This is a genomic window from Romboutsia sp. 1001713B170131_170501_G6, assembly GCF_015668195.1.
Lineage (GTDB): Bacteria > Bacillota > Clostridia > Peptostreptococcales > Peptostreptococcaceae > Romboutsia_C.
The window spans coordinates 1-109,205 of the sequence record NZ_JADPFC010000002.1 but is presented as its reverse complement, the minus strand read 5'-3'; the positions used below and the strand labels follow the sequence as shown (position 1 = coordinate 109,205).

At 27.2% G+C, this 109,205-nt stretch carries 115 protein-coding genes, 1 pseudogene and 2 riboswitches; of the genes and pseudogenes, 99 read left to right on the top strand and 17 right to left on the bottom strand.

Annotation, left to right across the window (positions count from 1 at the left end):
- From I4U89_RS15985 to I4U89_RS06220, 3 genes and pseudogenes are all read left to right on the top strand, one after another.
- Positions 1-147, top strand: a pseudogene (locus tag I4U89_RS15985) (NADH peroxidase); the annotation flags it as partial.
- Between the two features lie 233 nt (positions 148-380).
- Positions 381-1,265, top strand: a complete 885-nt coding sequence (locus I4U89_RS06225; RefSeq protein ID WP_330615536.1) for a mechanosensitive ion channel family protein — start codon at positions 381-383, stop codon at positions 1,263-1,265.
- A gap of 178 nt (positions 1,266-1,443) precedes the next feature.
- Complete coding sequence (locus I4U89_RS06220) at positions 1,444-2,037, top strand: TVP38/TMEM64 family protein (protein ID WP_195939468.1); 594 nt, start codon at positions 1,444-1,446, stop codon at positions 2,035-2,037.
- 37 nt (positions 2,038-2,074) lie between these two features.
- Here the strand turns inward: I4U89_RS06220 and I4U89_RS06215 are convergent, their stop codons facing one another.
- Together I4U89_RS06215 and I4U89_RS06210 are read right to left on the bottom strand one after the other, a co-directional pair.
- Complete coding sequence (locus I4U89_RS06215; protein WP_195939466.1) at positions 2,075-2,611, bottom strand: metal-dependent hydrolase; 537 nt, start codon at positions 2,609-2,611, stop codon at positions 2,075-2,077.
- Positions 2,612-2,809: 198 nt separating this feature from the next.
- The gene (locus I4U89_RS06210; RefSeq protein WP_195939464.1) at positions 2,810-3,502 is read right to left on the bottom strand and encodes a superoxide dismutase; all 693 of its coding nucleotides are present in this window, start codon (positions 3,500-3,502) and stop codon (positions 2,810-2,812) included.
- Positions 3,503-3,689: 187 nt separating this feature from the next.
- A riboswitch (Lysine riboswitch) is annotated at positions 3,690-3,865 on the top strand.
- A 152-nt stretch (positions 3,866-4,017) separates the two neighbouring features.
- Here I4U89_RS06210 and I4U89_RS06205 point away from each other — a divergent pair.
- Positions 4,018-5,757 carry a Na+/H+ antiporter NhaC family protein gene (locus I4U89_RS06205; protein ID WP_195939462.1) on the top strand — a complete coding sequence of 580 codons (1,740 nt, stop codon included), beginning with the start codon at positions 4,018-4,020 and terminating at the stop codon, positions 5,755-5,757.
- Positions 5,758-5,887: 130 nt separating this feature from the next.
- A complete protein-coding gene (locus I4U89_RS06200; RefSeq protein ID WP_195939459.1) occupies positions 5,888-7,078 on the top strand; it encodes a pentapeptide repeat-containing protein in 1,191 nt (396 codons plus the stop codon).
- A gap of 48 nt (positions 7,079-7,126) precedes the next feature.
- Here I4U89_RS06200 and I4U89_RS06195 read toward each other — a convergent pair whose 3' ends face one another.
- Entirely contained in the window at positions 7,127-8,176 is a 1,050-nt protein-coding gene (locus tag I4U89_RS06195; RefSeq protein WP_330615535.1) for a PTS sugar transporter subunit IIC, read from the bottom strand.
- Positions 8,177-8,574: 398 nt separating this feature from the next.
- Here I4U89_RS06195 and I4U89_RS06190 point away from each other — a divergent pair, with 398 nt between their 5' ends.
- From I4U89_RS06190 to I4U89_RS06160, 7 genes are all read left to right on the top strand, one after another.
- The gene (locus I4U89_RS06190; RefSeq protein WP_195939457.1) at positions 8,575-9,147 is read left to right on the top strand and encodes a DNA-binding protein; all 573 of its coding nucleotides are present in this window, start codon (positions 8,575-8,577) and stop codon (positions 9,145-9,147) included.
- 94 nt (positions 9,148-9,241) lie between these two features.
- Positions 9,242-9,421, top strand: coding sequence for a hypothetical protein (locus I4U89_RS06185; protein ID WP_195939455.1), 180 nt, complete (start codon positions 9,242-9,244; stop codon positions 9,419-9,421).
- Between the two features lie 261 nt (positions 9,422-9,682).
- The gene (locus I4U89_RS06180; RefSeq protein WP_195939453.1) at positions 9,683-10,354 is read left to right on the top strand and encodes a response regulator transcription factor; all 672 of its coding nucleotides are present in this window, start codon (positions 9,683-9,685) and stop codon (positions 10,352-10,354) included.
- A complete protein-coding gene (locus I4U89_RS06175; protein WP_195939451.1) occupies positions 10,344-11,564 on the top strand; it encodes a sensor histidine kinase in 1,221 nt (406 codons plus the stop codon). The genes I4U89_RS06180 and I4U89_RS06175 overlap by 11 nt, the downstream gene beginning before the upstream one ends.
- Before the next feature lie 120 nt (positions 11,565-11,684).
- Entirely contained in the window at positions 11,685-11,999 is a 315-nt protein-coding gene (trxA, locus tag I4U89_RS06170; RefSeq protein ID WP_195939449.1) for a thioredoxin, read from the top strand.
- 16 nt (positions 12,000-12,015) lie between these two features.
- On the top strand, positions 12,016-12,909 hold the full coding sequence (locus tag I4U89_RS06165; RefSeq protein WP_195939448.1) for an NAD(P)/FAD-dependent oxidoreductase: 894 nt from the start codon (positions 12,016-12,018) through the stop codon (positions 12,907-12,909).
- A gap of 474 nt (positions 12,910-13,383) precedes the next feature.
- Positions 13,384-14,796: an alanine/glycine:cation symporter family protein gene (locus tag I4U89_RS06160; protein WP_195939446.1), complete on the top strand. Its 1,413-nt coding sequence runs from the start codon at positions 13,384-13,386 to the stop codon at positions 14,794-14,796.
- A 73-nt stretch (positions 14,797-14,869) separates the two neighbouring features.
- On the opposite strand, the gene I4U89_RS06155 is transcribed toward I4U89_RS06160, so the two are convergent.
- On the bottom strand, positions 14,870-15,274 hold the full coding sequence (locus tag I4U89_RS06155; protein ID WP_243279168.1) for a hypothetical protein: 405 nt from the start codon (positions 15,272-15,274) through the stop codon (positions 14,870-14,872).
- Positions 15,275-15,529: 255 nt separating this feature from the next.
- Here I4U89_RS06155 and recQ point away from each other — a divergent pair, with 255 nt between their 5' ends.
- The 12 genes from recQ to I4U89_RS06095 all read left to right on the top strand — a co-directional run bounded on the left by recQ (position 15,530) and on the right by I4U89_RS06095 (position 25,419).
- On the top strand, positions 15,530-17,989 hold the full coding sequence (gene recQ, locus I4U89_RS06150) for a DNA helicase RecQ (RefSeq protein WP_195939444.1): 2,460 nt from the start codon (positions 15,530-15,532) through the stop codon (positions 17,987-17,989).
- 231 nt (positions 17,990-18,220) lie between these two features.
- Positions 18,221-19,069 carry a DegV family protein gene (locus tag I4U89_RS06145; protein WP_195939442.1) on the top strand — a complete coding sequence of 283 codons (849 nt, stop codon included), beginning with the start codon at positions 18,221-18,223 and terminating at the stop codon, positions 19,067-19,069.
- 212 nt (positions 19,070-19,281) lie between these two features.
- On the top strand, positions 19,282-20,043 hold the full coding sequence (locus I4U89_RS06140) for a threonine/serine ThrE exporter family protein (RefSeq protein WP_195939439.1): 762 nt from the start codon (positions 19,282-19,284) through the stop codon (positions 20,041-20,043).
- Between the two features lies 1 nt (position 20,044).
- Positions 20,045-20,539, top strand: a complete 495-nt coding sequence (locus tag I4U89_RS06135) for a threonine/serine exporter family protein (protein ID WP_195939437.1) — start codon at positions 20,045-20,047, stop codon at positions 20,537-20,539.
- 131 nt (positions 20,540-20,670) lie between these two features.
- The gene (locus I4U89_RS06130; RefSeq protein WP_195939435.1) at positions 20,671-20,988 is read left to right on the top strand and encodes a YbjQ family protein; all 318 of its coding nucleotides are present in this window, start codon (positions 20,671-20,673) and stop codon (positions 20,986-20,988) included.
- Positions 20,981-21,133: a hypothetical protein gene (locus I4U89_RS06125; protein ID WP_176698662.1), complete on the top strand. Its 153-nt coding sequence runs from the start codon at positions 20,981-20,983 to the stop codon at positions 21,131-21,133. The genes I4U89_RS06130 and I4U89_RS06125 overlap by 8 nt, the downstream gene beginning before the upstream one ends.
- Positions 21,134-21,337: 204 nt before the next feature.
- Positions 21,338-22,138 carry a selenium-dependent molybdenum cofactor biosynthesis protein YqeB gene (gene yqeB / locus I4U89_RS06120; RefSeq protein ID WP_243279167.1) on the top strand — a complete coding sequence of 267 codons (801 nt, stop codon included), beginning with the start codon at positions 21,338-21,340 and terminating at the stop codon, positions 22,136-22,138.
- A 26-nt stretch (positions 22,139-22,164) separates the two neighbouring features.
- The gene (locus I4U89_RS06115) at positions 22,165-22,965 is read left to right on the top strand and encodes an XdhC family protein (RefSeq protein ID WP_195939431.1); all 801 of its coding nucleotides are present in this window, start codon (positions 22,165-22,167) and stop codon (positions 22,963-22,965) included.
- Positions 22,966-22,985: 20 nt separating this feature from the next.
- Positions 22,986-23,495: a MogA/MoaB family molybdenum cofactor biosynthesis protein gene (locus I4U89_RS06110; protein WP_195939429.1), complete on the top strand. Its 510-nt coding sequence runs from the start codon at positions 22,986-22,988 to the stop codon at positions 23,493-23,495.
- Between the two features lie 39 nt (positions 23,496-23,534).
- The gene (gene moaA, locus I4U89_RS06105) at positions 23,535-24,488 is read left to right on the top strand and encodes a GTP 3',8-cyclase MoaA (RefSeq protein ID WP_195939427.1); all 954 of its coding nucleotides are present in this window, start codon (positions 23,535-23,537) and stop codon (positions 24,486-24,488) included.
- A gap of 1 nt (position 24,489) precedes the next feature.
- Positions 24,490-24,957, top strand: coding sequence for a cyclic pyranopterin monophosphate synthase MoaC (moaC, locus tag I4U89_RS06100; protein WP_195939425.1), 468 nt, complete (start codon positions 24,490-24,492; stop codon positions 24,955-24,957).
- 15 nt (positions 24,958-24,972) lie between these two features.
- Positions 24,973-25,419, top strand: coding sequence for an MOSC domain-containing protein (locus I4U89_RS06095; RefSeq protein ID WP_195939423.1), 447 nt, complete (start codon positions 24,973-24,975; stop codon positions 25,417-25,419).
- Here the strand turns inward: I4U89_RS06095 and I4U89_RS06090 are convergent.
- Complete coding sequence (locus I4U89_RS06090) at positions 25,416-26,177, bottom strand: lysophospholipid acyltransferase family protein (RefSeq protein WP_195939421.1); 762 nt, start codon at positions 26,175-26,177, stop codon at positions 25,416-25,418. The two genes, I4U89_RS06095 and I4U89_RS06090, sit on opposite strands and share 4 nt — an antisense overlap.
- Positions 26,178-26,409: 232 nt before the next feature.
- On the opposite strand from I4U89_RS06090, the gene I4U89_RS06085 reads away from it, so the two are divergent.
- The 4 genes from I4U89_RS06085 to I4U89_RS06070 all read left to right on the top strand — a co-directional run bounded on the left by I4U89_RS06085 (position 26,410) and on the right by I4U89_RS06070 (position 29,353).
- Entirely contained in the window at positions 26,410-26,685 is a 276-nt protein-coding gene (locus I4U89_RS06085) for a hypothetical protein (RefSeq protein ID WP_195939419.1), read from the top strand.
- 314 nt (positions 26,686-26,999) lie between these two features.
- A complete protein-coding gene (locus I4U89_RS06080) occupies positions 27,000-28,424 on the top strand; it encodes an SH3 domain-containing protein (RefSeq protein ID WP_195939417.1) in 1,425 nt (474 codons plus the stop codon).
- Positions 28,425-28,595: 171 nt separating this feature from the next.
- The gene (locus I4U89_RS06075) at positions 28,596-29,132 is read left to right on the top strand and encodes a biotin transporter BioY (protein WP_195939415.1); all 537 of its coding nucleotides are present in this window, start codon (positions 28,596-28,598) and stop codon (positions 29,130-29,132) included.
- Between the two features lie 29 nt (positions 29,133-29,161).
- Entirely contained in the window at positions 29,162-29,353 is a 192-nt protein-coding gene (locus tag I4U89_RS06070) for a hypothetical protein (protein ID WP_195939413.1), read from the top strand.
- Positions 29,354-29,374: 21 nt separating this feature from the next.
- Here the strand turns inward: I4U89_RS06070 and I4U89_RS06065 are convergent, their stop codons facing one another.
- A complete protein-coding gene (locus tag I4U89_RS06065) occupies positions 29,375-29,920 on the bottom strand; it encodes a helix-turn-helix domain-containing protein (RefSeq protein ID WP_195939411.1) in 546 nt (181 codons plus the stop codon).
- 188 nt (positions 29,921-30,108) lie between these two features.
- On the opposite strand from I4U89_RS06065, the gene I4U89_RS06060 reads away from it, so the two are divergent.
- The 4 genes from I4U89_RS06060 to I4U89_RS06045 all read left to right on the top strand — a co-directional run bounded on the left by I4U89_RS06060 (position 30,109) and on the right by I4U89_RS06045 (position 34,051).
- The gene (locus I4U89_RS06060) at positions 30,109-31,362 is read left to right on the top strand and encodes a GntP family permease (protein WP_195939409.1); all 1,254 of its coding nucleotides are present in this window, start codon (positions 30,109-30,111) and stop codon (positions 31,360-31,362) included.
- Between the two features lie 204 nt (positions 31,363-31,566).
- Entirely contained in the window at positions 31,567-32,127 is a 561-nt protein-coding gene (locus I4U89_RS06055; RefSeq protein ID WP_195939407.1) for a hypothetical protein, read from the top strand.
- Between the two features lie 21 nt (positions 32,128-32,148).
- The gene (locus I4U89_RS06050; protein WP_195939405.1) at positions 32,149-32,571 is read left to right on the top strand and encodes a MarR family winged helix-turn-helix transcriptional regulator; all 423 of its coding nucleotides are present in this window, start codon (positions 32,149-32,151) and stop codon (positions 32,569-32,571) included.
- A gap of 223 nt (positions 32,572-32,794) precedes the next feature.
- Positions 32,795-34,051: a cation:proton antiporter gene (locus I4U89_RS06045; RefSeq protein WP_195939403.1), complete on the top strand. Its 1,257-nt coding sequence runs from the start codon at positions 32,795-32,797 to the stop codon at positions 34,049-34,051.
- A gap of 24 nt (positions 34,052-34,075) precedes the next feature.
- On the opposite strand, the gene I4U89_RS06040 is transcribed toward I4U89_RS06045, so the two are convergent.
- From I4U89_RS06040 to I4U89_RS06030, 3 genes are all read right to left on the bottom strand, one after another.
- On the bottom strand, positions 34,076-34,396 hold the full coding sequence (locus I4U89_RS06040) for a DUF1540 domain-containing protein (RefSeq protein WP_195939401.1): 321 nt from the start codon (positions 34,394-34,396) through the stop codon (positions 34,076-34,078).
- A gap of 72 nt (positions 34,397-34,468) precedes the next feature.
- Positions 34,469-35,659, bottom strand: a complete 1,191-nt coding sequence (locus I4U89_RS06035) for a sodium/glutamate symporter (protein ID WP_330615543.1) — start codon at positions 35,657-35,659, stop codon at positions 34,469-34,471.
- Positions 35,660-35,794: 135 nt separating this feature from the next.
- On the bottom strand, positions 35,795-36,301 hold the full coding sequence (locus tag I4U89_RS06030; protein WP_195939397.1) for a thioredoxin family protein: 507 nt from the start codon (positions 36,299-36,301) through the stop codon (positions 35,795-35,797).
- 149 nt (positions 36,302-36,450) lie between these two features.
- Positions 36,451-36,509, top strand: a riboswitch (Fluoride riboswitch).
- Between the two features lie 52 nt (positions 36,510-36,561).
- Here I4U89_RS06030 and I4U89_RS06025 point away from each other — a divergent pair.
- Genes I4U89_RS06025 through I4U89_RS06015 form a run of 3 tightly spaced genes read left to right on the top strand, consistent with a single transcriptional unit; the run spans position 36,562 to position 39,453 of the window.
- Positions 36,562-37,812: a cation:proton antiporter gene (locus I4U89_RS06025; protein ID WP_195939395.1), complete on the top strand. Its 1,251-nt coding sequence runs from the start codon at positions 36,562-36,564 to the stop codon at positions 37,810-37,812.
- A 27-nt stretch (positions 37,813-37,839) separates the two neighbouring features.
- Positions 37,840-38,589 (top strand): nitroreductase family protein, encoded by a 750-nt coding sequence (locus tag I4U89_RS06020; protein ID WP_195939393.1) that lies wholly within the window; start codon positions 37,840-37,842, stop codon positions 38,587-38,589.
- A gap of 6 nt (positions 38,590-38,595) precedes the next feature.
- Positions 38,596-39,453, top strand: coding sequence for a potassium channel family protein (locus I4U89_RS06015; RefSeq protein WP_195939391.1), 858 nt, complete (start codon positions 38,596-38,598; stop codon positions 39,451-39,453).
- Positions 39,454-39,533: 80 nt separating this feature from the next.
- Here the strand turns inward: I4U89_RS06015 and I4U89_RS06010 are convergent, their stop codons facing one another.
- Positions 39,534-40,583 (bottom strand): hypothetical protein, encoded by a 1,050-nt coding sequence (locus I4U89_RS06010; RefSeq protein ID WP_195939389.1) that lies wholly within the window; start codon positions 40,581-40,583, stop codon positions 39,534-39,536.
- A 433-nt stretch (positions 40,584-41,016) separates the two neighbouring features.
- On the opposite strand from I4U89_RS06010, the gene I4U89_RS06005 reads away from it, so the two are divergent.
- The 38 genes from I4U89_RS06005 (at position 41,017) to I4U89_RS05820 (ending at position 78,064) form a co-directional block, all read left to right on the top strand.
- Complete coding sequence (locus tag I4U89_RS06005) at positions 41,017-41,961, top strand: protein kinase domain-containing protein (RefSeq protein WP_195939387.1); 945 nt, start codon at positions 41,017-41,019, stop codon at positions 41,959-41,961.
- Positions 41,962-42,175: 214 nt separating this feature from the next.
- Complete coding sequence (locus I4U89_RS06000; RefSeq protein ID WP_195939385.1) at positions 42,176-42,382, top strand: TOBE domain-containing protein; 207 nt, start codon at positions 42,176-42,178, stop codon at positions 42,380-42,382.
- 15 nt (positions 42,383-42,397) lie between these two features.
- Positions 42,398-43,039, top strand: a complete 642-nt coding sequence (locus I4U89_RS05995; protein WP_195939383.1) for an ABC transporter permease — start codon at positions 42,398-42,400, stop codon at positions 43,037-43,039.
- Between the two features lie 9 nt (positions 43,040-43,048).
- The gene (locus I4U89_RS05990) at positions 43,049-43,735 is read left to right on the top strand and encodes an ATP-binding cassette domain-containing protein (RefSeq protein ID WP_195939381.1); all 687 of its coding nucleotides are present in this window, start codon (positions 43,049-43,051) and stop codon (positions 43,733-43,735) included.
- Positions 43,736-43,752: 17 nt separating this feature from the next.
- Complete coding sequence (locus I4U89_RS05985) at positions 43,753-44,601, top strand: substrate-binding domain-containing protein (protein WP_195939379.1); 849 nt, start codon at positions 43,753-43,755, stop codon at positions 44,599-44,601.
- 250 nt (positions 44,602-44,851) lie between these two features.
- Complete coding sequence (locus I4U89_RS05980; RefSeq protein WP_195939377.1) at positions 44,852-45,439, top strand: 3D domain-containing protein; 588 nt, start codon at positions 44,852-44,854, stop codon at positions 45,437-45,439.
- Positions 45,440-45,589: 150 nt separating this feature from the next.
- On the top strand, positions 45,590-46,780 hold the full coding sequence (locus I4U89_RS05975; protein ID WP_195939375.1) for a D-alanyl-D-alanine carboxypeptidase family protein: 1,191 nt from the start codon (positions 45,590-45,592) through the stop codon (positions 46,778-46,780).
- Positions 46,781-47,029: 249 nt separating this feature from the next.
- Positions 47,030-47,752 carry a 30S ribosomal protein S2 gene (rpsB, locus tag I4U89_RS05970; RefSeq protein ID WP_195939373.1) on the top strand — a complete coding sequence of 241 codons (723 nt, stop codon included), beginning with the start codon at positions 47,030-47,032 and terminating at the stop codon, positions 47,750-47,752.
- Positions 47,753-47,824: 72 nt separating this feature from the next.
- Entirely contained in the window at positions 47,825-48,730 is a 906-nt protein-coding gene (tsf, locus tag I4U89_RS05965) for a translation elongation factor Ts (protein WP_195939371.1), read from the top strand.
- A 139-nt stretch (positions 48,731-48,869) separates the two neighbouring features.
- The gene (gene pyrH / locus I4U89_RS05960; protein WP_092925064.1) at positions 48,870-49,574 is read left to right on the top strand and encodes a UMP kinase; all 705 of its coding nucleotides are present in this window, start codon (positions 48,870-48,872) and stop codon (positions 49,572-49,574) included.
- 86 nt (positions 49,575-49,660) lie between these two features.
- Positions 49,661-50,218, top strand: a complete 558-nt coding sequence (gene frr / locus I4U89_RS05955) for a ribosome recycling factor (protein ID WP_195939369.1) — start codon at positions 49,661-49,663, stop codon at positions 50,216-50,218.
- 2 nt (positions 50,219-50,220) lie between these two features.
- Positions 50,221-50,424, top strand: a complete 204-nt coding sequence (locus I4U89_RS05950; RefSeq protein WP_195939367.1) for a hypothetical protein — start codon at positions 50,221-50,223, stop codon at positions 50,422-50,424.
- Positions 50,425-50,453: 29 nt separating this feature from the next.
- Positions 50,454-51,176, top strand: a complete 723-nt coding sequence (locus I4U89_RS05945; RefSeq protein ID WP_195939365.1) for an isoprenyl transferase — start codon at positions 50,454-50,456, stop codon at positions 51,174-51,176.
- Between the two features lie 12 nt (positions 51,177-51,188).
- Positions 51,189-51,968, top strand: coding sequence for a phosphatidate cytidylyltransferase (locus tag I4U89_RS05940; RefSeq protein WP_195939363.1), 780 nt, complete (start codon positions 51,189-51,191; stop codon positions 51,966-51,968).
- 121 nt (positions 51,969-52,089) lie between these two features.
- A complete protein-coding gene (locus tag I4U89_RS05935; protein WP_195939361.1) occupies positions 52,090-53,241 on the top strand; it encodes a 1-deoxy-D-xylulose-5-phosphate reductoisomerase in 1,152 nt (383 codons plus the stop codon).
- Between the two features lie 52 nt (positions 53,242-53,293).
- The gene (gene rseP / locus I4U89_RS05930) at positions 53,294-54,307 is read left to right on the top strand and encodes an RIP metalloprotease RseP (protein WP_195939359.1); all 1,014 of its coding nucleotides are present in this window, start codon (positions 53,294-53,296) and stop codon (positions 54,305-54,307) included.
- Positions 54,308-54,417: 110 nt separating this feature from the next.
- Positions 54,418-55,470: a flavodoxin-dependent (E)-4-hydroxy-3-methylbut-2-enyl-diphosphate synthase gene (gene ispG / locus I4U89_RS05925; protein WP_195939357.1), complete on the top strand. Its 1,053-nt coding sequence runs from the start codon at positions 54,418-54,420 to the stop codon at positions 55,468-55,470.
- Positions 55,471-55,764: 294 nt separating this feature from the next.
- A complete protein-coding gene (locus tag I4U89_RS05920; RefSeq protein ID WP_195939354.1) occupies positions 55,765-56,445 on the top strand; it encodes a YveK family protein in 681 nt (226 codons plus the stop codon).
- A gap of 10 nt (positions 56,446-56,455) precedes the next feature.
- Positions 56,456-57,166, top strand: a complete 711-nt coding sequence (locus I4U89_RS05915) for a CpsD/CapB family tyrosine-protein kinase (RefSeq protein ID WP_195939352.1) — start codon at positions 56,456-56,458, stop codon at positions 57,164-57,166.
- Between the two features lie 20 nt (positions 57,167-57,186).
- A complete protein-coding gene (locus I4U89_RS05910; RefSeq protein ID WP_195939350.1) occupies positions 57,187-59,112 on the top strand; it encodes a polysaccharide biosynthesis protein in 1,926 nt (641 codons plus the stop codon).
- The gene (locus I4U89_RS05905) at positions 59,090-59,698 is read left to right on the top strand and encodes a sugar transferase (RefSeq protein WP_195939348.1); all 609 of its coding nucleotides are present in this window, start codon (positions 59,090-59,092) and stop codon (positions 59,696-59,698) included. Before I4U89_RS05910 ends, I4U89_RS05905 begins: the two co-directional genes overlap by 23 nt.
- 11 nt (positions 59,699-59,709) lie before the next feature.
- Positions 59,710-60,342, top strand: coding sequence for an acetyltransferase (locus I4U89_RS05900; RefSeq protein WP_195939346.1), 633 nt, complete (start codon positions 59,710-59,712; stop codon positions 60,340-60,342).
- Between the two features lie 12 nt (positions 60,343-60,354).
- Positions 60,355-61,506, top strand: a complete 1,152-nt coding sequence (locus tag I4U89_RS05895; RefSeq protein ID WP_195939344.1) for a DegT/DnrJ/EryC1/StrS family aminotransferase — start codon at positions 60,355-60,357, stop codon at positions 61,504-61,506.
- Positions 61,507-61,519: 13 nt separating this feature from the next.
- Positions 61,520-62,716 (top strand): glycosyltransferase family 4 protein, encoded by a 1,197-nt coding sequence (locus tag I4U89_RS05890; RefSeq protein ID WP_195939342.1) that lies wholly within the window; start codon positions 61,520-61,522, stop codon positions 62,714-62,716.
- Between the two features lie 25 nt (positions 62,717-62,741).
- Complete coding sequence (locus I4U89_RS05885) at positions 62,742-63,797, top strand: polysaccharide biosynthesis protein (protein WP_195939340.1); 1,056 nt, start codon at positions 62,742-62,744, stop codon at positions 63,795-63,797.
- 34 nt (positions 63,798-63,831) lie between these two features.
- Positions 63,832-65,013: a polysaccharide biosynthesis C-terminal domain-containing protein gene (locus I4U89_RS05880; protein WP_195939338.1), complete on the top strand. Its 1,182-nt coding sequence runs from the start codon at positions 63,832-63,834 to the stop codon at positions 65,011-65,013.
- The gene (gene wecB / locus I4U89_RS05875) at positions 65,013-66,137 is read left to right on the top strand and encodes a non-hydrolyzing UDP-N-acetylglucosamine 2-epimerase (protein ID WP_195939336.1); all 1,125 of its coding nucleotides are present in this window, start codon (positions 65,013-65,015) and stop codon (positions 66,135-66,137) included. The genes I4U89_RS05880 and wecB overlap by 1 nt, the downstream gene beginning before the upstream one ends.
- A 1-nt stretch (position 66,138) precedes the next feature.
- Positions 66,139-67,347 (top strand): glycosyltransferase, encoded by a 1,209-nt coding sequence (locus tag I4U89_RS05870; RefSeq protein WP_195939334.1) that lies wholly within the window; start codon positions 66,139-66,141, stop codon positions 67,345-67,347.
- A 20-nt stretch (positions 67,348-67,367) separates the two neighbouring features.
- Entirely contained in the window at positions 67,368-68,633 is a 1,266-nt protein-coding gene (locus tag I4U89_RS05865) for an O-antigen polymerase (protein WP_195939332.1), read from the top strand.
- Entirely contained in the window at positions 68,626-69,672 is a 1,047-nt protein-coding gene (locus tag I4U89_RS05860; RefSeq protein WP_195939330.1) for a glycosyltransferase family 2 protein, read from the top strand. Before I4U89_RS05865 ends, I4U89_RS05860 begins: the two co-directional genes overlap by 8 nt.
- A gap of 10 nt (positions 69,673-69,682) precedes the next feature.
- The gene (locus I4U89_RS05855; RefSeq protein WP_195939328.1) at positions 69,683-70,849 is read left to right on the top strand and encodes a nucleotide sugar dehydrogenase; all 1,167 of its coding nucleotides are present in this window, start codon (positions 69,683-69,685) and stop codon (positions 70,847-70,849) included.
- Between the two features lie 31 nt (positions 70,850-70,880).
- Positions 70,881-72,419: a murein biosynthesis integral membrane protein MurJ gene (gene murJ, locus I4U89_RS05850; RefSeq protein ID WP_195939326.1), complete on the top strand. Its 1,539-nt coding sequence runs from the start codon at positions 70,881-70,883 to the stop codon at positions 72,417-72,419.
- Between the two features lie 14 nt (positions 72,420-72,433).
- Entirely contained in the window at positions 72,434-73,480 is a 1,047-nt protein-coding gene (gene galE / locus I4U89_RS05845; protein WP_195939324.1) for a UDP-glucose 4-epimerase GalE, read from the top strand.
- Between the two features lie 89 nt (positions 73,481-73,569).
- On the top strand, positions 73,570-74,493 hold the full coding sequence (gene galU, locus I4U89_RS05840) for a UTP--glucose-1-phosphate uridylyltransferase GalU (protein ID WP_195939322.1): 924 nt from the start codon (positions 73,570-73,572) through the stop codon (positions 74,491-74,493).
- A 150-nt stretch (positions 74,494-74,643) separates the two neighbouring features.
- Positions 74,644-75,498, top strand: a complete 855-nt coding sequence (locus I4U89_RS05835) for a hypothetical protein (RefSeq protein ID WP_195939320.1) — start codon at positions 74,644-74,646, stop codon at positions 75,496-75,498.
- 302 nt (positions 75,499-75,800) lie between these two features.
- The gene (locus I4U89_RS05830; protein WP_195939318.1) at positions 75,801-76,712 is read left to right on the top strand and encodes an LCP family protein; all 912 of its coding nucleotides are present in this window, start codon (positions 75,801-75,803) and stop codon (positions 76,710-76,712) included.
- 202 nt (positions 76,713-76,914) lie between these two features.
- Positions 76,915-77,703 (top strand): phage antirepressor, encoded by a 789-nt coding sequence (locus I4U89_RS05825; RefSeq protein WP_195939316.1) that lies wholly within the window; start codon positions 76,915-76,917, stop codon positions 77,701-77,703.
- The gene (locus tag I4U89_RS05820) at positions 77,678-78,064 is read left to right on the top strand and encodes a hypothetical protein (RefSeq protein WP_195939314.1); all 387 of its coding nucleotides are present in this window, start codon (positions 77,678-77,680) and stop codon (positions 78,062-78,064) included. Before I4U89_RS05825 ends, I4U89_RS05820 begins: the two co-directional genes overlap by 26 nt.
- A 40-nt stretch (positions 78,065-78,104) precedes the next feature.
- Here I4U89_RS05820 and I4U89_RS05815 read toward each other — a convergent pair whose 3' ends face one another.
- Positions 78,105-78,608 (bottom strand): ImmA/IrrE family metallo-endopeptidase, encoded by a 504-nt coding sequence (locus I4U89_RS05815; protein ID WP_195939312.1) that lies wholly within the window; start codon positions 78,606-78,608, stop codon positions 78,105-78,107.
- A gap of 22 nt (positions 78,609-78,630) precedes the next feature.
- Positions 78,631-79,026, bottom strand: coding sequence for a helix-turn-helix domain-containing protein (locus I4U89_RS05810; RefSeq protein WP_166505671.1), 396 nt, complete (start codon positions 79,024-79,026; stop codon positions 78,631-78,633).
- 183 nt (positions 79,027-79,209) lie between these two features.
- Here I4U89_RS05810 and I4U89_RS05805 point away from each other — a divergent pair, with 183 nt between their 5' ends.
- From I4U89_RS05805 to I4U89_RS05780, 6 genes are all read left to right on the top strand, one after another.
- Positions 79,210-79,425, top strand: coding sequence for a helix-turn-helix transcriptional regulator (locus I4U89_RS05805; protein WP_195939310.1), 216 nt, complete (start codon positions 79,210-79,212; stop codon positions 79,423-79,425).
- A 34-nt stretch (positions 79,426-79,459) separates the two neighbouring features.
- Positions 79,460-80,140, top strand: a complete 681-nt coding sequence (locus I4U89_RS05800; protein ID WP_195939308.1) for a hypothetical protein — start codon at positions 79,460-79,462, stop codon at positions 80,138-80,140.
- Positions 80,022-80,804: an ATP-binding protein gene (locus I4U89_RS05795; protein ID WP_243279166.1), complete on the top strand. Its 783-nt coding sequence runs from the start codon at positions 80,022-80,024 to the stop codon at positions 80,802-80,804. The genes I4U89_RS05800 and I4U89_RS05795 overlap by 119 nt, the downstream gene beginning before the upstream one ends.
- A 29-nt stretch (positions 80,805-80,833) precedes the next feature.
- Positions 80,834-81,469: an N-acetylmuramoyl-L-alanine amidase gene (locus I4U89_RS05790; protein WP_195939306.1), complete on the top strand. Its 636-nt coding sequence runs from the start codon at positions 80,834-80,836 to the stop codon at positions 81,467-81,469.
- Positions 81,470-81,488: 19 nt separating this feature from the next.
- Positions 81,489-81,737, top strand: a complete 249-nt coding sequence (locus I4U89_RS05785) for a Mor transcription activator family protein (protein ID WP_195939305.1) — start codon at positions 81,489-81,491, stop codon at positions 81,735-81,737.
- Positions 81,738-81,848: 111 nt separating this feature from the next.
- Entirely contained in the window at positions 81,849-82,307 is a 459-nt protein-coding gene (locus I4U89_RS05780; protein WP_195939303.1) for a VanZ family protein, read from the top strand.
- A 69-nt stretch (positions 82,308-82,376) separates the two neighbouring features.
- Here I4U89_RS05780 and I4U89_RS15980 read toward each other — a convergent pair whose 3' ends face one another.
- The 3 genes from I4U89_RS15980 to I4U89_RS05765 are packed head-to-tail and all read right to left on the bottom strand — an operon-like array spanning position 82,377 to position 83,029.
- On the bottom strand, positions 82,377-82,523 hold the full coding sequence (locus I4U89_RS15980; protein ID WP_195939301.1) for a YvrJ family protein: 147 nt from the start codon (positions 82,521-82,523) through the stop codon (positions 82,377-82,379).
- Between the two features lie 12 nt (positions 82,524-82,535).
- A complete protein-coding gene (locus I4U89_RS05770; protein ID WP_195939300.1) occupies positions 82,536-82,763 on the bottom strand; it encodes a DUF2922 domain-containing protein in 228 nt (75 codons plus the stop codon).
- Between the two features lie 41 nt (positions 82,764-82,804).
- On the bottom strand, positions 82,805-83,029 hold the full coding sequence (locus I4U89_RS05765; RefSeq protein ID WP_195939298.1) for a DUF1659 domain-containing protein: 225 nt from the start codon (positions 83,027-83,029) through the stop codon (positions 82,805-82,807).
- A 220-nt stretch (positions 83,030-83,249) separates the two neighbouring features.
- Here I4U89_RS05765 and murJ (I4U89_RS05760) point away from each other — a divergent pair, with 220 nt between their 5' ends.
- The 9 genes from murJ (I4U89_RS05760) (at position 83,250) to I4U89_RS05720 (ending at position 94,670) form a co-directional block, all read left to right on the top strand.
- Positions 83,250-84,797, top strand: coding sequence for a murein biosynthesis integral membrane protein MurJ (murJ, locus tag I4U89_RS05760; RefSeq protein WP_195939296.1), 1,548 nt, complete (start codon positions 83,250-83,252; stop codon positions 84,795-84,797).
- A gap of 174 nt (positions 84,798-84,971) precedes the next feature.
- Positions 84,972-86,663, top strand: coding sequence for a phospho-sugar mutase (locus I4U89_RS05755; protein ID WP_195939294.1), 1,692 nt, complete (start codon positions 84,972-84,974; stop codon positions 86,661-86,663).
- A 186-nt stretch (positions 86,664-86,849) separates the two neighbouring features.
- Complete coding sequence (locus I4U89_RS05750) at positions 86,850-87,539, top strand: polyphosphate polymerase domain-containing protein (protein WP_207744137.1); 690 nt, start codon at positions 86,850-86,852, stop codon at positions 87,537-87,539.
- Positions 87,540-87,549: 10 nt separating this feature from the next.
- On the top strand, positions 87,550-88,230 hold the full coding sequence (locus tag I4U89_RS05745) for a DUF4956 domain-containing protein (RefSeq protein ID WP_195939292.1): 681 nt from the start codon (positions 87,550-87,552) through the stop codon (positions 88,228-88,230).
- Positions 88,227-89,867 carry a CotH kinase family protein gene (locus tag I4U89_RS05740; protein WP_195939290.1) on the top strand — a complete coding sequence of 547 codons (1,641 nt, stop codon included), beginning with the start codon at positions 88,227-88,229 and terminating at the stop codon, positions 89,865-89,867. Before I4U89_RS05745 ends, I4U89_RS05740 begins: the two co-directional genes overlap by 4 nt.
- Positions 89,868-89,883: 16 nt before the next feature.
- Positions 89,884-92,166: a glycosyltransferase family 2 protein gene (locus I4U89_RS05735; RefSeq protein WP_195939288.1), complete on the top strand. Its 2,283-nt coding sequence runs from the start codon at positions 89,884-89,886 to the stop codon at positions 92,164-92,166.
- Positions 92,167-92,306: 140 nt separating this feature from the next.
- Complete coding sequence (locus tag I4U89_RS05730; RefSeq protein WP_195939286.1) at positions 92,307-93,200, top strand: glycoside hydrolase family 5 protein; 894 nt, start codon at positions 92,307-92,309, stop codon at positions 93,198-93,200.
- Positions 93,201-93,399: 199 nt separating this feature from the next.
- Positions 93,400-94,185 (top strand): tyrosine-protein phosphatase, encoded by a 786-nt coding sequence (locus tag I4U89_RS05725; protein ID WP_195939284.1) that lies wholly within the window; start codon positions 93,400-93,402, stop codon positions 94,183-94,185.
- 104 nt (positions 94,186-94,289) lie between these two features.
- A complete protein-coding gene (locus I4U89_RS05720) occupies positions 94,290-94,670 on the top strand; it encodes a hypothetical protein (RefSeq protein WP_195939282.1) in 381 nt (126 codons plus the stop codon).
- A gap of 252 nt (positions 94,671-94,922) precedes the next feature.
- Here the strand turns inward: I4U89_RS05720 and I4U89_RS15690 are convergent, their stop codons facing one another.
- The gene (locus I4U89_RS15690; protein ID WP_195939280.1) at positions 94,923-95,627 is read right to left on the bottom strand and encodes a helix-turn-helix domain-containing protein; all 705 of its coding nucleotides are present in this window, start codon (positions 95,625-95,627) and stop codon (positions 94,923-94,925) included.
- 204 nt (positions 95,628-95,831) lie between these two features.
- On the opposite strand from I4U89_RS15690, the gene I4U89_RS05710 reads away from it, so the two are divergent.
- The 9 genes from I4U89_RS05710 to I4U89_RS05670 all read left to right on the top strand — a co-directional run bounded on the left by I4U89_RS05710 (position 95,832) and on the right by I4U89_RS05670 (position 105,663).
- Positions 95,832-96,578 (top strand): nucleotide-binding protein, encoded by a 747-nt coding sequence (locus I4U89_RS05710; protein WP_195939278.1) that lies wholly within the window; start codon positions 95,832-95,834, stop codon positions 96,576-96,578.
- Between the two features lie 78 nt (positions 96,579-96,656).
- A complete protein-coding gene (locus tag I4U89_RS05705; protein WP_195939277.1) occupies positions 96,657-97,562 on the top strand; it encodes an ABC transporter substrate-binding protein in 906 nt (301 codons plus the stop codon).
- A 2-nt stretch (positions 97,563-97,564) separates the two neighbouring features.
- Positions 97,565-98,548: a FecCD family ABC transporter permease gene (locus tag I4U89_RS05700; RefSeq protein ID WP_195939275.1), complete on the top strand. Its 984-nt coding sequence runs from the start codon at positions 97,565-97,567 to the stop codon at positions 98,546-98,548.
- The gene (locus tag I4U89_RS05695; RefSeq protein ID WP_195939273.1) at positions 98,548-99,345 is read left to right on the top strand and encodes an ABC transporter ATP-binding protein; all 798 of its coding nucleotides are present in this window, start codon (positions 98,548-98,550) and stop codon (positions 99,343-99,345) included. The genes I4U89_RS05700 and I4U89_RS05695 overlap by 1 nt, the downstream gene beginning before the upstream one ends.
- 74 nt (positions 99,346-99,419) lie before the next feature.
- Entirely contained in the window at positions 99,420-100,709 is a 1,290-nt protein-coding gene (locus I4U89_RS05690; protein ID WP_195939271.1) for a nitrogenase component 1, read from the top strand.
- Positions 100,696-101,904 carry a nitrogenase component 1 gene (locus tag I4U89_RS05685; RefSeq protein ID WP_195939269.1) on the top strand — a complete coding sequence of 403 codons (1,209 nt, stop codon included), beginning with the start codon at positions 100,696-100,698 and terminating at the stop codon, positions 101,902-101,904. Before I4U89_RS05690 ends, I4U89_RS05685 begins: the two co-directional genes overlap by 14 nt.
- 17 nt (positions 101,905-101,921) lie before the next feature.
- Positions 101,922-102,389 carry a HugZ family pyridoxamine 5'-phosphate oxidase gene (locus I4U89_RS05680; protein WP_195939267.1) on the top strand — a complete coding sequence of 156 codons (468 nt, stop codon included), beginning with the start codon at positions 101,922-101,924 and terminating at the stop codon, positions 102,387-102,389.
- 125 nt (positions 102,390-102,514) lie between these two features.
- Entirely contained in the window at positions 102,515-104,962 is a 2,448-nt protein-coding gene (locus I4U89_RS05675; protein ID WP_195939266.1) for a cell wall-binding repeat-containing protein, read from the top strand.
- A gap of 146 nt (positions 104,963-105,108) precedes the next feature.
- Positions 105,109-105,663 carry an NAD(P)H-dependent oxidoreductase gene (locus I4U89_RS05670; protein ID WP_195939264.1) on the top strand — a complete coding sequence of 185 codons (555 nt, stop codon included), beginning with the start codon at positions 105,109-105,111 and terminating at the stop codon, positions 105,661-105,663.
- Positions 105,664-105,772: 109 nt separating this feature from the next.
- Here the strand turns inward: I4U89_RS05670 and I4U89_RS05665 are convergent, their stop codons facing one another.
- Positions 105,773-105,952 (bottom strand): hypothetical protein, encoded by a 180-nt coding sequence (locus tag I4U89_RS05665; RefSeq protein ID WP_195939262.1) that lies wholly within the window; start codon positions 105,950-105,952, stop codon positions 105,773-105,775.
- 160 nt (positions 105,953-106,112) lie between these two features.
- On the opposite strand from I4U89_RS05665, the gene I4U89_RS05660 reads away from it, so the two are divergent.
- Positions 106,113-107,960, top strand: coding sequence for a sensor histidine kinase (locus I4U89_RS05660; RefSeq protein WP_195939260.1), 1,848 nt, complete (start codon positions 106,113-106,115; stop codon positions 107,958-107,960).
- Between the two features lie 311 nt (positions 107,961-108,271).
- Positions 108,272-108,958 (top strand): GntR family transcriptional regulator, encoded by a 687-nt coding sequence (locus I4U89_RS05655; protein WP_195939258.1) that lies wholly within the window; start codon positions 108,272-108,274, stop codon positions 108,956-108,958.
- The last annotated feature ends 247 nt before the right edge of the window (positions 108,959-109,205 follow it).

Here is a 109,205-nt window from a genome sequence, read left to right as displayed (position 1 = left end):
ACAGAAGGAAAATTAAAAATAGCTAAAAGAGCTAAAGAATTAGGTCTTGATGCTATACATGATACAGTACATGAAATGTGCAAAGATGAAGCAAGACATGGTAAAGCATTCTTAGGTTTATTAGAAAGACATTTTGGTACTAAATAATTTATAATAGATTTAAAGGTTGTCTAAATTTAGGCAACCTTTTTTTATTACTAAGGATTACATTTATTTAAAAATATAAATAAGATGCAAGTTAAAAATAAAATAACTATCTAAAATGGTGGTACTATTTTAAATAGTAATATCTTGAAATAATTGCATTATATAGACATATTGTAAAAAATAATGTAATATATATGAATAAAAAGTCGAAAGTTTTAAAGAGGTGGTTATAAATGACAAATCCAGATGCAATAGCAAAAGAAGTGTCGAGTAAGGTTCAACAGATGAGTAAAATGCCACTTGATACACTTATTGAAAAATTTATAGGATGGATTACTGAATATGGAATAAAGCTTATAATAGGTCTTATAGTTATATCTATAGGATTAAAGATTATAAAAAAGGTAGTAAAACAATTTGGAGTATTTTTAGAAAAAAGAGATGTTGATGTAACGTTAAGAAGATTCATACAGTCATTAACAGCAGGTGTGTTAAAAGTTATATTATTTATAGGAATTCTTGGATACTGGGATGTTAAATTAACAGGTCTTGCAGCGATTGTAGCTTCTGGTGGGGTTGCCATAGGTTTAGCCCTTCAAGGCAGTCTATCTAACTTTGCAGGTGGTTTTATAATATTATTACTTAGACCATTTAAAGTAGGGGATTATATACAAACTGGAGTTTATGAAGGTACAGTTGAAGAGATAGGGTTATTTTATACTAAGTTAACAACTATAGATAATAAGTTAATATTAATACCAAATGGAACATTGTCAAATGGTAGCTTAATAAACTATTCAGCAAAAGAAGAAAGAAGAGTTGATTTGACATTTAGTGTAGGGTATGAAAATAATATACTACATGTTAAGGAAGTATTAACGGATATCGTAAAAAAACAAGATTTTATTTTAGATAATCCTAAACCCTTTATAGGTGTTAGTGCTCATAGCCCAAGTTCTGTTGATTTTATAGTTAAAGTATGGTGTAAATCGGAACATTATTGGGATATACATTTTAGTCTATTAGAGAAGGTTAAATTAAGATTTGATGAAGAAAATATAAGTATACCTTATCCACAAATGGATTTACATGTGAAAAAAGAAGATTTAGGTCTATAAATAAAAGCTAATACGGAAATTTATCTGTATTAGCTTTTATTTGTTTTAATAGATTAGAAGGAGGGGGTTAAAAGTTAAATGGTAGCAATTGTTATATGAAGTTTTAGTCAAAATATGATGAATTTAAGTAAAAATAGTGTATACTATAATATATAATAGACATAAGGAGAAATAGATTATGGAATATATTCAAGAATTATATCATTTTGCACAAAACTATTGGATTTTAACCATGATAATAGGATTACTAGCAAGCTTTATTGAAAGCTTTTTACCTATACTTCCTCTTATGGCTATAGTAGGAGCTAATGCACTTTTACTTGGGCTATTTGGAGGTCTTGTACTATCTTGGATAGGATCTGGTTTAGGTACTGCATTGCTATTTTTAATTATTAGTAGATATAATGATAATAAGTTATTTAATAAATTTAGAAATAAGAAAGTAGATAAAGCAATAAAATGGATGGACAAAAAAGGATTTAAGTTACTATTTTTTGCTTATTCTTGCCCCTTTGTACCAAGTTTTTTAGTAACAATGGCATCTGCATTTTGTAAAATAGATCCTAAATGTTTTATACCTGCAATGTTATCAGGAAAATTTATAATGTTTTTATTTATAAGTTATCCAATGAGTGATATAAAAGGTTTTATAAATAGCCCCGTTAAAATATTAGTATTTTGTTTATTAGTATTTTTATCATGGACTATAGGTAATAAAGTTAAGAAAAGTTTAGAGAATCATGAAAAAGATAATGAAACTGAAAATGTATAGAATATATAAAATAACCCATCTAATATTAGGTGGGTTATTAAAGTAATATATAAAATCTATATCCTAGTAAAAATATAACTATAAAATTTAAAGCTTTGCATATTAACTTTTCTGTTTTAGAATTAGTTTTTATAGGAAGAAAGGAAAAATTAATAGTTATAGGATAAAAAATTTCTATACCTTCCTTTGTTAGTAAATCTAAAACTAGGTGAGATATATATCCTACTAAAAATCCACAAGATACACATATAAATACTATATTACTATCTGTAGATTTTATTAAAAAATCAAAACTATAAGCGAGTAAAGATATAAAAATTAGACTATGTGTAAAACTCCTATGCCTAAATTTAGAACCAAAATATTTATATATAATAGGATATCTTTTACTTATATAAGACCCTCTCATATCAATATCAGGATATAATGAACCTATATATGCAAAATATGTGTATATTAAAAGTAAAATAACTTTATAAAATATACTATAATTATTTAAAAATGTTTTATATAAATAAGGTAGCGCTAAAAGTGCAAATATATAGCCTCCCTTAGAATGAGTTTCTTTTACCATTAAACCTCCTAGGTGATAGTATAATATTATTGATAGTATAATATTATTGATAGTATAATATTATTGATAGTATAATATTATTGATAGTCATATTTGTATTAATTATATAGTAAATTGTAAAAATTTTCAAAAACTATTTTTAAAATATAATTTTAAAAAAGTTGAATATACTTAAAATCTACAAATTTTTATAAATTTTTATTTTAAATTTTGAATATAGTTTTCTTCCGCCTTGCTCCAATTTATAATATTAAACCAATTATTTATATATTCGCTCCTTTTATTTTGATACTTTAGATAATAAGCATGCTCCCATACATCAATTCCAATTATAGGTTTTAAATTTAATGTAATAGGAGTATTTTGATTTTGAGTAGTTATAATTGATAGATTTCCAGAGTCATCAGATACAAGCCATGCCCATCCAGATCCAAATACACTTAGTGAAGCTTTATTAAATTCATTTTTAAAATTATCAAAAGATTTAAAATCCCTGTTTATAGCACTTTTTAATTTACCATGTAATTTCTTACTATTAGGAGACATTATCTCAAAGAAAAATTCATGATTATATACCCCTCCACCATTATCTTTTATAGTCTTAGCTATTTCACTAGGCAAACAATCTAGACAAGTTAATAAATCAGGAATACTACAAGCATAAAGATCAGGATATCCTTTTATAGCATTATTAAATTTATCTAAGTAAGATTTATAATGTCTATCATAATGTAAAATCATAGTCTCTTTGTCTATATAAGGTTCAAGAGAATCATAAGAATAAGGTAGAGGCCTTGGCTCTTTAGGGGTATATATTGGAGATAAAGAGAAAATATTTTGAGGATTAAAAAATGTAGTTAATAGTAAAGTTATAAATAAAAATTTTTTCATAAAATCACCTCATAATTAGTATGCTTACTATTTATAAAAAAATTTATAAAAGATATAATAATTTAGAAATTTAAATATAAATAGTAAAATTATTATGTATCATTTATAAATGATATAAAAAAAATCTTTTATACTTGAAAATAAAAATAAAGGTATATATACTATTAATAATAAAAGTGAATAAAATAAAAAGGGTAGAGGTTGCAATATTTAAAAGTACTAATGAGGAGTTAAGCGCGTAGAATCATTAGGAAAGGAAATATTGCCGAAGGGTATAACTGATGCTTTAAGGTTATATGCCTGGGGGTACATAGAATATATGTATCACTGTCACAATTTATTTTGTGAAGAGCTACATTTAAGAAAAATTTATACATAGGTATAGTTATATTGCTGTACCTAAAAAGTTAATATATAACTTTATGTAAAAATTTATAAGTCTTGAGTGTATACTCAAGACTTTTTTTATACCCTTATATTCACTATAGGCTAAACAATTTTAAGGGGGAATTTTTATGAGAATTAAGAGAAATTTTAGGGTATTATTAATGACTATTATAATTTTTATAGTGTCTATGCCATTAGTATTTGCAGAAGGAAATGATATATCAATTGTAAATGCAGAAAGACTTAAGATGATAACTTTAATACCACCATTAGTTGCCATAGTTTTAGCATTTATAACTAAGAATGTAGTAATATCACTATTTATAGGTATATTTTCAGGAAGTTTTATAATAAATATATCATCTGGAAATGTTATAGTTGCTTTTGTTAATGCATTTTTAGACATAGTAAATAGAGCGTTAAATTCATTAGCAGATCCATGGAATGCAGGTATAATACTTCAAGTTTTAGCAATAGGTGGAGTTATAAGCTTAGTAGCTAGAATGGGTGGTGCAAAAGCTATAGCAGAAAGTCTAGCTAAAAGGGCAAAAACTGCAAGAGGAACTCAGCTTACAGCATGGTTTTTAGGACTATTAGTATTCTTTGATGATTATGCAAATTCACTAATAGTTGGGCCTATAGTTAGGCCAGTAGCAGACAAAATGAAATTATCAAGAGAAAAACTAGCATTTATAATAGATGCTACAGCTGCACCTATAGCTGGGCTTGCTATAATATCTACATGGATAGGTCTTGAAGTTGGACTTATAAATGACGCATTTAGTGGTATAGGTGTAGAAGCTGATGCATTTGGAGTATTTTTAAATACTATACCATATAGGTTTTATAATATATTAATATTAGCATTTATAGTTATATCAGCAGTTTTAGCTAAAGATTTTGGACCAATGAGAGAAGCTCAAATTAAAGCACAAAGTGTTAATAAAAATAATGACAATTCAAAAAATGTTAATAATGATAATTCTGATTTAGAACCAAAAGAAGGTATAAAATTAAGTTCATGGAATGCAATAATTCCTATAGGAACATTAATAATATCTGCGCTAATTTCTTTTTATTATAGTGGATACACAGCAGCTATGAACTCAGATAATCAAAATCTAATACAATTATTTACTAATTCTCCATATTCATTTGATGCTATAAGAGAGGCATTTAGTGGAGCAGATGCTTCAGTTGCATTATTCCAATCAGCTTTATTTGCAAGTATTGTAGGTATAGTTCTTGGAGTTAGTAAAAATATACTTACAATTTCTGAAGCTATAGATGCTTGGATAGATGGAATGAAAGGACTTATTATGACAGGGGTTATATTAATACTTGCGTGGTCATTAAGTTCTGTTATAAAAGAACTAGGAACAGCTAAATACTTAGTAACATTATTATCAGGAACTCTGCCAAATTTTTTATTACCAAGTGTAATATTTATACTTGGAGCTATAATATCATTTGCTACAGGAACAGCCTATGGAACAATGGGAATACTTATGCCTCTTGCAATACCGCTAGCTTATTCGATAAATCCAGAGATGTCGTTTATAGTAGTTAGCACTAGTGCAGTATTAACAGGTGCTATATTTGGAGATCACTGCTCACCGATATCTGACACTACAATAATGTCTTCAATGGGAGCTGGGTGTGATCATATAGATCATGTTAATACACAGATGCCTTATGCGCTATTTACAGCCTTAATAACAGTATTATTTGGATACATACCAGCAGGACTTGGTATTCCTGTTTATATAGTATTACCAATAGCTTTATTAGCTACATTTATAGGTATACATGTATTAGGAAAGAAAACGTATGAAGAAGTTGATAATATTATTTATACTATAGATTAATTTTATTTAAAATAATAGTATCTATATTCTATAGAATAATAATTATAAATAAGATAATAATAATTATAAAAAAAGAAAACGTAAAATATATTTTACGTTTTCTTTTTATTTAAAAGCAAGGAGTTATTCTATGGGATATATAAATTTTGAAGAAGAAAATGCTGTATTGAATGAACAATTATCAAATAGAAAAAAAAATAACGAAGCATTTTATAAAGATGTAACTACAAAAACAATAGAATTAAACGATTATGATAATAATTCAAAATATAGTTATGCTAAAATTAAAGATAAACTAATTGGAAAAGATGGTATATTTGATGAACAAGATTTTTATGAAATAGTAGGACAAGACATAATTTGTGCTAAATTTAGAAAATGTAATTTTAAAAATATTAAATTCAAAGAGTGCACATTTGTAGGTTGTACCTTTAATGATTGTAATTTTAGCGGTGGAGGAGTTATATTTGAAAATTGTATATTCACAAAAGAAGGAAGCGAAAAACTACCTTCTCTAAATAAAAAAGACAACATAGGATGCAGTTTTTATAATTGTAATATATATGCAAAATTTTTAAATAGTGATCTATCATATTGTATTCTTGAAAAATGTAAAATTAATAACACAAGTTTTGAATTAACATATTTATTATCCTCAATTATAATAAATAGTGAAATTGATACACTTGAAATTGTAGATTGTGATCTTTCAGGTTTTAAAACTTCAAATACGTATATAAAAGATATAATGTTTGAGGATAAATTTACAACTAAGTTTGATGATAAAACATTTTTTGATAAAATTAAACCTAGAGTTAAGGATAAAAATGAGTATGAAGGGATATATATGACATATAAAACTTTATCCGAAAAATTTAAGGAAAATAACTTGAATAATAATTTTGGAGAATATTATTATATAGGAAAGTGCACGCAAAGAAAATGTGTTAAATTTATACCTAAAATAAATTCATATATATACTGGTTATCATGTGGATATGGAGAAAGGCCTTGGCTTTGTGTATTATCATCCTTAGTAATAATGATAATATTTGCATTTATATTTTTAGCAGTAGGTATTGAGTTAGATGGACAAGTTATAAAATATAGTTTAAGTAACATTAATACATGGAATCTAAAACAATTTATTAAAGATTTTAATGAGGTTATAAATTTAAGCGTAGGTATGTTTGGAGCTGTTGGGTTTAATAATTCAAAGCCCACAGAAGTAGCATATATGGTAGCAAATATTGAAATGCTTGTAGGAATCATTATGATGGGAGTAGGTATAGGAACTTTAACTAGAAAAGTTGTGAGGTAAACTATATAAAAAAAGAACGTAGATAATTCTACGTTCTTTTTTTATATATTATGCTGCAGAAGATTCTTCTGTTCCACGTATTTCATCAGCAGTCATTATTTTTGTATTTTTGAATAATGCATGTCCTATTAAAGCACCTATTATACTAACTATTATACATCCAACAGCAGCCATTAGAGCAGGAGTTCCGTTTTGACCAACTGCAACAGCGAAACCAGCTATAGGAGTTGCCATACCAGGAACACTTATTGCAAGTGGTGCAACATAAGAACTTACTAATGCAACTACAACACCTGATAATGCTCCACCTATGAAGTTAGTAACAAATACTGGTATTGGGTTAGCAGTTATTATATCTGATTGAGTTAAAGGTTCTATAGCAACAGCTATTGTGTCTTTCTTTGAACCAAATTTCATTTTTGAGAAGAATACGAAGTTCATGAAAGAAGAACCAAATACTGCTAATGCACCTATTGCCATTGGAAGACCTGTTAATCCTATTATAGATGTTAAAGCCATTGATGATAATGGAGCAGTAGCAACAACTGTTATTAATCCACCAAGTATTATACCCATTAATATTGGAGATGTAGTAGAAGCAGCTGTTAAAGCTTGTCCTATTTGCATTAATGTATCATTAACTATTGGATCCATGAATCCTGCTATTGCTCTTGTTAAAGGAGCAGCAATTAATATTATAACTATTAAATCAAGACCAGCAGGAGTTTTCTTTTCTAAGAACTTAACAACGAATGATATTAAGTATCCTGCAACGAATCCTGGAAGTATTCCAAATCCTGAAACTGTTAAACCAACTAATACAGCGTATACTGGAGATACACCTAATGCTAAAGGTACTAATATAGCAGCAGCTACACCACCTAAAGAACCGTTAGCAGCTCCAACTTGCTCTAAGAACGATACACCGAATTGTTGTCCAAATAAAGAAGCGTGAAATGCTTCAACTAAGAAACTTGCGCAAGCAGCACTTGCTAATGCACCCATTGCTTTCATTCCGTGAGGTGCTTTGTAACTAAATAATGTGAATAATGCCAGTACAACTAATAATAATGCTGTACTCGTAAGTATTTGCATCATGCTAATTTTCCTCCTAAATATATAAATGTAATGTTTTTTTCTTAAGGTACTGTTTTCCTTAATGTCATATTCGATTAAAGAAATCTTAAGACAATTTTGATTATAAAGCACATTTCGACAATTGTAAATAGTTTTGTTAAAAAAATGCTAAAATTAAGAGAAAAATGTATTATTATTTTAAAATATATAAGAAAATATCCAGCAAATGTTAATTGAATTTTAAAAAATAAAAATAACAACTTTAAATGGGATTGAATACATAAAATATAATAAAAAAATAAATTATTATTTTAAAATACAATCAAATATATATATAAGCCATATTACATAATTTTGTCTAAACAAAACTCTTATGATAATATGTAGGTATAAATTAACTAAATTATAAGGAGAAAAAAATGACAGGAAATGAAAGAATAAAAATATTTATGCAACTACAAAATAAAAACTTAAAGTTTCAAGATATAGCAAATAAGATGGAAATAAAACCACAAACATTAAGAAGCTACTTAAATAAAAAAGGATATAAATTAACAAATGGAAAATATGAATTAAAAGATGGTATAAAAGAAGATAAAAAACAAATAGAATTTAATGAAATCAAGAACACAAAAATAGAAAAAAAGGAAAATGTAAAAAAAAATACTACTAAACAAAGAAAAACATCAAATCCTAAAAGAGATAAGAAAGTAAATTTAACACCTGAAGATATGGACAAGTTATGTGAAGTATATGATTGGTACTTACAAGTTAGAGATGTTAAGGCAATAAAACCTAAGACAAAGACTTCTAAAAAAGACATAGCAATAGAAGAAAATAATATAGGGGAGTTAAAATCAACTAGTATAAGAGTGGACAAAAAAATATGGGAAGAGTTTGAAAGGCTATGTAGTAATTCAAGTTTTACTAAACAAGAAATAATAACTCAAGCATTAAAAAACTTTTTAAAGGAAAATAAACATTTATTATAAAGAGTTAAGTATACAAATAAAAAAGAGGGAATTGAAGTGAATAAATAGTATTTATATGATTAATAATAAGGTTAAATAAAAAGGGGTGGTAAACATGAATGAAAATAATTACAATAAAAAAGATATAGACTTTGAAAAATTAAACTCAACATTAGCTAACCCTGATTTTGCAAATTGGTACTATAATGAGTTTATGGTAAAAGATAATGTAATTTCTATTGATGAATTTGTAAATATAATAAATACTTATAATTCAAATAATATTCAAAGTTAATAAGTCAGGATTTAAATAGACATTCCTATATTATACAGTATTAAAGATATAAAAGTTATATACATTAAATATAAGGAAAAATAAAACTATGATCAAAAATGATGAAAAACCTATTGTTAAGTTTACATTATAAGCTATACAGTAGGTTTTTTTATTTGGTGACTGTAAATGTTTTAAAAATGTATATATGTATTGTATAATTATTTATGTTATATATGAAATTGATAGTAATAAGCTTAGATTAAAATTAAGGAGATTAGTATGAAGGTTTTAATTGTTGAGGATAATTCTAAACTTTTAAAAAGTCTAGAGGAAGAGCTAAAAAATCATTTTGAAATAGATTCATGTAGTTTTGGAGAAGAAGCTATATATAATATTAAACAAAACATATATGATTTAATTATACTAGACTTAATGTTGCCTGATATATCAGGATTAGATATATTAAAGTCTATAAGAAAAGAAGGTATAGATACATTAGTGCTTATTTTAACTGCTAAAGAAAGTTTAAATGATAAGGTATCAGCCTTTGAGATAGGAGCAAATGATTATTTAACAAAGCCATTTTATATGGAAGAATTAGTAGCAAGAGTATATGCAATGTTAAGGACTAATGGAAAAATAAAATCTAATAATAAAATCGTATTTAAAGATTTATATTTAGATACCAATAATAAAACTGCATCTATAAATGGTGAAGATTTAAATCTTCAAAATAAGCAATTTAATTTACTTGAGTATTTTATAATAAATAAAGGAACAATACTTTTAAAGGAACAAATATATGATAGAATTTGGGGAATTGATTCAGATGCTACTATAGAAATAGTTGAGGTTTATGTTAGTAACCTAAGAAAAAAGCTTAGTAAGTTTGGATATGATAACTATATAAAGACTAAAAGAAAAGTAGGATATATATTTGATGATAAATAAAAGTGTATTTAGTAAAACTAAAAATTCCTTAATAAAAATAAATATAGCTGTAGTAGTAGCTTTTCTTATAATATTTTCTATATTTATATATTCTTACTTTAAAGGACTTACATATAGTAATATAGACAAAAATCTTAAAACTGAATTAGAAAATATAACTATACAACTTAATAATAGATCTATATTTTATCCAATAGTATTAAAAGATCCAAGTAATATGGTATATGTTTATGAAGGGAATAGAATAAGATATTACACAGAAAATGGCTATTTTAATGAATTATTACCAAAATCTAAAAATAATAAGAATGATACTTTTTTTACCTATACTGAAAATGGATATACTTTTAGAGAATTAAACATTAATATTGGTAAATATAAAATACAAATAATAAGAAATATAGATTCGGAAATAAACTCATTAAAACAACTTATATTTGTATTTATAATAGGAGTATTAGTAGCTGTAATAATAACATATTTCGTAGCGCTTTATTTAACTAAAAAGGCATTAATACCAATAGAAATTGCTTGGAATAATCAAGCTAAGTTTGTTCAGGATGCATCTCATGAGCTTAGAACGCCAATAGCCATAGTGTCCTCAAAGTTAGAAAATTTACTAAAACATCCAAATAGCACTATATCTGATGAAGTTGAATCTATAGCTGATGCTATGAAAGAAACAAGAAGGATAAAGAAAATGATAAATGATTTATTATCATTGAGTAAAGAAGATAGTATTAATGATATTATAAAAGAAGATGTAGATATAAATATAATGATAGATGAGATAAGTAAAATTTATGTAGATATAGCAGAGATTCAAGAAAAAGAATTTCATACTAACATTAAATTAAAGAATAAAAAAATATTTACAGATAAAAATAAGTTAAGACAGTTATTATTAATATTTATAGATAACTCTTTTAAATATACAAAAAGTGGAGATAGTATATCAATAAGTGCTTATGAACAAAATAGCAATATTATAATATCTGTAAAAGATACTGGAATGGGTATAAAAAAAGAAGATATAGACTATATATTTGATAGATTTTTTAGAAGCAATAGTATAAGGCATAAGGACATAGATGGTTCAGGAATAGGATTATCTATTGCAAAAATGATTGCTATAAATCTTGGCATAACAATAACTGTAGATTCAAAAGAAAATGAGTATACAAATTTTAAACTAACAATACCTAAATAAACAAATTGTTTAGTGATATATATGGGGGGTATATAAATAGTATAAATTAATGTTACAAATAATAACTATATTGTAATATAATTCATATTATAGATAAGAGAGTATTTAGGAGGTAAGAAAATGGCTAAAATCATAAAAACATCACAATTTAAAGGGGAAGTAGAAGAAAGTAAAGGAGTAGTTGTAGTAGATTTCTTTGCAACTTGGTGTGGTCCTTGTAAAATGTTAGCACCAGTATTTGAATCATTAGGAAATGAAATGGATGATGCAAAATTTATAAAAGTTGATATAGATCAAAGCTTAGAAATAGCTCAAAAATTTAATATATCTACTGTACCAACAATGATGATATTTAAAGATGGAAAACCAGTAGAATCATTAGTAGGATTTATGCCAAAAGAAGCAATTGAATCAAAAGTTAAGTCACATTTATAAATGATAGGTGGTTAATATGAGATATGATGTAGCAATAATTGGAAGTGGACCAGCAGGACTTTCTGCTGCAATAAATGCAAAAATAAGAAATAAAAATATAATAGTATTTGGAAATGATAATTTAAGTAATAAATTAGTAAAAGCTCCATCTATAGATAATTATCTAGGATTTTATGAGATAAGTGGAGAAGATTTAAAAGATAAATTTAAAGAACATATAGAAAGTATGGATATTGAAATAGTAAATAAAAAAATAAATAACGTATATGCTATGGGAGATTACTTTGCTCTAATGTCAGGGAATGATATGTTTGAAGCCACTACAGTTATACTTGCAACAGGAGTAGAGTATGGTAAGCCAATAAAAGGTGAAGAAGAATTTTTAGGTAAAGGTGTAGGATATTGTGCAACATGTGATGCACCTTTATATAGAGATAAAAAAGTAGCTATAATAGGCTATAATAAAGAGTCTGAAGAAGAAGCTAATTTCTTAAGTGAAATAGCATCAAAGACTTACTTTATACCTATGTATAAAAGAGAAGGTCTTATGAGATCTTCAGATGGTTTAGATAGCTCTATAGAAGTTATAAATGATAGACCTGTTCAAATACATGGAGAAAACTTAGTAAACAAAGTAGAATTAAAACAGCAAGACATAGATGTAGATGGAGTATTTGTAATAAAAGATAGTGCTTCGCCTAAATCGTTAGTGCCAGGAATAGAGACAGAAGGACCTCATATTAAGGTAGATATTAATATGAATACAAGTATAAATGGATGCTTTGCAGCAGGAGACTGTGTAGGTAAACCATATTCTTATATAAAGTCAGCTGGTCAAGGTCAAATAGCAGCATTAAATGCAGTAGCTTATTTAGATAAATTAAAAATAGAACAGAAAAAGAATAGCTAATAAAAATACCTTAAGTTTAACTTAGAGTGAGAGCGCTTAGATTAAAATCTAAGTGCTTTTTTTATGCCATGGTTCAATACATTTATTATAAAAAAAGCTTTTATAATAAATGTAGATATGATACAAGTTAGTATTAATAATTTAACTATAAAATAATTTACTTTTTATACAAAATATAAAATAAATTGACATAATGAAGTAAAATTAAAAGCCACCTAGAAAAGTTAGTAAAATAACTAAAATCAATGGTTTAAGTTGAACTAAATTTATTGTAAAATTAGAAATTTGCAAATGTTAAATTTAATTATGCAAAAAATGACTTGAAAAGTATTAAAAATATAGTTATAATGAATAAAAAAGAAATATTGATTCAAAAATATTTATTAGTCAGTAATTTTTTGAAATATATAATAACATTTCAAAAAAACGGCAATTATATAAAAGTATTTATAATTAATTTAGGAGGGATTGAAATTGGAAAATTTAAATAGCTTAATAGTAAGCATTAACGATTTTATATGGACATATATATTAATAGCCATGCTAATCATACTTGGAATTTACTTTAGTGTTAAGACTAAGTTTGTACAGTTTAGATATTTTAAAGAAATGTTTAAACTTTTAGGGGAAGGCGCATCTAAGGAAGGAAAGAAAGAAGGACAAGTATCGCCATTTCAAGCTTTTTGTATAAGTACAGCATCTAGAGTTGGAACAGGTAACATTGCAGGAATTGCTATGGCTGTTGTAATTGGAGGGCCTGGTGCTATATTTTGGATGTGGATAACCGCATTAATAGGTTCTGCATCAAGTTTTGTAGAAAGTACATTAGCACAGATATTTAAGATAAAAGACAAAGATGGCTTTAGAGGAGGACCTGCTTATTATATAGAACAAGGTCTAAATAAAAAATGGATGGGAATATTATTCTCTATTTTAATAACTATATGTTTTGGATTTATATTTAATGCTGTTCAAGCTAATACAGTTTCACTTGCATTTAATTCAGCCTTTGGTATTGATAGATTAACTATAGGTATAATAATTACAATACTTACAGCACTAGTTATATTTGGAGGAGTTCATAGAATAGCTAAAGTATCTGAGATAATAGTCCCAATATTTGCAGGACTTTATATATTAGTAGCATTATTTATAGTTGTAAAAAATATAGGTGAAGTACCAAATATACTTAAGCTTATAGTTGAAAATGCATTTAATTTTAGAGAAATGTCGGTAGGTACAACAGCAGGAATAATACTTACTGGAGTAAAAAGAGGACTATTCTCTAATGAAGCTGGTATGGGTAGTGCACCAAATGCAGCAGCAACTGCAGATACATCACACCCTGTTAAACAAGGATTAATACAAACACTTGGAGTATTTACAGATACTATAGTAATATGTACATGTACAGCATTTATAGTATTATTATATCCAGGATACTCAACTAGTGGATTAAGTGGAATAGAGTTAACTCAAGCTGCACTATCTTCTCATATAGGACAAATAGGTTATATATTTATAGCTGTATGTATATTCTTATTTGCTTTTAGTTCAATCGTAGGTAATTATTACTATGGAGAATCAAATATAGAATTTATGAATAGCAATAAAACTGTTTTAAATATATTTAGAGTTTTAGTTGTAGCTATGGTTTTATTTGGTTCAGTAGTTCAAGTAGATATAGTATGGAATTTAGCAGATGTTTCAATGGGACTTATGGCTATAATAAACTTAATAGCAATAGCTCTTTTAGGAAAATATGCTTTTATAGCACTTGAAGATTATACTAAGCAAAAGAAAAATGGAATTAAAAGTCCAGTATTTGATGCATCAAATATAAAAGGACTTGAAAATGTTCAGTGCTGGAACAATAAAAATAAATAATATATAATGCTAAATAAATTTGAGTGCCTTTTAATCAAAAGGCACTCTTTTAGTTTAAAATTATTAGGTTTAATTACAATTCATAGCTTTCTAAGTATCTACAAAAATCATGAAACTCATCTATACTTTTTATTTCCTGTAAGTTCCTAAGGTCAATGATTATATTACTAGGAATATGCAACATAAATTCCATATCAAATAGCTCACATTCTGTAAATCCTTTTTTATAGTCATATTTATAAGGTATATACTTATTGAAGTTTCTTTCAAAATATTTTATCTTAGCATAACATAGTTTGTATATATAAAATAATAAAGCTAGGGTTGAGTGATTTTTAGCAAATTTATTAGAAAAATATTTAACCTTATAGTACTTTTTATGACTTGATTCCCAATATAAATCATCATTTAATTGAAGACCATATTTTTTTAGCAAATTATATTTTTCATTAGAAAGATATTCGGTTTCTTTTAGCATAAATTCCTCCAGCATTAAGAGAATTTAATATATTATTATTACTTAATAATATGGATATTAAAAATTTTAAATACATAATATAAACTTTTTCTATAATGAGATTGAATTAGATATAGATATTAAATGTATAAATTTTATAGTTATTAAATAGTTAAAAGTAAAATCTTATGGTAAGATAAAGTAAATTAATAGAATTAAAATCAAATAGGGTGTGAATACTTCAAAAGATATACTATGCAGTTAGGAGAGTTATAAATGAATATTAAACCATTAGATATATTAAATAGGTATTATGGATATACAAATTTTAGAAAAGGGCAAGAGAATATTATAAATTCTATAATTAATAAGAATGATGTACTTGCTATAATGCCAACAGGAGGAGGTAAATCCATATGTTATCAAATACCCGCTATGGTACTAGAAGGAATAACTATAGTTGTATCTCCTCTTATATCACTTATGAAAGATCAAGTAGATACACTAAAAGTTATGGGAATTAAAGCTGAGTACATAAATAGTTCTCTTTCAAATAGTGAATATGAAAAAGTACTTAACAATATAAAAAATGATGAATGTAAAATATTATATGTAGCACCAGAAAGGTTAGATAGTTCTGATTTTTTAACAGTAATATATGATAAATTTGTATGCCAAGTTGCAATAGACGAGGCACACTGTGTATCACAATGGGGGCATGATTTTAGGGTAAGTTATAAAAAAATACCATATTTTATAAATAATTTAAGAAATAGACCAATAGTAACAGCTTTTACAGCTACAGCAAGTGATGAAGTCAGAAAAGATATAGTTGAGGTACTTAATTTAAACAATCCAAAAGTATTTATATCAGGGTTTGATAGAGAAAATTTATCTATAAGTATAGTTAAATCTTCTGCCAAGAATAAATACTTATTAGATTATGTAAAGAATCATGAAAATGAATGTGGGATAATATATGCATCAACTAGAAAAGAAGTAGAAAATATACATGATGGACTTTTAAAAAGAGGTTATTTAGTATCTAAATACCATGCAGGCCTTAGCAATGAAACAAGAAAAGAAAATCAAGAAAAGTTTATAAATGATGATATTAAGATAATGGTAGCAACAAATGCTTTTGGTATGGGAATAGATAAACCAAATATAAGATGGGTAATTCATTATAATATGCCACAAAGTATAGAAAACTACTATCAAGAAATAGGTAGGGCAGGAAGAGATGGAGAAGATAGTGAGTGTATATTATTATTTGCTCCACAAGATGTCCATACGCAAAAATACTTAGTGGAAGCATCTATAGAAAATCCTCAAAGAAAGATGGCTAAATACACTAAACTTCAGCAAATGGTAGATTTGATATATACTAGTGATTGCTATAGAAAATGTATACTAGATTACTTTGGAGAAAGTATGGAAAATGAATGTAATAACTGTAGCAATTGTTTAAATGATGGAGAGGTAGTAGATAAGACACTAGATGCTATGATGGTAATATCTTGTATTGCGAGGATGAAAAGAAGTTATGGAATAACTATGATAGTTGATGTGCTTAGGGGCTCTAAAAATAAGAAAGTATTAGAATTAGAATTTGATAAATTATCAACTTATGGTCTTATGAAAAAGTACTCCAGTGAAGATTTAAAAAACTTTATAAATACATTAGTATCGCATGGATTTTTAGATATAGTAGAAAATTTAGGACATAAAGGAACATTTCCAACTATAAAATTAAATGAACAATCTATGAGGGTTATAAAAAAGGAAATAAAAGTTGAATTAAAAGAAGCTAAAGCAAGTAAGTCTAAGTATGTAGAAAATGAATTATACGAAGAATTAGTAAGATTAAGAAGTGATATAGCAAGAGAAGAATCTATAGCACCATATATGGTATTTGGAGATGCAACTTTAAAAGGTATGGCAAGCATTTATGCTACAACTAAAGAAGAAATGCTTAGTGTATCTGGTATTGGTGAAGTTAAGTATGAAAAGTATGGTTCTAGATTTAAAGATGTAATAGAATCGTATATAAATAGAAATAATATTGATAAACAAAAAATATTAGATAACAATACAAACAAAAAAGAAAATACAAAAATTAAAGATGAATATTTTGAAGTTACTACAGATAAAGAGCTATATAATATTTTAGATGATTTAAGAAAAGATATAGCAAAAAAGGAAAATTCTATACCTTATATGGTAATTAGCAAAAATTCTTTAAAAGAAATAAGTGGAAGATATCCAACTACTAAAGAACAACTAAAAGATATAGGTGGGATGGGCCCAGTTAAAATAAATAGATATGGGGAAAGTATATTAGATGTAGTTAATTCATATATAAATGAAAAAGATATAAAGCCAGATTGGGAAGATAAAAAAAGACTTAAGCTTATAATAGATGGAGAAAATAGAAAAAACAATGAAATAGCCCTAGATTTATTAAATCAAGGAAAAGATATAAAACATGTATGTGAAGAAATAGAAACATCTCTTTCTACAGTTTTAGGATATATATATGACTATATAAAAGAAGGAAATTGTATAAACTTTAATATAGATTTAGAAAGTATGTATGAACAAAAGGATAAAGAAATGATATTAGATGCATGTGAAAGATTTTCTGAAGATAAGATAAGTGTAATAAAAAAATCACTACCAGATTATATAAAATATGAAAATATTAGAGCTGTAATACTTGAAAAATATATATAAAATATTGGATAAAAAATAACTTGATACTTTTTAGTATCAAGTTATTTTTTGTGTTAAATTAAATTTTATGTAATTAAATAAATGTTTTTGGAAATAATCTGAAATATGTAAAAAAATTGACTTTAATTTATTGAAATAAAAATATTATTATGTTAAGATATTAATACCTAGTATTAAAACTTAAAGTAATAACTTGGATATAAAAGAAAGAGTTAAAAAGTTGGAGGAAAAATGAATAATATAAAAATAATATGTGATAGCTTATCGGATATACCTAAAGAATTTATTGATAAATATGATATAGAAGTAGTACCACTTAGTATAATTTTTAATGGTAGAGAATATATAGATGGAGTAGACTTAACTGAAGATGAATTTTATAAAATGCTAAGAGAAAGTGAAAGCTTACCTAAAACATCTCAAGTTACGTATATGTCATTTAAGAATGTATTTGAAAAGTACATAGATAAATATGAAGAGATCTTGTATATAGGAGGATCGTCTAATGCATCTGGTACATATCAAAGTGCTGTTATGGCTAAAAATGATATAGAAAGCAAAAATATACATACATTTGATACATTATCATTGTCTATAGGAAGCACATGCTTAGTAATTAGTGCAGCTAAGTTAGCTAAAGAAGGCAAAAGTATAGAAGAGATAATAAAACATTTGACAAATTTAAAAAATAACTTATCTGTTTTATTTACAGTAGAAACATTAGAGTATTTGCAAAAAGGTGGGAGAATGTCTTTAGCTAAGGCTACAATAGGAAATATGTTAAATATAAAGCCGATACTTTGTCTAGATGAAGGATTAGTTAAGCATTTCTCACAAGCAAGAGGTAAAAAACAAGTAATAAACAATATAGTAGAAATTATAAAAGAACAACAAGGTGAAGATTTAACTAATAAAACTATAGTAATTGGCTATGGAGATAATGAAGGTGATTTAAAAATATTAAAAAATAATTTATGTGAAAATTTAAAAGTAAAAGACCTTATTGTTGTAAATATAGGAAGCTGTATATGTGCACATACAGGACCTGGAGTGCTTGGAATTGCATGTTGTGATATATAATAATGAAGATAAACTATAAAAGTTATATAATTTAATTTTTATAGTTTATTTTTTTATTTAAAAACATAAATTAACTTATATTACTTTAGTATTTACATTTAAAAATTCTAAATTTATCTAAAATTTTAATTATTATAAATATACAAAAATGTACCATAAAAAAATAAATATTATGCTATAATGGAATCTGTGTGAATTTAAGGGGGTGTACTATGAACATTGATAGAATTTTAGATTTTTCATCTAATGCAGGAAGACTTATGCTTCAAAGTGGAGGAGAAACTTATAGAGTAGAGGAAACTATATCAAGGATTTGTCAGTCTTTTGATGTAGACGAAGTAGAAGTGTTTGCAACTCCTACAGCGGTAATGGTTTCTATATTTCTTAATGGTAAGATACATTCAGTAGTTAAAAGGATTAACTCAAGAGGTGTAAATTTAAATAGAGTTCATAATATAAATTCTCTTTCGAGAAAGATATATCATGATAAATTAAGCATAGATGAATGTGAACTAGAATTAGAAAAAATATGTAAAGATGATATGTATAAGGATAATACAGTATTATTATTTTCAGGTATATCAACAGCTATGTTTACATTATTGTTTGGTGGTAATTTTAATGCTATTTTAGGATCTTTTATAATAGGTATCATAATAAAATATATATATAACAAATTAAGCAAATCATCATTAAATGAATTTTTTATAAATAGTTTATGTGGAGGAGTAGTAGCTATATTTTCTGTGTTACTATTTGATATTGGGTTTATACATGAGATAGATAAAATAATAGCTGGAAGTATAATGCTTTTAGTTCCAGGCCTTGCACTTACAAATTCTATAAGAGATATTATGCAAGGAGAATTAATATCAGGCCTTACTAAGGTTGCAGAAGCTCTATTAATAGGTGTATCTATTGCAGTTGGAACAGGATTTGTAATAAGTATGTATCTTCAGATGGGAGGGATGTAGTATGATTATAGAATCAATAGCATCTTTTTTTATAGGAATAGGATTTGGAATTATATTTAATATAAAAGGAAAGCGACTAATAGTAGCAGGAATAGGTGGAGGTATAGCTTGGTTTTCATATAAATTTTCCCTACATTGTATAGGATCAGATGTAATATCATATTTTATATCTGCAATATGCTTTAGTATATACTGCGAAATATGTGCAAGAATATATAAAACTCCAGCTACAACATTAAGTGTATGTTGCCTTATTCCCTTGGTTCCAGGATATGGAGTATATAATACAATGTATCAGTTTATAGTAGGAGATTATATGAAGGCTATAGAATATGGGGTAAATACATTAGCAATATCTGGTGCATTAGCATTAGGTATAATATTTGTATCTACTATATTTAGAAATATAAAGTTAGGTAAGTTTATAGAGAGAGGACCTAAAAGGAAAAATAATTCTAGCATAAAATCAGGAGAAAATAATTTAGAAATAGTTTAAAAAATACCGATAATTATTATCGGTATTTTTTTATATTAAAATAGTAAAGTTTATAGAATAAAATAAGGCAATAATATATACTCATTAGTAATAGGAAAATATTTTAGTATAAAACAAAATGGAGGATATATATGTTAATATTAACTACAGAAAGTATACCAGGTAAGAATATTATAGAAGTTAAGGGATTAGTAAGAGGAAGTACAATTAGGGCAAAGCATATAGGTAAAGACATAGGTGCAAGTTTTAAGCAATTAGTTGGTGGAGAACTTACAGGATATGATGAGATGTTAGTTGAAGCTAGAAAAATAGCAATAGCTAGAATGGTAGAAGACGCTAAAGCACAAGGTGCTAATGCGATAATTGGGTTTAGATTAACATCAGCAGCAGTTATGCAAGGAGCTGCTGAAATGTTAGCATATGGTACTGGAGTTGTTATTGATGAGTAATATAGGGCTCATAATAGCTTTAATACTTGCTATAGGAACACCTTTTGTTATTATAGTTGGAAGTATAGTACTTATTATAGTTAAAATAATAGAAAGAAAAAAAGAAAAGAAAAATGAAGATTTTGATAAGTATGATAAATATTAAACTAGAAAGTATAGCTATACTAATAGGTGTAGCTATACTTTTTTATTGTATAAAAGTTTATTTTATATAAAAATTAAATATTTTAATAAACATTATTATATAAAATATTTACGAATTATAATGTATTAAAAAATATAAATGTATTGTATAATACTATTAATAAAAATATTTATATTGATAAATGTTTGGAGGGGAGATCGAAATATGATAGTAGTAAGAGGTGCAGGAGATTTAGCCAGTGGAGTAATACATAGATTAAATAGATGTGGGTTTGATGTGGTTTGTTTGGAAGTTGAAAAACCATTGGCAATAAGGCGAAATGTAAGTTTTAGTGAAGCTGTTTATGAAGGAGAATTTAGTGTTGAAGGGGTTTGTGCAAAGCTTTGTAATAATATAGAGGAGATAAAAAAAGCTATAAAAGATAAGAATGTAGCTTTAGTTGTTGATGAAAAAGGAGAGTATATAAAATATTTAAAACCGGATATAGTAATAGATTGTATTCTAGCTAAAAAAAATTTAGGTACAAATAAAGATATGGCAAAGCTCACTATTGCATTAGGTCCAGGATTTTGTGCGGGTAAAGATGTAGATATAGTAATTGAAACTATGAGAGGTCATAATTTAGGAAAAATCATAAATAGTGGGTATGCTCTAAAAAATACTTCTACACCAGGAGTTATAAATGGTATAGGAAAAGAAAGAGTCGGGTATGCAAAAGAAAGTGGTATTATAGAAAATATAGCTAGTATAGGAAGTGTAGTAAAAAAAGATGAGGTACTAGCTTATATAATAAACAAAGATAATGAAAAAATTGATGTAAAAGCAAATATAGATGGAGTTTTAAGAGGAATTATAAGAAATAAGTCTAATATAGTAAAAGGATTAAAAATATTAGATATAGACCCAAGAATTGAAGAAGTTAGTAATTGTTATACAATATCAGATAAAGCTAGATGTATAGCTGGAAGTGTTTTAGAAGAAGTTGTAAGATTTTATAATAAATAGTCAAAAGCTAGATAGGAGAAGTAATTATGGATGAGATGATATTAGACAGAATAAGTAAAGAAGTGAAAAGTGGAAATAAAGTAGCTTTTGCAACTATAACTGAAGTAAAAGGTTCTAGTCCAGGAAAAGTAGGTGCTACACTAGCGTACTTTAATGATAAAAGTATACTAGGAACTGTAGGCGGGGGAATATTAGAACATGAAGTAATAACTGAATGTAAAAAAGCATTAGATAGTGGATTTGATAGATCTTTTAAACATGCTCTAGATGAAAATTCTAAAGATACTCCTATGCAGTGTGGTGGAAGAGTTTGTGGTTTTATAAAAGTATTTAAACCAAGACCAAGACTTTTAATAGTCGGAGGAGGGCATGTAGGTTATAATATATATAAAATTGCAAATACATTAGATTTTTATAAAATAATAGTAGATGATAGAGTAGAGTTTGCAAATAAAGAAAGATTTGAAAGTGCAGATGAAGTATATGCTGGAAATATAGATAATATATTAAATGATATAAATATAGATAAAAATACATACGTAATAATTGCAACTAGAGGATATGAAAAAGATTTAGAGGCATTAAGAGAGATAATAAAGAAAAATCCTTCTTATATAGGCATGATAGGAAGTAAGAAAAAGTGGAATACCTTAAAAGAAGAACTTTTAAATGAAGGTGTAGAAAAAGAATTATTAGATAAGGTATATGCACCTGTAGGTCTTAATATATCGTCAAATGATGTTTCAGAAATAGCCTTTGGTATAATGGCTGAATTATTACTAGTAAAAAATAAAGGGGAATTATCACATAGAAAACATACTAAATAATATAAAATTGGGAGGTAAATATGTTTAAAGTAGCTATAGTAACACTTAGTGATAAAGGGTATATAGGAGAAAGAGAAGATATAACGGGAAAAAAGCTAAAAGAGTATATAGAAGAAAGTAATGAATACAAAGTAGTACATTATAATCTGTTAAAAGATGATAAGGATATGTTAAAAGAAGAGCTTATAAATATTTGTGATAATAATATAGCTGATTTAGTGCTTACGAATGGAGGAACAGGTTTTTCTAAAAGGGATACAACACCAGAAGCTACAAAAGAAGTTTTAGAAAGGGAAATTCCAGGGATAAGTGAATATATGAGATTAAAATCTAGTGAAATAACTAAAAAAGCAATACTTAGTAGAGGAGTAAGTGGTATAAGAAACAATTCTATTATAATTAACTTACCAGGAAGCCCTAAAGGTGCAATAGAAAATTTAGGATTTGTATTAGATGTATTACCCCATGGAATAGAAATATTAAAAGGTGAGGCAACAGAATGTGCCACTACAACTAAAAATAGTATATAATTAGTTATATAAAATAGGCAAAAAAGAGGGTAGCTAGTTATGATTGATAAATATGGAAGAAATATAAATTATGCACGTATTTCTTTAACTGAAAAATGCAATCTAAGATGTGTTTATTGTATGCCAGATGATGTAAACTTTAATGGATACGAAAATACACTTAGTTTAAATGATTATAAATTTATTATAAATGGATTATCACAAATAGGAATAACAAAAATTAGATTTACAGGAGGAGAGCCTTTATTATATGAAGGTTTATCAGAAATTATAAGATACACTTATAAAGAATGTAATATAAAAAATGTAGCTATAACTACTAATGGAATAGGTCTTTATGATATGGCATATGAATTATACGAAAGTGGTCTTAGAACTGTAAATATAAGTTTAGATTCATTAAAAGAATATAAATATAAAAGCATTACTAGAAATGGAGATATAAAAGAAGTATTAAAATCTATATCTAGGTGTTTAGAACTTGGAATGAAAGTTAAAATAAATTGTGTACTTATAAATGGATTTAATGAAAATGAAATACTAGACTTTATACTTATGACAAAATTTAATAATATTGATGTAAGGTTTATTGAGCTTATGCCTTTAGGAGAGGCTAGTAAAATATATAGAAATGGATATGTTAATATACAAAATATAATAAGTCAAATAGATGGATTATATAAAATAGAAAGTAGTGAAAATTCTACTGCTAGATACTATAAATTAGAAGACTCAATGGGAAAAGTCGGGATAATAACTCCTATGTCGTGTTCATTTTGTAGTGAGTGCAATAGAATAAGAATAACTCAAAACGGAACTGTTAAATTATGTCTTCATTCAGAAGAAGAGTATGATATAAAATACTATTTAAATAAGCCATTAATTTTTAGAGAAGTATTAAAAGAGATAATATTAGACAAGCCAGAAAGACACTACTTAAATGAAAATAAAGTTAGTGATACTAAAAGGAGTATGTATCAAATAGGAGGATAATATGCTAACTCATATAAATGAAAAGGGATATGCAAAAATGGTTGATGTAGGAGATAAAGAAAATACAAAAAGAACTGCAACTGCAAAAGCTAGCATATTAGTAAGTGAAGAAATAATAAATAAGATATTAATTGGACAAGTTAAAAAAGGTGATGTATTATCAGTAGCACAGGTTGCAGGTATAATGGGAGCTAAAAATACGCCAATGAATATTCCTATGTGTCACAATATAAATTTAGTAGGTTGTGATTTAGATTTTAATATAGATAAAAAAGAGAATACAATAAATATATATGCAACATGTAAATCAGTGGGAAAAACTGGTGTTGAAATGGAAGCTTTAAGTGCAGCAACAATGGCAGCACTTACAATATATGATATGTGCAAAGCTATAGATAAAAAAATGGTAATAAAGGATGTACATCTGCTAGAAAAAAGTGGTGGTAAGTCTGGAAATTTTAAATTTTAAAAAAGGATGGGGAATATGGCTAAGATTGTATCTATAAATATAAGTGAAAAAAAAGGTGTAGTAAAAGTACCTGTAGACAAAGCTACTTTAAAAATAAATCATGGAATAGTTAATGATGCGCATGCAGGAAATTGGCATAGACAAATATCTTTACTAGGAAAAGAAAGCATAGATAAAATGAAAGAAAGAGGATTTAATCATTTAAAATTTGGTGATTTTGCAGAAAATATAACAACAGAAGGAATAAATGTATACAAACTTCCTGTAGGAACTAGATTAACTTTAGGTGAATGTGAAGTAGAAGTTACTCAAATAGGCAAAAAGTGCCATGGAGGATGTGAAATAAAAAAAACTACAGGTGACTGTGTTATGCCTAGAGAAGGTATATTTGTAAAAGTTATAAGTGAAGGAACTATAAATATAGGTGATGAAGTAAAAATATTAAAAGAGAGTATGGTTTAAGCCATACTCTTTTCTTCTTTATAGTTAAATTCTAATATTTTATCTTCCATTTTATTTTTTATATGGTCAGCTAATATACTAGATTTTAACTTAGTATTGTCTATATGTTTATATATAGGGTCTAAAAATTCAACCTCTATAGATTTTGAGTGAATTTTGCCAATAGGCTCATAACCATCATAAATACCATTAGAGTTTTTTATAACTAAAGGAACTATAGGACAATTTGCCTTATAAGCTATTTTTAAAGCCCCACTTCTAAAAGTTGATACTAGAGAATTAGGTTCTTTTACCCAAGTTAAATCTCCTTCTGGAAATATTGCCATACTATGGCCTAAAGTTATATTTTTGGATGCTTGTATAATACTTTTTATACCTTCTCTATTATTATTTCTATTTATGTATACACATTTTATAAGTTTAGTCCAATCTCTTAATATAGGAATATTTTTCCAAACAGGCTCATCTGCTATAACACATCCAATAGGTCTATCTACACTAGATACTAGTATAAAACTATCTAACATACTAGAATGATTTACAACAAATAAAACTGGCTCATTAGGAATTTTTTCTTTTCCTAAAATATTTACATCTATATCAACTAACTTTAGTGATTTTAGAGCATGTGATTTTAATACATTAAAATGTTCATTTGATGAATATTTATCAGGATTATTTTTATATTTAAGCAACTTAGGTAAAGTTCCTAAAAAGCCAATTAACTGATAAATTGCAAATTTTATATAATTAAACAAAACTTTCATCTCCTCAAATATTATAATTAAAGATTTTAGCATAAAAATATTATAAACTCAAAATAAAAAATATGATTAATTAGTAATAAAAAAAGTATGTATAAGAATATAGATTAAGTATAAGTTTTTATATTACATAAAAAATTATATTCCTTTAAAGTATTTTAATAAACATAATTTTGAAATATGTGATTAAAAATTTTAGGAAAATATAGTATTAAGGAGTATTTATATGGGGAAAAATATAAACAGAGTATATGATGAAAAACTTTTAAGAGTAAAAGTCTTATCTCACAATGGAGATAAAATTCATATAAAATTACCCGTAAACTTTGTTAAAAAAATGATACAAAATAATGCACTAGACTTTTTTAATGATTTAGATGATATAATTGATGGTAAAAAACTTATAAGCTTAGCTACAAAAGCATTAGATGAAAATATAAGTGGCGAAGTTGCATACCTAGAAAGAAGCAATGGAGATATTATAAAAATAATATTAGATTAACACTAAGATTTCTTAGTGTTTTATTTTTTATAAAAAATAATATAACACTAAAAAAATAAATATAATAAATAAAAAAGTTAGAAATAATACTATAATTCGACAAAAATATATACAAAATAATAAAAAAAGTTAATTAAAATTAAAAATCAAACAATATTATACCCATTTTTACTCAAAATAATAAAAAAATATAAAAAATGTAAAAAAATTCATAACAAATTTACAAATAAAGTATATAATATATATAAGAATTATTTTGAGAATAAAAACTTTAAATTATATATTGTATAAGAAATAAAAATGGGAGGTTAAAAATGTTAGATAGAAAAGTGGCAGTAGCAGTATGTGCTACTACAGTAGGACTAGCTATGGGGACTACAGGTGCATTTGCAGATGGAAAAACAGGAACTGTAACAGTTAGTACATTAAATATAAGAAGTGGACCTAGTACAAGTTATTCAATAGTAACAAAAGTTCATCAAGGAGATAAACTTGAAATATTAGAAAGCTCAAATGGATGGCATAAAGTAAAACTATCAAATGGAAAAATAGGATGGGGAAGTGGAAGCTATATAAGTATATCTGGTTCAAGCAGTAACAATAGCTCAAACCAAATAACAGGAAAGATAGGAACAATAATAACTGAAGCTTTAAATATAAGAAGTGGTGCATCTACATCTCATTCTATAGTAACTAAGGCTTATAAAGGAGATCAAGTAAAGATATTAGAAAGCTCAAATGGATGGCATAGAGTCCAACTATCAAATGGCAAATCAGGATGGGGCCATGGTGGATACATAAGCTTATCTGATTCAAATGCAGGTTCAGGTAACAATGCAAATAATGGTGGAGAAACTTCTACACCAGTTACAGGAAAAACTGGAACAATATCAACAGCAGCTTTAAATATAAGAAGTGGCCCAAGTACTAGCTACGGTATAATAACTAAAGCTTATCAAGGTGACAGAGTAGATATATTAGAAAAAAGCTCAAATGGTTGGTACAAAGTAAAATTATCAAATGGAAAAATAGGATGGGGAAGTGGAAGCTATATAAGCTTATCTAACTCAAACACAGGTTCAGGAAATAATAATAGTGGAGAAATTTCTACACCAGTTACAGGTAAAAAAGGAACAATAACAACAGCAGCTTTAAATATAAGAAGTGGCCCAAGTACTAGCTATGGTGTAATAACTAAAGCATATCAAGGGGACAGAGTAGATATATTAGAAAGCTCAAATGGATGGTATAAAGTAAAATTATCAAATGGAAAAGTAGGATGGGGAAGTGGAAGCTATATAAGCTTATCTAACTCAAATACAGGTTCAGGAAGTAATAGTAGTTCAGACAATGGACAAACATCTCAAAGTAAAGTACAAAAGGTACTAAACATAGCTATGGCACAACTAGGAAAGCCATATGTATGGGGAGCAGAAGGACCTAATAGTTTTGACTGTTCAGGATTAACTTACTATGTATATAAGCAAGTTGGAATAACATTACCTAGAGTTTCAACAGCTCAATATAGTGTAGGTAGATCTGTAAGTTGGAATAACTTACAACCAGGAGACTTAATGTTCTCAAGTACTGATGGAAGTGGAAGAATAACTCATGTTGGTATATATATAGGTAATGGACAAATGATACATGCTCCAAAGCCAGGAGATGTAGTTCAAAAGACTAGTATAAACAATAGTTACTGGAAAAATGCTCATGTAGGAGCTAAGAGAGTTTTATAATAAAAAGACACCATAGCAAAATTGCTATGGTGTTTTTATTTAAATTTATAAGAGATTAGTTGAATGAAGATATGAGTCAAAAAAACTAATAATATAGTTTTAAAGGATTGTACTAAAATGTAGCTAATTTTGGTATAATCCTTTTATAGTATAAATACTAAGGAGAAAAATATGAAATTATCAACTAAAGAATTAGTTATATGTTCTATATTTGCAAGTATAACAGCTATACTTGCTCAAATATCAATACCAATACCTTTTACAACTGTACCACTTACTATGCAGATGTTTTCTGTTATGATTTGTGGAATATTACTTGGTTCTAGGTTAGGTTTTTTATCTCAAGTTATATATTTAAGTCTTGGGATAATAGGTATACCTGTATTTTCTCAAATGGGAGGAGGAATAGGTGTATTAGCTGGGCCTACAGGAGGTTTCTTAATATCATTTCCTATAGTTTCATTTATTGTTGGATATTTTTTTGAAAAATATAAAAATAATATATTACTTTTACTTTCAATGTTAATAGCACTTTTTATAAGCTATATAATAGGTACCTTTCAATTTAGTTTAATAGCAGGAGTAAGTTTTTTTAAAGGTCTATTAACTTGTGTAGTACCATTTATAATTGTAGATTTTATAAAAATAGGATTAGTATATATATTTGGGAAATGTATAAGAAAAAGAATAAATTTAAAAAATATATAAATGGTAAATAGTTATAGGGGGGGAGTTATTTGGAAAGAGTTTTAGAATTGATAGAAAGAAAATTTTTAAAGGATAGTGAATTATTAGAAATAGAAGATAGTGAATTTGTAATAAGTTTAAAATATAAACAACCTTACAATGCACATTATAATGAATATGTAGTAACTATAAATATAAATAAAATAATAAAAGAATATAGTGTATATTTAAAACATAGATAAAAAGAGCCATTAGGCTCTTTTTTATAATATAACAGCAAATATTACTTTAGTATCATTAGATGTTATATTTTCCCAACGATGACTAGAGCCAACAGGAACTTTAACGCTATCGCCTTCATATAAAGTAAATTTATCTTCATCTATGTATAGGTTAGCTTCACCACTTAATATATAAGCTATCTCATATCCTTTATGTTCTATAAAATTAGTACAAGAACTAGTGTTAGGAGATAGGTTCATTATAGCAAATTCAAAATTATCATTAATTTCTGGAGATAATACTTCATAGATTACATCATCATTCCCAGGAAGAATAACTTTTTTTCTATTATCTTTTCTGACTATTAAATTTTTTTTATCAATTTCAGACATAAAGAAAGTAAATAATGGAACATTTAAAGCAGAGGCTATAGATTTTAATGAATTAACTGAAGGATTAGCGAGCCCTCTTTCTATTTGGCTTAGTAAAGATGGTGTAACACCTGCTAGTTTAGCTAAATCTCTTATGCTTAAATCTTGTTTTTTTCTTATTTCGCAGATCTTAGTACCAATATTTAAATCATTCATAATTAATCACCTTAGTTAAAATTTTTATAAAACTTAAACAATATATTTATTATAGCATAAAATACATATTAATAAACGTTAAATAGAATTTAATTAATTAATATATAGTTGACAAAATTGTAGTAAATGAATAAAATTATATTAAATAAAATTTAATTAATTTAATAAAATTTAACAGAGGGATTTATATGCAGATAACAACTTTTGGAGCACTATTTGGACTTTTTACAGCTATAATTCTTATAATTAAGAAATTTCAACCTGTATATAGTTTGATGTTAGGAGCTTTAGTTGGAGGATTGATTGGAGGTTGTGATTTATCACAAACTGTGGAGTATATGATAACTGGAGCTAAAGATATATCTCCATCTATATTAAGGGTCTTAGCATCAGGAGTATTAGCTGGATGTTTGATAAAAACAGGATCAGTAAATAAGATATCTGAAGAAATAATTAAGTTATTAGGAACAGATAAAGCTATTTTAGGAATAGCTATATCAACTATGGTTTTAGCTGGAGTTGGGGTTAACTTAGATGTAGCTATTATAACTGTTGCTCCTATAGGTATGTACATAGGAAATAAGTTATCTTATTCTAAAATATCTATACTTTTAGCTTTAGCTGGAGGAGGGAAGGCTGGAAATATAATATCACCTAATCCAAATACTTTAGCAGTATCAGAAAATTTTAATGTAACTTTATCAAATGTAATGGCATCAAATATAGTGCCTGCTATATGTGGAATATTTATAACTGTAATGTTAACTAAGTTGATTATAGATAAAGGTAGTAAATTTGAACATAGTGATATATTACAAGAAAAAAAGGAAATGCCTACTTTATTTAGATCTTTGATAGGACCTTTAGTATCTATAGGGTTGTTATTTCTAGGTAATATATCTAGTGTTTTGATAGATCCATTAATAGCATTACCTTTAGGAGGAATAGTTTGTGTAATTGCAACAGAAAATACTAAAAAATTAAATAATTATTTAGCATATGGAGTTAGTCAAATGCAAGGAGTGTGTATACTATTAATAGGAACAGGAACACTTGCAGGGATTATACAAATGTCTAACCTTCAAAATAGCACAATAACTGCACTTGAAATGTTAAGCGTACCGCAATTTTTATTAGCACCAATATCTGGGATGCTAATGTCTTTAGCAACGGCATCATCAACAGCAGGAGCAACTATAGCATCATCAACTTTTAAAGAAGCTATAATAGATTCAGGATTTTCAGCTTTAAATGGAGCAAGTATTGTAAATGCTGGTTCTAGTGCTTTTGAGCAATTACCTCATGGATCATTATTTCATACAAGTGCAAAGAGTGTAAATATGGGTATAAAAGAGAGATTTACATTACTTCCTTATGAGATTATGGTAGGGTTTAGTATGACAGTAATATCGACTTTAATAAATATTATGTTTTTTAAATAAATATATTAATTAAATTATCTAAATAAAAAAGGTGAATTTATATTCACCTTTTTTATTTAAAAAATGATAATATAAATAATAGCAATATATTACATAAGGCTAAAAGTAATAAAGAAATATTTTTCAATTGGTAGAAGAAATAAAAATGGGGTATAAATATCAATAAAAATTATTGATTATATCAACTAAAAAGGAGGTATGTGTATGAATGTATTAGAAATGTTTGTAAAAAATTTATGTGGAGTATTTAATAATGATAAGCAAATACATAAACAAAAACAAGAAGGTAATTTAACTCACCCAAAAGCTAAGCATATAAATGGTATAGCAAATGGTAAAATAATAAATTTACCAAAAGACTTTAAAGGATATTTTATAATAGAAGAAAGCTATTATGAAATTGGAGAGAGAAAAAATATATTACCTCATTTGTTTTTATTTGAATTAAATGAAAATAATCAAGTAGTATTAAAATCTTATGAAATACCTAACAATATATCAAAAGAAGATTTTAGAAATGATAACTTAGATTTAAAATTAGATTATAATACACTAGAAGAATCTAACAAATTTACACCTATGATATATTTTGAAAAAGATGGAGTATTTGAAGGAGAAAGTGTTAGTTATTTTTCAAAAGAGGTAAAATTTGTGTTAAAAGAGAGAATAGAAAAAGATACATTATATGTGAGTGAAGTTTTTTACAAAAACTCAAAAATAACATTTGGATTTGTAGATTCTATCATATATAATAGAGTGAACTAGTAAATTTATAGAGGTGAAAAGGTGGAAATCGAGTTAGTAAATAAGTATAAAATGGAAATAAATAAAGATTTTAGAAAGTATGCAGAAAATGCGTTAAAAGATTATGATTTTGCTATATCAAATTTAAGATATTTACTTTTAATAGAAAGACGTAGTGGAATAAGTTTAAATGAAATAGCTATAGAACTTAACATAGATAAGGCTATGGTAACTAGAGGTATAAAAAAGCTTGTAGAACTTGGCTATGTAAATAAAGAACAAGATAAAATAGATACCAGAGTATATAGGCTAACACTAAGCAAAAAAGGTGAAGAAGCTTTAGGTTCATTAAGTGGTATATTTAAGGAATGGTTTGATAAAGTAACTCATGATTTTGACGAAGAAGAAAAAGAGATATATATGAAACTAATTAAAAAAGTATATGAAAATAGAGTATATAAATAATTAAAAAGTGTTAGGGTATATAAATACCTTAACACTTTTTTTGAAAATAACTAAAGTTACTTTAGATACATAAGTTTGTAATAAATTACAATAAAAGGTTAGAAATATTAATATAATAAATTAAATTAATTTTTAGATAAAAAGGTTGACTGTATCAATTTCCGGTAATATAATTAAAATTGTCGACAAAAAACTTACAAAAACGACAAAGGGAGATGATATTATGGAAAATACATTAGAAGCAATTGCAACTAATAGACTGTTACTAATATTTGCTGCAATTGCAATAACAGGTATTGTACTTGGAAAAGTGAGTGAAATAATAAAAGTACCTGATGTTATATTATACTTAATCGCAGGAATAATAATAGGGCCAGCAGTTTTAAACCTAATTAGTATAGAATCTTTTCCTATTGAAAACAATTTAATACTTACATTTGGATCTGCATTTATATTATATGAAGGTGGTAGAGAAGTTAAATTAAAAGTACTTAACAAGGTCAAGATAAGTGTAGGAATGCTTGCAACTATCGGGGTCTTAATATCTACTGTAGTTGTAGGAGTATTTGCAGGAAAAATATTTAATGTAGAAATTATGACAGCTCTTTTAATGGGAGCAGTTATAGCATCAACAGACCCAGCAGCACTTATACCGGTATTTAAACAAGTTACTATAAAAAATAAAATAAAGCAAACTGTAGTTAGTGAATCAGCATTTAATGATGCTGTAGGGGCTATAATTGTTTCAACTTTACTTGGAATAATAACTAGTGGAGAATTTTCTCTTGGTAAAAGTGCAGGTGAATTATTAATATCTGCATTAGGGGGAATTGTTGTTGGTGTGGCAGTTGGATATATATTCTCATTATTAATATCAGATAAAAAATGGGGAATATTCCATTCATATGCACCAATAATGTCAGTACTTAAAGTTGCATTAGCTTATGAAGTAGCCACATTATTACATGGTAGTGGATATATGGCAGTATTTATAGCAGGACTTATAGCAGGAAATAAAAAAATATTTGGACTTTGGGTACCAGAACATGACTTCCATTCAGAGCACTTATTTAGAGAGAGTGTAGGAGCATTATGTCGTATGGCGATATTTGTAGTACTAGGAACACAAGTTGATTTAACATCACTTTCTGTTTATTGGAAGGAATCTTTAATAGTTGTATTAGTATTAATGTTTATAGCAAGACCACTTGTAGTTTTAATATGTACAGCATTTGACAAAGAGGCTAAATGGAAATTTAAAGAAAGATTATTTATGATGTGGGTTAGAGAAACAGGAGTAATACCAGCAGCATTATCAGGGATAATAGTATCAATGAAACTTCCTGGATATGAAATAATATCTTCAGTAGTGTTTATGACAATACTTGTAACTCTTATAGTTCAAGCAAGTACAACAAAACTAGTCGCTAAGAAATTAGGGGTACTAGAAGAAGTTGAAGAATTAAAACAAGTAGCATAAAGAAAAAGGGTAGATTAATAAAATCTATCCTTTTCTTTGCTGTTTAGCAATAAAAGTCTCGCAATTAGCATTTTGTGGATTTATCTGAACAAAAGAAGCGCTACATCCTCCACTTATATTATATTTACAATTATCAGCACTGCACGAAATATTTTGAGTACTTGTTAAGGATACATTCCCACTATAATTTGATAAACTAAAAGAAGAAGAGTCCCTAAATGTGTCACAGTAAGTTTCAGGTGTTATGTAAGCATCATATCCTTCTACTTTTATATGAGAAGCATAGCAATTACCAGATTTATTGAAAGCACATTCTTTTTCTAGACATAGTAAATTAGTTTCCATATTATTACCTCCTATAGCAAATTATATTTATAGTATGGCAATACTTAAAAATTTTTAATCATTTAAATAAGATTAAGAAAAAATATTTATGAAAAATAATATACAAGGCATAGTAAACACATCAAGTAAGAATGCAGCAACTAAAGGAACTATTAAAAATGCTTTTTTGGATTCACCATATATTTGACATACAGAACTCATATTAGCTAATGCATTTGGAGTAGCACCAAGACCATGTCCTATAAGTCCGCTTACCATAACAGCAGCATCTAAGTTTTTACCTAAAACTTTATATACTACAAAAACTGCAAACAATACTATAAAAATTGCTTGAGATACAACAATAATTATTATAGGACCAAATAAACTAGATAGCTTAAATAAGTCAATGCTCATAAGTGCCATGGTCAAAAATATTCCCAAGGAAATATCACTAAGTAAATTTAAAATATTAAAATCAAGATTTAAAATTTTAAATTTATCATTAGAGTTTCTAAATATTACGGCAATAAATATGCATACACTTATAGTAGGGATCAATATATTAGTAGATGTATATATTATATTAGAAATAAGCTCACCAATATTTATACAAAGAAAAACCACTAAAATTTGTTCTAAGAATGAAGTAGAATTTAAAGTAGAAGTACTTCTAGTTAAGGATATGTTTTTTGTGTATGTTTTTATTAAAGAAGTATTAATATTATTATATTTTAGGTTATTTTTTTCTATAAGAAATTTTCCTACAGGTCCACCTAAAAGCCCTGCAAATATTAGCCCAAAGGTAGCTGATGCTATTCCAACACTAGATGCATTTGAAATTCCAAGAGATTCTATAGTAAAACCAAAGGATGCAGCATATCCATGTCCACCTTCCATTGATATAGTCCCACACATAAGGCCAAGTAAGGGATGTATACCAGTAAATTTAGCTAAAACTACTGCCAGTAGGTTTTGACAAAATGATAATATACCACAGAGTATCCAATATTTAAATAAGTCCTTGCCTCCTTTTTTTATTAATGAAAAGCTAAAAGAAAGACCAACTATAGTAAAGAAAAAAGAAATAAAAAAGCTCATTAAACTAGTATTCATAGTTATAGTACATATATTAAAGAATTTTAAAAGTAAGTTTAATATACAAAATAAAAGACCTCCAACAACGGGAGAAGGTATACAAAATTTATCTAAAATTCTTACTTTATCTTTAATAATACTACCCATTAAAAGCATAAAAATAGCTAATATTAATGTTTGTAAAATATCTAATTCTATAATAATAAAAAAACACCCCCTAAATAGTACTAATATAGCTAAAAGATAAGCTATTTATTAAAATATATTAGTACTAGCTAGGAAATATAATAAAAATTATACATTTAAAATAAATTAGAAAATCTATATATTACATATTATGTCAAGTAAATCATTAACGCTATCTAGTATATATTTGCCCTTATAGTAATCAAGTTTTATATCATCAAAGTTTTTTATATTTTTAACAGCTTTAGGCCTTTCTTCAAAGTACCCCATAACATTAAAATTTTTATCTAAAACTACTATAGTAGGACCTTTAAAATTTTCTTTATCAATATTTAATATAGGAGATAAAAATTTTTTACCACGAGCCATAGTTATAACAGATATATTAAAGTTTGGATTTAAATCACAAAACTTTTTAAGTACTGTTGTATTTATTTGAAAATCAGGACACCATATTTCTCCTGAAACTAAAAAATTTAATTCTAAATCAATACTCATTATTTTTAATTCAATTTCTTTAGGTAAATTTATTCTAGCATAATTTTTAGGTATTCTAGATCTTTCTGATTTAGTACCTTCCCCTATAGAACTTTCAAAGCTTACTCCTACATCAAAAAGTTCTTTTATAGTCATTTCAATCATAACTAACCTCCCAAAATAATAATATATAAATATAGTATCACAACAAGTTAATGTGAAAAACATATTAAACATTTAATTAAAGATAACATAAAGTATTAGAAAAAAATAATTTACTATAAAAAAATAGTATGCTATCATATATAAGTATTAATTAAACAGGCGATGGAGTTCGCCATTAAATGCGAAAGCTAATGACTCCTACTCTTTTTATAAGGGTAGGAGTCTATTTTTTTGCGTATTACAAAATAAAGGAGGAAGTTATGATTATATTAATTAGTTTGGTAATAATAGGGATATTAGCTAATATAAGTGGAAAACTAGTAGAAAAAGCAAAGCTACCATCTCTAGTAGGAATGATGGCATTAGGGATGGTAATAGGTCCAGCTATACTTAATTTAGTTCCAAAAGAAACACTAGAAATATCATCAAGTATAAAAGATATAGCATTAGTTACAGTGTTATTTATAGGAGGTCTTGGGATAAATGTATCTCAAATAAAGCAAATAGGAAGACCAGCAGTACTACTTAGTATAATACCTGCAACACTAGAAGGATTTACAATAGCATTTTTGTGTACCATATTTTTAGATTTTACTTTTATACAAGGAGCTATACTTGGATTTATAATAGCAGCAGTAAGCCCTGCTGTGCTTATTCCAGCTATGGTATCACTAATTGAGAGAAATTTAGGCCAAGATAAGGCTATACCACAGATGTTACTTGTGGGAGCAAGTTGTGATGATACAGTAGCTATAACATTATTTACAACATTTTTAACACTATATACTAAAAGTTCTACAGGAGAAAGTGTATCTATAATCAGTCAAATTATAATGATACCTCTTACTATAATAATAAGCTTAGTATTAGGTTTTTTAATATTTAAAATAAGTAAGTTTATAATATCTAAAGTTGACAATAAAAATATAAAAGTAGTAATAGCATTTTTAACATGTATAGGTATGAGATTTATAGAGAAAAATTTACATGTAGAGGTATTTAATTCACTACTTGCTGTTATGATTTATGGATTCTTAATAAGAAACTACATGAAAGATGTTTCTAAAGAAATACTAGACATAATGAATAGTATTTGGAAAATAGGAAAGTTTTATTTATTCACATTTGTAGGAATGGCTATAAATCCTACATTAGTAGGTAGGTATTTTATAGTAGGAGTTATAATACTTACAATATCATTAAGTGTTCGTTCAATAGGAGTATTTATATCTTTAATAGGAACTAATCTAACTATAAGAGAAAAAGTATTTTGTATGATAGCATATCTTCCAAAAGCAACAGTTCAGTCAGCAAAATCTTCTATACCTTTAGAAATGGGAATAGTAGGTGGTGAGATTATGCAAGCTATTGCAATTTTAAGTGTACTTATAACCGCACCAATAGGAGCTATAGGTATAAATATGACTTGTGATAAAATACTTCATAAAGGTGATAGTAAAGATTTAAAAAAGAGTATAAATATAAAAGAAAAGAATATACAAACTATATAATAAGTTTATATAGAAAGGAGATATTATATGGAAATTAGAAAAGCTTGGATAGAAGCTGTGTATAAAAGAATATCTAGAAGAACTTTTAGCCATAGAGAAATAAGTGATAGTGATATATTAACATTAATTAATTTAATAGATGAGATAAATAAAAAGTCTTCACTTAATATACAGTTTATAAAAAATGGAGATGAAGGTTTAAATGGATTTAAGGCATCTTATGGACTTATAAGTGGTGCTAAATCTTATGTAGCTTTAGTTGGAAATAGTAAAAATTTAAATTATAAGCAAAAAATAGGGTACTATGGAGAAATGATAGTACTTCAAGCTGTAGCTATGGGACTTTCAACTTGTTGGATTGGAGGTACATATGATAAAAAAGAGTGTGAAAAACACATTAAATTTAATGATAAAGAAGAACTAGTGTGCATAATAGCTATAGGTCATTCACCTAAAGAACTTTCTGTAAAAGAGAAGGTTGTAAAATCTATAAGTAGAGGTAAAAATTCACATATTATAATAGAAAAAGATGAAGAATTACCGGATTGGGTTTTAAATGGTATAAATTTTGCTGAAAAATCTCCAAGTGCTTTAAATAAAAAAGAAATAGGATATGAATTAAAAAATAAAAAAGTAAAAGCAGTAATAAAAGAAAAAAATCATAACTATGAAGATGTAGATTTAGGAATATCAATGCTTCATTTTGAAATAGGAGCATATGAAAAAGGATATAAGGGAAATTGGCATTTTGAAAATGGAAGTTATTTATACTATTAATAATATATGAGACGAAAGTATATTGCATATAATCTAGCTATGGCTTCTTTATCTATAGTTATAGCTATAATATTAATATTAGAACTTACATTAGATTTAAGTTATCAAATTAGATTAGCATTTCAAATTATAGATTTTATAGTTTGGTCAATATTTGTAATAGATTATTTTACTAGACTTTATAAAAGTAAAAATAAGAAAAAATTTTTTAAGAAAAACTTAATAGACTTAATATCTATAATACCTCTTTACTCTATGTTTAAAATATTTAGAGCTTTAGATATATTAAAAGTAGGAAGAGTAACAAGAATATCAGAGATAACTCGAGTTATAAGACTACTTGCTATAATAAAACGCACTAACAATGAATTATCAGAATTTATGAAAACTAATAACTTTAATTACACTATAGGTATAGCAATAATTATAGTGTTAATAAGTGCAACAGTAATGTCATCTGTTGAAAACATGAGCTTAGGAGGTGCCCTTTGGTGGAGTATAGTTACATTTACAACAGTTGGATATGGAGATTTATATCCAACAAGTACATTAGGTAAAGTAACTGCATCTATACTTATGATAATGGGAATTGGTTTTATAGGTTCTGTTACATCTACACTATCAACTTACTTTATAAAAAAGGAAGAAAGAAGAAGAAAATTAGAAATAGCTAAAATAAGTAGTAATATAATTATAAAAAGACCTATTAAACCAATAAGTAATCATACTGATAATATAGTATATAGTAAGGAAAATTATAAAAATGAATTAATAAAAGATATTGTAAAAAGGCTATCTAAGTTTGATGAACTATCTAAAGAAGAGATAAATGCAATGTGTAAGGTTTTATTATCATTAAAATGATATGGTGGCTAAAAATACCCCCTCTATAAATATAGAGGGGTTTAAATTAGGGTATATAATTGATGATTAAGGGTATAAGTTTAATGTTCTTTCAAAAAATTTATACTAACATCTTTTAAAGATGAAGCTTGTGGATTAAAATTTAACTTTCTTAAGTATCTATAAAAATCCAAATCATAAACATATATGTTTTCTTCATAAACACCTTGAAAGTATCTATAGTTTAAGAATTTAGAAAAACCTTCTATTAAGTTTTCTGAGCAAAAGTCTTTGTAGTTATAAGAATATTTTCCTACTTTATCATACATTTTAGTTAACTTTTTATCATCCTTTAATTTTTCATAAACATCTAAAAACTCATCACTATTAATAAAGTATTCAAATACTATATGAGAATATTCATGAAGAGGAATACTTATTATATCTTTATAAGGTGTATTTTTAGGGATTGTTGATATTAGCTTTTTGTCGCTTTTAAACCCTTGAAATTCAATAGGATTTAAAGAATAGTAAAATATATATGAGTAATCATTATCAATATCTAATCCTGATGAATTTTCTATAAAATTTATAATATCTACTTTCTTAGAGGTTAAAAGATTATTTATATCATTAGCTTTTTTTTCATAGGAAGCTTTATTTTTATAAAAATAAGACTTAAAATAATCTTCATAAAAGGATGTAAAAAAATTATCAAACTCTTTACAAAAAGAAGGAGATAAATTTAAATAATCATTATTTAATATAGTTTCAATTATATCTTCTAAAGATGCATTATCATCTAAACCTATAACAGCATCACAATAACTCCAAGAATCATTTGTATTAAATATATCATAAAGAGAATTTTTCAAATCATCATCCATATCATTATAGGTGTCTTTCAACCATATATAATGTTTATAAGCATCGTAAGAAGTATTTTTATATAAATCTTCATTAAACTCTTTTGGATTTTTTACATTAACATTATATAACTCATAAGCTGTTTGAATAAGAGAAACTTTAAGTGTTATTCCCTTGACAACTATATCAGACTTGAAATTAGAAGCAGTTGAGTTATTAAAGCCTAAAGCAAAAAAACTAAAAAGGGTAATTATAGGAATTAGTATTTTTTTTATTAAAATCACCACACTTTATAAGAGTATATATAAGTATTAAATTTTATATTTTAAATTCCTTTTATAATAGTTCAACAGTAAATTATTATAAATTATGTTAAAAAATATCTAAAAATATATAAATATAAAACAAAGTAGAGATTAAGATTATAAATAGGTAAAATTAATTATATAAATACTTTATAATTTGTAATAAATAGTACATAAATAAGTAAAATAAATTTTAAATAATTATAAAAAATATTTAAATAGATTTTATAATTATTAAATATTTATATATAAAATATAAAAATAATATAATTGAGGTTATACTATAAAACATCAAAATTCCTCCAAATAATATAAAAAAACATATTGATATATAACGTATGGAAAAAGAATACAAATGTTGATATAATTAAACATATAATATCAATAGTTAAATTAGAAAGGGGGGGAATATGTGACTTTTATAGGCAATAGATATGAACTTTTAAACTGTGATGGGCAACTTGAATTAAATAAAATATATAAAGCAAGAGATGTATTTGATAATAAAAAAGTACTTATAAAGGTAGTTGAACATAATGAGTATATGGAAAGTAATTTTATAACTAACTTAATAGACGAAACTACTATGATAAATAACATACACTCAAAGTACATATCAAAAACCATCGATGTAGGTGTCCACTGTACAGAACTTACAACACTTTATTATATGGTAAGTGAATATTACAATGGAATAACTTTAGTAAATATGATAAATGGAAACTATCTACATCTAGAAGCTATAATAAATATAGCAACTCAGATTGTAAAAGCATTAGAAATACTTCACGAAAATAATGTGTATCATGGAAATTTAAACCCAACTAATATACTTGTAGATAAAGATTATAATATACGCCTATTAAACTTCCAAACAACAAAAGCTAATAATGGAATAAATATAAGAGCTGGGGGAGAGTTTAGATATTTATGTCCACATCAGCTATGCATAAATTACACTGATTTAGATAGTGATCTATTTTCATTAGGAATAATACTATTTGAATCTATATTTAAAAAGCTTCCTTTTGAAGAAGGTAAAAATGAAGAAGAAATGCTAAAATACATAGACAAAGGTATTAATTGGAACCAAAATATAGCAATTAATGGCAATGATAAATTTATAAATATTATAAAAAAATTATTAAGTAGAAGTGAAAGGTATGAACACCTACAAGATATACTAATAGACTTAAGCAATGTAATGTATGAAAAAGCGGATATAATAGATACTGAAGAAATTAATGAAGATATAGAAGAAATAATAGAAAAACCCAAAAAAGTAAAAAAACGTAAAATATTATTAGCAGTATCAATGATTAGTTTAGTATTTATAACAATACTTAGTATATTATAAGACCACAAAAAGTGGTCTTTTTTTATATATTTAAATAAAAAATAAAATTATATAAAAATTAAAATTATAAAAAAGCAATTTATAGTAAAAAAAGTAATAATAAAAAAGAAAAAACAATGAAAAAGGTGAACGAAACTATATTGTTGTAAAAAAAGGTAGGTGATATACTTTCAAAGTGAATATAATAAAGTAGCAAATGAGGGGGCAAATAAAAATGAAATTAAGTGCACGTAACCAATTAAAAGGGATAGTAAAGGAAATAAAAATAGGTGCTATAAATGCCAAAGTAACAATAGATATAAATGGACAAATATTAACATCTGTTGTTACTATAGATGCTATTGAAGATTTAGGTATTAAAGTTGGAGATGAAGTAACCAGTGTTATAAAATCAAGTTCTGTTATGTTAATGGTTGATTAATACAATTTAGATAATATGGAAGTAAATGAGATAATTCAAATAGTTAGCTTATCATTAATAGTAACAATGACCGCAACTATAATAGCTATGATAATTGCAACAATACTAAGTATAGTTATATATCTAAAAAATTTTAGATTTAAAAAATATATAATAACATTTATAAATGCACTAATGAGTACACCGCCAGTTATAATGGGACTTTTAGTATTTTTAATGTTATCAAGACAAGGACCTTTAGGAGAGCTTAAATTATTGTTTACACCTATGGCTATGATAATAGCACAATCTATGCTTTTGATACCTATGGCTATGAGTTTAATAATAGATTTATTAAACAAATTTGGAGAAGATATTTTAATAACTTGTAAGGTACTTCAAATAGAAGACAAAAATATACCAAAAATATTTTTTAAGGAAATAAAGTATCATCTATTAACGGTTTCTATAACTACATTTAGTAGAGGAATTTCAGAAGTTGGTGCTGTTATGTTAGTTGGTGGAAATATAAAGGGTTCAACTAGGGTTATGACAACATATATAGCACTTTCAACTTCTATGGGGGATTTTGATGAATCTTTAGTAATAGCATTTATATTACTAATAATGTCCACAATATCTACAATTATTTTAAAGAAATTGCAGTCGGTTATATAAGGAGTAGAGATGATAAATATTTATGGACTAAAAAAACAAATAGAAAACCAAGGAGTGCTAACTATAGACAATATACATTTTCAAAAAGGTAAGATATATTCCTTAGTTGGACACAATGGAAGTGGAAAAAGTACATTAATAAAAATACTTTACAATATAGAAGATTTTCAAAGTGGAAGTATAACTATAAATGATGAATATATAGATAATGAATGTATGAATAATAAAAATATATACAAATATTTATCATATACACCACAAGAAAGTAGATTTTTAAGTGGAAGCTTAATGGATAATTTTAATTACATATATGAATATGGCAAGGATAAGTTTATAAAAGATAAATCCTATCTTTATAAATTGATAGATGAATTTGATTTAAATAAAAAGCTAAATACTAATACAAAAAATTTATCTGGCGGAGAAATAGCAAAAGCTCAGTTTATAAGAAGTTTAATAATGAATAAAGAATACAATTTGCTAGATGAACCAATGGCTAATATGGATTTAAAAACTATCAAAAAGGCAGAAAAAGAGATACTAAAACTAAAAGAAGAAGGAAAAACTGTAATATTAGTAACACATGATTTTATTCAAGCAAAAAAAATAAGTGATTACATAGTATTTATGGAAAACTTAAAACATATAGACACTTATGAATCGGATGTATTTTTTAATGGGGTAATGAAATTTTAAAGATTAAGGGGAGAAAAATGAATAAAAAAATAACAAAATTATTAATGGTAGGTATACTTAGTTTATCTATGGTGGCATGTTCATCTACAGACAAAAAAGAAAGTGAAACTTCTAAAGAAAAAGAAACTCAAAAAGACATAACATTAGTTACAACAACAAGTTTAGAAGATACAGGATTTTTAGAGGAAACTTTAAAAGATTTTGAAAAAGAAAATAATGTAGATGTTAAAGTTGTAGCAAAGGGAACTGGAGAAGCTTTAGAATTAGGAAAAAGAAAAGATGCAGATGTATTATTTGTACATGCTAAGTCTAAAGAAGAAGAATTTATAAAGGAAGGTTATGGAGATTCTAGACATGAAATAATGTATAACTACTTTGTAGTAGTAGGTCCAAAAGATGGAGAGCATAATGAAACAATAAGCAAAATGAGCATAGAAGATGCTTTTAAATATATTAAAGAAAATAATCTAAATTTTGTATCTAGAGGAGATAAATCAGGAACACATACAAAAGAGTTATCTATATGGGAAAATATAGGAGAAGAAAATTCATTTGATAACTACAAAGAAGTAGGTAAAGGTATGGCAGCAACTTTACAAACTGCTAGTGAAATGGGTGCATACACATTAACAGATATAGGAACTTACTTAGCAACTAAGGATAATTTAGATTTAAGTTTAGTAAAAGATTCTGATGAAAGTTTAAAAAATATATATAGTATAGTTACTATAAATGGATTAGAAGAAAATATGAAAGAAATGTCAGATAAATTAGTTGATTATTATGAATCAGAAGATGTACAAAAATCTATAAAAGAGTATGGAAAAGATAAATATAAAGAACCATTATTTTATACTTTTGAATAGATAAAAATAAAGCTACCTAAAATAGGTTTTAAACTATAAAATAGTTAATACTACCTAGTTTTTAGGTAGCTTTTAATTTGTTATAAATAAAAATTTTTTACAAAGTAGACCCTCTAAAAATTCTAAAAATGTAACTTATTTGTAAATATTTTCTTGAAAATGGTTTACAAATGGATAATAGTTAGCTACTATATAAATATAAAGTTACAAAAAAGTTACAAATTAATTTTATAAATGGGGGAATGCTTCTATGAAAAATAAAAAGATAATATTGGGTTTTCTATTTAGTATATGCATATTTGCATTAGGAATGACTAACACATTTGCAGATACACTAGGGGTAGTAACAACTTCAAGATTAAATGTAAGAAGTGGTCCATCAACAAAATATAGAGTAGTTGATAAAGTAGTAAGAAATGAAAAAGTAACAATTCTTCAAAATAGCAATGGATGGTATAAAGTAAAATTACATGATGGAAAAATAGGGTGGTCAAGTACTCGTTATATAAAAGCAAATCAAAGCCAATCAAATAATAATCAAAACAACAACTCATCAACAGGAACAACAAATAAAAAAATGAATGTCGTAGCAACTGCTTATACAGGGTATGGTATAACATCAACAGGCCAAAAACCAGTATGGGGAACAATAGCAGTTGATCCTAAAGTAATACCATATGGAACAAAAGTGTATATACCTTATTTTAATAAAACATTTATAGCAAATAATTGTGGTGGAGCTATAAAAGGAAATAAAATAGACATATATATGAATAGTAAAAGTGAATGTTATGATTGGGGAAGAAGAACAATTGAAATTCAAATACTAGGAAAATAAATATTATAAAAAAGCAAACAGAAAATTAAAAGTTTTCTGTTTGCTTTTTTTTTGAAAAAATTTATTATGTAAAATAATAACTGATATATTATTTTCAAAATAGGAAAAAAATAATATAGACTTATTAATCAATATAAGAAGGTGAAAATATTGAAAAAAGGAGTAAAAAAGTTAATTGTAAGTATTATCATCTGTGCATTTTTAACTCCTACTTTTAGTTATTCTGATGACAACAATAGAGTAGATAAGTTTTCAAAATCATCAATACTTATAGACCAGTTAACTGGAAGAGTATTGTATGAAAAAGATGCAGATGCTAAAAGACCACTAGCAAGTTTAAGTAAGATGATGACATTTTTATTAGCTATAGAAGCTATAGAAGAAGGAAAAGTTAAAAAAGACGATATTATAACTATAGACAAATCTATAGCTAAAGTAAGGGGATCTAGTTACCATTTAAAAGAAGGTGAAAAAATACCTTTAATTGAACTCATGAAAGGTCTAATGATAGTATCAGGAAATGATGCTGCAATAGCAATAGCAAAACATATAAAAGGAAGTGAAGAGGAATTTGTAAAGTCTATGAATGAAAAGTGTATAGAATTAGGAATGACAAATACTCACTTTGTAAATCCACACGGGCTTCCTATATATGATCTTAAAAATAAAACAAAACCACCAAAAGAAAATATATCAAGTGCAAGAGACATTGCAAAGCTTGGAAAGTTTATGCTTGATAATTATGAAAAACAAGTTATAAGTATAACTAATATGAGAACATATAGTTATCCAGAAAGAGGGTTTTGTAAAAATAATACAAATTCAGCATTAATGAGTACATCGCCAAATGTAGATGGGATTAAAACAGGATATACAGGAAATGCTGGGTACTGTTTATCTTTTTCTATGATAGTAAAAGAAGATAGTAATAATGAAAAAGAGCATAGATTAATAGGAGTAACACTAGGCGCAAATCATAAGCAAAAAAGACTATCAGCAGCTCTTAGTATGCTAAACTATGGAAAAGAAAATTTTAGCACCAAAAAGGTAATGGACAAAAATATATTAATAGGTAAAAAGTATATAAAAGGTATAGATGAATTAGAAATTAAATTGGTAACAGACAAAGAGTTATATACAATATTATCTAAAGAAGAAAAGTTAAAATCTCAAATAACTTTTAAAGAAATAAAATATCCAGTTAAAAAGGGAGATGTATTGGGAGTTATAAAATATTTTACTGATAGTGGTGAAGTATTAGGTAGTGTAAATATAATAAGTTATAATGATATAGATAAAGTAAGCTTTAAAAATAGGATAAAGATGATATTTGCTGATTAATAATATGTATAGAATATATAAAAATAAAGAATAATTTATAGTAGAAGAGATAGAAAATTTCAAACAAAAACAAATGTAAAAAATAAACATAAAATCAATCATAAAATATATTGTATTTTAAAATTTGATATGATATACTACTAAAGGTAAAAAAATAAAATCACACACGGCAATGGGATCCTAAAAAGGTGCCTAATAGGTTTTTTTGGGAGTTGATCATGCCGGAGGTTAAAAACCAGGAGGAAAAAAATGTCAGTAATATCAATGAAACAATTACTTGAAGCTGGTGTTCACTTCGGACATCAAACAAGAAGATGGAACCCTAAAATGTCTAAATTTATATTCACAGAAAGAAACGGAATATATATAATAGACTTACAAAAAACTGTAAAGAAAGCTGAAGAAGCTTACAAAGCTATGAAAGAAGTAGCTGAAAGCGGAAAGCCAGTTTTATTCGTAGGAACTAAGAAACAAGCTCAAGATGCTATAAAAGAAGAAGCTGAAAGATGTGGAATGTTCTACGTTAACGAAAGATGGTTAGGTGGAATGTTAACAAACCACAAAACTATACAAACAAGAATAAACAAATTAAGAGAATTAGAAAAAATGGAAAACGAAGGTGTATTCGACGTTTTACCTAAAAAAGAAGTTATAAAATTAAGAGCTGAAAAAGAAAAGCTTGAAAAATACTTAAACGGTATGAAAGATATGCCTGAATTACCAGGAGCTATGTTCGTAGTAGACCCAAGAAAAGAAAACATAGCTATACAAGAAGCTCATAGATTAGGAATCCCAGTATTTGGTATAGTAGATACTAACTGTGATCCAGATGAATTAGATTACGCTATACCTGGTAACGATGATGCTATAAGAGCAGTTAAATTAATAACTGGAGCTATGGCTAACGCTATAATAGAAGGTAGACAAGGTGCTGAAGAAGAAGTAGAAGAAGAAGCACAAGATCAAGAATAATCTAAATCTAATCTACAAAATTAAAAGGTAAGGGTCACCCTTACCTTTACTAGTATATAGGAGGAACTCAAAATGGCTATAACTGCACAAATGGTTAAAGAATTAAGAGAAACTACAGGCGCAGGAATGATGGACTGTAAAAAAGCTTTACAAGAAGCTGAAGGAAATATGGAAAGAGCTATAGATATATTAAGAGAAAAAGGTTTATCTAAAGCTGCTAAGAAAGCTGATAGAATAGCTGCTGAAGGTTTAGTTGCTATAGAAATAAATGAAGACAACACTGTTGCTTCAATAGTAGAAGTAAACTCAGAAACTGACTTCGTTGCTAAAAACGAAGATTTCAAAACTTTCGTTAAAGACGTTGCTTTAATGGCTTTAGCTACAGAAAACACAGAAGTTGCTGAATTATTAGCTGAAAACCATGCTGAAGGTGTACTTTCTGAAGTATTAAACAACAGAATAGCTACAATAGGAGAAAAATTAGACGTAAGAAGATTCGCTAAAATATCTACTGACGGACAAGTTGCTGGATACATCCACGGTGGAGGAAAAATAGGTGTTTTAGTTGAAATGATAACTCCATGCAGAGATGCAGAAGTTATAGCAATGGGAAGAGATATAGCAATGCAAGCTGCTGCTATGAACCCAAAATACGTTTCAAGAGATGACGTAGATCCAGAATACATAGCACATGAAACAGAAATATTAACTCAACAAGCTTTAAACGAAGGAAAGCCAGCTAACATAGTTGAGAAAATGATAAAAGGAAGACTTGAAAAGCAATTAAAAGAAGTTTGCTTATTAGAGCAACCTTTCGTTAAAAACGGAGATTTAACTATAAAGCAATTAGTTGCTGAAACTGCTAAGAAGTTAGGAACTGAAATAGCTTTAGGAAACGTAGTTAGATTCGAAGTTGGAGAAGGTATAGAGAAGAAAGAAGAAAACTTTGCAGAAGAAGTTGCTAAGCAACTTAAGTAATGACCAAAGGAGAACACTTAAGTGTTCTCCTTTTTTTCAGGAAAAGACATTATATTAAGTTAAAATCTTTATATAATCTTGAAAAAATATAAAAACAATAGCAAAATAAGATAAATGTAAATTTAGGGAGGATTTTCTAATGATCGAGCCAAAGTACAAAAGAGTACTACTAAAACTTAGTGGAGAAGCATTATCTGGTGATAGAGGATTTGGAATAAATAACGATATAGTAAATGATATAGCACTTGCTATAAAGAAAATAAGAGAAATAGGTGTAGAAGTATCTGTAGTTGTAGGTGGAGGAAACTTCTGGAGAGGAAGAACTTCTGAAGGAATGGACAGAACTACTGCAGACTATATAGGAATGCTAGCTACAGTTATGAACTCTATGGCACTTCAAGATGCACTAGAAAATATGGATGTACAAACTAGAGTACAAACTGCTATAGAAATGAGACAAATAGCAGAGCCATATATAAGAAGAAAAGCTGTTAGACACTTAGAAAAAGAAAGAGTAGTAATATTTGGTGCAGGAACTGGAAATCCATATTTCTCAACTGATACAGCAGCAGCACTTAGAGCGGCAGAAATGGAAGCTGAAGTAATATTACTTGCTAAAAATGTTGATGCAGTATATGATAAAGATCCAAAGGTTCATGCTGATGCAGTTAAATTTGATGAATTAACTTACTTAGATGTACTTCAAAAAGAATTAAAAGTAATGGACTCAACTGCTACATCTTTATGTATGGACAATCAAATACCTATAAAAGTATTTGAATTATCAACAGAAAATATAATGAAGGCAGTTATGGGAGAAAATATAGGTACAACAGTAAAATAGAAACTAAAATTATGGCTAAAGTATTTTATATAATGTAAAATTAGCATATAATGTTTATATAGATAAAATTATTTAGGAGGAAAAATATGAAATTAGATATACATAAGAACTTAGAAGCTAAAATGGCTAAGACAATAGATGCATTAAAATACGAATACACTACAATAAGAACAGGAAGAGCTAATGCTCAAATGTTAGATAAAATAAGAGTTGACTACTATGGAACTCCAACTCCAATAAACCAAATGGCAGCAGTATCAGTTCCAGAAGCTAGAACTTTAATGATAAATGCTTGGGATAAATCTTCTATGGCTGAAATAGAAAAAGCTATAAGAAACTCTGACTTAGGACTTAACCCAACAAATGATGGTGAAGTTATAAGAATATCAGTACCAGCATTAACAGAAGAAAGAAGAAAAGAGTTAGCTAAAAAAGCTCATAAAACAGCTGAAGATTTCAAAGTAAGACTTAGAAATGAAAGAAGAGATGCTAACGATAATTTAAAGAAAATGGAAAAAGATGGGGAATTAACTGCTGATGAACTTAAAAAAGCACAAGATGAAGTTCAAAAGATAACAGATAAATTCATAAAAGAAGTAGATGTTGTTGCAGCTGCTAAAGAAAAGGACATAATGGAGGTATAATATTGGAAAAATATTATAACCTATTAGGCCTTCACTTAAATGATGTTGTAGACACATTTAAAGACAAAAACATAAAATATACCATAGAAGAAATAAAGGGTAAAAAAGATCAAGAAACTTTAATAGTTCCTAAGGTCATAAAAATATCACAAACTTCTGATGGTGTAAAAATATTAGTAACATACTTTTCTGACTCCTTAAAATAGGAGTCAGATTCGTATTTAGGAGGTACAATATGCATTATGATATAGATTTAGAGAGAGTACCTAATCATATAGCTATAATAATGGATGGAAATGGAAGATGGGCAAAGGCTAGATTTCTACCAAGAACAGCAGGACATAAAGCTGGTGTAGAAACTATTAGAAAAGTGCTAAAAGAATGTAATAGATTAGGGGTAAAAACTTTAACACTATATGCATTTTCAACTGAAAACTGGAAAAGACCAAAGCTTGAAGTTGACACTTTAATGACCTTACTTTCAACATATCTTAAAAATGAAGTAAGGGAACTTCACAAAAATAATGTTAAAATAACAACAATAGGTGATACATCTAAACTTCCAAAGGCATGCATAGATGAACTAGAAAGAGCATATGAATTAACTAAGTACAATACTGGGGTTAATCTAAACTTAGCACTTAATTACGGTGCAAGAAATGATATAAAAGATGCTTTAGTAAATATACTAAAAGATGAAAAATGTGGTAAACTAAGTATAGATGAAATAACAGAAGATACAATATCTAGTTATTTAAGTACAAAGTCTATAAGTGATCCAGATCTTATAATAAGAACTAGTGGAGAAGAAAGATTAAGTAACTTCCTATTATGGGAAGCAGCATATTCTGAATTTTACTTTACAGATATTCACTGGCCAGACTTTAATGAAAAACAACTACAAAAAGCCGTATATGAGTACCAAAAAAGAGACAGAAGATTTGGTGGCCTAAAGTAAGGAGATTAATTTATGCGTACAAGAATTATTGCAGGTTTGGCATTAGTACCATTGTTTATATTCATTATAATTGGGGGAATACCACTATATTTAGCAGAACTTTTAGTAGTATCTATTGCACTTAATGAATTTTATAAAGCTTTTAAAGAAAAGGAAATACATCCAATTTATTATATAGGATATATATTTTCTATATACTTGACATTTAAAAATATCTTTAATTTAAGATTAGAGTATACATATGCAGTAGCATTTATATTATTTTTAATATCAATAATTAGCTTATTAAGATGCAAAAATAACATCATAGATATAGCTATAACTTTTATGGGTATTATATACATAGCAATATTTTTAGATTTTATAGTATTAACATTTAAAGACTTTGAATTTGGACATTTATATGTATGGTTAATATTTATAATATCATTTGCAACAGATACATTTGCATACTTCAGCGGATATTTATTTGGTAAGCACAAGCTTATACCAAAAGTAAGTCCTAAAAAAACTATAGAAGGAAGTATTGGTGGAATACTTGGAAGCACAATTTGTTGTATAGCATTTGGATATATATTTAATATAAATATATTACCATTAGTTATAATTGGGAGTATAGGAAGTATAGTAGCACAATTTGGAGATTTATTTGCATCTTCAATAAAAAGATATGTAGGAATAAAAGACTATGGTAAACTAATACCAGGTCACGGTGGAGTATTAGATAGATTTGATAGTGTTATACTAGTAGCACCATTTATATATTATGCAATATCATTCTTTATAAAATAAGTCTTAGTTAAACACTAAGGCTTATTTTTGTATATGAAAAAATATTTAAATTAGATAAAAATTATATAAATAGTGTTATAATATAATAATGAATAAAGTAAATTATAGAAAGGGTAGCAAAATGAAGAAAATATCAATACTAGGGTCAACTGGATCAATAGGTAAACAAACACTAGATGTAGTAAGACAACATAAAGATAAATTTGAAGTAGTAGCAATAAGTGCAAATAGCAGTGTAGATTTACTACTAGAACAAATAAAAGAATTTAAACCAAAATACGTAGCAGTATACAACGAAAGTTCTTACATAAAATTAAAATCAATGATACCATCAGACATAAATATAGAAGTATTATGTGGTATGGAAGGACTAAAAACTATATCATCACTTCCTGAAATAGATGTATTATTAACTGCAATAGTAGGAATGATAGGATTAGTTCCAACACTAGAAGCAATAAAAGCAGGAAAAGACATAGCACTAGCTAACAAAGAAACACTAGTATGTGCAGGGGATTTAGTAATGAGTGAAGCTAAAAAAATGGGAGTAAGCATACTTCCAGTAGATAGCGAGCACAGTGCAATATTCCAATGCTTAAATGGAGAAAATAACAAAGAAATAGAGAAAATAATATTAACAGCATCAGGTGGACCATTTAGAGGAAAAACTAAAGAAGAACTTATAAATGTAACTAAAAATCAAGCACTAAAACATCCAAATTGGTCAATGGGTAGAAAAATAAGTATAGATTCATCAACACTAATGAACAAAGGACTTGAAGTAATAGAAGCAAAATGGCTATTTGGTGTAGAACATGATAAAATAGATGTAGTAGTACACCCACAAAGTATAATACATTCAATGGTACAATTTATAGATAGTTCAGTAATAGCACAACTAGGATGCCCTGACATGAGACTACCTATACAATATGCACTATCATATCCAAATAGAATAGAATGTGACTTTGAAAGATTAGATTTAGCAAAAATAGCTACATTAACATTTGAAAATCCAGATATGGATACATTCCCATGCTTAAAACTAGCATATGATACATTAAAAATGGGTGGAACGTATTCAGCAGTATTAAATAGTGCTAATGAAATATTAGTTAGCGAGTTTTTAGAAGATAAAATAGGATTTTACGATATACCAAAGTACATAGAAAAGACGCTAGAAGCACACACTAGCATAGAAAAGCCAACTCTAGAACAAATATTAGATATAGATAAATGGGCTAGAGAATATGTAAGTAGTGCTATAAAATAAACTATATACATTTGAAGTTAATTATATTAAATAGAAAAAAAGAGGTGGTAAATTGACTATAATAGCAGCAATACTATTATTTGGTGTAATAGTATTTATACACGAACTAGGACATTTCCTGTTTGCTAAAAAAGCAGGGGTAACAATACACGAATTTTCAATAGGTATGGGGCCTAAACTATATAGTAAAACTAAAAATGGTACAAAGTACTCAATAAGATTACTTCCATTAGGTGGATATGTAAGTATGGAAGGAGAAGACGGAGAAACAAATGACCCAAATGCATTTGGTAGAAAAACAATACTACAAAGGGCAAGTATATTATTTGCAGGGCCATTTTTTAACATAATATTTACAGTAATATTATTAATACCAGTATTTATGTTTATAGGAACGCCAATTAACTCAAATGTATTAGGAGAAGTATCTCAAAATAGTCCAGCGCAAAAAGCGGGACTTATGGCTAATGATAAAATATTAGACATAAATGGTAAAAAAATAAATTCATGGGAAGATATATTAAATACACTTCAAACTACAGATGGTAAAAAAATAAATATAACAGTAGATAGAGATGGTAAGACTAAAGAATTTAATGTACAACCCCAAAAAAATGAACAAGGAAGATATGTAATAGGAATAACACAAGAAAGAGATAAAAGCATACTAAATGCAATACCAAGTGCATTTAAAGGAACATATGAAATGCTTAAGCAAATGGTATTATTCTTAGGACAATTAGTAACAAATTCAGTACCTGGAGGAGCTGCAAATGCTGTAGCAGGACCAGTTGGAGTAATAGGAATAGTTTCAGATGCAGCAAAAATGGGTATACCAAATCTTATGTACATAGGAGCAATGATAAGTCTAAACTTAGGAGTGCTTAATCTACTTCCAATACCAGCACTAGATGGAGGAAGATTAGTAATGCTAGGAATAGAAGGTCTAAGAGGTGGAAAAAAATTAGACCCAAACAAAGAAGCTATGATACATACAGCAGGATTTATGTTACTAATGGGACTTATGCTATTTGTAACATACAAAGACATACTTAGATTATTCTAAAATAAGTAGTATAATAAATAGGAGGTGGGTGGATAGATATAAATCTATAATCCACCTCTTTAATACTATATATGGCTAAATAACACATAAAATACTAAAGAGGTGAGGACATGTATAAAAGAAGACAATGTAGAGAAGTAAGCGTTGGAAATGTAAAAATAGGTGGGAATAATCCAATAAGTATACAATCAATGACAAACAGTGATACAAGAGATGCAAATGCCACAATAGCACAAATAAAAAGACTAGAAGAAGTTGGATGCGATATAGTAAGAGTAGCAGTACCTGATATGATTGCAGCAAAAAACATAGGTGAAATAAAGAAAAACGTAAATATACCAGTAATAGCAGATATACACTTTGACCATAGACTAGCTATAGAAGCAATAGATCAAGGAGTAGATGGAGTTAGAATAAACCCAGGTAATATTGGTAGCATAGAAAAAGTAAAAGAAGTAGTAAATAAATGTAAAGAGAAAAACTTAAAAATAAGAATAGGAGTAAATGGTGGTTCACTTGAAAAAGAACTACTTCAAAAATACGGTAGTGCAACAGCAGAGGCTCTAGTTGAAAGTGCAATGGGACATGTTAAAATACTAGAAGACTTAGATTTTAGAAATATAGTAATATCATTAAAATCATCAGATATATATAAAACACTAGAAGCATATGAGTTAATATCTAAAAAAGTAGACTACCCACTTCATATAGGTATAACAGAATCAGGAAGTGTTAAAAAAGGAACTATAAAATCTTCAATAGGAGTAGGAGCGTTACTTCTTAAAGGAATAGGAGATACTGTAAGAATATCACTAACAGGAGATCCATGTGAAGAAGTAGTGGTAGGCAAAGAAATACTAAGAAGCTTAGGTTTATTAAATGACAAGGTAAAAGTAGTATCTTGCCCAACATGTGGAAGATGTAATATAGACTTAATAAGCGTTGTAAATGAAGTAGAAGAAAAAATAAGTAAAATGGATAAAGATATAACAGTAGCAATCATGGGATGTGCAGTAAATGGTCCAGGAGAAGCAAGAGAAGCTGATATTGGAATAGCTGGAGGAAAAGGTGAAGGGCTGTTATTTAAAAAAGGTGAAATAGTTAGAAAAATAAAAGGCGATGATTTAGTAAAAGAACTAATGGATGAAATAGATAAATATTAATGATAAAAGAGTACTTGAAAAAGTACTCTTTTTTTGTTTAAAAATGTAATAAAATCATTAAAAAATATTAAATAAAAATGAAAATAAAATAGTTTAATTGTTAAATACTAAAATATATTTCTAAATTGCAAAAAAAAATAAAAACCGTCGAAAAAATAAGACAAAAATCATAATAAAAACACTTTTATCGAATCAAGACTTGTTTTATCGAATCTATATACAAATAAATATATAAATGCTATATTTTTTTTGTAAATAATAAAATGCAAAACTAAAGGGGTATGGAGGAGAGAGATGGAAGAAACAATTGACCTAAAAGAGTATTTTTCAATAATAAAAAAGAGGTTTTGGATAATTGCATTATTAACAGTATTAGCAGCTATAATAAGTGGGGTGCTAAGTTTTTTTGTGCTAAAACCAGTATACCAAGCAAACTCTACATTAATAGTAAACACAGAACAAAATGAAGAAACAAACATATTAACAGGAGATCAATTTACAGTAACACAAAAATTAGCAGTAACATATGGAGAAATAATAAAATCAAGAGCAGTAATAGAACCAGTAATAAAAAAGCTAGACATAGATAAAACATATGAAGAACTAGTAGAGCAAATCGTAGTATCTCCAGTAAAAGACACTCAAATCATAGATATAAGTGTAGAAGACCAAAATCCCAAAAAAGCAAGAGATATAGCAAATGAAATTCCAAAAGTATTTACAAAAGAAGCTAAAAGAATAACAAATGCAAATAGCGTAGAAGTAATAGATAAAGCAATAATACCAGAAAATCCTATAAAGCCAAATAAAGTTATGAACGTAGCAATAGCAGCAGTATTAGGACTTATGATAGGGCTATTTGTCGTGTTCTTAAAAGAATACTTAGACAACAAAATAAAAACACCACAAGATATAGAAAAACACCTAGACTTACCAATACTAGGAGTAATACCAAATGAAGGTAGTGTAAAGTAGGGGGACATATATGAATAAAATAATAAGTATAAATAATCCAAAATCCCCTATAGCAGAAGCCTATAGGGGAATAAGAACGAGCATAGAATTTGCAAATATAGATAAAGAAATAAAAGTTATAACAGTTACAAGTAGTAAGCAAAATGAAGGAAAAAGTACAGTAATATCAAATATAGGGGTAAGCTTTGCAAACCTTGATAAAAAAGTATTATTACTAGAAGGAGACTTAAGAAACCCAAGTGTGCATAGAATGGTTAATATTAGTAATATACATGGACTTACAGATTTATTACTAGGAAATAAATCTTTTGGAGAATGTGTACATATAACAGATGTAAAAAATCTTCATGTATTAACATGTGGAGCCGTGCCACCAAATCCATCTGAGATGTTGGCATCTAAAAGAATGAAAGAATTAGTGGAAGAACTTAGAGAGTATTATGATTATATATTTATAGATGCACCACCAATAGGGGTAGTGACAGACGCAGGTATCATATCTAGTTATAGTGATGGGTGTGTTTTTGTGGTAGGTGCAAAAGAGTGCGATGTAGAAGAAGTTAAGGTGTCTAAGGAAATATTAGAAAAATTAGGGGTAAATATATTGGGGTGTGTACTTAATAAGTTTGAAACTGAAAGGTCTGAATATAGCTATTATTATACTCAAGATGAGGGAATGAGTAGTAGAAGAAATAAATTAAGGAAAATGATAGGAATTTAGTACAATGGGGGGATTGTATTATGGAGGTCAAAGGTATAAATCTTCAAGAATTAAGCTTATTAGGTAAAGTACTAAATACATATAAGGTAAGGCAACTAATATTATGGCTAGGAGATGTAGGAAGTATAATAATAGCTACAATAATATCTATGAATTTAACAAACGTAAAAAATATAACTAATGTAGATAACCTTATACTACCTATGTCCATATACATAATATATAATACGATATCATTTTTAAAATGCAAATGCTATACAAGCCTATGGAGATATGCAGGTGAAGAAGAAATGCTATCAGTATTAACAGCATGTGTATTTTATATAATACCACTTTACCTAACATTAAATATATTGGGGGAAAATTATAATTTACTATTCTATATAGTAAATACAATATTAATAATAGCTTTCACAGGAGGGCTAAGACTAGTATATAGAACAGGAAGAAGATTAAAAATCAGAACAAAGTCAATGCAAGGAAGCACTAAAGTACTAGTAGTAGGTGGAGGAAGTGCTGGAGAAATAATAATAAATGAGTTAAAAGAAAATCCTCAACTTAACAAATGTCCAATTGGAATTATAGATGATGATATAAATAAAGTAGGAAGAACAATACATAATGTACGTATTCTAGGTCAAACAATAAATATAGAAGAAATAGTGAAAAAATATGAAGTAGATGAAATAATATTAGCAATGGCTAGCGTATCAAATGAAAGAAAAAAAGAAATCATAGAAATATGCAAAAATACAAAATGTAAACTAAAAACAATACCAGGAATATATGAAATAATAGATGGGAAAGTAGATATCAAAAAAATAAGAGATGTAGCTATAGAAGACTTACTAGGAAGAGAGCCAATAAAAGTAAACCTAGGAGAAATGAGTGATTACATACAAGATAAAGTAGTACTAGTAACAGGTGGAGGAGGAAGTATAGGAAGTGAACTTTGTAGACAAATTGCAAGTTTTTCTCCAAAGCACCTAATAATACTAGATAACTACGAAAATAATGCATATGCAATACAACAGGAACTAATAAGATTATATGGACAAGAAAAATTAAACTTAAGTACAATAATAGCATCAATAAGAGAAACTGTTAGAATGGATGAAATATTTAATGAGTATAGACCAGAAGTAGTATTTCATGCGGCAGCGCATAAACATGTGCCACTAATGGAAAAAAGTCCTAGTGAAGCTATAAAAAATAATATATTTGGGACAAAAAATGTAGCAGAACTAGCTCATAAATATAAAGCCAAAAGAATGGTGCTAATATCAACAGATAAAGCAGTAAACCCAACTAATATAATGGGTGCAACAAAAAGAGCTGCGGAAATGATAATACAAACAATGAATGAAAAAAGTGAAACAGAGTTTGTAGCAGTACGTTTTGGTAATGTACTAGGCAGCAATGGAAGTGTAATACCATTATTTAAAAAACAAATAGCCGAGGGTGGACCAATAACAGTAACACACCCAGATATAATTAGATACTTTATGACAATACCAGAAGCAGTGCAACTAGTGATACAAGCTGGTGCAATGGCTAAAGGTGGAGAGATATTTGTACTAGATATGGGAGATCCTGTGAGAATTGTGGATCTTGCGAAAAATCTTATACGTCTTAGTGGATTTGAGCCAGATGTTGATATTAAGATTGAGTACTCTGGGCTTAGACCTGGTGAGAAGCTATATGAAGAGCTACTTATGAGTGAAGAAGGACTTGCTAAGACAGAAAACAAGAAGATATTTATAGGAAAGCAAGTGGAAGTTGACTTACAAAAGGTTGATATGCACCTTGAGATGTTAAAGAAGGTTGTCGATAATGAGAAAGTTGAGCTTATTGATAATCTTATGAGAGAATTTGTTAGTACTTATATAAGACCGGAAGAAGCTAATAGAAAGGAGAAAGTAGATGAAGTTGCAATTACTAATTAAAAGAATAACAGATATAGTTTGCTCAGGATTAGGACTTATAATACTTTCGCCTATGTTAATAATAACAGCAATACTAATAAGAATAAAATTAGGATCACCAATATTTTTCACTCAAGATAGAGTAGGAAAAGATGGAAAGATATTTAGAATGATAAAATTTAGAACTATGCTAGATACAAATGATAAATGGGGAGAGCCACTTCCAGACGAAGAAAGACTAACTCCATTTGGAAAGTTACTTAGAAGTACTAGTATAGATGAATTACCAGAACTTGTAAATGTATTAAAAGGAGATATGAGCTTAGTTGGACCGAGACCATTGCTTGTAGAATATAAAGAATTATATTCAGAAGAACAATTTAGAAGACATGAAGTGAGACCAGGAATAACTGGATGGGCTCAGATAAACGGAAGAAATACAGTAGCATGGGATGATAGATTTAAAATGGATGTAGACTATGTAGATAGCTATAGCTTACTTCTAGATATAAAAATACTGTTTATGACAGTAGGAAAAGTAGTGAAAAGAGATGGAATAAGCCAAGAAGGTCATGTTACTATGGAAAAATTTAATGGAAATAACTAAGAGGTATCAAAATGAAAAATATCATAGTAATAGGAGCAGGAGGTCATGCATCTGTAGTAATAGATATTATAGAATGCATGAAAGAAAATGGAAGCCAGGTACAGATATTAGGAATACTAGATGATAGAAATGATATAACAAAATTTAGAGGGTATGAAATACTAGGAAAAATAAGAACAGAGAATCTATATAATAGAAAAGATACTGAATTTATAATAGGGATAGGTAGTAATAATATTAGAAAAGAAATATATAGAAAATATAACCATTTAAAATATTTTACAGCAATACATCCAAGTGCAATAATAGGAAGCCATGTGAACATAAAAAGTGGAACTGTAGTTATGCCGAGAGCAATTATAAATTCAAATACATATATAGGAAAACACGTAATAATAAACAGTGGAGCAATAGTAGAACACGACAATATAATAGGAGATTTTGTTCACATATCACCAGGAACAACTCTTTGTGGAGGTGTTTTTGTAGGAGAATCAGCTCATATAGGAGCTAACTCTACAGTTGTGCCATCTAAGAAAATAGGAGCAAATACTATTATAGGAGCAGGCTCAACTGTTATAACGGATATACAGTTTGGTGTTATGGCTGTAGGAAGTCCAGCTAAAAAAATAAAAGATATATAGGGGATTAAGATTATGAATAAAAGAATATACCTTGCATCGCCTCATATGGGGGGAGGAGAATTAAAATATGTAAATGAAGCATTTGATACTAACTGGGTAGCACCACTTGGGCAAAATGTAATGAACTTTGAAAAAGAAATATGTCAATATACAAAAGCTGAATCAGCATGTGCACTTGTAAGTGGAACTAGTGCAATACATCTAGCGCTTAAGTGTCTAGAAGTAGGGGAAGGCGATATAGTATTTTGTTCAACACTAACATTTGCAGCAACTGCTAATCCTATAATATATCAAGGAGCAGAACCTGTATTTATAGATTCAGACTATGAAACTTGGAATATGTGTGCAATAGCATTACAAAAGGCATTTGATGATGCAGAAAAAAATAATAAGATACCAAAGGCAGTTATAGTAGTTAATCTATATGGTCAAAGTGCTGATTATGATAAGTTAAAAGCTATATGTGATAAATACAATGTACCTATAGTTGAAGATGCAGCAGAGTCATTAGGTGCAACTTATAAAAATAGACATAGTGGAACTATAGGAGATATAGGTATATATTCATTTAACGGTAATAAGATAATCACTACATCTGGTGGTGGCATGATGGTATCTAATAATTACGAGTATACTAAAAAAGCACTTTTCTGGGCTACTCAATCAAGAGAAGCTGAAAGACATTATGAGCATAAGGAAATTGGATATAACTACAGAATGAGTAATGTTGTTGCAGGCATTGGTAGAGGTCAACTTAAGGTATTAGATGATAGAGTTTATAAGAAAGAAGAGATATTTAATACTTATAAAGAAGGATTTAAGGATATAGATGAAATTGAGATGATGAATATATGTGATTTTGGTTATCCGAATTATTGGTTATCTGTAGCTACTATAAAGGAAGGTTCTAAGGTTAAACCAGTTGATATTATGGTTGCATTAGAGAAGGAAAATATAGAGAGTAGACCAGTATGGAAGCCAATGCATATGCAACATGTGTTTAGGGATTATAAGTTCTTTAGTTCGTTAGAGGAAGGTAGTGTATCTGAGGATTTATTTAATAGAGGGATATGTCTGCCTAGCGACACTAAAAATTCTATAGAAGAATTCAATAATATTATAGATATTATTAAAAGTAAATTTATAGTGAAAGAATTAGTTTAATGAGGTGTTTTCTTTGAATATATTATTTTTAACTCTAGCATTTTCAGAATCTAGAGGGATATATACAGATTTAATGCAAGAAATGAGAGTTAGAGGAAATGAAGTATATGTAGTAACTCCAGTAGAGAGAAAAAATAATCAAGAGACTAGCTTAAATAAGGTAAATGGTTTAAATGTTTTAAAAGTAAAGACAGGCAATATTCAAAAAGTTAATAAAATAGAAAAAGGTATATCCACATTAATGTTAGAAAAACAATTTATCAAGGCTATAGATAAATATTTATATGATGTTAAATTTGATTTAATTGTTTATTCTACTCCACCAATAACATTTTCTAATGTAGTAAATCATGTAAAGAAAAGAGATGGAGCAAAAACATATTTGATGTTAAAAGATATATTTCCTCAAAATGCAGTAGATATAGAAATGATGAAAAAAGATGGATTATTATATAAATTCTTTAGAAAAAAGGAGATTAGTTTGTATAATACATCGGATTATATAGGATGTATGTCACGAGGTAATGTAGATTTCTTATTAAAACATAATGAATTTATATCAAAAGATAAAGTTGAAATATTACCAAACACAATAACACCTTTAAAATTAGACAAATTAAATAAAGAATACATAAATAAAATACGAGATAAATACAACATACCTAAAGATAAAATTGTTTTAGTTTACGGAGGTAACTTAGGAAAACCTCAAGGTATAGATTTCATTATAGATTGTATCAAAGAAAATGAAAAGAGAGGGAATACTTTCTTTTTAATAGTAGGGTCAGGGACTGATTATGATAAATTAGCTAACTATATAAAAGAGAACAATATAATAAATACATCAATATATTCATATATGCCCAAAGAAGACTACGATAATGTTGTAAAAGCATGCGATATAGGTTTAGTTTTTTTGGATAGTAGGTTTACCATACCGAATATACCATCAAGAATATTAACATATATGGAATTTGGAATGCCTATAATAGCAGCAACAGATTCAAATACTGACTTGGATGAAATTTTAGAAGGAAGTCAATCGGGACTATGGAGCAAAAGTGGATGTTTAGATGATTTTTATAAAAATATAGATATTTTATGTGATGATAAAGAATTATCGGAAAATATGGGATTAAATGGAAGAAAATATTTAGAAGAAAATTATACATCAGATAGTTCATATGAGATAATAATGAATCACTTTTAACCTAAATTACTAAGGAGAAAAAGTTATGTTTAAAGATAAAGTACTTTTAATAACAGGTGGTACAGGATCATTTGGTAATGCAGTATTAGATAGATTCTTAAATACAGATATAAAAGAAATAAGAATATTCAGTAGAGATGAAAAAAAACAAGAAGATATGAGAAGAACTTATAGAAATGATAAGTTAAAATTCTATATAGGAGATGTGAGAGACTATAATAGTATAGACTATGCACTTAAAGGTGTTGACTATGTATTTCATGCAGCTGCATTAAAGCAAGTTCCTTCTTGTGAGTTCTACCCAATGCAAGCAGTACAAACAAATGTAATCGGAACAGAAAATGTATTAAATGCATGTGTACATAATAAAGTTAAACGAGTTGTATGCTTAAGTACTGATAAAGCAGCATATCCAATAAATGCAATGGGAATATCAAAAGCAATGATGGAAAAAGTTGCAATAGCAAAAGCTAGACAAGTAGATCCAGAAGATACATTAATAAGTGTAACAAGATACGGAAATGTAATGGCATCAAGAGGATCAGTTATACCACTATTTATTGAACAGATGAAAAGAGGAGAAGATATAACAGTAACAGATCCTAACATGACAAGATTTATGATGAGTCTACCAGATGCAGTTGAACTAGTATTATTTGCTTTTGAAAATGCCAACCAAGGAGATTTATTTATACAAAAGGCTCCTGCTGCAACAATAGAATGTTTAGCACAAGCTATGATAGAGCTATTTGGTAGTGACGATACAGGAATAAAAACAATAGGAACTAGACATGGTGAAAAGTTATATGAAACTCTAGCAACTAGAGAAGAGTTAGCCAAATCAGAAGACTGTGGGGACTATTACAGAATATGTGCTGATAATAGAGATTTAAATTATGATAATTATTTCAGTGATGGAAAACATCAAACATCAGCTTTAGATGATTACCATTCACATAATACTACTAGGCTAGATGTGGAAGGAATGAAAGAACTATTACTAAAATTAGAATATATACAAGAGGAATTAACAATCTTTGAAGAAGAAAGAAGACTTAAAGAAGTAGCCACAAGTAGATAGTATAAAATAATTTTAATAATGGGGAAATGATAATATGAAGAAAATATTAGTAACAGGATCGAATGGATTTGTAGGAAAAAATACAGTAGTAGCTTTAAATGAAGCTAAAAAGTATGAAGTACTTACTATAGATAGAGAAAATACAGAAGAAGAATTGAAAGAAGCAGTATTTAGTGCTGAATTTATAGTTCACTTAGCAGGAGTTAATAGACCAAAAGAAATTTCAGAGCTTTATGAAGGCAATGGAGGATTGACTGAAAAAATAGTTAGATACTTAAAAGAAAATAAAAAAAATACACCAATACTTATAACATCATCAACTCATGCGGTGCTTGATAATGATTATGGAAAAAGTAAAAAGCAATCAGAAGAAGCTTTAGTAAAATATAGTGATGAATGTGATGCTAAAGTGTATATATTTAGACTACCAAATTTATTTGGAAAATGGTGTAGACCAAACTACAACTCAGCAGTATCTACATTTTGCTATAACATAGCTCATGACTTAGATGTATGGGTAAATGATCCAGCTATAGAATTAAATCTAGTATATATAGATGATGTAGTAGCATCTATAATAGATTGCATAGAAGAAGAAAATATAATAAGCCTTAAGAATATAGATGAAGAAGTAGCTATAACTACTACTGGAGCTAGCAGCTTACAAATAGATAGGTATTACTATGAAGTAACTACAGTATATAAAAGAACACTAGGAAATATAGTTGATAGTTTAAAAATGTTTAGAAATATGAGAAAGAGCTTATTAATACCTGATTTAAGTGATGGATTTAATAAAGCATTATACTCAACATACTTAACATATTTAGAAGAAGATGATTTTTCATATTACTTAGATAAGAAAGAAGATAATAGAGGATGGTTGGCTGAACTTGTTAAATCTCCACAGTTTGGTCAAATGTTTGTGTCAAAAACATACCCTGGTATAACTAGAGGAAATCATTGGCATCATACTAAGACTGAGAAATTTATAGTTATACAAGGAAAAGCTGCTATTAGATTTAGAAAAATAGATGAAGATAAAGTTATAGAGTATATAGTAGATGGTGAAAAGCCACAAGTACTAGATATACCACCAGGATATACTCATTCTATAGAAAATATAGGACAAGAGAAAGTTATAACTCTTTTCTGGTCAAACGAAATGTTCAATCCAGAAAATCCAGACACATATTTTTTAGAGGTGAATAAATAATGAAAAAATTAAAGTTAATGACTATAGTTGGGACAAGACCAGAGATAATAAGACTTTCTGAAACTATAAAAAAATGTGATAAGTACTTTGATCATATTTTAGTTCATACGGGACAAAACTGGGATTATACATTAAACCAAGTATTCTTTGAAGATTTAGAACTAAGAGAACCTGATTATTATTTAGATACAGTAGGTAAAAACTTAGGTGAAACTATGGGTAATATAATATCTAAGTCTTATGATGTAATAGAAAAAGAAAAGCCAGATGCATTATTAGTGCTTGGTGATACTAATTCAGCAATGTCAGCAATATCTGCAAAGAGACTTAAGTGTCCAATATTCCATATGGAAGCTGGAAATAGATGTTGGGATTGGAATGTATCTGAAATGATAAATAGAAAAATAGTAGATCACATAGCAGATATAAACTTACCATACACAGAACACTCAAGAAGATATTTAATATCTGAGGGAATAGATGGTAAGACAATATTTGTTACAGGATCTCCAATGCAAGAAGTGTTACAAGCTCATATAAACAAGATAGAAAAAAGTGATGTATTAGAAAGATTAAATCTTGAAAAAGGAAAATATATATTAGTTTCTGCTCATAGAGAAGAAAACATAGATAATGAAGAAAACTTTATGGATTTAATGAGTTCTATAAATAATATAGCCGACAAATATCAAATGCCAGTTATATATTCTACTCATCCAAGAAGTAAGAAGTTTATAGATCAAAGAGCATTTAAGTTACATCCATTAGTACAAAGTATGAAGCCATTTGGATTTATGGATTATAATCAACTTCAAATGAATAGTTATTGTGTGCTTTCAGATAGTGGGACATTATCAGAAGAAAGCGCAATGTTAAACTTCCCTGGAGTACTTATAAGGACTTCTACTGAAAGGCCGGAGGTACTTGATAAAGGAACTGTTGTTATTGGTGGTATAAAAGGTAATGATGTAGAACAAGCTATGGAGCTTGCTGTGAATATGAAGGAAAATAATGAAGAAGTAGTGCTACCTCATGACTATATAGATACAAATGTATCTGTGAAGGTTGTTAAGTTAATACAAAGTTATACTCATATAGTTAACAAGACTGTGTGGGGTAAGTAGTATGAAGATATTACAAATTAATTCAGTTTGCGGTTTAGGCAGTACTGGAAGAATAGTAACCGACTTATATAAGATGTTAGAAGAGCAAAGTTATGAGTGTAAGATTGCTTATGGAAGAGGAAATGCTCCAGAAGGTATAGACTCTATAAAGATAGGTTCTAAGTTGGACAATTATGCTCATGTATTTAAGACAAGAGTATTTGATAAGCATGGATTTGGATCAGTTAATGCTACTAAGAATTTTATAGAGGAAGTTAAAGGATATGACCCAGATATAATTCATTTACACAATATACATGGATATTATATAAATATTGAAATACTTTTTGATTATCTTAAAGAAGCTAATAAGCCTGTAGTATGGACTTTACATGATTGTTGGGCATTTACTGGACATTGTTCACATTTTGATTATGTAGGATGTGATAAGTGGAAGAATGGATGTAGCAATTGTAATCAAAAAAATGAATATCCATCAAGTAAAGTTATGGATAAATCAAAAGTTAACTATGAAAAGAAAAAAGAATTATTTACATCTGTAAAAAATATGACTATAGTTACTCCATCTAAGTGGCTTGCTAACTTAGTGAAAGAGTCCTTTTTAGGTAAATATAATGTTGAAGTTATTAATAATGGAATAGATTTAGATGTATTTAAACCTACTGAAAGCAACTTTAGAGAAAAATATAATTTACAAGATAAATTTATAGTGATTGGTGTGGCAAGTGTGTGGACAGAAAGAAAAGGATTTAAGTATTTTATAGAGCTTGCAGAAAAATTAAGTGATGATTATAAGATTGTAATGGTAGGTTTAAATGAAAAACAAATGAAAGAATTACCAAAAAATATTATAGGAATAACTAGGACTAATAATGTAAAGGAGTTAGCACAAATATATACAGCAGCAGATGTATTTGTCAATCCAACATTAGAAGACAATTTTCCAACCACAAATTTAGAAGCTCTTGCGTGCGGAACACCAGTAATAACATTTGATACAGGCGGAAGTATTGAGTGTATTAATAAAAATATAGGATTAGTATCACAAAAAAATAAAAATGATGCACTAATATCAGATATAGAGAAAGTAAAGCAAAATATATATAGATATAAAGAGAAAAATTGTATAGAGATAAGTAAATTATTATATAACAGAAATATAAATTACTGTAAATTTATAGAATTATATAATAAATTATGCAAGAGATAATTCAATTAGAGAGGTAAGTAATGTATATATTATTATATATAGTAGTTTTCATGAATGTGCTACTATTAACAAAAATGAAATATAATACTATTTTAAAACCAAATATACTGTTTAGCTTAATGTGGTGCATTTGTGGAAGTATATCAACTTTAGGATTATATGGCATGTATAATACAAGTCATACAGTTAATTTTTATGCTTTGACAGCTATAATAACATTCAATTTTGTATATATTTTATCAAATGATTGTATAAAATCTAGTAAAATTAAAGTAGCAAAAGGTATTATTGGGGAAGTTAGACTTGTATATATATATTTATTAAATATTATATCATGGATATTTATTAGTAGAATTCTAGTTAACTCTTTAAAAATAATATCTACTGGAGGTTTTAAGCTTTTAAGAATATATGCTTTTGAAGGATTAGCAACAACTATAGAATTAACTATATCACAATGGCTAGTAACACCTATATTTGAGGCAACAGTAATATTAGCTATAGTGTATACTATAACTAAAAAAAAAGCAAAATACTTAAAAATAATAGCTATAATAGATATATTACTTAATATAATAACATTTGGTGGTAGGTATTTTATAGTAAAATCTCTTATATATTATATTATAGCATTCATTGTAATAAAATTTAAAAATATAAATGGATTAAGTAGAATTAAAATAAATAAGAAAGTAATAATTATTTCAATATCTTTAATAGCATTTTTAACTAGTATGAGATCATGGAATGGAACTAGCATAATTAAAGAAACTGTATTATACTTCACATCATCATTTTCATTTTTAGATTCTTTATTAAAGGAGAATTTAATAAATGATAAATTTAATATCATACCAGGTACAGGTATTTTAGGGTTTATATATAATATTATACTAGTACCCATTACATTATTACTAGGCATCCCATATAGAGGATCTGATTACAATTTAACACAAATAACTTCTATTCCAAGAAACATAGGTGGTGGAATAAATTACAATGCTTTAGCAACAATGATATATCCACTTTTATTAGATTTTGGATACATTGGAATAATTATAGGAACAGCATTTTTAGCTATATTAGCTAGTTTTATAGAAAGGATGTTAGATAGAAGTAATAAGCTAATATACTTATGTATGTATATTTTTGTTGGAAATATTATATTCAGTAGTGTAATGAATTACTATCTTATATTTCCAGCTACAGGTTTTACAATTATAATGCTTATTATTTTAACTAAAAATAATAAAAATAGAATCGAGGAAATAAACAAAAATGAATAAACCTTTAGTTAGTGTATTTATAGCTGCTTATAATGCAGAGAAATACATATGTGAATGTATAGAAAGCGTTATAAACCAGACTTATGAAAATTTAGAAATATTAATAATTGATGATGGATCTACTGATAATACATGTAATAAGATTAACCTATATAATGATACTAGGATTAGACTGGTTAAAAATATGGTTAATATGGGACTTCCTTATACTAGGAATAGAGCTTTAGATATATTTAAAGGAGATTACTTAGCAATACTTGACTCAGATGATATATCTGCTAAAGATAGGATTGAAAAACAAGTCAAATATTTAGAGGAAAATAGAAATATAGATATAGTTACATCTGATTATACTGTATTTAATGGGAATATATCAAAGAGAATAAGAATAAATAAAGGTCCTGAAAATATAAAGGCCAGCTTAATTTTTGGGTGCACTTTATGTAATTCAACATCTATGATTAGAAGAAGCAGTCTTAAAAAGTTTAACTTAAGGTATAATGATTCATGCTTTGTAGCTCAAGATTATGAACTATGGAGTCAGTTTTCTAAAAAGGGAAGTATATTTAATATTCCAGAAACTTTATTAAATTACCGAATTGGTCATGAAAATATAACTAAGAAAACAAAAATAAATAAAATTAATGAAAGAAAAAAGGTTATTAGTAGCATACAAAAAGGTATGTTAGATTATTATGGTTTTAAATTAAATGCTGAAGAAGAAACTATATTCTATGATTTTTTCAGTGATAATTATAGTTTTGATATATTGAAAAAATATAATTACAACCAAATAGAATTATTAGTAAATAAACTTAGTAGTATTAATTTAGAAAAAAATATATTCAATCAAGAAATATTTTTAGAAGAGTTAGACTTCGCATCAAAACAAAGAATATTTAATCATAAAATTAGTCTGATAGATAAAATGAAGCTTTATAATAGAGTTATAAAAGGAAATGATATGTTTACAAAATTTTCTGATGTTTTAAAAATAATATTAAAGCATATTCAAAATACAATAAAAAATACAAATTAAGGAGAAAAAAATGAAAGTTGCAATAGCAGGTACAGGTTATGTTGGTTTATCAAATGCTATACTATTGTCACAACATAATGAAGTAGTAGCAGCAGATATAATTCAAGAAAAAGTAGACATGATAAATGATAAAAAATCTCCAATAGTAGATAAGGAGATAGAAGAGTATTTAGCTACTAAAAAATTAAATTTAATAGCAACGACTGATGTATATAAAGCATACAAGGATGCGGAGTTCGTTATAATATCTACACCAACAGACTATGATCCAGAAAAAAATTATTTTAATACAAGAAGTGTTGAAGCAGTAATAGCAAATGTATTGTCTATAAATCCAGATGCTACAATGATAATAAAATCAACTGTTCCAGTTGGATATACAGAAAAAGTAAAAAAAATGTTTGAAACTGATAATATAATATTTTCACCAGAGTTTTTAAGAGAAGGAAAGGCTCTATATGACAACTTATATCCTTCAAGAATAATTGTGGGAGAACAATCAGAAAGAGCCAAAAAGTTTGCAGATCTATTAGTACAAGGAGCAATAAAAGAAGATATAGCAGTATTATTTACTAATTCAACAGAAGCAGAAGCTGTAAAATTATTTTCTAATACCTACTTGGCACTTAGGGTAGCATATTTCAATGAACTGGATACATATGCAGAAGTTAGAGGTCTTGATACAAAGCAAATAATAGAAGGTGTTGGACTAGATCCTAGAATCGGAAATCATTATAATAACCCTTCGTTTGGATATGGTGGATATTGTTTACCAAAAGATACTAAGCAATTAAGAGCAAACTATGCTGATGTACCAAACAACATAATAGCTGCTATAGTTGATGCTAATACAACTAGAAAAGATCATATAGCAGACCAAATAATAAAAAGAAATCCTAAAACAGTAGGTATACATAGATTAACAATGAAAACTGATTCTGATAACTTTAGAGCTTCTTCTGTACAAGGTATAATGAAGAGAATTAAAGCTAAAGGTATAGAAACAGTAGTATATGAGCCTGTGCTAAAAGAAGATACTTTCTATAATTCTAAAGTAATAAGAGACTTAGCAAAGTTTAAAGAAACTTGCGATGTTATAGTTTCAAATAGACTTTGTGAAGATTTAATTGATGTAAAAGAAAAGGTTTATACTAGAGACTTATATAATAGAGATTAAAAAATAATAAATAAAATATGAAGGAAAAAAAATGAACATATTGGTTAAAAATACAATAATTTTGATGATAATTACAATGTTATCTAAGTTTTTTGGATTTGGAAGAGAATTAATTTTAACATATATATACGGAGCAAGTAGTATATCTGATGTATACATAACATCAATGAGCATACCAACAATACTTTTTTCATCTATAGGTGTTGCGATTAGTACAGCATTTATACCATTATCCTATGAAATAGAGGATAAATATGGGAGAAATAGTTCATTAAATTTTGCAAATAATATTTTTAATTCTGTTATGATATTGGGAATAGTATTATCTTTAGTGACATTTGTTCTTACAGAGCCTGTAGTAAAGTTATTTGCAATGGACTTTTCAGGAGAAAGATTAGAGTTAGCTATAAAATTTACTAGAATAATGATTTTTGGTGTTATATTTATAGGACTTAGTAATATGATGACTGCATGGTTACAAATAAATAATGAGTTTAGCATACCTGGAATGATAGGATATCCGTTCAACATATGTATAATAATTGGGACAATTATTAGTTCTAAAGGGAATTTAAATATGATGGCAATAGGTACCTTATTAGGTATGGCAAGTCAGTTTTTATTACAATTACCTTTTGCTATAAAAAAAGGTTTTAAATACAAGCTATACATAGACTTTAAGGATAAATATTTAAGAAAGATGTTAGGGCTTATAATACCTGTATTTATAGGAGTTGCAGTTAACCAAGTTAATGCTATAGTAGATAGAAGTTTGGCATCGACTTTGAGTGAAGGTACTATAACAGTTTTAAATAGTGCAAATAGGCTAAATGGATTTGTATTAGGCCTTTTTATATCTACAATTGCAACTGTCATATATCCAATGTTAGCTAAATTAAGCAATGATGACAACAAAGATGAACTTGCAAAATCTGTATCTACAAGTATTAATAGTGTAATTTTACTCATAATACCAATATCTGTTGGAGCGATAGTGCTTGCAGAACCGGTTGTAAGGATTATATTTGAAAGAGGTGCATTTAATTCTCAATCAACTCATATGACAGCAGTAGCACTAGCATGTTACTCAATTGGAATGATAGGTTTTGGACTCAGAGAGATTTTAAATAAAGTATTTTATTCACTAAAAGATACAAAAACACCTATGATAAATGGTGCTTTAGCTGTTAGTTTCAACATAGTTTTAAATTTAATTTTCGTAAAAATAATAGGATATGCAGGTCTTGCATTAGCAACTAGTATATCTGCTATTATATGTATATTATTACTATTTACAAGTCTTAAAAAGAAGATATCATATTTTGGACAAGACCGAATAATAAAGACTATGCTTAAGTCAATGATAGCCGCTATAGGAATGGGAATTATTACTAAATTAGCATACAACTTATTAAGTGGATTTTTAGGATTAGGATTTATAAAAGAAGCAATAGCATTGTTTGGATCTATAGGTATAGGGATTATAGTATATGGTGTATTAGTGATTATATTTAAAGTTGAAGAAATTAATGTAATAATAGAAAAGATAAATAAAAAAATTAAAATATAACGAGGGAAATTATAATGAGTGTATTAGTAACAGGTGGAGCTGGATATATAGGAAGTCATACTGTTATAGAGTTATTAGAAGAAGGAAAAGAAGTAGTAATAGTAGATAACTTTTCTAATAGTAATCCTATAGTATTAGATAGAATAAGAGAAATAACTAATGAAGATTTTAAATTTTATAAGGTAGATACTACTAATAGCGATGAGCTTGAGGTTGTATTTAAGGAAAATAATATTGATTCTATTATTCACTTTGCTGCATACAAGGCGGTGGGGGAATCTGTGGCTAAGCCATTAGAGTATTATACTAACAATATAGGCAATACTTTGAATATATTAAATCTAATGAGAAAATACAATGTGAAAAATTTTGTATTTAGTTCTTCTGCTACTGTATATGGTGATCCACATTCTTGTCCTATATTTGAGAATTTTCCTTTAAGTGCGACTAATCCATATGGGGCTACTAAGCTTATGATTGAAGATATGTTAAGAGATATTTGTAAGGATAATGATAGTCTTAATATTGCTATTCTTAGATACTTCAATCCTATAGGTGCACATATTAGTGGACTTATAGGTGAAGAGCCAAATGGTATACCAAATAACCTTATGCCATACATAACTAAAGTCGCTGTTGGTAAATTAAAAGAGCTAAGTGTATTTGGTGGAGATTATAATACTCATGATGGTACAGGTGTTAGAGATTACATACATGTTGTAGATCTAGCAAGAGGACATATAAAAGCATTAGAAAAGTTAAATACTAATTGTGGCCTAGTTACATATAATCTAGGTACTGGTAACGGATACAGCGTACTTGATTTAATAAAGGCTTTTAGCGAAGCTTGTGGCAAGGAAATACCATACAAAATAGTAGATAGAAGACCTGGAGATATTGCAATGTGTTATGCTAGTACTTCTAATGCTAATAAAGAACTAGGATGGAAAGCAGAGTTTGGTATAAAAGAAATGTGTGAAGATTCTTGGAGATGGCAAAGTAATAATCCTGATGGTTATACTACTGCATATATCGATGAAGTAACTTCAGTAGCTGAATAAATTAGATAGATAAGATAGCTATAAATATATTTTGGCTATCTTATTTATTAGTAAATTAATTATTTAAAAATATCTATAGTGGAGGAAAAATGAAGAAGACAGTTAGAAAAGCTATAATACCCGCTGCAGGACTAGGTACTAGATTTTTACCTGCAACAAAATCGCAACCAAAGGAAATGCTACCAATAGTAGACAAACCCACACTACAATACATAATAGAAGAAGCTATAGGCTCTGGAATAGAAGAGATACTAATAGTTACAGGTCGTAGCAAAAAAAGTATAGAAGACCACTTTGACAGATCAATTGAATTAGAACTAGAACTATCTCAAAAAGGAAAAGACGAAATGCTTAAGATGGTTCAAGACATATCAAACATGGTAAACATCCACTACATAAGACAAAAAGAACCAAAAGGACTAGGACATGCTATACACTGTGCAAAAAGCTTTATAGGCAATGAACCATTTGCAGTACTTCTTGGTGATGATATAGTAGACAATGAAAAGCCATGTTTAAAGCAATTAATAGATTGTTATGATGAATACAAAACTTCAGTACTTGGAGTTCAGAAAGTAGCCAAAGAAGATACTTGTAAATATGGAATACTTGATGTTAAGCATATAGAAGATAGAGTATATAAAGTTAAAGATATGGTTGAAAAGCCAGATGTTGATAAAGCGCCATCAAATATTGCAATACTAGGAAGATATATAATTACTCCTGCTATATTTGATATACTTGAAAATCAAGAACCAGGTAAGGGTGGAGAAATACAACTTACAGATGCTCTTCAAACATTAGCCACTCAAGAAGCAATATATGCTTATGATTTTGAAGGTAAAAGATATGATGTAGGAGATAAGCTAGGATTTTTAGAAGCTACAGTTGATTTTGCTCTTAAAAGATCTGAACTTAGAGATGAGTTTATAGAATTTTTACAAAGTAAAGTTAAAGAGAAAGAAGATAATGAGTTAGATTTAATAGATGAAGTTGCTGTGGATATAGAGTAATTTATAAATAGTATAGCAATAATAAGAATTTTAGTTGATCAATTAATTTATACTTTTTCCATATATCCTAATATGTGTTAAAATATAGGTAGAATTATAATGTTATTACTAGATTTTAAAATTATATAAATTTAAGGAAAGGAAATTTATATGGCAAGAAGTATATTTGCAGGAGGAACTGACTATAGAGGTCAAAGTATAGATGATATTAAGAAGGATTTGATAGATACACAAGATTTATTGAAAAAAACCGTTAGATTGTTTGAAAAAGACTTAGAAAAATTGAAGGAATTAGGTAAATTTAAGTATATGGATTTTGATTTTAGAGCCAGTACATATGATTTAATTAATTTCTTTAAAACATCAATAGATGACATAGATCTAATTATCGAAGGAATTAATAATGGATTGAATAATGTGCATATGAATTTATTAGAGAATATGCAAAGATTATCTCATGAAAAGAATAAGCATCATAGAAAAATGTTTAGAAATTATTATAATCCAGAGTACAGAACACTACACTTTGATATAATAGAGGAATTATATCAGGAGGGCGGAGATGTCACAGCATCTATGTTTGACTTAGGTAATATGGTCGAAAGGTTACAACAATTTATCGTAGATAGGAGAAATGAAATGAGTATAAATATAACTAATAATATAGATAAAGTGGATAATTTACAACAAAATTCAGGACATGCAACAGGATATCAGTATAATCAAAGATGTGAAACACAAAATGATATAGATGAAATAATATATTTATTAAAAGATATTGCAGAAAAGCTTGATAAAGAAAATAAAGAAGAATTGCTAGAATATGTAGAAGATTTTAATGAAGACTTGAAATCTTCCACACCAAGAAAAAGTAGAATAAAATCAACATGGACTTCAATAAAATCTAAATTAACACTTGAGAGTGTGGCTAATATTGCAACTATAACCACTTCAATACCAAATATCATTGATATGGGGGAAAAAATTATAAATCAACTAGCTTAATTGGAATTCTAAAAATTATGACAATAATAAATTTATAAATTAAAATATATACAAAAGATATGTTTTATAATGAAATTATTTTATATATAATGTATTATTTAAAGGGCTTATTCAATGTCAGTATTACTAAGAACATAAAATTACTAAAATAGAGGAAAAGCTTGTTAAAAAATACTATACAGTCATGTATGGTATTTTGCCTATATATTAGAGTTTATATATTCTCTATTTAATATTTATAATAATATTCAATATTATGTTATTACGTTAAAAGGGCAAGATATAGAATTAGAGGGAGATTTATGAGTAAATTAAAAAAGATTATTCTAGGTTTGGTTATAGCCATTATTGCTATACCTTTAGTAGGATTTGGTGCTTTATATTTTAAACTAAATTCTATGTATGATAAAGAAGAAGCTAAAAAGGTAAATGATAAGATTGAAAAAGTTGATGAAACTAATGGAATTACTAATATACTTTTAGCTGGTATTGATGGAAACAACATGGATAAGGGTAATAGATCAGATGCTATGATGATTTTGACTATTGATTCAAAAAATAATGATATTAGACTTACATCGCTAGCTCGTGATACTTATGCCGATATACCAGGGTACGGAAAAGAAAAGCTTACACATGCTTATGCATATGGAGGCCCTAGTTTATTACTTGAGACTATAGATAAAAATTTTGATGTGCCTATTGATAAGTATGTTGTTGTTAGTTTCGAATCTTTTACTAAGATTATAGATGTTCTTGGTGGTATACAAATAGATGTATTAGATAGAGAAGTAAGTCACATACCAGGGGTGAAAAGTTCAGGTCTTCAGACTTTAGATGGTGCACAAGCTTTAGCCTATAGTAGAATAAGATATGCAGATGATGCTTTTCATAGGGATAATAGACAAAGAACTGTTATAGAGGCTTTATATAACAAGCTACTTAGTGATTTTTCTTCTAATTTTATGGAAGTTGCTAATGACATAATTGGATATACGAAGACTAATTTAACTCCTATGGAAATTATGAGTATTGCAACTAAGGTTATTAAAATTAATGATGATAAATTTGAGCAAATGGAGTTTCCTTTAGAGGGACACAGAAATGGCTATGTTATGAATAAGGAAAAAGGCTATATTATAGAATGGGATGAAGCCTATAATAAGGATCAGTTACATAAGTTTATATTTGATTATAAAAATTTTAATAAATAGTATAAAAGGATACCTATGACTTTGTTTTAGTCTTGGGTATCTTTTTTATTACATTTAGATATGATTGTGCTTATATATTCCCAACATGGGAACAGTTATTTAAAAGTAAATTGACACTTAATGTAGCTATATACTACCATTAAATTACAATAATGAAATAGAAAGAGAATAAATTCCAAAATAAGAATTAATGGGGGATACTATGAATGGTGTAAGTGTATTTACTAATAAAGAATTTGGTGATGTTTCTGTTATTAGTGTTGATGGTAAGCCATATTTTGATGGTATTGATGTTTGTAAGATACTTGGCTACAAAAACAAAAACGATGCTATTAATAGACATTGCAAAAAAGACACTATCGTATTTCACGATAGTGTCTTGGTAACAGGTAAGAAGGCTAATGGAGATAATATTAAAAAGACTATAAAGAGGGCTTTTATCAGTGAAGGAAACTTATACAGGCTTATTATTAAATCTAAAAATAAAGAGGCTGAAAAGTTTGAAAAGTGGGTCATGGATGAGGTACTGCCAACTATTAGAAAAGAAGGTGGGTATTATCATGATTATAGGTTTGTAGAAAAGCTTATACATATATGCAACTCTCAGCACAAAGATATTGAAAGATTGATTTGTGATAAAAAGGTTAATGAACCTTATATAAATATAGGTAAAACAGTATCAAGTAGTGATAATGCTATAAGTATTGGTGGATTTGCTAAGGTGCTTAAAAATATTGGTGTTGATATTGGGAGAAATAGGTTGTTTGCTTGGTTTAGAGCAAATGGATATATTATGAAGCAAGGAATGGAAAATCAACCTAAGCAGGTGTATATTGATAGAGGGCTTTTTATTACTCGCCAGTATAGTATAAATACTAGTGATGGGATAAAAGTTAGTGTTACTCCTTATATTACTGGTAAGGGGCAGGTATATTTTATAGATAAAATTAGGGAGGGATTTTGTTATGATAGATTTTACAAAAATGTTTAATAAAGAAGTTAAGTGTGTTTTTCCTTTTGGGAGCAAGGAATGTGGTGATTTTTTAAGAAATACTTACAAGGATAGTATAGATGATGTTATAAAGCTTGATGATGGTTTATATGAATGTATTTTAGAGTATGATATTATTGTTGATGAGATTAATAGTCTTGAATCTATGAAAAAGATTATTGAGCATAGGATTAAAAGTGAGATGAGAGAGTTTGAGACTGGTTTTTGTAGGGATAGAAAAATTACTTGGAAAAAGGTTGTTAAGTCTAGTTTTGATAGTAAAAGGTTAAAATTAGATAAGCCTGATATTTATAATGATTATTTAAAATCTAGTTGTAGTAGGGTATTTAGACTTAAGTAAAATAGATTTATATATTATAATTAGGAGTATTTTTATACTCCTAAAAGTCATGTATATTTTTAAGTTTATCTTTATCTAAATATGTATATTTTAGCTCTATTAACTCTTCTGGAAGTCCTAGAGTCTGAGACATACTTTTATATGTTGATGTAGGATCTTCTATCAAAAGATTTATAATAGTATCGTCTTCTATTAAAAATTCTGCTGCTAGTGTATTTGCTTCTAGTTCAAAGGGGTCACATATAAAGAATGTATCATTTAATAGGTATGATATATCTATATTTCTATGTAGCTTTGAGTGGGCAAATTCATGTGCTAGTACTATTTCTTGTTCTTTTTCTGGTAGTGCCTTATTTAGTACTATTGTTTGTTTTGATTTACTTTTATAATACATTCCTTTAAAATAGTTCATTTCTTCTAGGTTATATACTTCTTGTATTTTTATATTACATATATCTATAACTTCTCTTATATCATTTGTTCCTGCTACTGATTTGTACCTTCTTACTATTTCTTTTATTTTATTTACCTTATCTATATTCATTTTATCCCCCTGATTTAGACGATTATTTTTTATTTGAGTCCATTACTGATATTCCCACTTTTATCGCTGTTAATAGCTTGTCTATGTCTTCTTTTGTTACTGGTTTACCATAAAATGAAAGTCCTTCTCTTGACAACTTCTTCTCTGTATTTTCTAATATTTTTTCTAGTTCTAATTCTTCATCTGTATCATCTTCGTGATGAAAGCTTTCAAAATCATCAGATACGCCCATTAGATAGTCAAATGATACATTTAGTGTTTCTGCTATTGTTAGTAGAGTTGATGCTTTTGGTTCTCTTATGTCGTTTTCATATCTTGATAGTGTACTTTCTTTTATTCCTGTTTTTTGACATAGCTCTTTTTGATTCATATCTAATCTTTCTCTTGCTTTTGTTATTCTTTGTCCGATTGATTCCAATTTTATCACTCCCTTTGAGTTAATTATATTACATTGTTTATAAAAAGGTAACAAAAAGTTCCTATTTGGGAACACTTTGTTACATAAATATATAAATTTTATTATTTATATTGACTTATATATGCTCTATAAACTATTATTTAATTACAAAATGGGAATTAAAGAGATAATAGGGGGATTTATATGGATAGAAAATTACTTAGGGCTATTAGGTTATATAAGGAGTATAGTCAAAATGAGATGGCAAGTATATTAGGGATTAGTCGTAAAATGTATGGGTTTAAAGAAAATGGTAAAAAGGATTTTACTATTAGTGATGTTGTAAAGATAAAAAATCATCTAGAACTTAGTTTAGATGATGTTAATAAGATTTTTTTTGATGATATAATTGCAAAATAGGAATTGCAAAAATGGGATTTAAGGGGGATTATATATGGCTTTATATAGGTCTGTTAGGGTAGGATTTTGGAAAAATCATAAGGTGTTGGAGGAAATGACACCTGAGGATAAGTTATTTATGCTGTATTTACTTACTAATCCTAGTACTACTCAGATTGGGATTTATAAAATTAGCAAAAAGCAGATGGCTTTTGAGCTTGGGTATTCTGTTGAGAGTGTTAGTTGTATGATTGATAGGTTTGTTAATAATTATGGTATTATTAGGTACAATGAGACTACTCGTGAGTTGGGCATTAAGAGTTGGGGAAAGTACAATTTTTCTAGGCTTGGTAAACCTATGGTTGATTGTATTAAAAAGGAGCTAGTAGAGGTTGAAGACAAGAGTATGATTGAGTTTGTCCTTCAAAAAATAAGTAATTTAACTGTTAGAAGTCTTTATAAAGAGTGTATAGGCTCTAGTGAAAATATAGGTTTTGACGATACGTACCACGATACGTTAACGTCACGTACCACCATACGTGGACAAAAAGAAAAAGAAAAAGAAGAAGAAAAAGAAATAAATAATAATTCACATGATTTAATGGGGGGAAGTATTTATGGATATGGTGATAAATCAATTAAAAATGGCAAATATTCCAGAGAGTATAAAGATAAGAATGGAGAAAGTTTTAAAAAGCCAAGTGAAGAAGAACTTGAATTTGCAAGAAGATTATAAGTGTATTAAATGCAGAGATATGACTTTTATATTAGATGGTGATACTGCTACTGCTTGTGAGTGTAGAAAGCTAAGGGAAGCTGAGAGAATACTTGAGATTAGTGGTATTAGTGATGAGTTTAGGAAAAAAATATTTGATAATTTTGATTATAGTGTAAGTAGGGATGTTTTAAATGCTTATGTTAGGGCTAAGACTTATGCTAAGGATTTTGATTATATTAGTGATAGTAGGAATAATTCTATAGCGTTTATGGGAAGTAGTGGTAGTGGAAAGACTCATTTATCTTTGGCTATTAGTAATTACTTAATGGATAATGGTGTTGGTGTTTTGTATATGAGTTACAGAGATAGTATTGTTAATATAAAGCAAAGTATTATGGATAGTGAAAATTATAATAGGATAATGAGTAGATACAAAAATGCTAAGGTTCTTCTTATTGATGATTTATTTAAGGGGCGTATTACTGATAGTGATGTAAATATTATGTTTGAGATTATAAATTATAGATATTTTAATAACAAGCCTATGATTATTAGCACGGAACTTAGTAAGGAAAAGTTAATTGGTATTGATGAGGCTATTGGAAGTAGAATACTAGAGATGTGTAGAGATTATAGTGTTGAGATTTGTGGAAGAGAGTTAAATTATAGAATTAATGGATAGGTATTTATAATACATAATGGGGGATGGATATGAAAATATGTGTTAATGTTGGTCATACCTTAAAGGGATTTGGAAGTGGTGCTATTGGTATTAAAAATGAAAGTATTGAAAATAGAAATGTTGCTAATGAGCTTATAAGTTTACTTAAATGTAGAGGTTATGAAGTGGTTTTATCTAAAGTTGATAGAGCCTCTTCTAATGTAGCTTATTTAAAAGAGTGTGTTGATATTAGCAATAATAACAAATGTGATTTATTTATTAGTATTCATTTTAACTCTTTTAATAAAAAAGCTTATGGTGTTGAATGTTTTTATTATAAAAGTAATGAAAATGGAAAGAAAGTGGCTAATAGTATTTGTGAAAGTATTTCAAGGATTGGTTTTAAAAATAGGGGTGCTAAAGATGGTAGCAATTTATATGTTATTAGAAATACTCTTTGTGATGCTGTGCTTATTGAGTGTTGTTTTATAGATAATGATGATGATATGAAAAAATATGATTATAAGAAGATGGCTAGAGCTATTTATGATGGTATTATTAAAAAAGATAGTGATAGGGAGATTTATAGGGTATGTGTTGGTAGTTTTAGTGTAAAAGATAATGCTATTAATTGTTTGAATGAGGCTAAGGACAAGGGATTTGATGACGCTTTTATATACTGTTAATTTAATTTGGAGGTAGTGTATGAAGCTAAGAGATGAAGATGTTTGTGAGAGGTTAGAGATTTTACTTGATATTGTTGGTGAGGAGAAGTTTTTAGAGATTTCTAGAATGTATGGTGGTACTAATATTTATATTCCTAAGTATTCTAGTTATCTAAGGCTTATTAGAAATAGGGATATTTTAAGAAAGTATAATGGGGTTAATGTTTTGGAGTTGGCTAATGAGTATGGTCTTAGTGTTACTCATATTAAGAGGATATTAGAAAGTTAGCCAATGCATAATATTAAAAAAATTTATAAGTTTTCTAATATTATATTTTAAGTACCTTTTTTAATTTATATATGATATCCTATAATTATTATTTAATTGTAGGTGAATATTATGAGAAAGAAGATATTTTTAACTTTAGCTATATTATGGATGGGTATAATTTTTTATATGTCTAATCAACCAGCTAATATATCAACAGTTCAGTCAGATGGAGTTATAAATATACTTAGTGGAGTACCAGTATTAGGTAGTGTTATGGATGTATTAATATCAAATGGTACAGCATCTTTTATTATAAGAAAAAGTGCTCATATGCTTTCATATGGATTACTTTCAGTTCTTTTATATATGAGTATATATGATAATGATAAATCTATTAATAAGACTTCTATAATATCTTTTATAATAACTTTTTTATATGCTTGTAGTGATGAATTTCATCAAACTTTTGTTACAGGTAGAAGTGGTGAGTTTAGAGATGTTTTAGTAGACTCTACAGGAGCTATTATATTTTTATTTATAGTTATATTAATTACAACGTTTATAAAAAAGAAAAAGACCATACGCTAGTATGGTCTTTTTAGTAACGAAAAAAGTCGTTGGTAAACTATTTGAGCAACGGATAAAGTCGTTGGCGAACTATTTAATGTTTATTATATTTTTAGATAATTCATTTATACTATCAGTAAGACCTAGTAGTTTTCCTTCAATTCGTACTAGTAGATACATTGACAAAGTGATAGGAAATCCAATATTAGATATTAGTGTTTGTATATTAAAGTCCATAATAAATAGTTATTATAATACTAAGTCAAAATCTTGAGTTCCAGTTTCTACGGCTTTTGCTCCAACTAAAGATGCTAAGCCTTCTCCGCCTGGTTTAAATATGTTTTTAGATAGTATAGTTGTCATTGCAGTTTTTATTTCTTGTTCTGTTAAATTTTCTCTTGGTTCATCCACTGATATAGATACTTTTTTACCTGATGTTGTTTTAAATGACATAAGTAATTTTTTAGTTATTTCCATAATTATCCCCTCCTATAATTTTATTTTTAGTAAAGTAAATTTTATTGTGATAATGTGTTATTATCAATTTTTGCTAATTCTAGTAATGTGTGACTTTGAAGTGACGATATTACTGAGCCAACAGCATATACATCATCATCTGATGCGTCAGGATTTACATTTGAATATGATTTACTTTTTACTATTGTTTTGCCTGTTGAATCATCTCTTCCTAGGTCAAATCTTAGTCTTAATGTTGATGGGTTTTTAGTTATTGTTACTGCCATTTTTATTTCCTCCTTATTTATTTTTTAGCAATTTATTTTGCTTATACTTATATATTAGTTAAGATTTTTAACATGTAGGGAACACATAAGTGTAAAAATTATGTTTAAATAGTAATATTTATATAAATACAATAAAATTATTCTCAAAAAATTAATCTAATGGTATACTAGGAATATTGGCGGAAAAAATTTTATAATTATAAGCTTCATGGAGGATTTTATGAGTAATAATTTAGCAAAATCGGCATTTTGGCTTATGGTAGTTACTATGCTATCAAAGATACTAGGATTTACAAGAGATATAGTCCTAATGTATTTTTATGGAACGAGTGCTTATAGTGATGTATATATAACAGCTATGAATATACCTGTCGTGGTGTTTGCTGCTGTTGGGGTAGCCCTTTCTACTACATTTATACCACTATATCAAGAAGCACTTGAAAATGGTGGAAAGAAAAGAGCGCAAAATTTTGCAAACAATATATTATGTATAGTTAGTATAATAAGTATAATTTTAAGTATATTTGGTTATATATTTGCAGAGCCTATAGTAAAATTATTTGCTATTAGTTTTACTGGTGATAAGCTTGCACTAACTGTAGATTTTGTAAGAATAATAATAGTTGGTGTTTTATTTATAGGTCTTAGTAATATAATGACAGCTTACTTACAAATACAAGGAAACTTCACTATACCAGGTATGGTGCAACTTCCAAATAATATTATAATAATTATATCTATGATAATAGGTGCAATTACTAAGAACTTTGATATATTAGCAATAGGGGCACTTATTGGTATGGCTTCACAATTTTTATTCCAAGTTCCTTTTGCTATAAAGCATGGATATAAGTTTAAGCCTATTGTTAATCTTAAAGATAAATACCTTAAAAAGATGATATGGCTAATACTTCCTGTTTTAATAGGGGTTGCAGTCAACCAAGTAAATGCTATGGCAGATAGAAGTTTAGCTTCAAGTTTAGGCGATGGTGTTATAGCAGCACTTAATAGTGCTAACAAGCTTAATTTCTTTGTTCTAGGATTATTTATAACTACTATCGGTTCTGTTATATATCCTACACTTGCAAAGCTATCTACTACTAATGACCAGAAAAAGTTTGCAGAAGCAGTATCAACTAGTGTAAACTGTGTAAGTTTAATAATATTACCTATAACTGTTGGGGCAATAGTACTTGCTACTCCTATAGTTAGAATATTATTTCAAAGAGGAGCATTTAATGAAACATCAACTCAAATGACGGCTATTGCTCTTATGTGTTATTCTGTTGGTATGATTGCTTATGGACTTAGAGATATATTAGGTAAGGTATACTATTCATTAAAGGACACTAAAACTCCTATGATAAATGGTATAATAGCAGTTATTGCTAATATATTCTTTGATGTTACTTTAATGCAAGTATTTGGACTTGGTGGACTAGCACTTGCTACAAGTTTATCTTCTATAATATGTATATTATTACTATTTAGAGGATTAAAGAAAAAGATAAGTTACTATGGACAAGATAGAATATTAAGAACTTTTGTAAAGTCTTTAATAGCTTCTGCTGTAATGGGTGTTGCCACATACTTTGTGTACAAGTTATCTAGTGGTATATTAGGTATTGGATTTATACAAGACGTTATAGCTACAGGTATATCAGTATTAGTAGGTGCTATTGTTTATGGGGTACTTGTTAGTAAATTTAGAGTTAGAGAAGTTAAGATGCTTAAGAAGATGGTTATGAAGAAATTAAATAGAGCATAAAATACACTAAATAAAAAGAGGGCATAAGCTCTCTTTTTTTATTTTTATAATATTTTTTATAAAAAATATATATATTTACAAATTTTGTGATAAATTTATGATAAAATTATTTAAGCGATTATGTAATATATTACTAAATTATATACAAAAATACAAAGACATGGAGGAGTATATATGAGTTACAAAGAAAGATACCATGAATGGATAAACAATCCATATTTTGATGAAAAAACTAGACAAGAATTACTAAGCATAAATGATGAAAAAGAAATAGAAGATAGATTTTATACTGATTTAGAATTTGGGACTGCTGGGCTTAGAGGAGTTATAGCTGCTGGTAGTAACAGAATTAATATATATACAGTAAGAAGAGCTACTTTTGGACTTGCTAATTACATATTAAAAAACGCAAATAGCGAAAAAGATAGAGGAGTAGTTATAGCACATGACAATAGACATATGTCTAGAGAGTTTTGCATAGAAACTGCAAATACACTAGCAGCATGTGGTATAAAGGCTTATATATTTGATTCTTTAAGAACTACACCAGAATTATCTTTTGCAGTTAGAAATTTAAATGCTATAGCAGGTGTTGTTATAACTGCTAGTCACAATCCACCAGAATATAATGGATACAAAGTATACTGGGAAGATGGAGCACAAGTTATGCCACACATTGCAAGTGCTATAACTGATGAAATAAACTCTATAGTAGATTATAGTACTATACCAACACTTACTGATGAAAATAAAGATTTAGTTATTAAGCTTGATGAAAAAGAAGATACTGATTTTATAGAAGCTGTAAAAACTCAAGTTATAAGAAAAGATTTAATAGATAAGTTTGGAAAAGATTTTAAAATAGTATACACTCCACTTTGTGGAACAGGAAATGTTCCTATAAGAAGAGCTTTAAAAGAAATTGGATTTGAAAATGTAATGGTAGTTAGTGAAGAAGAAAATCCAGACCCTAATTTTTCTGGTATAGAGTATCCTAATCCAGAAGATAAAAAAGCACTAGTTAGAGGAATTAACTTAGCTAAAGAAGTAGGAGCTGATTTAGTAATAGCTACTGATCCTGATTGTGATAGAGTTGGTGTTGCTGTTAAGACTGTAAATGGTGATTATCAAATGCTTACAGGAAATCAAATTGGAGGAATGCTTACAAACTATATAATAGAAGGAAGAAAAGAAGCTAATAGACTAGAAGAAAATCCAGTACTTATAAAGACTATAGTTACATCTGAATTTGGTGCAGACATTGCAAAAGATAATAATATAGATGTTTTAAATGTACTTACAGGATTTAAGTTTATAGGAGAGAAGATAAAATCATTTGAAGAGACTAAGTCTAATTCATACTTATTTGGATATGAAGAAAGCTACGGATATTTAGTAGGAACTCATGCTAGAGATAAGGATGCTGTTGTTACATCACTTTTAATAGCAGAGATGGCAGTTTATTATGCTTCTAACAATATGAGTTTATACGAAGGATTAATTAAACTTTATGAAAAGTATGGATACTTTAAAGAAGAAACTATATCTTTAACTTTAAAAGGTATAGAAGGTATAGCAAAGATTAAGGATATAATGACATACTTTAGAGATAATGAAATAAATGAAATAAACAACTCTAAGGTTGTTGATTTTAAAGATTACTTAAAAGGAATAGATAATCTTCCAAGTGCTAATGTAATTAAGTATTTCTTAGAAGATGGTTCTTGGCTTGCTATTAGACCATCTGGTACAGAGCCTAAGTTAAAGTTTTATATAGCTACTAAGGGTGATACTGAAAATGATGCTACTTTAAATGTTGACGGTATAAGAGCATTTGTAGATAGTGTTTTAGAAAAATTAGTTTAATATATAATTTAGTAAAAATAATAAATTTTAATGAAAGATAATGGTCTTAGAACATGCTCTAAGGCCATTATTTTTTTATTGTACATAAAAATATTTTGTAATATAATTATTTAATGATAAAATATTGAATATTTGGGAATAAATGGAATATATTATTAAAATTTGAAATGAAAGGAGGTAAAATATGTGTCTAATCAGCTTATAGTAATGAGGACTGAAAAAAAATATGAGATTTCACATTTTACAGTTTTAAAATTAAAGAATATGCTACAAGCTTCTTTGAAAGAGGATAAATTCAATAATATTGATGGATATTTAGTTAGATCTTTATATTTTGATACAGTATATGATAATGATTACTGGGATAAAGAAAATGGACTTGAAAATAGAAGAAAGATAAGATTAAGGACTTATAATCCTGCATCTGAAAAACTTAAATTAGAGTTGAAAGAAAAAAAGGGAGAAAATCAAATCAAGCGTTCTTTAATTATAGACAAATGTAGTTCAAAAAGACTCATAAATGGAGATTACAGTGTTTTAAGAGAGATAGATACTGAATTTTCCAATGAATTATTTTATATCATGCAAACTAATTTATATAGGCCTAAGTGTATTGTTGAATATAATAGGTTAGCGTATATGGTTCCTGAAAATAACATACGTATAACAATAGATACGAATATAAAGTCAACAGAATCAAGCTACGATATATTTTCTACTTCATTAGGTCTATATAATGTTACAGAGCAAAATGTATTAGAAGTAAAATACAACAATTTTTTATTAAGTTATGTAAAAGACATTATAGATATAGCTGATAAGTCAGAAATATCAGCGAGTAAATACTGTATTTCTAGAAGTATTAGTTATATTTAGGGGAGGATTTATGAAAGAAACATTATTAAAGTATTTACAAGAAAACAATGGAGTAGTACCAATAGAACAAGTTGGTATGAATTTTTTAGTGGCAATTATATTAAGTATAGTTATTTATCTATCGTATAGATATTCACACTCAAGAGCAGTATATAGTGCTAGATTTAATGTATCTTTGGTTATGCTTACAATTATAACTACTATGGTTATGGGGGTTATAGGCAATAACATAGCTTTATCACTTGGTATGGTAGGGGCATTGTCTATAGTACGTTTTAGAACTGCTATAAAAGACCCAAGAGATACTGTTTATATATTTTGGTGTATTGTTGTAGGGATATGTTGCGGAGTATCTGAATATGTAATACCATCTATGGGAAGCGGAATTATATTCTTATTCCTTCTTATATTTGGTTATGTTAAGTCAAATGATAGATTTTTACTTATAATTCACGCAAAAAATGATGCTGAGGAAGATATAGAAAAAAAAGTATTAATTGCTTATGATGGAAAGGCTAATATGAGAGTAAAAAATACTACATCTAGTAGGATAGAGTATATATATGAGTTATCACAAAAACTCATAGAAATATCTAATAAAAAAGGAATTAATATTACTAAAGGGCTTTATGAAATAGATGGTGTAGACGCTGTAAATTTAGTATGCCAAAATGAGGATATTAATCGATGAAGCTAGATAAATTATCTAAAAGAAGTATAGCACTTATATTTGGAGTGGTATTAATATTAGGATCTTTATTATATGGAAAATTTCTTGAAAATAATATATCAAATAGATATCACCATCATAAAATGGATAATGTAGATGAAAAAACTAATTATGATATGGTCAATAAAGACAATACTATAAAAGATAATTTTAGTACTAATTTACCATTAGTTATAATTGATACTAATGGAGAAAAACCAAAGCCAGATAGTAGGTGGGATGATGAGAAGGGTTACTATGTTCCAATAAACCATGATGCATATGTAAAAGGAAAAATATCTATTATTAATAATAAAGAAAAGATAAATCATATAAATGATAAGCCTTCGATAAAGTCAGATATGCGTATTAAACTAAGAGGAAATACATCTTTAACATTTGATAAAAAACAGTATCTTATGAAATTTATAAATTCAGATGGAAGTAACAATAAAGAAGATGTATTAGGTATGGGAAAAGATCATGAATGGATTTTAAACATTTCATTTATAGATAAGTCTTTACTTAGAAACTATATTGGATTAAATATTGCTGGTGAGATAATGCCATACACTCCTGATGTAAGATATTGTGAAGTAGTTATGAAAGATGGAGAAAAATATACATATGAAGGTGTATACCTTTTAATGGAGAATATAAAACAAGGTGAAGATAGAGTCAACATATCAGATTATGATAAAAATAAGACAATTTCATCATATCTTTTAAGAAGAGATAGATATGATGAAACAGGTGTTATACTAGAGAATTATGGAATGAAGAATAAATTAACTACAGGATATTTGGATGTAAAGTATCCATCTAAAAAAGATATAACTGATAATACTATAAATTACATAACAAAAGATATTAATAACATTGAAAAGTCTCTATTTTCATATAAACCAGAGGAGTTTTATAAATATAGGGATTATATAGATGAAGAATCATTTATAGACTATTTTATTATTAATGAATTTTTTGCAAATTATGATGCAGGGTACCATTCAACATATATGTATAAAGATGTTAATGAGAAGTTAAAAATTGGACCTGTTTGGGATTTTGATATGATGCTAGATAATAGTAAAAGATATGAACTAAAAAAAAATTCAACAGCAATGCATGATACGCCTTGGTTTAGGCAACTACTTAGAAGTAGTGATTTTACAAAAAAACTAATAGAACGATATCATGAACTTCGAAAAAAAGTTTTATCAGAAGAGAATTTATTAAAATACATAGATGAAACCATAGCATTTATAGGACCAGCACAAATGAGAGACTGGAATAGATGGGGATACTTTTATAAAGGAAAATACCTATTTGATTCAGTAGATAAAGAAGGAAATATAATAGATAGAAATACAAAAACATATATAGAAGAAATAGAAAAGATGAAAAATATTTTAATCGAACATGGAAGATGGTTAGATGAAAATATAGACTCGCTTTATCAATTTAGTGAAAAAGGCTTAGAAGAAAATACAAAAATTACAACACAAAAGGTAAGTGATTTTATATTTGGAAAAAAAGGTAAAATAGCAACATCCACAATTTTATCCGTAATATTTATAGGTGTGTTTATAATATCTATTATATTAGTTGAAAGATACTAACAAATAGGGGGGAGTTATGAAAAAAAGTACCAAACTAAAAAGAAAAATATTATTAGTAGGAGCAGGTGTGTCATCCTTAATATATATAGGATGGCGTATGTTTTTTACAATTCCCGTAGACTATGGTTTAATATCTTTTATAGCGGGATTATTATTAGTTACATCTGAAGCTGTTGGAATTATTGAAGCTTTCTCACACTACAGAAACTTAAGCTCAGATAAATGCCCAGAAAAACCAGATATACCAAATTATTGGTATCCGCATGTAGATGTATTTATAGCCACTCACAGTGAGTCGACAGAACTTTTATATAAGACGATAAATGGATGTATACATATGGACTATCCAGACAAAAGTAAAGTTCATGTATATATATGTGATGATAGTGATAGATTAGAAATGAAGCTTTTAGCGAAAAAAATGGGAATAGGATATATAGGAATAAAGCCAGAAGATAATAAGCATGCCAAAGCTGGAAATATAAATAATGCATTATCAAAAACAGACTCTCCGCTTATAGTAACTTTTGATGCTGATATGATTCCAAGAAGTGATTTTTTAATGGAAACTATTCCTTACTTTTACTTACCACTAATGAAAAAAGATGAAAATAAAAATTGGGTAAAGCGTGAAAAAGATGAAATAGATAAAGACTATAAGATAGGGTTTATACAAACACCACAAAGTTTTTATAATCCAGATTTATTTCAATATAATTTATTCGCAGAACAAAATATACCAAATGAACAAGACTATTTCTTTAAGGAAGTAAATGTAGGTAGAAACCGTACAAATTCACCAATATATGCAGGGTCAAATACTGTTATCTCAAGACAAGCCCTTGAAGAGGCTGGAGGGATAACTGTAGGAACTATAACCGAAGATTTTGCAACGGGTATGAAAATACAAGCTAATGGGTATAGATGTTATGCAATACCTAAAGTGTTAGCAAATGGCCTTGCTCCGACAGATTTCAAAAGTCTTTTAAAACAACGTCAAAGATGGGGACGTGGGTGTGTACAAACTCTAAGGAGTTTTAAATTTTTATTTAGTAACTTACCTATAAGATCTAAGTTAAGCTATATAACATGTCTTTTATATTGGGGAACATTTTTTAGACGTTTTGTATATATAATATCACCAATACTTTATACAGTATTTGGTCTTGTAGTAGTAGAATGTTCCTTTAAAGAACTTTTATTTATATGGATGCCTTCTTATATACTTTATAATTGTGCACTTAGAGTATTATCAGGTAATATTAGAAATCAAAAATGGAGTAATATTGTAGATACTATAATATTTCCGTATATGATTATACCTATATTTTTAGAGACTATAGGTATAAAGCTTAAGAAATTTGCTGTAACGCCTAAAAATAGAGTTTCATCTAAAAATACTGAGATACATTATGCAATACCACATATTATTTTAATAATAGCGACACTTATAGGGCTAATTTTCAGCATTGAAGAAATCATTAAATATAAAGCTATAGGTGGTCTTGTATTAGTATATTGGTCTATAATGAATCTATATTTTTTAATAATGTCTGTGTTTTTTATGTGTAGTCGTGTAAATTATAGAAATGAAGAAAGATACTACACTAAACTTAATGCAGAGATACATACTAAAAATAATATTTTAAAAGGTGTTACTTCAGATATATCAGAAGGGGGTATGGCAATAATATTAGATACACCAGAGTATATACCATATGATGAAGATATAGATATACGTATATATTATTTAGGATATAAGGCATCTGTTAAAGGTAGTATTGCTCATGTAGCTAATGTTAAAGATAAATGGAAATACAGTGTTAAGATAAACCATATAGATGAAAAAAATAAGAGAGAGTATTATCAGATAGTTTATGATAGGGATCATACACTACCTACAAAAATGAAATCAAACACAATAAAAGAATTATTTAATAACACTGTAAAAAGGGTTAAAAGTACAACATTTTCAAATAGGAAGCTTCCTAGAATACCACTTGGAGTTTTTGTTAGAACAAGTGAAGGGCAAAGTGTTGAAATCATTAACTTTAACTATGAGTATATATTGATTAGAAATAACAATTATAACCAAGATATTATGGATATAAACCTTAGTGAAGATTTAATACTTAAGTGTAAAATACAGAGTGTAAATGAAGATAATGGAAATAGATTGTACCATATAGAAAATTGGAAAGAGATATCTAATAATATAGAGTTAAAAGCTATATTACTAGGGTGGATAAATAAAACAGAAAAAACTACAACATATAAAGAAGAAGTTGCCAATGTATAAATATAAAGAGGAGTTGAATAACAATAAAGAATAATAAGGGAATATATTTATTAATATTATTGTTAATTTTATGTATATTAAGTATATTATTAAATTTAAAATTTATAGTGAATAAGGATAAGGACGAATATAATCTTGGTGTGAGTGAAAATGGAAAGCTTTCTGTAAAAGATGGCCAGTTAGTAAATGAAGATGGAAAAATAATGAGATTAAAAGGTATGAGTAGTCATGGGCTTATGTGGTATCCAGAATATACTAATTATAGATCTCTAAAAACTATAAGAGATTATGGGGCTAATGTATTTAGAATAGCTATGTACACAGAACAAAATAAAGGATATATATATAACTCTAAAGAGTCTAAAAAAATACTTCTTAATACAATAGAAAATGTATTAGGAGCAGATATGTATGCTATAGTAGATTGGCATACTTTAAAAGATAAAGACCCAAATGAAAATATAGAAAAAGCAAAGGAATTCTTTGATGATATTTCTAGAAGATACAAAGATGAACCTGGAGTTATATATGAAATATTTAACGAACCAAGTGGAGAAACAAGTTGGCAAGATATTAAAGACTATGCAAATATAATAATACCTATAATAAGAAAGAATTCACCTGATGCAATTATACTTGTTGGCACGCCAAATTATTGTGTAGACCTTAAAAGTCCTATAAATGATCCTTTAGAATACGATAATATAATGTATACATATCATTTATACACAGGAAGTTGTGAAGGCGGTTATAAGTATTTAATAGAAGAAGCTATAAAAAATAATATAGCTGTATTTGTTTCGGAATGGGGATTAAGCCCAGAAAAAGGCACAAATAATATAGATTTTAATAAAGCTACAGAGTTTTTAGATTACTTGAAAAAAAATAATATAAGTTGGGTAAACTGGTCATTAAGTAATAAAGATGAGCCATATTCAGCTATAGATCCAAATGTTGAAAAGCTAAGTGGATGGAATTTAAATGATTTAACGGAGAGTGGAAAATTTATATTTGATTCATTATCAAAAAAATAAGATACCTATCTAAGATAGGTATCTTATTTTTTTATTAAATAGATATATGCTATATTTGTTTTAATTAAATACTATGAGGTTATTGAAGAATCTAATAGAACTAACAAAGTAATATTTAGAATATTAATATAAATTTGTAGATTATATAAAGATTTTGATATATATTAAAATATATAAGTAAATATTGGGGGAATAAAAAATGATAGATATACATTGTCACATATTACCTGGAGTGGATGATGGAGCTAAGAATCTTGAAGAAGCTTTAGAAATGGCAAAAATAGCTCAGTCTGAAGGTATAAAAACTATAATAAATACATCACATTATCATCCATCGTTTGAAGATTATATAATGGGAGATAAACTTTTAGATATAGCCGCAGATTTTAATAATGAATTAATAAAAAATAATATAGATATAAATGTGCTAGTTGGAAATGAAATATATTACAATGAAAATATATTAGAATATATAGATAAAAAAGAATTTAAAAGTATAAATAATAGTAAATATGTATTAATTGAATTCTCTCCTAGCAATTTTCCTAAAAACCTAAGTGATGTTATATTTGAGTTTAAAATAAGGAAGTATATACCAATACTTGCACATGTAGAAAGGTATAGGGAAATACAAAAAAATTATAGTATTTTAAAAGATGCTATAAATGAAGGGGCACTTATTCAAATAAATAGTTCAAGTGTATTAAAAAAAGGTTCTAAGTCATTTGAAGTTTGCAAATATTTATTAGATCGTAATTTAGTACAGTTTATAGCTAGTGATGCACATGATAAAGAAATAAGAAAACCATATATAAAAGAAACTTTTACATATATAAGTAAATACTACGGTGAAGATAGAGCTAAAATATTACTAATAGAAAATCCATTAAAAATAATAAATGATGAAGAGATTTCATTTAAAGAAATAGATGTAAAAAATAGAAAAAAAGTAGGATTTATAAAAAAAATATTTAATAGAAAATAAATAATTTTTTATGTATTAAATGAAATAATACTTAAGAGTATATTATTTAAAAAACACTCATACATATTATTAAGACTTTAATATCTTAATAAGGAGAATTATCTATGAAGTTTGAAGAATTACTCACTGAGCTTTATCCAATAAATGATAAGAATAATAAGATAAGAAAATTTATAAAAGATAATTTTACAAAAGAGTTGCTAATACTTTACATAACGGAATTAGCAATATATATGATAACATCTTTAAAAGTATCTAGTGCTAGTATTATAGAAAAAGTAGTGTATGACCAAAGTATACTTTGCTTATCTGAGAAATTAAAAGAAGAAAAAGAAGGCTTATATAAAGATGACATAGAATTTAAGCTAGAAGAAGATAAAGAAGTAATAGGAGTTTATTTCTTAAAAGCTAATGGAGAAGTTATAGCAATAGTTAAGGAAGATATAGAATTATATGATGAATTAGAAAAATTTTTATTAAATTAAATGAGTAGCATTAATGCTACTCATTTTTATTTTTTACGCTTAAGGAAATTATGATACTTTAAAGGCTATGGATAAATATTGAAGTTAAGTAATACCAATTAGTTTGCAGAGCGTAAAAAAGATATTTTGAGCAACGGACGAAGTCGTTGGCGACATGAAGTGTAGCGCCAACGCAGTGGCTTAAGCGAAGCGAATTTTTTATAGAAATAGTGATTATTTAAATAATATAAAAAAGCTAGATAATAAAATTAACTAGCTAGCTTTAAATGTATTTCTATATTCAATAGGTGTTACACCATTTAGTTTTTTAAAGAGAGTTGTATAGTAGTTGTGATTATTATATCCAACCAATAAAGCAACATCTAATATGGTAAAGTTTTTATTGTGCAAAAACTCCTTGCTTTTTTCTATCCTAAATTTATTTAAAAAATTAGTAAAAGTATATCCAGTTTCTTTTTTAAATATAGAGCAAAAATAGCTTTTATTAATGCTTAGATAACTGCAAACATCATCCATATTAGTAGAAGCGTAATTTCTATGTATATAATCAATACTATCTTTAATGTATGGATTAAACTTATTATTTTTATTGATTTTATCTTTTATAATACTTTTTAGCATAGTTAATATGTAACTAATACAAGAATAAGGTTTAAATGGAATATTTAACTCGCTACATATATATTTTGACTTAAATGGTCCAACTATAAAGTATCCATTAAACCTAGTATCCATTAAAGGTGTTACTATAAAGTGTATATTTTCAAAATATGTAAGGTTGATACTTGAAATAGTACTTTCTTTTAAATTATTATATATGTTTGTTTTTTCTAATACCAAATCAATATCCTTTGAAAATCCCATTTTATAAATAGGGATAAACTTTTCGTTGACAAACTGTATGGGAATATCTAGACAGTCATAAAAATCTTTCAATATACTTTCTAAATTATTCATAATCTCCTCCAAAAATTGATTAAAACTATTAATATAATCAAATTATTTTAAATTTAAAATTTATAATTGAAATCATTTTAAACTGAAAATATTTATAAAAATAGTAAATATAATTAAAGAACTATATAGATTTTTATAATATACTTAAAGAGTAAATGATAATCAATATCATCAATATTATCTATTAAAATGAGGAGAAAGTCAATGAGAAAAATAGCTATATATGGTAAAGGAGGCATAGGTAAATCTACGACAACGTCGAATTTATCAGCGGCCCTTTCACAATTAGGATATAAGGTAATGCAAATAGGGTGTGACCCAAAAGCAGATTCAACTAAAAATCTAATGAAAGGAAAGTTTATACCTACAGTATTAGATGTAATGAATGAAAAAGGTGATGATATAGACCTTAAAGATATTGTATTTGAAGGATATAATGGAGTGCTTTGTGTTGAAGCCGGAGGACCAACTCCTGGTGTTGGATGTGCTGGTAGAGGTATAATAGCAGCTTTTGAAAAGTTAGAAGAATTAGAGGCTTTTGAAATTTATAAGCCAGATATAGTCATATACGACGTACTTGGAGATGTTGTATGTGGAGGATTTTCAATGCCAATAAGAAATGGATACGCTAAGGATGTTTATATAGTAACATCTGGTGAGATGATGTCTATGTATGCAGCAAGTAATATATCTACAGCAGTTAATCAATTTAAAAGTAGAGGATATGCATCATTAAAAGGTATTATATTAAATGCTAAAAATGTAGATGGTGAAGTTGAATTAGTAGAAAATTTATGTAATGAAATAAATAGTAATGTTTTTCACTATATACCTAGAAATCAAATAGTTCAAATATCTGAAAATGATGGAAAAACAGTTATAGAAAAAGATAAAGAGAGCGAGATGTCAAGTATATATATGGATTTGGCTAGAAAAATAGTTAGTGAATAACTAGCCTGTAAAACAGCAATTTAGCTTATAAAAATAAACACATTAAATATAAAATTAAGACAAAATGGAGGAAATATTATGAAATTTAGAAAATTAGCATCAGTATTTTTAGTATCAGCATTATTTATAACAGGTTGCACTAATAATAGCAGTCAAAGTGAAAAAGAAAGTGATACAGCCGTTAAAGGTGCTCAAGTTGAGGAGTTAGACGTAGTAGCTGCGACAGTTTCAGCTACACAAGTATTAGATAAATTAGATGCAAAGGTTATAGGAATACCTACAACTAAAATGGAAATACCAGAAAAGTTTAAAGGATTACCAGAAGTAGGTCAAGCAATGAATCCTGATTTAGAAATAGTAGCATCACTAGAGCCTGATGTATTTGTAATGGATAGTATGTTTAAAGAAAATGTAAAAGATAGTATGAAAGAGTATGATTTAAATACTTTCTACTTTAATACAGGAACATATACAGAATTTGTAAAAAGTATTGAAGAGTTAGGAAAAAAAATAAATAAAGAAGAAGAAGCAACTAAAGTAATAAAGGAATTAAAAGAAGTTGAAAAAGAAGCTACAGCTAATAAAAGTGAAAAAGCACCAACAGTAGCAATAATATTTGGTGGTGGTGAAAACTTCATGTTAGCTACAGAAACTTCTTACTTAGGGGATTTAGCAAAAACTGTTGGAGCAGAAAATATAACTAATAAATTAGAGGGAGATATGAGTTCACCTTATGTTCAATTTAGTTTAGAGCAAATAATAAAAGAAAATCCTGATTATATACTTAGATTTGCACATGGAAATATAGAAGAAACTAAAAAATCTTTTGATGATGCTTTTGATAAAAATCCAGCATACAAAGAGTTAGATGCATATAAAAATGGAAAAGTAATAGATTTAGACCCTGCTATATTTAATGTATCTGCAAACCTACAAGTAAAAGAAGCTATAAAAACTTTAGGAAACACATTATACGGTAACTAGGTATGAAGCTAAATAAAAAATATTTAACTATAGGTATAAGTTTTATAATGTTAGCAGTACTTTTAGTACTGCTTTCTACTATAGGTAGTGTAGATTTAAGTTTTAATGAAATAATTAAAGCTCTTATAAATGATGATAATAAAGTAGTAACTACTATTGTCTATAAAATGAGGCTACCAAGAAATATACTAGCAGCATTAGTTGGAGCAAATTTAGCAGTAGCAGGGATATTACTTCAATCAGTTATGAAAAATCCACTAGCAGACCCTGGTATAACAGGAGTATCAACAGGTGCTAGTGTAGCTGCTATTATAATACTTTTATTAGCTCCAAAGTATACGAATATACTACCTATAGTTGCATTTGTAGGTGGTGCTATAGCATGTATATTAGTATTTTTAATGGCTTATAAAAATGGAATAAAGCCAGGAAGAATAGTATTAGCAGGGGTTGCTGTAAATACTATACTAGGTGGGATAATATCATTTTTATCAACAATGTATAGTGATAGGATACAAAGTGCTATGCTTTGGTTAAATGGAAGCTTAGCTACTAAGACTTGGGTAGATGTTAATATGTTATTTGGATATTCTATAATAGCACTTATAGTATCACTACTTCTTATAAGAAGTGCTAATGTTTTACAACTTGGAGATGAAGCAGCAACAAATCTTGGATTTAATGTTAACTTAACTAGACTATTAATTTCAGGTGTAGCAGTATTTTTAGCTGCTATATCAACATCAGTTGTAGGAGTTATAAGCTTTGTTGGACTTATTGTTCCACATATTTCTAGAATGATTATGGGAAGTGATCATAAATATACTATACCTTTTAGTATGGTACTAGGAAGTATAGTATTATTAGTTGCAGATACTTTAGGAAGAACTATAGGTGGAGCTATAGAAATACCAGTTGGAGTTATTATGTCTATAGTTGGAGGTCCGTTTTTCTTATACTTACTAAGAAAGAGAGGAGATTATTAATGATAAGTGCTAGTAATTTAAAAGTTGGATATGAAGATAAAGTTATAATAAAAAATTTAAACTTAGAAATAAATAAAGGAGAAGTTGTATCCATAATAGGTCCAAATGGATGTGGAAAATCAACTTTATTAAAGAGTTTATCTAGGATGATAAAACCTTTAAGTGGAGAAGTTTTTTTAGAAGGGAAAAAAATAAAAGACTTAAAGGGAAAATTAATAGCTCAAAAGGTGTGCTTATTATCTCAACACAACAATGCACCTATGGATTTAACAGTTGAAGAACTTGTTTATTTTGGAAGAATCCCTCACAAAAAATGGTTTGAAACTAAGACAAATAATGATAAAGAAATAGTAGATTGGGCAATAGAAAATACAGGCCTTAGTAAATATAAAAATACTCCAATAGGGGCATTATCTGGAGGAGAAAGACAAAGGGCCTATATTGCACAAGCGCTATGTCAAAAGCCAGATATACTACTTCTTGATGAGCCTACTACATATTTAGATATATCATATCAACTAGAGCTTATGGAGTTAGTTAGAGAAATAAATGAAAAGTTTAAAATAACAATAGTAATGGTACTACATGAGTTAAACCAGGCTAGTAAGTATAGCGATAGGCTTATAATTATGAAAGATGGTCAAATTATAAGTGATGGTAGACCAAATGATGTTGTAAATAAGGATGTTATAAAAAAAGTTTATAAAATAGAGTGTGATATAGATAATGATCCACAAAGTAATAAACCTAGAATACACCCTATAAAAACTATAAAGGCACAAAAACTAGTTTCTTAAAGCTAGTAATTTAAAATATGTCAGCAAATATAATAAAAAGTTAAAATTAAAATTTACATAATAAAAGGAGAAGTATGTATACTTTAGATATTTTAAATAGATTAGATGAAATAAATGAAGATAAAGATATAAAAAGCTTATCTCATGCAATATTTCCAGGGACACATTGTCCATTATTTGGGGTAGCCCTTACTGCAAGTTATATAAAAAATATGCCACTAGTTGTAGTAGGAACTAGTGAATGTACTTACTACACTAAAAACTTTGCATATCATAGACAAAAAGGAAATGATAGTGTTTATTCAGTAGTTTTAAAAGACAAAGATATAGTATTTGGTGGGCAAAAAAAGGTAGAAGAAGCTATAAAACAAATAATAGAAATAGAAGAACCTGATGCAATAATGATAGTAACAACTTGTGTACCAGAGCTTATAGGAGAAGATTATTCTTCAATAGAATATAGCTTAGATGGTGAAGTTGATGTACCTATATTTGTAGTAAACACAGAACATTTTAAGTGTAACTCTCATATACCAGGAATGTCTAGAAGCTTAAAAGCACTAAGTACTTGTATGAAAAAATCAAAAGAAAAAGAAGGAATTAACATACTAGGACATAGGCAAGAAAATGTTGAATCTACAGAACTTGTGAAACTATTAAAAAGCGAAGGAGTTAACATTAATACTGTGATACCATCAAAGTGCGATATAGAAGCTATAAAAAATGCATCAAAATCAAAGGTAAATATAGTAACAGATATGATAGCACTAGATTTAGCTAAAGCTATGAAGAAAAAGTTTGATATAGACTATATATACTTTGATAAGCATATGGATAAAAGTACAATATATAAAAACTACAAGAGATTAGAAGAATTATTAAATGTAGATTTATTAAATAAATTAGAAGATAAGATAAATGAATATGATGAGCTTTTTAGAAAGTGTAGTGATATTTTAAATGGAAAAAAACTTATATATGGAAATACACCTATGATGGCTTTTGAAACTGTAGACTTTTTAAGTGATTTAGGTATGATACCAGTGTTTGTACAAATTAGAGAGTTATATGAACAAGATATAAAGTACAAGGAAAATATATCTAAAAAAGGATATAACCCATACATAAGTAGAATAGCAAATATAGCACCACTTAGACATTTATATGAAACAATAGGAGCAGATGTATATATAGGTCATGAAAGCCCTATAATACTTAGAGAAAAAGGGTTAATGCAAATAACATTAGACTCTCATGCACAAAAAATAGGATATGAACTACCTATAGATATGATGAAAGACTTAATAAAATTATATGAATTAGAAACTAGCAAAATGGGAGGAATGATGTATGCAGGTATGTAAATATTTCCCCGTAGCAAATGATAGAATGGGAACAATCTGGACACTATCATCAATAAATAATGCATGTGTTATAGAATTTGGTCCAGCAGGAACAACACACTACTCAATAGAGGTAATAGGAAGCTTAAATGGAGAAGAAAGAGCAAAAATATATTCAACTCATATGGATCAAAGTGATGTTACATTTGGAAAGTACGATAGACTTGAAAATGCAATAATAGAATTAGATGAAAATATAAAGCCTAAATACATATTTGTAATGGCATCATCTATATCATCTATAATAGGTGCAGATATTAAAAGTGTATGTAGAGTACTTAAAGATAAAGTAAAAGCAAAATTAATACCTATAACTACAGGTGGGCTTAAGGACGACTACAACATAGGTGTTGAAAATACATTAGAGTTATTAGTAAAAGAAATAACTAAAGACAACACTAAAGATATAAATAAGTACAACATTATAGGATATAACATAGATAAATATAACTTCTTAAGTGATAGCTATGAATTAAAAAGAATTATGAAAGAGCTATTTAATAAAGACTTAAATACAATGTTTACTTGTGATACTTCTATAGAAGACATAGAAAACGCAGCAAAAGCATCTCTTAACATAGTAGTTAGAAAAGAAGGACTAAAAGCTGCTAAATATATGAAAGAAAAGTACAACATACCATATGTATATAAAAGTTTATATGGTCTTAAAAATACTATGGAATTTGTAGAAGCAGTAAATGAAATAGAAGGATATGAACTAGACAAAGAATTATACAACAAAGAAATAAGCTTTGTTAAAAATAATATGTTTAGTGTAAAGCGTAAGTTCTTCTTCTACAAAGAAAGTAAAAAATGTGCCATATTTGGAGATTATGATACTGTAGCTGGAATAAGTGATATGCTTAGTGAATTAAATTTAGATGTAGATAGAAAAGAAGTGCTACATAAAATAGACAGTGAAGAAGATTTAGTTTCTACAGGAAGTGAATTAGATAGAATGAAATATCTAAAAAATACACAACTTCTAGGATTATTTGGAGATGGACCAAGCTTAGACATGAAAAGCAACGCTAAGATTAAGTTACAAGTAAGTAATCCAAATTTAAGCAAAATAAATATATACCCATATACACCTTATATAGGATTTAGAGGATGTGTATATATGATAGAACATATACTTAACATAAATTTATAGACAGGAGAGAATTTCACATGGAAAATATAATAAACAACCAAAAAAGCTTAATGATAAGTTCATTAAATGAAAATAAATTACCAGAAATAAGTTATGCACCATTTGTTATGATAAATAAAGATATATACGTATACTTAAGTAGAGCAGCAAATCACTATTACAACTTAACAAATAATAAAAATTGTTCAGCTATGATAATAGAAGATGAAAAAGACTGTAAAACTATATTTGCAAGAAAAAGAGTATCATTTGAATGTGAAGCTACTAAATTAGAAAATGCAGATGAGGCTATATACAATAAGTTTGATGAAGTACATGATTCCTCTATGATGATGGTATTAAAAACTTTAGATTTTGATATATTTAAGTTAAATATAAAAAGAGGAAGATTAGTAAAAGGATTTGGTCAAGCTTTTGATGTGTATATAAAAAATGATGAATATGAATTAGTTCAAGTAACAGAAATAGAACATAAGAATAAATAGTAAAAAACACTTAGCATTATATAATGCTAAGTGTTTTATTTTATAACATTATAGGACTTACTTTGAGTATATAAAATATTTATGCTATAATTTAACATATATACAAAAAACAGGGGAGGAAATGTATGAAATTAAAGAAAAGTGTATATTTGTCGTTAGTAATAAGTGGATTAATGATGGGGAGTCTTTCTTATGCTAACTCAAATGAATATGAAACATATACAAAGCCAAATCCAAAATCTAATAGCCTATCTAATTATATGTCAGAAATGCCTACAGAAGTTAAACAGGATATAGAAGAACTTAATAATTTCAAGTACCTAAAAAACAAAACTAATTCAAACTATGAAGTAGCATTAGCTAACCAAGATGGAAAATATATATTTTATAAAGAAGCTAATACTTATGATGAAGCTGTAAATATAGCTAAAAATATACAAAGTGAGTACGCTAATGAAAATATAATACCATCAGTTATAAACAAAGAAGGTTTAGTAGTATATAGTACAAATTCTATAGGCCGTATTGTAAAATTGGGAGATGGTATATCTGAAAATTCTATAAACTATACTGTAAAGCTATACAAAAATGCAAATGATACTAATGAATACACATATATAAATCATGGATATATAGAAGATGTTCCTGTTATAGAAGAAACTGAAACTATGGCAAAGATAGAAGTTGCTGGATTTAGCGGATGGATTAAAAAGCAAGATGATAAAGGTACAAATATAGTAGTACTTCCTATAAATCAAGCTAAAAATTTAAGCTACTATAAAAGTGTAAATGGGAGGCTAAGCCATTATATAAGCTCGAATGTACAAGGAAATACAGGAACTTATAGAACAATAGGACAAGAACCTTCATTTATGAAAAATGAAGTACAGTACTATAGTTATGATGGAAATTATTTTTATGATGATATAAATAAACTTATAAGTGATGCAAAAGAAAATAATCATAACAATGCAGTAAATCCTAATGAGCCATACTATAACTACTATCAATATTTACCAGGTAGAAGTAAAAGTTCTTATGATGCTAATGATATAAATGAGTATTTTAAAGCTAAAACACCAAGTGACAGCGTTCTTAGAAATACAGGAAAATATTTTATAAAAGCTCAAAATAAATATGGGGTAAATGCATCAGTTATGGTTGGGATAGCTATGAATGAATCAGCTAAGGGAACATCTACTTTAGCTAAGCAAAAAAATAATATATTTGGAATAAATGCAAAAGATAGTAATCCTAATAATGCAAATTATTTTAAAAGTATTGAAAATTGTATAGATGAGTTTGCAAAAGAATGGATGTCTAATGAATATTTAAATCCAAATAGTTGGAAATATAATGGAAGCAATCTTGGTAATAAAGAAATTGGGTGTAATGTTAGATATGCATCAGATCCATATTGGTCAGAAAAGGCATCAAGTTATATGAATGAAATGGATGTAGAATTATCATCTAGAGATTTAGGTAATGACTATAATAGATATAAAATAGGAATGCTTAACAAATCATCAAATATAAATGATAAAAGTGGAAATAGATTATACACATCAGATAAAGGTAAAGTAGTTTTAATATCTGATGATAGAAATTCAAATATTGAAATAAATCCTGATAGAATAACTCCATCTAATGTAAGTAATCCTATACCAGGAAGTTATGACTATACATTTAAAGGATATGTAAACAAAAATGATGTAAATATTATAAATAATCAAAAGGATAAAGTAATACTAGATACTATAATAGGAAGTGACAGGTATGAAACAGCAGCTATGATATCTGATAACCAAAACTATACTAGTGCAATACTTGTCAATGGAGATAAAACATTAGCAGATGGGCTTAGTGCAAGTGGGTTATCAGGAATAACTAAATCACCAATACTTTTAACTAAAGTAGATTCTATGCCAGATGAAACAAAAATAAGACTAAATGGAGTTAATAAAGTATATTTAATAGGTGGAACTAGTGTTATATCACCAAAAATAGAAAGTGATTTAAAAGCACAAGGAAAAGAAGTTATAAGACTTTCTGGAAATAGCAGAGAAGAAACAAGCTATAAGGTTGCAAATGAAATAAAAAGAATAAATCCAAATATAGATAAAGTATTTTTAGTAAATGGGTATAAAGGTGAACCTGATGCTATGAGTGTATCTCCAATTGCAAGTCGTGATGGAGTACCAATAATACTAACAAATGGAAAAGATATACCATTTAACACTAATAACAAGGATACTTATGTTATAGGATCTAGTGTATCAATGAGTAACAATATAGTAAATAAAACAAAAGCAACTAGACTTGGAGGAAGTGATAGATTTGCTACTAACAAGCTAGTTATAGAAAAGTTTTATCCTAATACTAATGAGTTTTATTTATCAAAAGGATATACATTAGTAGATGCATTAACAGTATCTCCACTTGCTAAAAATTATCCTGTTGTATTAGTTCATAACAATACTGATAAATCAGTAATAAAAAATGCTACAAAGCTTATACAAGTAGGTGGTATGGACAAATCTATAGTTAATGAATGTATAAATGTAATAAAATAAATTATTAAAAAATAGAGTGTAAGATTAAAAAATCTTTCGCTCTATTTTTTTGTATATCTATTTATGATACATATTTATATTGTATGAATATAAAATTAATATATTATTTATACTAAGTACATATAAAGAAAGAAAGGATGTATTTTATGAAAACTACAATAATAGTAGCAAGTCCAAGTGAAAAATCTTTTAGTAAAAAAATCGTAGAAAAATTATCAAAAAAACTAATTGAAAACAAAGCAGAATATGAAATAATAGATTTGTATAAAGATAACTTTAATCCTGTAATGACTGAAAAAGAAGAAATGTTATATAATGAAGGTAAGACTGATGATGAATTAGTTAAAAAATATCAACAAAGTATAAGAGATAGTGATGAGATGATCTTAGTATTTCCAGTTTGGTTTAACAATGTACCTGCAATACTAAAAGGTTTTTTTGATAAAGTATTTATAAAAAACTTTGCATTTAGTGAAGAAGATAATAAAACAAAGGGGCTTTTAACTAATATAAAATCAGGTATGGTTATAACTACATCAGAATCAAATACAAGCTACCTAAAAGATAAATTAGATAACCCAATAGAAACAGTAATAATAAAAGGAACATTAGAAGTTTGTGGCATGGAAAATATGAAATACATAAATTTAAATGTAGAAGATAAAGAAAAAGAAGATTTATTTGAAAGCTACTTCAAATAATAAAAGTTATTTATATATTTATTTTAAAGTACAAAAAAGCTATCTATAAACAAGATAGCTTTTTTATTAAAGGGAAATTTATTTTTTAGAGGTTTTGTAACTATTTTACTTATTTAGCTTGGTTAACAAAATCGTCTAATGAAGATGCTGTTATTAAATCATCTCCTACGTATGCTGTAAACTCAGCACCACATTCACCTATACATTCATTTTCAACTTCTCTACCTAGTAAAGCATCTCTTAAATCATCTATACTCATTCCAGAACATGCTGAACAAACTCTTATCATAATCATATCCTCCTAATTTATATTTAAAATAATTTGAAATTATTATGTTTTATATATACACACTATTTAGAAATTTTAAACAAAAAAAATATAAAAATACCATTTTAATATAAAATATACTATAATTTATCATAGGAGAATGTCTAGCGGAGGGAAAATTATGTTAAATACAGAAGAATACTTGAAAATGATTTCTTACATTCCTATACCGTACCTATGTATAGAAATGGATGAAATAAATGAAATAAAAGTATTAGATATAAATAAAAAATTTAATGAATTAATAGGGGATAAGATAATTAAAGGAAATATTTATAGTATTAACAATATAGGATACAAGGAAGCTTTTCTAGAGATAGATAGGAATATAGAAAATGAAATTAAAAAAGTATATATAAAAGATATAAAGTCATTTTATGAAATAGAGATAATAAAAATATCAGAAAATAGATATGTAATATGGTTTAAAAGAAAAATTGATATAGATAAAAATATAAAAGAACTTATAAATGAATTAGGTGGCATTATATGGCTAAAAGATAGAGATGGCAGATATGTATACACAAATAGGAGTATAACAGAAGATAAACACACAACAATTGAAAATATAATAGGAAAAACAGATGAAGAGATATATCCAGAGGAAATAGCAAAATTATTCTCAAAAGGAGAGAAAAGTCTTCTTAAACAAAATAAAGAATTTGAACATGGGCTATTTTCTTTTGATGGAAAATTTTATAATGGATTTATAAAACTTATAAAAAATGAGAATAAAGAAATATTAGGAACTATAGGAATATGCTTAGATGTTATAGAAAGTATTGAATATAGTAATCAATTGTCAGCTATTAAAATGTTAAATTTAATTAGTGATAATATTCCAGATAGTATATTTTTAAAAGACAAACATGGAGTATTTAGACATTGTAATAAAGTATTTGCAGAAAATAGAAATATGACTAAAGAAGATATTATAGGAAAAACTGAAAAAGATATAAATACACCTTATGATAAAATAAAGAAATATGAAATAGAAGAAGAAAATATAATGAAAACTAAAAGTAAGTTTATATCTAATAATTCATCTATATCAGATGATGGAAGAGTTAGATATTTTGAAACTGTAAAGGTACCAATGTTAGATAGTAACAAAGTTGTATCTGGAGTACTTGGAATATCTCGAGATATATCTCATAGAAAAGAAGCAGAACTTGAATTTGAAAGCCTTAGAATGGAGTTTTTTGCTAATTTATCTCATGAATTTAAGACACCATTAAATCTTATATTTAGCTCTATACAGTTAATGGAAGCTATTGCAAAGCGAAATAATCATGATGAAGAATATAAAAAATATACAAATATAATAAGACAAAATAGCTATAGGTTATTAAAAATGGTAAATAATTTAATTGATAGTACAAGGCTAAATGCAGGATGTCTAGAATATAATCCACAAAATTATAATATAGTAGAGTTTATAGAAAATATATGTGATTCTGTACAAAGCTATGCAAAAGAAGAAGGGATAAAATTAATATTTGATACAAATGTAGAAGAAAAAATAATGGCATTTGACTTAGAAAAAATGGATAGAATTATATTAAACCTACTATCTAATGCAATAAAATACAATACAGAAAATGGAATTATACACGTAAAATTAGATATAGATGATAAAAATTTAAATATGAGTGTTAAAGATAGTGGAATAGGTATACCAAAGGATAAACTAGAAGATGTATTTACCTTATTTAAGCAGGTAAATAATAGAATAACAAAACCTAGTGAAGGAAGTGGTATAGGATTATCAATAGTTAAATCTTTAGTGGATTTACATGGAGGTACTATAAAAGTAGATAGTGAAGAAAAGGTAGGAAGTGAGTTTAAAATAGTTATACCAATAAGGTTATGTGAAGAAAAGCATGTAAGTAAGAATGTATTTAAATATAATAAATATGTAGAAAATATAGATATAGAGTTTTCTGATATATATACTTCTGTAAGATAGACATGTAGTAGAGTATGTATTAATTTTTATTAATTATAATTAAAAAATTAACTAAGTATTAATTTTATTTTCGTAGAATCTTTAGCTAAAATTCTGCGAAAATAAAATTTATTTATATTTTATAAAGAATTATATAGTATTATCATCATATAGTTGCTACAATAAAAGTGGGAGATTATTTTATTTTTGTCAATAATCTATAATTATGGCAAAATTTTATCTAACAGTCTTATAATTCTTTTAGTTTATATTATAAATTTACTAATATACTAATATACAACATTATAAAAAGTAACAAATTGGAGGAAATGATGATACTTTACGAAAAAAAATACAAAGAAACGGGTAAAGAATATGCATATAGAATATTAAAAGACAATATAATGTCTTTAGAACTAAAACCGGGAGAGCTACTTAGCGAGTCTGACTTATCAGAAAAACTAAATATATCAAGAACACCTATTAGAGAAGTTTTAATGAAATTAAAAAATGAGCATTTGATAGAGGTTAAACCCCAATCAGGTACTTATGTTTCTTTAATGGATAGTAAGATAATAGATGAAGCTATATTTATGAGATCTACTATAGAAAAAGAAGTTTTAAAAGAAGCTTGTGAATATTTTCCAGAGGATTTATTTATAGAATTAGAAAAAAATCTATTTGCACAAAAGCTATTATGTGATATAGAAGGAAAAGAAATAGAATTTCATAATTTAGATAAAAAATTTCATAGGTTAATATTTTTAGGATGTAATAAAATAAACATATGGGATAGTATAATGAACATAAGTACTCATTACAATAGAATGAGATTACTATCTGAAATGAAGACTAATAGAAGTAAAATAATAAGTCAACATGAAGAAATGCTAAACATAATAAAAAACAAAGAAGTAGATAAGATAGATGATTATATACAAAAACACATAGTATCACCAGCTAAAGAATGGAGAGAATTAATAAAAAACAATGATGATGTAAGTCTTTATTTTAAATAAGTATCTGTAATTACAGATACTTATTTTTTATATACTAAGAATATAATAAATTTAGTAAAAAATAATTATTTTATGTAGAAAATAAACGGAATATAAAATATTTTATAAAAAAATGAAAAAGATATTGTTTTCCTAGGTAGTATATGCTAGTATACAAGTATAGAAGATTAAAGGGGAGGCAATAACATGAAATTACCATTTAATGTTGATTTAAAAGATAAAGTAGTTGTAGTGACAGGTGGAACAG

What these genes read in the sequence shown, in the direction of transcription:
- pyrH (WP_092925064.1), top strand. Translation starts at nt 48,870, where the DNA reads ATGATCGAGCCAAAGTACAAAAGAGTACTACTAAAACTTAGTGGAGAA.
- I4U89_RS05720 (WP_195939282.1), top strand. Translation starts at nt 94,290, where the DNA reads ATGAAGTTTGAAGAATTACTCACTGAGCTTTATCCAATAAATGATAAG.
- I4U89_RS05815 (WP_195939312.1), bottom strand. Translation starts at nt 78,608, where the DNA reads ATGAATATAGATAAGGTAAATAAAATAAAAGAAATAGTAAGAAGGTAC.
- I4U89_RS05980 (WP_195939377.1), top strand. Translation starts at nt 44,852, where the DNA reads ATGAAAAATAAAAAGATAATATTGGGTTTTCTATTTAGTATATGCATA.
- I4U89_RS05790 (WP_195939306.1), top strand. Translation starts at nt 80,834, where the DNA reads ATGAAAATATGTGTTAATGTTGGTCATACCTTAAAGGGATTTGGAAGT.
- I4U89_RS05915 (WP_195939352.1), top strand. Translation starts at nt 56,456, where the DNA reads ATGAATAAAATAATAAGTATAAATAATCCAAAATCCCCTATAGCAGAA.
- I4U89_RS05765 (WP_195939298.1), bottom strand. Translation starts at nt 83,029, where the DNA reads ATGGCAGTAACAATAACTAAAAACCCATCAACATTAAGACTAAGATTT.
- I4U89_RS05710 (WP_195939278.1), top strand. Translation starts at nt 95,832, where the DNA reads ATGAGAAAAATAGCTATATATGGTAAAGGAGGCATAGGTAAATCTACG.
- I4U89_RS05865 (WP_195939332.1), top strand. Translation starts at nt 67,368, where the DNA reads ATGTATATATTATTATATATAGTAGTTTTCATGAATGTGCTACTATTA.
- I4U89_RS05675 (WP_195939266.1), top strand. Translation starts at nt 102,515, where the DNA reads ATGAAATTAAAGAAAAGTGTATATTTGTCGTTAGTAATAAGTGGATTA.
- I4U89_RS05795 (WP_243279166.1), top strand. Translation starts at nt 80,022, where the DNA reads ATGGATATGGTGATAAATCAATTAAAAATGGCAAATATTCCAGAGAGT.
- I4U89_RS05740 (WP_195939290.1), top strand. Translation starts at nt 88,227, where the DNA reads ATGAAGCTAGATAAATTATCTAAAAGAAGTATAGCACTTATATTTGGA.
- I4U89_RS06140 (WP_195939439.1), top strand. Translation starts at nt 19,282, where the DNA reads ATGAACATTGATAGAATTTTAGATTTTTCATCTAATGCAGGAAGACTT.
- recQ (WP_195939444.1), top strand. Translation starts at nt 15,530, where the DNA reads ATGAATATTAAACCATTAGATATATTAAATAGGTATTATGGATATACA.
- murJ (WP_195939296.1), top strand. Translation starts at nt 83,250, where the DNA reads ATGAGTAATAATTTAGCAAAATCGGCATTTTGGCTTATGGTAGTTACT.
- I4U89_RS05665 (WP_195939262.1), bottom strand. Translation starts at nt 105,952, where the DNA reads ATGATAAGAGTTTGTTCAGCATGTTCTGGAATGAGTATAGATGATTTA.
- galU (WP_195939322.1), top strand. Translation starts at nt 73,570, where the DNA reads ATGAAGAAGACAGTTAGAAAAGCTATAATACCCGCTGCAGGACTAGGT.
- tsf (WP_195939371.1), top strand. Translation starts at nt 47,825, where the DNA reads ATGGCTATAACTGCACAAATGGTTAAAGAATTAAGAGAAACTACAGGC.
- I4U89_RS06205 (WP_195939462.1), top strand. Translation starts at nt 4,018, where the DNA reads ATGAGAATTAAGAGAAATTTTAGGGTATTATTAATGACTATTATAATT.
- moaC (WP_195939425.1), top strand. Translation starts at nt 24,490, where the DNA reads ATGCTAACTCATATAAATGAAAAGGGATATGCAAAAATGGTTGATGTA.
- I4U89_RS05940 (WP_195939363.1), top strand. Translation starts at nt 51,189, where the DNA reads ATGCGTACAAGAATTATTGCAGGTTTGGCATTAGTACCATTGTTTATA.
- I4U89_RS06125 (WP_176698662.1), top strand. Translation starts at nt 20,981, where the DNA reads ATGAGTAATATAGGGCTCATAATAGCTTTAATACTTGCTATAGGAACA.
- I4U89_RS06085 (WP_195939419.1), top strand. Translation starts at nt 26,410, where the DNA reads ATGGGGAAAAATATAAACAGAGTATATGATGAAAAACTTTTAAGAGTA.
- frr (WP_195939369.1), top strand. Translation starts at nt 49,661, where the DNA reads ATGAAATTAGATATACATAAGAACTTAGAAGCTAAAATGGCTAAGACA.
- I4U89_RS05905 (WP_195939348.1), top strand. Translation starts at nt 59,090, where the DNA reads ATGAAGTTGCAATTACTAATTAAAAGAATAACAGATATAGTTTGCTCA.
- I4U89_RS05690 (WP_195939271.1), top strand. Translation starts at nt 99,420, where the DNA reads ATGTATACTTTAGATATTTTAAATAGATTAGATGAAATAAATGAAGAT.
- I4U89_RS06180 (WP_195939453.1), top strand. Translation starts at nt 9,683, where the DNA reads ATGAAGGTTTTAATTGTTGAGGATAATTCTAAACTTTTAAAAAGTCTA.
- I4U89_RS05785 (WP_195939305.1), top strand. Translation starts at nt 81,489, where the DNA reads ATGAAGCTAAGAGATGAAGATGTTTGTGAGAGGTTAGAGATTTTACTT.
- I4U89_RS05900 (WP_195939346.1), top strand. Translation starts at nt 59,710, where the DNA reads ATGAAAAATATCATAGTAATAGGAGCAGGAGGTCATGCATCTGTAGTA.
- I4U89_RS05920 (WP_195939354.1), top strand. Translation starts at nt 55,765, where the DNA reads ATGGAAGAAACAATTGACCTAAAAGAGTATTTTTCAATAATAAAAAAG.
- I4U89_RS15690 (WP_195939280.1), bottom strand. Translation starts at nt 95,627, where the DNA reads ATGAATAATTTAGAAAGTATATTGAAAGATTTTTATGACTGTCTAGAT.
- I4U89_RS06195 (WP_330615535.1), bottom strand. Translation starts at nt 8,176, where the DNA reads ATGATGCAAATACTTACGAGTACAGCATTATTATTAGTTGTACTGGCA.
- I4U89_RS05910 (WP_195939350.1), top strand. Translation starts at nt 57,187, where the DNA reads ATGGAGGTCAAAGGTATAAATCTTCAAGAATTAAGCTTATTAGGTAAA.
- I4U89_RS06000 (WP_195939385.1), top strand. Translation starts at nt 42,176, where the DNA reads ATGAAATTAAGTGCACGTAACCAATTAAAAGGGATAGTAAAGGAAATA.
- I4U89_RS05870 (WP_195939334.1), top strand. Translation starts at nt 66,139, where the DNA reads ATGAAGATATTACAAATTAATTCAGTTTGCGGTTTAGGCAGTACTGGA.
- I4U89_RS05895 (WP_195939344.1), top strand. Translation starts at nt 60,355, where the DNA reads ATGAATAAAAGAATATACCTTGCATCGCCTCATATGGGGGGAGGAGAA.
- I4U89_RS06215 (WP_195939466.1), bottom strand. Translation starts at nt 2,611, where the DNA reads ATGGTAAAAGAAACTCATTCTAAGGGAGGCTATATATTTGCACTTTTA.
- I4U89_RS06110 (WP_195939429.1), top strand. Translation starts at nt 22,986, where the DNA reads ATGTTTAAAGTAGCTATAGTAACACTTAGTGATAAAGGGTATATAGGA.
- I4U89_RS05800 (WP_195939308.1), top strand. Translation starts at nt 79,460, where the DNA reads ATGGCTTTATATAGGTCTGTTAGGGTAGGATTTTGGAAAAATCATAAG.
- I4U89_RS06225 (WP_330615536.1), top strand. Translation starts at nt 381, where the DNA reads ATGACAAATCCAGATGCAATAGCAAAAGAAGTGTCGAGTAAGGTTCAA.
- I4U89_RS06040 (WP_195939401.1), bottom strand. Translation starts at nt 34,396, where the DNA reads ATGGAAACTAATTTACTATGTCTAGAAAAAGAATGTGCTTTCAATAAA.
- I4U89_RS05700 (WP_195939275.1), top strand. Translation starts at nt 97,565, where the DNA reads ATGAAGCTAAATAAAAAATATTTAACTATAGGTATAAGTTTTATAATG.
- I4U89_RS05670 (WP_195939264.1), top strand. Translation starts at nt 105,109, where the DNA reads ATGAAAACTACAATAATAGTAGCAAGTCCAAGTGAAAAATCTTTTAGT.
- I4U89_RS05655 (WP_195939258.1), top strand. Translation starts at nt 108,272, where the DNA reads ATGATACTTTACGAAAAAAAATACAAAGAAACGGGTAAAGAATATGCA.
- I4U89_RS05680 (WP_195939267.1), top strand. Translation starts at nt 101,922, where the DNA reads ATGGAAAATATAATAAACAACCAAAAAAGCTTAATGATAAGTTCATTA.
- I4U89_RS06055 (WP_195939407.1), top strand. Translation starts at nt 31,567, where the DNA reads ATGAATGTATTAGAAATGTTTGTAAAAAATTTATGTGGAGTATTTAAT.
- I4U89_RS06065 (WP_195939411.1), bottom strand. Translation starts at nt 29,920, where the DNA reads ATGAATGATTTAAATATTGGTACTAAGATCTGCGAAATAAGAAAAAAA.
- I4U89_RS05835 (WP_195939320.1), top strand. Translation starts at nt 74,644, where the DNA reads ATGGCAAGAAGTATATTTGCAGGAGGAACTGACTATAGAGGTCAAAGT.
- I4U89_RS05820 (WP_195939314.1), top strand. Translation starts at nt 77,678, where the DNA reads ATGATAGATTTTACAAAAATGTTTAATAAAGAAGTTAAGTGTGTTTTT.
- I4U89_RS05685 (WP_195939269.1), top strand. Translation starts at nt 100,696, where the DNA reads ATGCAGGTATGTAAATATTTCCCCGTAGCAAATGATAGAATGGGAACA.
- I4U89_RS06190 (WP_195939457.1), top strand. Translation starts at nt 8,575, where the DNA reads ATGACAGGAAATGAAAGAATAAAAATATTTATGCAACTACAAAATAAA.
- I4U89_RS06075 (WP_195939415.1), top strand. Translation starts at nt 28,596, where the DNA reads ATGAAATTATCAACTAAAGAATTAGTTATATGTTCTATATTTGCAAGT.
- I4U89_RS05990 (WP_195939381.1), top strand. Translation starts at nt 43,049, where the DNA reads ATGATAAATATTTATGGACTAAAAAAACAAATAGAAAACCAAGGAGTG.
- I4U89_RS06200 (WP_195939459.1), top strand. Translation starts at nt 5,888, where the DNA reads ATGGGATATATAAATTTTGAAGAAGAAAATGCTGTATTGAATGAACAA.
- I4U89_RS06045 (WP_195939403.1), top strand. Translation starts at nt 32,795, where the DNA reads ATGGAAAATACATTAGAAGCAATTGCAACTAATAGACTGTTACTAATA.
- I4U89_RS06155 (WP_243279168.1), bottom strand. Translation starts at nt 15,274, where the DNA reads ATGCTAAAAGAAACCGAATATCTTTCTAATGAAAAATATAATTTGCTA.
- I4U89_RS06175 (WP_195939451.1), top strand. Translation starts at nt 10,344, where the DNA reads ATGATAAATAAAAGTGTATTTAGTAAAACTAAAAATTCCTTAATAAAA.
- I4U89_RS05780 (WP_195939303.1), top strand. Translation starts at nt 81,849, where the DNA reads ATGAGAAAGAAGATATTTTTAACTTTAGCTATATTATGGATGGGTATA.
- I4U89_RS06145 (WP_195939442.1), top strand. Translation starts at nt 18,221, where the DNA reads ATGAATAATATAAAAATAATATGTGATAGCTTATCGGATATACCTAAA.
- I4U89_RS05705 (WP_195939277.1), top strand. Translation starts at nt 96,657, where the DNA reads ATGAAATTTAGAAAATTAGCATCAGTATTTTTAGTATCAGCATTATTT.
- I4U89_RS05855 (WP_195939328.1), top strand. Translation starts at nt 69,683, where the DNA reads ATGAAAGTTGCAATAGCAGGTACAGGTTATGTTGGTTTATCAAATGCT.
- I4U89_RS05825 (WP_195939316.1), top strand. Translation starts at nt 76,915, where the DNA reads ATGAATGGTGTAAGTGTATTTACTAATAAAGAATTTGGTGATGTTTCT.
- I4U89_RS05770 (WP_195939300.1), bottom strand. Translation starts at nt 82,763, where the DNA reads ATGGAAATAACTAAAAAATTACTTATGTCATTTAAAACAACATCAGGT.
- I4U89_RS06135 (WP_195939437.1), top strand. Translation starts at nt 20,045, where the DNA reads ATGATTATAGAATCAATAGCATCTTTTTTTATAGGAATAGGATTTGGA.
- I4U89_RS05830 (WP_195939318.1), top strand. Translation starts at nt 75,801, where the DNA reads ATGAGTAAATTAAAAAAGATTATTCTAGGTTTGGTTATAGCCATTATT.
- trxA (WP_195939449.1), top strand. Translation starts at nt 11,685, where the DNA reads ATGGCTAAAATCATAAAAACATCACAATTTAAAGGGGAAGTAGAAGAA.
- I4U89_RS06185 (WP_195939455.1), top strand. Translation starts at nt 9,242, where the DNA reads ATGAATGAAAATAATTACAATAAAAAAGATATAGACTTTGAAAAATTA.
- I4U89_RS06030 (WP_195939397.1), bottom strand. Translation starts at nt 36,301, where the DNA reads ATGATTGAAATGACTATAAAAGAACTTTTTGATGTAGGAGTAAGCTTT.
- I4U89_RS06015 (WP_195939391.1), top strand. Translation starts at nt 38,596, where the DNA reads ATGAGACGAAAGTATATTGCATATAATCTAGCTATGGCTTCTTTATCT.
- I4U89_RS06115 (WP_195939431.1), top strand. Translation starts at nt 22,165, where the DNA reads ATGGATGAGATGATATTAGACAGAATAAGTAAAGAAGTGAAAAGTGGA.
- I4U89_RS05725 (WP_195939284.1), top strand. Translation starts at nt 93,400, where the DNA reads ATGATAGATATACATTGTCACATATTACCTGGAGTGGATGATGGAGCT.
- I4U89_RS06095 (WP_195939423.1), top strand. Translation starts at nt 24,973, where the DNA reads ATGGCTAAGATTGTATCTATAAATATAAGTGAAAAAAAAGGTGTAGTA.
- I4U89_RS06060 (WP_195939409.1), top strand. Translation starts at nt 30,109, where the DNA reads ATGCAGATAACAACTTTTGGAGCACTATTTGGACTTTTTACAGCTATA.
- I4U89_RS05995 (WP_195939383.1), top strand. Translation starts at nt 42,398, where the DNA reads ATGGAAGTAAATGAGATAATTCAAATAGTTAGCTTATCATTAATAGTA.
- I4U89_RS15980 (WP_195939301.1), bottom strand. Translation starts at nt 82,523, where the DNA reads ATGGACTTTAATATACAAACACTAATATCTAATATTGGATTTCCTATC.
- rpsB (WP_195939373.1), top strand. Translation starts at nt 47,030, where the DNA reads ATGTCAGTAATATCAATGAAACAATTACTTGAAGCTGGTGTTCACTTC.
- wecB (WP_195939336.1), top strand. Translation starts at nt 65,013, where the DNA reads ATGAAAAAATTAAAGTTAATGACTATAGTTGGGACAAGACCAGAGATA.
- I4U89_RS05755 (WP_195939294.1), top strand. Translation starts at nt 84,972, where the DNA reads ATGAGTTACAAAGAAAGATACCATGAATGGATAAACAATCCATATTTT.
- I4U89_RS06220 (WP_195939468.1), top strand. Translation starts at nt 1,444, where the DNA reads ATGGAATATATTCAAGAATTATATCATTTTGCACAAAACTATTGGATT.
- I4U89_RS06130 (WP_195939435.1), top strand. Translation starts at nt 20,671, where the DNA reads ATGTTAATATTAACTACAGAAAGTATACCAGGTAAGAATATTATAGAA.
- I4U89_RS06210 (WP_195939464.1), bottom strand. Translation starts at nt 3,502, where the DNA reads ATGAAAAAATTTTTATTTATAACTTTACTATTAACTACATTTTTTAAT.
- I4U89_RS05745 (WP_195939292.1), top strand. Translation starts at nt 87,550, where the DNA reads ATGAAAGAAACATTATTAAAGTATTTACAAGAAAACAATGGAGTAGTA.
- I4U89_RS05880 (WP_195939338.1), top strand. Translation starts at nt 63,832, where the DNA reads ATGAAGAAAATATTAGTAACAGGATCGAATGGATTTGTAGGAAAAAAT.
- moaA (WP_195939427.1), top strand. Translation starts at nt 23,535, where the DNA reads ATGATTGATAAATATGGAAGAAATATAAATTATGCACGTATTTCTTTA.
- I4U89_RS05885 (WP_195939340.1), top strand. Translation starts at nt 62,742, where the DNA reads ATGTTTAAAGATAAAGTACTTTTAATAACAGGTGGTACAGGATCATTT.
- I4U89_RS05805 (WP_195939310.1), top strand. Translation starts at nt 79,210, where the DNA reads ATGGATAGAAAATTACTTAGGGCTATTAGGTTATATAAGGAGTATAGT.
- I4U89_RS05945 (WP_195939365.1), top strand. Translation starts at nt 50,454, where the DNA reads ATGCATTATGATATAGATTTAGAGAGAGTACCTAATCATATAGCTATA.
- I4U89_RS06025 (WP_195939395.1), top strand. Translation starts at nt 36,562, where the DNA reads ATGATTATATTAATTAGTTTGGTAATAATAGGGATATTAGCTAATATA.
- I4U89_RS05935 (WP_195939361.1), top strand. Translation starts at nt 52,090, where the DNA reads ATGAAGAAAATATCAATACTAGGGTCAACTGGATCAATAGGTAAACAA.
- I4U89_RS06020 (WP_195939393.1), top strand. Translation starts at nt 37,840, where the DNA reads ATGGAAATTAGAAAAGCTTGGATAGAAGCTGTGTATAAAAGAATATCT.
- yqeB (WP_243279167.1), top strand. Translation starts at nt 21,338, where the DNA reads ATGATAGTAGTAAGAGGTGCAGGAGATTTAGCCAGTGGAGTAATACAT.
- I4U89_RS05695 (WP_195939273.1), top strand. Translation starts at nt 98,548, where the DNA reads ATGATAAGTGCTAGTAATTTAAAAGTTGGATATGAAGATAAAGTTATA.
- I4U89_RS06165 (WP_195939448.1), top strand. Translation starts at nt 12,016, where the DNA reads ATGAGATATGATGTAGCAATAATTGGAAGTGGACCAGCAGGACTTTCT.
- I4U89_RS05985 (WP_195939379.1), top strand. Translation starts at nt 43,753, where the DNA reads ATGAATAAAAAAATAACAAAATTATTAATGGTAGGTATACTTAGTTTA.
- galE (WP_195939324.1), top strand. Translation starts at nt 72,434, where the DNA reads ATGAGTGTATTAGTAACAGGTGGAGCTGGATATATAGGAAGTCATACT.
- I4U89_RS06080 (WP_195939417.1), top strand. Translation starts at nt 27,000, where the DNA reads ATGTTAGATAGAAAAGTGGCAGTAGCAGTATGTGCTACTACAGTAGGA.
- I4U89_RS05660 (WP_195939260.1), top strand. Translation starts at nt 106,113, where the DNA reads ATGTTAAATACAGAAGAATACTTGAAAATGATTTCTTACATTCCTATA.
- ispG (WP_195939357.1), top strand. Translation starts at nt 54,418, where the DNA reads ATGTATAAAAGAAGACAATGTAGAGAAGTAAGCGTTGGAAATGTAAAA.
- I4U89_RS05860 (WP_195939330.1), top strand. Translation starts at nt 68,626, where the DNA reads ATGAATAAACCTTTAGTTAGTGTATTTATAGCTGCTTATAATGCAGAG.
- murJ (WP_195939326.1), top strand. Translation starts at nt 70,881, where the DNA reads ATGAACATATTGGTTAAAAATACAATAATTTTGATGATAATTACAATG.
- I4U89_RS05735 (WP_195939288.1), top strand. Translation starts at nt 89,884, where the DNA reads ATGAAAAAAAGTACCAAACTAAAAAGAAAAATATTATTAGTAGGAGCA.